Genomic DNA, 115,343 nt, shown 5'->3' on the forward strand with positions numbered 1-115,343 from the left:
GTGGACAGCCATACTTCTGATTTATGGCAGCAAATTTTATCAATCATACAAAACAAACTCAGCAAACCCAGCTTTGACACCTGGTTCAAAGCAACCAAAGCCACCAAGCTGAATGACCGTTCAATCGTCATTTCCGCACCAACCACGTTTGCCGTCGAATGGCTGGAGAGCCGTTACACCAAATTGGTTGGCTCGACGGTATACGAGTTGCTTGGCAAGCAAGTCGATGTGAAATTTGTCATCGAAGAGAACAAGCCTGCTGAACCGGACCCGCAACTGCCGGCGCCAACGCCTACAGTTGTACAGGAAGAAGCCGTACTCAGCATGCTGAATCCGAAATATACGTTCGATACATTTGTCATCGGGCCGGGCAACCGTTTTGCCCATGCCGCATCGCTGGCGGTCGCTGAAGCGCCCGCCAAAGCTTACAATCCTCTCTTTCTGTATGGAGGAGTAGGTCTCGGTAAAACTCACTTGATGCATGCGATCGGACATTATGTTCTGGAGCATGATCCGGGCAGCAAAGTCGTTTATTTGTCGTCTGAGAAATTCACGAACGAATTCATTAACTCGATCCGTGACAACCGCGGGGAGAGCTTCCGTAACAAATACCGGAGCGTCGACATTTTGCTCATTGATGATATTCAGTTCTTGGCGGGAAAAGAATCAACACAAGAGGAATTTTTCCATACGTTTAATGCGCTGCATGAGGAACGGAAGCAGATTATCATCTCCAGCGACAGACCACCGAAGGAAATTCCGACATTGGAAGAACGGCTTCGTTCTCGCTTTGAATGGGGGTTAATCACGGATATCCAGCCTCCAGATTTGGAGACAAGGATCGCAATTTTGCGGAAAAAGGCACGTGCGGAAAACCTGGATATTCCGAATGAAGCGATGATGTACATTGCCAACCAGATTGACACCAACATCCGTGAACTGGAGGGCGCCCTGATTCGGGTCGTTGCTTATTCTTCACTGACTAATCAAGATGTAACCACTCATCTGGCAGCTGAAGCACTGAAGGATATTATTCCTTCCAGTCGTCCCAAAATGATCACTATTCATGACATCCAACAAAAGGTCGGCGAGTATTATAGCCTTAAGCTTGAAGATTTCAAAGCACGGAAACGGACCAAGGCAGTTGCTTTTCCAAGACAGATTGCCATGTATCTCTCTCGTGAACTGACAGACTTTTCTCTGCCCAAAATTGGGGAAGCATTCGGAGGACGAGATCACACCACTGTCATACATGCTCACGAAAAAATCTCCCAAGCGATTAAAAACGATCAGGATCTCTATAAAGTTATCAACAACTTAACCGAAAAAATAAAGAATCCAACCTGAACAAGTCCCAAGCCTATGCACAACGTATACACATGTGGATAGGCTTGGGTGTACGGGTTTATACCCACTTATCCACATATTCAGTGCCCCTATTACTATTATTACTAAAAAGATCTTAAAGATATCATCTCCAAAATAGCCATTTCGGAGCTTAGCCTTCGGCCTTTGAAAAACACCTTTTAACACCCCAACACCCAAAAAAACAGCTAGGAGTGAAACCATGAAAATCAGCATAATGAAAAACTACTTAAACGATTCCATACAGCAAGTATCCAAAGCGATCTCGAGCCGTACGACGATTCCGATTCTGAGCGGTATTAAATTCGACGTGAATCATCAAGGTGTAACGTTGACAGCAAGTGACACCGATATATCCATTCAATCCTTCATCCCGCTTGAAGATGGAGATAAAAGCGTAGTTCAGGTAGATCAACCCGGCAGTGTAGTTTTGCCAGCCAAGTTTTTTGTGGAGATCATCAAAAAGCTGCCATCACAGGAAGTGCACATGGAAGTCAAAGAGAACTTCAAGACCTTTATCTCCGCAGGTGCTACCGAAATTCAACTGGTAGGTCTGGATCCGGAAGAATTCCCGGTACTGCCAAGCATCGAAGAAAACCAAACCGTCTCCATTCCAGGAGATTTGCTGAAAAATATGATCAAACAAACGGTCTTCTCCATTTCCACACATGAGACTACTCCAATCCTGACAGGTGTACTCTGGAGTTTGGGTGACAACGAATTGAAATTTGTGGCAACAGACCGTCACCGTCTTGCTACTCGATCAGCAATGCTGGATAATGCAGAAGGTATCCGCTTTAACAACGTGGTCATTTCCGGTAAAACGCTGAACGAGCTCAGCAAAATTGTTCCGGATCAAAATACCCTTGTGGATATCGTTGTTGCAGATAACCAAGTTCTGTTCAAAATCGACCGTGTATTGTTCTACTCCCGTATTTTGGACGGAACATATCCGGATACTTCTAGAATTATTCCAACGTCATACAAAACAGAACTTGTTTTAGATACAAAAAAATTAAGTGAATCCATTGACCGGGCTTATTTGCTGTCGCGTGAAGAGAAAACAAACATCGTGCGTATGCAAACGATGGATTCAGGATCCGTTGAAATTTCTTCAAGCTCTTCCGAGCTAGGTAAAGTAAGAGAAGAAATCGAACCTGCCGAGTTTACAGGAGATCCGTTAAAAATCTCGTTCAACTCCAAATACATGCTGGATGTGCTGAAAGTTGTTGAAAGTGAGCAACTGATGATTGCTTTTACAGGAGTCATGAGTCCAATCATCTTGAAACCGCTGGATGACAGTCACAGCCTTTACGTGATATTGCCATATCGGACGACCAACTAACGAAAGGAAGATCATAGTGAACCAAGTTACGATTCGTACGGAATATATTAAGCTTGATCAATTTTTGAAACTGGCTGATTGCATCCCAACTGGAGGTATGGCCAAAGCTCTGCTTCAGGAAGGACTTGTACGTGTGAATAAAGAGCCTGAGGAACGCCGGGGACGTAAGTTATACCCTGGGGATATCGTTGAAGTGGACGGAGAAGGCACATTCGAAGTTGCTGCAGAATAAGAAGACCAGTTCGATCCTGCTGCCTCCTGACGGACGGGATAAAAGGGAGGTTACCGCGTGTTTGTGAACAGCATTGATCTGCAGAATTTCCGCAATTATGAACATCTGAGACTGGATTCTTTTGGTCCCGTAAACTTGTTGATCGGGCAAAATGCCCAAGGCAAGACCAATCTTGCAGAGGCGATTTTTGTACTTGCACTCACCAAGAGCCACCGTACATCCCGTGACAAGGAGTTAATCCGTTTCGGTGAGGAACGTGCCAGACTTGCAGCAGAGGTCGACAAAAAGTACGGATCGGTCAAGCTTGAACTATCTTTGTCGCAACAAGGCAAAAAAGCAAAGATTAACGGCCTGGAGCAGCGCAAGTTAAGTGATTTTGTCGGAGCGCTCAATGTTGTGATGTTTGCGCCGGAGGATCTGGAGATTGTAAAAGGCACACCGGGGGTCCGCCGCCGGTTTCTTGACATGGAGATTGGACAGGTTGCACCAGGTTACTTGTATCACCTGCAGCAATACCAAAAAGTGCTCGTCCAACGAAACAATTTGCTTAAGCAGTTATGGGGAAAAGGGGCATCGACCCAGACCATGCTTGAGGTGTGGAACGAACAACTGGTCGAGCATGGTGTTAAAATCGTCAAAAAAAGGAAACAATTCATAAAGAAACTGCAAAAGTGGGCAGAAACGATTCATCAGGGGATCACCGGAGGCGGAGAAGTCTTGCGGCTGGCCTACCTTCCTTCCTTCAGCGAAGCCGCTGAGGAAGATGAAGCTGTCTTAATGGACCAATTTATGATAAAATTATCACAAATGAAAGAGCAGGAGATTCGCCGAGGCACAACCCTTAGTGGGCCGCATCGGGATGACCTGTCCTTTTTCATTAACGATCGGGAAGTACAAACATATGGCTCGCAGGGGCAGCAGCGCACAACGGCGTTGTCCCTTAAACTTGCGGAAATTGAACTGATTCATGAAGAAATCGGAGAATATCCAGTTCTGTTGCTGGATGATGTTCTGTCCGAGCTGGACCCTTTTCGCCAGACGCAGCTGATCGAAACGTTCCAGAGCAAGGTGCAAACCTTTATTACAGCTACGGGGATCGAGAGCCTGAACGTTGACAAGCTCAAAGATGCCAGTATTTATCACGTTCATGCCGGACAGGTTGAACGCTAAGGAGTGAGGGGCTTATGTACATTCATCTGGGCGGTGAGAAGATCATCCGTTCTTCTGAATTGGTCGCTATTTTTGATATATCGATTGAAAAATCCTCAAAGATCTCCAAGCAGTATGTCACGCATGCCGAGCAGGAAAAAACAGTGGAACACATCGGCGAAGAGGAAGCCAAGTCCATTGTGGTGACCAAAAACATTGTGTACTACTCGCCTATTTCCTCAGCCACGCTGAAAAAGCGGGCTCACATTTTTCCGGATCTCTAGCGTTGTGTGGCATAAAATTAGTTAACGCATATTTACGATATTGAATCTATAGAAGTAGGTGAAAGGCATGTCTATGAATCAACCGTCATATGATGCGAATGAAATTCAGGTCCTTGAAGGATTGGAAGCCGTACGGAAGCGTCCGGGCATGTATATCGGTTCCACCAGTTCCAAGGGCCTGCATCATCTGGTCTGGGAAGTAGTGGACAACAGTATTGACGAAGCGCTTGCAGGTTACTGCGACCACATTGAGGTCAGTATCCATGAAGACAATAGCGTAACTGTAGTCGATAACGGACGGGGTATTCCTGTCGGCGAACATACCAAAATGAAACGTCCTGCACTTGAGGTAGTTATGACTGTCCTCCATGCAGGGGGAAAATTTGGCGGCGGCGGATATAAAGTATCCGGTGGTTTGCATGGTGTTGGTGTGTCCGTTGTGAATGCACTCTCTGAAAAAGTGGTTGTAACGGTTAAACGTGAGGGACATATCTATCAACAGGAATATCGCCGTGGAGCTCCACAGTACGACCTGAAAGTGATCGGTACAACCGACGAAACAGGAACAACGGTTAGATTCCATCCGGACCCTGAAATTTTCACGGAAACAAGAGTTTATGAATATGACATCTTGCTGGCCCGTATTCGTGAGCTGGCGTTCCTGAACAAGGGTATTGGTCTTACACTGACGGATGAGCGTACAGGTGCAACCAACTCATTCCTGTATGAAGGCGGCATTATCGAATACGTCTCCTTCCTCAACCAGAAGCGCGAAGTACTGCATGAAAATCCAATTTACGTTGAAGGTTCCAGAGATAACATCCAGGTGGAAGTTGCCCTGCAATACAATGACAACTACACCGAGAATATCTATTCCTTCGCGAACAATATCAACACGCATGAGGGCGGAACGCATGAATCAGGTTTCAAGAGTGCCCTTACGCGGATTATCAATGACTACGCCCGTAAGGCGGGGGTAATCAAGGACAGCACGGGGAACCTTTCCGGGGATGACGTGCGTGAAGGCTTGACAGCTATTATTTCGGTCAAGATTCCGGAACCGCAATTTGAAGGACAGACAAAGACCAAGCTGGGCAACAGCGAAGTTCGTGGGATTGTCGAATCCTTGTTTGCCGAGAAGCTGCAGGAGTTCCTGGAAGAGAATCCTTCCGTATCCCGTCGCATTTTGGAAAAAGGTCTGCAAGCAGCACGTGCGCGTGAAGCTGCCCGTAAAGCCCGTGAACTGACACGTCGTAAAGGTGCTCTCGAAGTAAGCTCACTTCCAGGTAAACTGGCAGACTGTTCATCCAAGGATGCTTCAATCAGCGAATTGTACATCGTCGAAGGTGACTCTGCAGGCGGATCAGCAAAGCAAGGTCGGGATCGTCATTTCCAAGCCATTTTGCCACTGCGTGGTAAGATTTTGAACGTGGAAAAAGCTCGTCTCGACCGGATCTTGGGTAATGCGGAGATTAGAGCAATTATTACGGCAATGGGTACGGGTATTGGTGATGACTTCGATATTGCCAAAGCACGCTATCACAAAATCATTTTGATGACCGATGCCGACGTTGATGGTGCTCATATCCGAACACTATTGCTGACATTCCTGTATCGGTACATGCGTAAAATCATTGAGGCAGGTTATGTATATATTGCACAACCGCCATTGTTCAAGATTGAGCGTAACAAAGTGATTCGTTATGCCGGTTCAGAGAGAGAGCGCGATGAAATTATTGCAACGCTCGGCGAAAATGCGAAATTCAACGTTCAGCGTTACAAAGGTCTTGGTGAGATGAATGCCGGACAATTGTGGGAAACAACGATGGATCCGGAGAGCCGGACCATGATGCAAGTATCGATTAATGATGCCATACTTGCTGATACCATGTTTGACACCCTGATGGGGGATAACGTTGAACCGCGTCGTGACTTTATCCAGGAAAATGCAAAATACGTGAAAAACCTCGACATTTAACATATTCGAAGAGGCGCCTGAGAGGGCGCCTTTTTTATATTAGGGAAGGTAAAGCAGAGGGAAGACGTATACTTAGATCTCCATATCCCTTTGTTATCTGCGTACACGTTTTTTGGCAGATGAAGCCTGTGCTTTAGGGGATGGACGGGAGCTCTTACCCTTTTTGGAGGGCAAACGACCGTACGCAATCGCATAACGTTTGATCTTCCGGTAAGCCCCCTTGTCCGGTAATAAGCCAAAAGCGTAAATGCCTGGCAGTGTGTTGACTTCAAGAATCCAGGGACGCCCTGCTTCGTCTAGCGCAATATCAATACCAATCTCTTTGAGTCTTGGAAATGATGTTTGCAATTGCACAGCGGTATGAATTCCTAAGCGGTACAGCTCGGTGCGAAGTTTTTTGAAGCCATCCTGGTGAAGATGGGGGAGTACAAGTTCTTCAAACGTGGCCAATCGCCCACCACCATGAATGTTAGTGATGATTTTGCCTGGGGCAGCAATACGTCCCAGAACACCTGTTGTTTCCCAGTTGTGTTGCAGATTTTTCTGAGTTAACACACGCAAGTCAAAAGGCAAATTTTCATGCTTCATCAGCGAGATTCCCTGTTGAATGATATATTCACGTTCCTGAATACGATCATTCAGTGCTCGTTCGAGTTCGTCCAGGGAATGAAATGATCTCTCCTCTGTACCGTATTGGAGATGATATGTTGTTGTGAGATAGGTAGCTCTGGAGATAACAGCACTTGCTTCGGGTTCATCAGGCAGGTTTCGATCATTGGTTTCTTCCGAAACCTCTGCATCTGTGGTGGAATCTTCGGAATTAACAACAGGTTCGTATAAACGGGTTGTTCTCACCCGCATAACGCCATTACCGTAAGTGCCACGGTCCGGTTTGATATAGTTGGACTCAAATAATTCAGTCATTCGTTCCAGAGTTTGACGGCTATATTTTCGGGTCACTGGGATATATTCGTTCACAATGCGACTGCGTTGTAACACGGCTGTTTTGGCCCATTTGCTGGAGACGCGTTGGATACCCAAGATTCATCAGTCCTTTCATGTTTTGTTCAGTTCTAAAGAGGGACCAGACACGGAGAAATCAAAGGACAAGAGACGATTTCAGTGGTATAATAGAGAAATATGGCGTTTTGTGCGATGAGCTGCACAATTTGCAGTTTGATCGTAGGACGGGAATGGCTTTAGCCTCGGTAGGCACAGTACATATGCCGTTTTTCTAGCATTGTATGTGCAATTGGGGAGGAAGGCAGGGCGTATCCCCAGACACGCAGAAGTTCCCGGAAGAAAGGCTATTGCCCAGCGGACGTTTAATTGTGTAACTTTTGTGAAAGTAATATAATAAAGAGTAGCGTTCTTGCGCGGTTTTAGCCTTGTTAGGCTTTTCACATATAATCAACTTTTTTGCATGACGGAATGGAACGTTTGTTGAAGGACAAGAAGGAGGTCCAGCATGGCGGAAGAAATGAACTCTCAGATTACAGATCGGGATATAGGCGTCGAGATGCGTGAATCGTTTATGGATTATGCGATGAGCATCATCGTTAGCCGTGCCTTACCTGACGTGCGTGATGGATTGAAGCCGGTTCACCGGCGTATTCTGTACGCGATGTCAGAGCTCGGCATGACACCCGATAAACCACATAAAAAATCAGCCAGAATCGTCGGCGAAGTTATCGGTAAGTATCACCCACACGGTGACTCTGCTGTTTACGAGACGATGGTACGGATGGCACAGGATTTCTCCCTGCGTTATATGCATGTAGATGGACATGGTAACTTTGGATCGGTCGATGGTGATATGGCAGCAGCCATGCGTTATACCGAAGCACGTTTGTCCAAGATTGCTATGGAAATGCTCAGAGATATCAACAAGGATACGATTGATTTCCAACCAAACTATGACGGTGAAGAACATGAGCCAATCGTTCTGCCTGCTCGTTTTCCTAACTTGCTTGTCAATGGGGTCGGCGGGATCGCGGTAGGTATGGCTACCAATATTCCTCCTCATAACCTGGGTGAGGTCATTGATGGTGTACAGGCCATGATTCAAAATCCGGACATTACATCCATGGAACTCATGGATTACATTCAAGGACCAGACTTCCCTACGTCCGGCTACATTTTGGGCCGTTCAGGCATTCGCCAGGCGTATCAGACCGGACGTGGTTCAGTAACGATGCGGGCTAAAACCAACATCGAAGAGAACAACAACAAGGCGCGAATTATCGTTACAGAGTTGCCTTATCAGGTAAACAAGGCGAGACTTGTTGAGAAAATCGCCGAGTTGGTACGTGATAAAAAGATTGATGGTATTACTGACCTTCGTGATGAGTCTGACCGTAATGGTATGCGGGTTGTAATTGAACTTCGCAGAGACGTGAATCCGGGGGTTGTCCTGAACAACCTGTACAAACATACATCGATGCAATCCACTTTCGGGATTAACATGCTTGCGATTGTTAATAAAGAACCTAAAATTCTGAACTTGCGTGAAGTGTTGTATCACTATCTGCAGCATCAGATTGAGGTTATTCGCAGACGTACGCAGTTTGAACTGAAAAAGGCTGAAGCTCGTGCACACATTCTAGAAGGTTTACGTATTGCGTTGGATCATATCGACGAGATTATTACGTTGATTCGTTCATCCAGTAATGCGGATGCAGCAAGAGAAGGTTTGATTGAGCGCTTCTCACTCAGTCATGATCAGGCTCAAGCTATTCTCGATATGCGTTTGCAACGCCTCACAGGTCTGGAACGCGAACGTATTGAAAATGAATATAACGAACTGATGGTCAAAATCAGAGAGTATCGCGAAATTCTGGCCAATGAGCATCTGGTGCTTGAGATTATCAGTACGGAGCTGCAAGAGATCCGCGACCGCTTCAGCGATGATCGTCGTACAGAGATCACTGTAGGCGAAGAGAGCATTCTGGATGAGGACCTGATTCCACGTGAAGAGGTTATCATTACGATTACTCATACAGGCTACGTGAAACGTCTGCCGGTATCCACATACCGCAGCCAGAAACGTGGTGGACGTGGGGTCGTGGGTATGGATACAAAAGATACCGACTTTGTCGAGCATCTGTTTGTGACCAACTCCCACAATTACCTCATGTTCTTCACTGACAAAGGTAAAGTGTACCGTCTCAAAGCTTACGAGATTCCAGAGCTTGGACGTACCGCTCGGGGAACGCCGATTATCAACCTGATCCAGATCGAGCAGGGCGAATCGGTCAATGCCGTAATTCCGGTCCAGGAATTCGAAAGTGACAGATATTTGTTCTTTGCTACCCGCCAAGGGGTTGTGAAGAAGACGCCACTTGAGGATTACACCAATATCCGCAAAGGCGGCTTGATCGGTATTTCCTTACGTGATGATGACGTTCTGATCGATGTTAAGCTGACCGATGGATTGCAAGAGATCATCATGGGTACAGCTCACGGAATGTCTATTCGATTCTCGGAAGGTAATGTACGTTCCATGGGACGTAGCGCAACCGGGGTCAAAGGGATTACATTGGATGAACAGGATGCTGTTATCGGCATGGATGTAGTTGATAAAGAGCTTGATGTTCTGATCGTTACAGCCAAAGGTTATGGTAAACGTACACCTGTCAATGATTATCGGATGCAGACTCGTGGCGGTAAAGGGATCAAGACTATTAATGTCACAGAGAAGAACGGCTCAGTAGTCAGTCTCAAAATGGTTAAAACCGAAGAGGATCTGATGATTATCACGTCCAGCGGTACGTTGATCCGGATGAGCATGGAAGGCATATCCACTATGGGTCGATACACGCAGGGTGTGAAGCTGATTCATATTCGTGACGAGGATTCAGTAGCTACAGTCAGCCGAATTGACAAAAATGAAGAGGAACCAGACGATGAGTCGCTTGAAGGCTTGGAAGGCGAGGAGTCCCAAGCTCCGGTAGTAAGCTTGGAAGAAGGCACCGTTTCTGACGCTGAGGTTAATGAAGTTGAGGGCGACGACGATTCCGGTTCGGAAGCATAAAATAGAATTTTATAAAGACTGATCTCTTTGAGATTGGCAGAAGATTGCGAGGGCTCCCACGGGGAGCCCTCTTGTTTGTATAAAGGAATCTCTTCTTTTATTCTTCCGAATCTGGGATGTACAGCCTGATTCCTGAGTAATATAATGGGAAATATCATGAAAAACCGGGACTATGGTCTTGTTTGTATTAACATAGAAGAACGATGAGTGAGGGGAATACACATGGGATTAATCACCCTGTCAGAAGTCAAACCAGGACTCAAACTTGGGAGTGATGTGCAAACACTTCGCGGCAACGTTCTGCTTCAGAAGGGAAAAGTCATTTTACCCAAGGATATGGAAGTGCTCAAAGCCTTTATGATTCAACAGGTAGATATTGAACAAGAAAGAACGGTGTCGAGTAGTACAGGAACCAAAGGTGCATCTGTGTCCGCAGGAAGTTCTGCCAATGACAACAATGGTGAACGGACAGGGAAGACAGGGAACGTCACCACAGCTCCTGTAGTAACGTCTTTGCAGGATGAGTATGAGAAGATGGTCGGACTAACCAAAAATGCTTTCCTGTCCTCTCTGGCGGCTGAATTACCGGTCTATGAGTTACGTACACAGTTGGAGGCAGTGTTTGCACATCTCAAACAATATAATGTGCTTACTTTCAGTCCACGAGTAATGCAAGAGCATGATTATGTATATCACCATGCCGTACTGAGTGCGATCACATCCTATCAACTGGCTCAATGGATCGATCTCCCCTCCAAGGATTGGATGCAAGTGGCTTTTGCAGGCTTGTTCCATGATATTGGTAACAACAAGGTAGATCCGCAGATACTCCATAAACCATCCACGTTGACGGCCACAGAGCAGGAAGAGATTCGTCAGCATACGAAATATGGTTATCAGATCCTTAAACAGGCAAAGGCCATTAATGAGGGAGCTAGACTTGCAGCTTTACAGCATCATGAAAAAGTGGATGGTTCAGGCTACCCGTTGCAGCTTAGTGGGACGCAGATTCATATTTATGCCAAGATTGTAGCTATCGCTGATATTTTCCACGCCATGACGCTGGAGAAGATCTACCGCAAGGCACAATCACCATACCTAGTCCTAGAACAGATCCAAAGTGAGGCATTTGGGAAATTGGACCCTGCAATTGTAAGTGTATTTGTTCAACGGTCGACCCAGATCCATAATGGCATCCGAGTAAAACTCAGCAATAACCAAATTGGAGAGATCGTATTCTCTGATCGAGATCATCCTACACGGCCTATGGTGTCAGTAGAAGGAACCATCATTAATCTGATGCAGCAACGGCAGCTTCACATCCAAGAGGTTATCGGATAACAATAGATATTAAAGTAAATTTATGAGAGGGTCTTTCTTTTATAGAGAGGCCTTTTACGTGAGATAAATGTGGAAATGTAGAAAAAAACAAAAAGATTATAGAAAGATATATAATTAATCAAAAAAAGACTTGCATTCAATATCTGTACATGATATATTCTAATTCCGGCCAAGAAAACACGGTATACACGGTGCGGCAAGCGAATGAAATAAGCTTCGAAAGAAACTTAAAAAAAGAGCTTGCAAAGTTGGTTCGGATGTGATAAGATATAAAAGTTGCTGAAGAGAACAACATTCGGTAACAAAATAAGTTTGATCTTTGAAAACTGAACAACGAGTGAGTAAACATTCTGCTTGCAGAATGAACGCGAAAGTTTGAGACAAGCCTTGGTTTGAATCGGCTGGAGCACAAATGAGATTTTTAATCTCGTCAGATTCAAAATGAGCTTATCGCTCTTTTCAATACTTTATTGGAGAGTTTGATCCTGGCTCAGGACGAACGCTGGCGGCATGCCTAATACATGCAAGTCGAGCGGAGTTGATAGGAAGCTTGCTTTCTTGATACTTAGCGGCGGACGGGTGAGTAACACGTAGGCAACCTGCCCTCAAGTTTGGGACAACTACCGGAAACGGTAGCTAATACCGAATAATTGTTTTCTTCGCCTGAAGAGAACTGGAAAGACGGAGCAATCTGTCACTTGGGGATGGGCCTGCGGCGCATTAGCTAGTTGGTGAGGTAACGGCTCACCAAGGCGACGATGCGTAGCCGACCTGAGAGGGTGATCGGCCACACTGGGACTGAGACACGGCCCAGACTCCTACGGGAGGCAGCAGTAGGGAATCTTCCGCAATGGGCGAAAGCCTGACGGAGCAATGCCGCGTGAGTGATGAAGGTTTTCGGATCGTAAAGCTCTGTTGCCAGGGAAGAACGCTTGGGAGAGTAACTGCTCTCAAGGTGACGGTACCTGAGAAGAAAGCCCCGGCTAACTACGTGCCAGCAGCCGCGGTAATACGTAGGGGGCAAGCGTTGTCCGGAATTATTGGGCGTAAAGCGCGCGCAGGCGGTCATTTAAGTCTGGTGTTTAATCCCGGGGCTCAACCCCGGATCGCACTGGAAACTGGGTGACTTGAGTGCAGAAGAGGAGAGTGGAATTCCACGTGTAGCGGTGAAATGCGTAGATATGTGGAGGAACACCAGTGGCGAAGGCGACTCTCTGGGCTGTAACTGACGCTGAGGCGCGAAAGCGTGGGGAGCAAACAGGATTAGATACCCTGGTAGTCCACGCCGTAAACGATGAGTGCTAGGTGTTAGGGGTTTCGATACCCTTGGTGCCGAAGTTAACACATTAAGCACTCCGCCTGGGGAGTACGGTCGCAAGACTGAAACTCAAAGGAATTGACGGGGACCCGCACAAGCAGTGGAGTATGTGGTTTAATTCGAAGCAACGCGAAGAACCTTACCAGGTCTTGACATCCCTCTGATCGATGCAGAGATGTATCTTTCCTTCGGGACAGAGGAGACAGGTGGTGCATGGTTGTCGTCAGCTCGTGTCGTGAGATGTTGGGTTAAGTCCCGCAACGAGCGCAACCCTTATATTTAGTTGCCAGCACTTCGGGTGGGCACTCTAGATAGACTGCCGGTGACAAACCGGAGGAAGGTGGGGATGACGTCAAATCATCATGCCCCTTATGACCTGGGCTACACACGTACTACAATGGCCGGTACAACGGGCTGCGAAATCGCGAGATGGAGCCAATCCCAACAAAGCCGGTCTCAGTTCGGATTGCAGGCTGCAACTCGCCTGCATGAAGTCGGAATTGCTAGTAATCGCGGATCAGCATGCCGCGGTGAATACGTTCCCGGGTCTTGTACACACCGCCCGTCACACCACGAGAGTTTATAACACCCGAAGTCGGTGGGGTAACCGCAAGGAGCCAGCCGCCGAAGGTGGGATAGATGATTGGGGTGAAGTCGTAACAAGGTAGCCGTATCGGAAGGTGCGGCTGGATCACCTCCTTTCTATGGAGAATCGTTTCCTGCAACGGAAACATTCAAATACGCAGCTTAGCTGCAAACACTCACTCGTTGTTCGGTTTTGAGAGCTCAAACTCTCAAACAGCTTGCTTTTGCATGGAGCTTGTTCTTTGAAAACTAGATATCGAAACGAAACAAACGCGAATTAGAACATTCCTTTAAGCTGAACTTGTGCAAACAAGTCAAGTGTATAAAGGTAGTTAAATTGCTTTTGTGAGGGTATCGGGTGAGAGCGACTTTTGGCTTTGCGCAAGCAAAACAAGGGAAGCGAGCGACCGAAACCGGAACAAAATGGTTAAGCTACTAAGAGCACACGGAGGATGCCTAGGCGCTAGGAGCCGATGAAGGACGTGGCGAACAACGAAACTGCCTCGGGGAGCTGTAAGCAAGCTTTGATCCGGGGGTGTCCGAATGGGGAAACCCAGCTGGGGTAATTTCCAGTTACTCATAACTGAATACATAGGTTATGTAGAGGCATACCAGGGGAACTGAAACATCTAAGTACCCTGAGGAAGAGAAAACAATAGTGATTCCGTCAGTAGCGGCGAGCGAACGCGGAGAAGCCCAAACCAGAGAGCTTGCTCTTTGGGGTTGTGGGACGTCTCACATGGAGTTACAAAGGAACCGGTTAAGCGAAGAGGTCTGGAAAGGCCCGCCAAAGAAGGTAAAAGCCCTGTAGTTGAAAGTCTGTTCCCTCCGAGACGGATCCCGAGTAGTGCGGGGCACGTGAAACCCCGTATGAATCCGGCAGGACCATCTGCCAAGGCTAAATACTTCCTAGCGACCGATAGTGAAGCAGTACCGTGAGGGAAAGGTGAAAAGCACCCCGGAAGGGGAGTGAAATAGAACCTGAAACCGTGTGCTTACAAAAAGTCAGAGCCCGTTTTAGGGGTGATGGCGTGCCTTTTGTAGAATGAACCGGCGAGTTACGTTCCCGTGCAAGGTTAAGGTGAAGAGCCGGAGCCGCAGCGAAAGCGAGTCTGAATAGGGCGAATGAGTACGTGGACGTAGACCCGAAACCGGGTGATCTACCCCTGTCCAGGGTGAAGGTGCGGTAACACGCACTGGAGGCCCGAACCCACGCATGTTGAAAAATGCGGGGATGAGGTGGGGGTAGCGGAGAAATTCCAATCGAACTCGGAGATAGCTGGTTCTCCCCGAAATAGCTTTAGGGCTAGCCTCGGAAAACAGAGTCGTGGAGGTAGAGCACTGATTGGGTGCGGGGCCCGCAAGGGTTACCAAGCTCAGTCAAACTCCGAATGCCATAGACTTACTTCCGGGAGTCAGACAGTGAGTGCTAAGATCCATTGTCAAAAGGGAAACAGCCCAGACCATCAGCTAAGGTCCCCAAGTGTGTGTTAAGTGGGAAAGGATGTGGAGTTGCACAGACAACCAGGATGTTGGCTTAGAAGCAGCCATCATTGAAAGAGTGCGTAATAGCTCACTGGTCGAGTGACTCTGCGCCGAAAATGTAACGGGGCTAAACACACCACCGAAGCTATGGCTTGATGCTTTGCATCAGGGGTAGGGGAGCGTTGTATAAGGGTTGAAGGTGTACCGTAAGGAGCGCTGGACATTATACAAGTGAGAATGCCGGTATGAGTAACGAAAAGATCAGTGAGAATCTGATCCGCCGAAAGCCTAAGGGTTCCTGAGGAAGGCTCGTCCGCTCAGGGTAAGTCGGGACCTAAGGCGAGGCCGAAAGGCGTAGTCGAAGGACAACAGGTCGAAATTCCTGTACCACCGTAAGCCGTTATGAGCAATGGGGGGACGCAGTAGGGTAGTGACGCGGACTGATGGATGTCCGTCTAAGCAGTAAGGCTGATGTGTAGGCAAATCCGCACATTGTAAGGCTGAGCTGTGATGGGGAGCGAAAATTATAGTAGCGAAGGTCATGATCTCACACTGCCAAGAAAAGCCTCTAGCCAGGTGATGGTGCCCGTACCGCAAACCGACACAGGTAGGCGAGAAGAGTATTCTAAGGCGCGCGGAAGAACTCTCGTTAAGGAACTCGGCAAAATGACCCCGTAACTTCGGGAGAAGGGGTGCCCCGGTAGTGTGAATAGCACGAGGGGGCCGCAGTGAAAAGGCCCAAGCGACTGTTTAGCAAAAACACAGGTCTGTGCGAAGCCGTAAGGCGAAGTATACGGGCTGACGCCTGCCCGGTGCTGGAAGGTTAAGGGGAGTGGTTAGGAGCAATCCGAAGCTGTGAACCGAAGCCCCAGTAAACGGCGGCCGTAACTATAACGGTCCTAAGGTAGCGAAATTCCTTGTCAGGTAAATTCTGACCCGCACGAATGGCGTAACGACTTGGGCGCTGTCTCAACGAGAGATCCGGTGAAATTTTAATACCTGTGAAGATGCAGGTTACCCGCGACAAGACGGAAAGACCCCATGGAGCTTTACTGCAGCTTGATATTGAATTTGGGTACGATCTGTACAGGATAGGTGGGAGCCTTTGAAGTGTGAGCGCCAGCTTGCATGGAGGCAACGTTGGGATACCACCCTGATCGTATCTAGGTTCTAACCTGGTACCGTAATCCGGTGCGGGGACAGTGTCAGGTGGGCAGTTTGACTGGGGCGGTCGCCTCCTAAAGAGTAACGGAGGCGCCCAAAGGTTCCCTCAGAATGGTTGGAAATCATTCGAAGAGTGCAAAGGCATAAGGGAGCTTGACTGCGAGACCTACAAGTCGAGCAGGGACGAAAGTCGGGCTTAGTGATCCGGTGGTACCGCATGGAAGGGCCATCGCTCAACGGATAAAAGCTACCCTGGGGATAACAGGCTTATCTCCCCCAAGAGTCCACATCGACGGGGAGGTTTGGCACCTCGATGTCGGCTCATCGCATCCTGGGGCTGAAGTAGGTCCCAAGGGTTGGGCTGTTCGCCCATTAAAGCGGTACGCGAGCTGGGTTCAGAACGTCGTGAGACAGTTCGGTCCCTATCTGTCGTGGGCGTAGGAAATTTGAGAGGAGCTGTCCTTAGTACGAGAGGACCGGGATGGACGTACCGCTGGTGTACCAGTTGTTCCGCCAGGAGCACCGCTGGGTAGCTATGTACGGACGGGATAAACGCTGAAAGCATCTAAGCGTGAAGCCCCCCTCAAGATGAGATTTCCCAGTATGTAAGACCCCTTGAAGACGACGAGGTAGATAGGCTGGGGGTGGAAGTGCAGCAATGCATGGAGCTGACCAGTACTAATCGGTCGAGGGCTTATCCAATAGCAAGTTGTAAATCGCGTGTTTCGTTTCGAATCTAGTTTTCAGAGAACGATCTCTGAAATGTAAGCTAAGCTATGCGTTTGGTGGCGATGGCGGAGGGGTTCCACACGTACCCATCCCGAACACGACCGTTAAGCCCTCTAGCGCCGATGGTACTTGGACCGCAGGGTCCTGGGAGAGTAGGACGCCGCCAAGCAAAGAACCACTGCCGATGTTATTCGGTGGTGGTTTTTATTTGTTTATAAGGATTAAATATGATAAGCGGAAGCTCTGACACGATCGATACTGGAAGGTAACATTTTTGTTACGGATAACAGCGGCAAAACCAGTATAATAGGACTATGTTAAATATGCTAAAAGTACCTGACCACAGAGCTGGAATGTGCAGCTGTGAAAAGGAGGGTGTGTGTGTTAAGTTGGCGGAGACTTGGACTACAATCATTTCTGTTGCTTTGTTTGACCGTTGTTCTAGCAGGATGCGGTGAAGCTTCAGGATCTGTATGGACTTCATATGAAGGTGCGGTGAACGAGAAGAGTTTTCCGGTGCCAAAAGTAGCGAATAAATCTGACCAGTCTGAAAATAATTCGGATATGGATTATGTTCGATATACGCTGTCTGGTATTAGTGAGAGTACTAGCTTGCCTGAGGTATATCTAGACGAGATTAAAAGCTGGGGTTGGACAGAGAGGCAAGCCAAGGGTACATCCAATGAATCCAGTACCTTGCGTGTATTTGCAAAGGAAGGACATACTGTGCATTTAGCAGTACATGATGGTTCCTTTACACTAATGGTTCCTAGAAATGATGCTACTCAAACGACAGTTAAATCATTGGCTGAAGATGATTAAGCTGGTTAAAGTATGGTTTAGTATGATTAATTAACGCTGTGATGTTCCTTATAATATAGTAAAGCTCCCGTGTACATGATCGGGGGCTTTTTGTTATTTAGCGAAGTAGGCCTTAGTAATGATGGGAGAAGCTATCACGTATGGTGGATCAGAGGTCATAAAGGTACAGAAGGAAGGAATGAGTAGTTTCCTTCCGTACATGTATAGGTGGTATGTGTGCTTGAAGCATAGGGGATTGTAGAGCGCTAAAAGTAGAGGGGGAGATATATAGTTGCATAGTGGTATTGAGGTAATGAATGGCTGATGGAAAGCAGCTTGAGGCATATAGAGCTGAGACTGAGTGAGAGATCGCTCAAAGGTGTAAGATCTACGAGATATCTGGGGTTATGAGGATATGGAGCAGCGGGAGGAAAAGAGGAGAAGAACGGAGCCTCGAGTGGGGATAACTCATTTAACTATGCCCATGCTGTGGATAATGGATGAGAAGGGAACAATAAATAAAGGTTATCCACTGTGGATAACCTTTATTTGAGCATGTGAGGCTGAGTCAACTGAACGATACACGATTATGTTTTTGCATCAGATTATTCGAAGGGCTCAGCGGTTATGTATTACAAGTAAGTAAGGTACATTGAGTATTGCATAAATGAGGGAGTGTTATTGCAGATAATATGAAACATCTTGTTCATTCAATTTGATGAGTCCGTCTTTACGCTCACGGGAGAGAACCATTACAACATACAAGCGAGGACCCAGCAACCACAAATGCCAGAAGATCAGCGAGAGGGTGAAGGACAATGGCGACCATATCAAACATACTGTAATGATACATAATCCAATCCAGCTCATGTTAAGGTGTACCCGGACAAACATACGGAAGCTAAAATGCTGATCAGGGATATAACCTAACCAGGGCATACGCATATTCCAGCGCCAGCGTTTGGCGTAAGAGGTACGGACCAGAAGTAATATCGTTCTGGCGATGACATAATGAATCCAGATGGTGATTGGACCTGCCAGTACAAAAAAGAAGAGGCCAGTCCAGGAGAATGCGAGTAGATTGAATAAGAGCATGATGACCGGCAGACACAGATAGCTGTAAATGACACTGCGGGCGATAGCCTTTTTTTTCAGAAGCCGGTATTGATAAAATGTTGCTTTATTCTCCGGTTCGGCGATCATACGATTATATATCCTCCTTCGGATTCACGTTTATGTGGGGTGGGTATTCGTTTTTCTTACACGAGTAAAAGGGAATGAATCATACATGTATGTATATATGAACCTTGTATCTCACGCCATGACGATTGTACAAGATATTGAGATTCGACGGAGCTTATCTCAGTATACTCCCGAATACATGGACTGTCAGGATTTGATATCGTTATCATGTATTATATATCGGCTGGGATTCCAAGTTTTTTTAAGGAAATTAAATATAAGTTTGAGTCAGGCCAAGGGATACGTGATGTAGAGGTAAATGCAATGGCTTGTAGGATTACTGTATATACATAAGCAGGTGATGTTCTTGTAGGGAGAATGAATGTATTTTTCGGTACAGACACCCAAAAGGGGGTGGGCGAATATATATATTTTATAGAAAGAAAGCACTATGAAAATGTTTAAAATAATAGAAACTGTGCAATACTGATAGTAAACGTAAAACAAGGTGGGATGGTCCATGGAAGAACATGCCGAACACACATGTATTATCTGCGAGCAAAGAAAAAGAGAAGGCATTTTTATTGTATCTGAATTCATATGTGACACTTGTGAAGCAGAAATGGTTCATACCGACGCGCAGGATGCCAAGTACAATTATTTTATTCATCAAATGAAGCAAATTTGGGTACAAAAAAACGCATAATAAATGTTGCTAATAGAAGTAGAAGCGAAACATCACATTGTAACGATGCTGATGTGTATAGAGGCCCAATGGGCCTTTTTCTGTTTTTAAGAGGAGAGATTGTCTTGTTTGCCATCTTGGGAAGGCGTATGCTGATATAATGGTATAGATCATTTGCAGTAGAGCGTGTGGAGATGGGGAAGAAATGCGTTCCTTGGATTAGGAAGCATTTTGAAGCGCATAGGGCGCACATTATATATGTACAGGATGGTTATTTCATGGATCATAAAAATAAAGCAAGTAGAGCCCCTTTATATGAAACGTTGCTTGCGTATCGTGATTCGAAGCAGCGTTCTTTTCATGTGCCTGGGCATAAGAATGGACAAGCTTATCGACATTTGGTAGAACAAGCAGAAGCAGGGCAATCTCCAGCTAAGGATATCGTCAATGAGGAACACCAGCACAACGGTGAGATTCAGAATGATGGAGAAAAGAATGTTAACCAGAAGGTAGAGCATTTCAGTTCGGTGGATGAACATGGGGCTGATCTGGAGAGTGTGGAACGACTCAGCGTTGAAGGGGCTAACTCGGAATTAGAACTGGTACCGGTGCGTTCATTTCTGGAGATGATGGAGATGGATGTTACGGAGATTACGGGCACCGATGATTTGCACCATCCGGAAGGTGTAATCGAGGAAGCACAGGAGCTTGCGGCAGATTGTTTTGGAGCGGAGGAGAGTTTCTTCCTTGTGGGAGGCAGTACAGCAGGTAATTTGTCTATATTGCTAACTGTGTGTGATGAGCCAAACAGTATTGTGCTGGTGCAACGGAATGTGCACAAATCCGTTATTCACGGGTTAATGCTGGCAGGCGCAAGAGCTGTATTTCTGGAGCCGTGGGTCGATCCTGTGTCTGGACTTGCGGTCATGCCGTCGGTAGAGACGGTTCAGGCTGCTGTCCAGTCCTACCCTGAGGCAAAGGGCGTGTTAGTCACGTTGCCCAATTATTACGGCATGGGCGCTGATCTGACGCCCATAGCCGAGGTATGCCACGCCGCTGGCATGCCATTGCTCGTGGATGAAGCGCATGGCGCGCATTATGGGCAGCATCCGGAGCTGCCTGTCTCTGCACTGTCATGCGGAGCAGACGGTGTCGTGCAGTCGACGCATAAGATGCTGACGGCTTTCACCATGGGTGCCATGTTGCACATTCAGGGACCACTGTTAAACCGGTCCCTGTTAAGGCAACGCCTGGCCATGGTGCAAAGCTCAAGCCCATCATACCCGGTGATGGCTTCGCTTGATCTGGCGCGCCGGCTGCTGCACGTGCAGGGCGCGAACACATTCACGGCGGGGCTCGCCGCCGTGAAAGCCTTTAAGCGCGGCCTCGCGGAGCTGCCGCGCTTCCAGTTGCTGCAACCTGCACAGCCGCTGCAGCCAGAACCGCCAGCCGGAACTGCGAAGCCGGCTGGCATGTCCGTGTCGCCCGCGCAGCAGACACGGGAGGGCCTGACCGCGGCGGCGATGCCAGCTGCCGCGGGGTATACCGCTCAGGACCCATTCAAGGCTGTCATCTATGACGGCGCAGGGGTGCTGAGCGGTTATGGGCTACAGCAGCAGCTGGAAGCGTGCGGCTGTGTGCCTGAGATGAGCGACGAACGGTACGTCGTCTTGCTCTTCAGCCTGGGCTCAACGGTGCAAGATGCTCAGCACCTGTTGCAGGCTTTACACCATATCAGCTCTGCCAACGGGCATGAGCAGGTCCAATCTAATGCAGTGCCATCGCAACAGATTGCGAAAGGTTCGGCACATTATATTTCCACGTGGAACAATTTACAAGAAAAAACTCGCTACTCGGAACCGATCTCCTTTACACTGCAACCGATTGTGGAGACGGATACGATCAATGTCCTGATAGAAAAAAGCGCGGGTTGTCGATCAGCCGAGATGGTTATTCCTTATCCTCCAGGGATTCCGCTTGTATATCCGGGTGAACGTATTAGTCCATCGATGGTGGCTCGTATACAACTCCTGCGGGATGAGGGTGCAAAGTTTCATGGGGTATCCGATGCATCTCTACAGTCATTGAAGGTCATGAAGGAATGAAGGGAACACATGAAGATCTGAATTGCATTCACCAATAGGTAGTTTATATGACCAATACGGATAGCGATATCAGACCCTACACATGTGAGGGTCTCTTGGTCATTAATTTAGTTGCTAGGGTGTGTCTTCAAACTCAGGCATGCAAGACGTTGAAGGATGTCAGGGTCCAACATCTTGAAATCAAGGATTGCTGATCCTGGCGAATTGTCCAGACGATTTTCTAAGGAATCGAGGACGTCTTATTTAGCCTTCGAGTCCTCCTTTTATTTTGTAAGAAACCTGAGACACGTTATTAACCAAAATCACCTAATAAACACGCTGTAAACGGCTGGTTATTCCAATATAGCGTCTTTCAGATTCCTTAGATTGCTGCGGGCGTTTCAAATCGCTAAATAAGACGTCACAGGGTCGTTAGCCCTCCCGCTCCGTGCCCTGCTCCAGACACATTCAGTTTGAAGACACGCTTTAGTTCAACTTATATAGATAGACATAAGAAAGAAGGGAACACTTTGGGTATTCCGCTAAAAAAATATACAGGAATAGTCCTGCAAGTTTTGTTGATGTACGGTTTTTATTGGATTGGAAACTTGATTCAAGCTGTATTACATCTGCCGTTAACAGGCAGTATTGTGGGCATGTTGGTATTGTTTGTCATCATTCAACTGGGATGGATCAAAATGAGCTGGGGAGAAGAAGGGTCGACGTGGCTTCAATCTCATCTGCAATTGTTGTTCATCCCGCCAACTGTGGGCATTATTAATCATTTTGATTTTTTTAGAGCCAACACATTGTTATTGGTTCTTGGTTTGATTGTTAGCACATTAATCACATGTCTGATATCTGCCAAATTAAGTGAGTGGCTTATGACATGGAGATCGTCTCATTCAGGCAAAAAGGAGGCGATCACTTGTCAGCATTCATCCTCGGAATTGGAATGATCGCGCTAACCATCGCTGTATATATTCCAGCCACTCGTCTATATAAAAGGCTGAAATGGCCGATCCTTATGCCTGTACTCACAACGACTGCCATCCTGATTCTGATCTTGGTGATTTCCGGTATAAAGCTGGATACCTACATGCTGGGTGGAAAATGGATACAGGAGCTTTTGGGTCCAGCAGTTGTATCGCTCGCTTTTCCCTTGTCCAGACATCTGCATGTTCTGAAGCAAAATATCATTCCAATTGTGGGTGGAACAATCGGAGGCAGTATTACAGGTATCGCTACAGGCGCTTTAATCGCCATTCTGCTCGGCTATCCGCAAGAGATGGTCATCGCTTTATTGCCAAAATCAGTGACAACTCCTGTGGCTATTCAACTCGCTAATCAGGTTGGGGGGAATGCCTCATTCACATCGCTGTTTGTGATGATTGCAGGATTCTCAGGGATATTATTGGGGCCGATGCTCTTGAAATGGGCCAAGGTCCGCAGTAAACATGCCTATGGAATTGGACTGGGTTCAGCATCTCATGCCCTCGGCATGGCAAGGTCTTTTGAATATGGAGAGAATGCGGTAGCCCTCAGTTCAGTTTCCATGATTGTCAGTGCTATTGCCGGATCAATTATGCTTCCATTATGGGTATGGATTATCTACGGTTGAACGCTTTACTTTGTTGTTCATGTTGGAGTAACCGCTGACCTATAGTATGATAGAAAGAAACAAGCTTGTATGATCTTGGTGTTATTAATACGTACCGATATAGCTGTAGCTATACACCTCTGGGCGGGGGATATCATATCTTGTAGCAAGAGGGTCTAAGCATATTCAATTACAGCAGCAATAGATGCAATTATCGACATAGAAAGCAGGGAAGCATATGCAGGGCAGAGGTAAATTCATTACGCTGGAAGGGGGAGAGGGTTCCGGTAAAACAACGATGATCGGTAGAATAGGTTCTTATTTTGAAGAACGGGGTATACCTTACGTAGTTACGCGAGAGCCTGGTGGAATTGAGATTGCGGAGAAAATACGTTCAATTATTCTGGACCCTCTTCATACGGCAATGGATGCTCGAACCGAAGCACTATTGTATGCAGCTGCACGCAGCCAGCATCTGGCGGAGAAAGTAGAGCCTGCACTGAGAGCTGGAAAAGCAGTCATCTGTGACCGATTTGTCGATAGCAGTCTGGTCTATCAAGGCTACGCCCGTGAACTCGGGATAGAGAATGTATGGGCCATTAACCGTTTTGCGATTGGTGATCTCATGCCGGATGTGACCTTATATCTGGACATTGAGCCTGAAGTGGGGCTTGCCCGGATCGATGCTCATGATGGCCGCGAAGTGAACCGTCTGGATCTGGAAAATCTGGAGTTTCACCGTAAAGTGCGAGAGGGTTACTTCCTATTAAAAGAGCAGTTCCCAGAACGGATCAGAGTTATCGATGCTTCCATGAAGCAGGAGGATGTCTTGGCAGCAATGATTTTGTCGCTGGAGACAGGGATTTTGAAGGATTTTGACGAGTAATTGTCTAATATATAGACAGGGCATTTGATAAAGGTGCTTATTCTAAAGGAGGTTATGCAGGATGAAACTGATTGTTGCGATTATACAGGATAAAGACAGCAACCGATTATCCAGCGCATTGGTCAAAGCAAACTTTCGGGCGACGAAGCTTGCCAGTACGGGCGGATTTTTGAAGGCAGGCAACACGACGTTTATGATCGGTGTCGATGATGGTCAAGTCGAATCCGTAATGAACGTCATTCGCAGCAGCTGTAAGGTTCGTGAACAGCTCGTGACTCCGGTCACACCAATGAGTGGAACAACCGACTCTTACCTGCCGCTACCTGTTGAAGTTCAAGTAGGCGGAGCTACTGTATTTGTTCTCCCGGTAGATCGCTTCGAACATTTCTAATTAAACCTATTGCATGGATCCCATGAGGGTCCTTCATGATCGATAGCATGTTGGAAACGATGGATGCAAGAAGAGTTAACAGAGTTCGTGCGTGCCACTTACGGAGCGCCTTTTTTGACGAGAAAAATCAGCATACTCTTTCCGGATGAGCATTTCCCAGCTGGGGGAATGGTTCATTTCGGAAAGAGGTTGACTACAAAGAACTAGTCCTTGATGGTGATGTGTATCTACCATTATATATAGAGTGTGATCAGCATATATAAAAGCCTCATTCTCACGCACAGGCGCAACGCGCACTGTGCTGATGGGCGATTGGCTAACTATGATAGAAAGCGGGCGTATCCATGAAAATCAATCCTGGATTCAGACCGATTCAGAGCGGGATCAGTTCTACTGATTCAGGTTCCAAACCGGTTCAATCCAAAAATTTCTCTGATATGATGAATCACCAGGGGGAACGGGCCTCACAAGCTGAACTGAATCGCCGGTTTAGTGAAATCCAGCTTCAGGGAGATCGCTTGGCACGTTCCATGACGATTCGTGAACTGAAGGCGTATAAGCAACTTGTTAAAAGGTTCCTGGAAGAGACCGTTCGTCGCGGTGTATCCATGAAAGAGACAAGGGGTTGGGATCGTCGTGGCAGAGGTAAGCGGTATAAGCTGATTGATGAAATTGACTCCGCTCTGTTATCCATGGCTGATGAATTGCTGGATACAGAAGAAGGAAAAATCTCTCTATTACAACAAGTAGGCGAAATTCGGGGGATGCTTATTAATTTAAGCTTCTGAGGAGGAAGTATGTCCTTTCAACAGATTATGGGTCAACAAGCGGCCAAGAAAATGTTACAAAGCAGTTTGAGACGTAAGGCAATAAGCCATGCGTATTTGTTTAGCGGTCCAGCTGGTAGCGGGCAACGGAAGACGGCAATTACCTTTGCCAAGGCAATATTCTGTACAGAGCTTGAAGATGACGCTTGTGGGCAGTGTCTTGAATGTCGTAAGGTAGATCATGGTAACCATCCGGATCTAACCATGCTTGCACCAGATGGAAACAACATTAAAATAGATCAAATCCGGGATCTGCAGCGTATCTTTTCATACCGATCCGAGGCAGGACATCCCAAAGTATATATTATAGAACAAGCCGAGAAAATGACGGTGCAGGCAGCAAACAGTTTGCTCAAATTTCTGGAGGAACCGCAGGTACCAGCAGTCGGCATCCTGATTACAGATAATGGACAGGCCATGTTGCCAACGATCCGCTCACGCTCCCAATTGGTGCCGTTCAGCGCACTGAATCCGGAAGAGATGCTGCAATCTCTGATTGAGGAAGGGCACCCTGCCAATCTGGCTCGCTCTGCCGTCCATTTAGCGTCAGGATTGGAAGCATGTAGAGAAATTCTCCAGCAGAATTGGTTTGCAGAAATTAGAAACGTAATGTTACAATTAGGGAAGGAGTCCCTGGGTAGAGGAAGTACATCATTGATCTCTGCACAGCAGAAGCTTTTTAAAACCGGACTCTCTGAACACCTGGACATGCTGCTTAGTTTGTTCCATCTATGGTTTAGGGACATGCTGTATGTTCAGTACGATAGGCATGAACATATCGTTTTTATAGATCAGTTAGACATGTTATCTCAGTTGGCACATACCCGCAGCACAGAGCAGTGGGTCTCCTATATGGATATGGCCGCAGCATGCAGAAAAAAATTGCGTTTCAACGTCAATGGCCAGCTTTGTCTGGAGCAATTTTTGATCGGTTTGGCATAAGACTGGGAGAGGGCAAAGTTAGCTCCAATCATATGCAAACGGTTATAACTTCGGCCGGTTCCCTAAGAAGACGGGGCTTCAGACGAAGTGGGGTTGGCTTACAAGGGGGTTAATTTTTTGTACAGTGTAGTGGGTGTCCGTTTCAAAAAAGCGGGCAAAATTTATTACTTCGATCCCCTGGACCTTCCCATTGAGAAAGAAAACTGCGTTATCGTGGAGACAGCGCGGGGGGTTGAGTACGGTAAGGTTGTCGTAGGTAAGAAGGAAGTGGGCGAGTCCGATGTGGTGTTGCCGCTGAAGAAAGTCATCCGCGTTGCGGGCGATACAGATGCCCGTGTGGTTGATGAGAACAAACGTGCAGCCAAAGAAGCATTCGGTACTTGTTTAAATAAAATCAAAGACCATGGCCTCAAAATGAAGCTGGTCGATGTGGAATTTACGTTTGATCGCAATAAAATTATATTTTATTTTACAGCTGAAGGAAGAGTTGATTTCCGGGAGCTGGTCAAGGATCTGGCAAGCATATTCCGGACACGAATCGAGCTGAGACAGATTGGTGTACGTGATGAAGCGAAGATGCTTGGCGGAATCGGACCTTGCGGCCGTGTGTTGTGTTGTTCTTCCTGGCTGGGAGACTTTGAGCCGGTATCAATCAAGATGGCTAAAGATCAGAGCCTGTCACTGAATCCGACGAAAATTTCAGGGTTGTGCGGAAGACTCATGTGCTGTCTGAAATTTGAGCATGATAACTATGAAAGTGTGAGAGAAGAACTGCCAGCTGTAGGCAAATTGGTCGTCACCTCATTGGGTGAAGGAAAAGTTGTCGGAATTAATGCCGGTAGCCGCACAGTCCATGTTCAACTGTTCGACATCAGTAAAGTCAAAGAACTTCCGCTGGATGACGTCGTTATCAAGTAAACCATAAAGGTTGCTTCGGGGTGGAAACTTGGAAAAGAAAAATCTGTTTACGCACATTCATGAAATGGAAACCCAACTGGGTCAGTTGCACGGTGATTTAGGAGAGTTAAAAATGATTGTGAAGGAGCTGCTTGAGGATAATCAGCGGCTTACCATCGAGAATGAGCAGTTACGCAAACTGCTCAAACGTGAGGCACCGGCAGATCTGCCGATCTCCTCAGCACTCGCTCCTGTAGCAAGACCGGCAGGTCCGGCTACAGGCGAGGATGTTGTGGGTGAAGGGTATGATAATCTGGCTCGGTTGTATCACGAAGGCTTCCATATCTGCAACGTCTATTATGGACATTTGCGGACGGAAGGCGATTGTCTGTTCTGCCTGTCTTTTTTGAATAAATGAAGTGACCGTAGGGATTCCCTACGGTTTTTTTTCAAGGTTATAAACCTAAACTAAACGAACATGAGATATAGAGTACCGGAGGATGAGCGTAACATATGGAAGAAAATGAAGTTGTGTTACATGAGTCAGAGCGGATTGATGATCTGCTCTCTCATGATCTGAGAATCATTCAAAGTGATGAAGTGTTTAGTTTTTCGATGGATGCCGTATTATTAGCCCGGTTTGCTTCCGTACCTAAACGGGGTCGTGTACTTGATTTGTGTACGGGTAACGGGGTGGTTCCCATTTTGCTTACAACGCGTACGCAGGCTAGTCTGGAAGGGATCGAGATTCAGCCACGTTTGGCTGATATGGCGCGTCGCAGTGTGCAATTAAATGCATTGGATCAGTCGATTATGATTCGTGAAGGTGATTTGCGAGAACTCGTGAAAGAAACAGGACATGCTGTATACGATGCAATAACGGTTAATCCTCCATACATGCCTCTGAATGGCAGTGATCTCAAGATGAACACACATCAGGCAATGGCACGTCATGAGATCGGATGTACCCTGGAAGAAGTGATTCAGGCGTGCAGTCGACTTGTACGTAATGGCGGCAAAGTATCGATGGTTCATCGTCCGCAACGCCTTGCAGAGATTATCTCGCTCATGCGCGAATATAAGCTGGAACCAAAACGGATTCGGATGGTACATCCCCGTGCTCATTTGGAAGCCAACATGGTGTTAATTGAAGGAATGAAAGATGGTAAACCGGAAGTTAGGATGCTTCCTCCACTCATTGTTTACAATGAAGAGGGGAAATACTGCGAAGAGATTATGGATATTTACTATGGTCAGCAACATGCTGAGCGTACTACGAAAGGAGGGCTTTAGATGACTTTGCATATTCAAAAAAGCTATGCGGAGCAGCCTGAAGGATCAGGCAAGCTCTATCTGGTTGGAACACCCATTGGTAATCTGGAGGATATGACCTTTCGTGCCATCAAGACATTGCAGAGTTGTGACATCATTGCAGCAGAAGATACACGCCAGACCCGAAAGCTGCTTACCCATTTTGAAATTACACCTTCGATGCTGTTTAGTTATCATGAGCATAATAAGGGGGCGAGTGGACCTGAACTGATACGCTATATAATAGAAGGAAAAAATTTGGCACTCGTCAGCGATGCCGGTTTGCCAGCCATTTCGGACCCTGGTTCTGACCTTGTACAGCTTGCACTGGAAGCCGGAATAACGGTCATTCCCATCCCGGGGCCCAATGCTGCGTTGTCTGCTCTGATCGTGTCCGGATTACCGACGGAGCGTTTTACATTCGGCGGTTTTTTGCCACGGGAGAAAAAGGACATGCGAAAAGTGCTGGAGGCTTTTGACGAATCCAACGGGACTTTGTTATTTTATGAATCGCCTCACCGTATTCGGAAAACATTAGTCCACCTTGAAGAAATTCTGGGTGATCGCTCGATTGTCCTGGCTCGTGAACTAACCAAGCGTCATGAGGAATTCGCAAGGGGTACTGTGAGGGAATGCATAGACTGGCTTGAAGAGCATCCACCTCTTGGCGAGTACTGCTTGCTGGTAGAAGGCATTAAGGAAGAGGAGCGTAAGGCTGAGCGCGAAGCATGGTGGCAGCTCATGTCACTCGCGGATCATGTCAGCCATTATGAGGGTGAAGGACATAACCGCAAAGATGCAATGAAAAAAACGGCTACCGATCGCGGTCTGGCGAAGCGTGATGTATATAATGCATTAATCGAGTAGTAATCTAACCAAATATCTTCTGTTGTGGGGAACACAACCTGAAAAGAAGCTTATATCCAACCTTAGTGGAATATTAAAAAGAGCAGAGTGGCTAAAAAAAATTCCGAACAAATTTCATCGTTCTCTCCCAGTTCGCGTGTGACAGAATCATTTTGGGTAATGGAACCCATAACAAGGAAAAAAAATACCTTCCGCGGTGGGGTTCACACCGGGAAGGTCATTAAGGAATATTAAAAAGGTTAGAAATAACAATTTAGATAAGTCCAGTATACCTGGTTTTTCTTATTTTGTCACAGGTGCAGGGATTTCGGAAATACATTCGTTACAAACAATTTTACCTTTGAAGTAAGTAACGTTCTCTGCATTACCACAGAAGATACAAGCAGGCTCGTATTTTTTCAACATGATGCGCTCGCCGTCAACGTAGATTTCCAGAGCATCTTTTTCACCAATACCGAGCGTACGGCGCAATTCAATTGGAATAACTACCCGTCCCAGTTCGTCCACTTTTCTTACAATACCTGTTGATTTCATCATTATAATCAGTGCTCCTCTCAGCTAACTATCTTTGTCATTATTCGACATTATTTTATGTTTTATGATACTCATCATACCAACGATTCCCAAATCAGTCAACCTTAAAATTAGCTTAAAATTAAGGCTGTTTTTCACAAGGTTACTGGTGGTAAGGGATTGGAAGCCGTTTTTCGCATTTAAACCTCAATGTCAGCTTTGTCGATTTGGAAAACGACAAAACTACTTCATTCGACAAAGTTCGTCATATGGTGTCGAATCTTAGATGAATCGCAGAGCTCAAAGCGTTAATATAAAAGAAATTAAAGGAGTGAGTCGACATGGAACAACGTTTAACGGAAGAGAAAGTATTCAAAGATCCGGTACATAATTATATCCACGTGCAAGATCCGGTTATATGGCAGTTAATTAACACCCCGGAATTTCAGCGTTTACGCCGGATTCGTCAACTGGGTACTTCTTACCTTACCTTTCACGGAGCAGAGCATAGTCGGTTCTCACATTCACTAGGTGTTTATGAGATCACACGCAAGATCATCTCTCAATTTGAAAGAAGTCATTATTCGGATTGGCCGAAGGAAGAAAAGATTGTAGCTCTGTGTGCAGCTCTACTTCATGATCTCGGGCATGGGCCATTCTCTCACTCCATCGAGGAAGCTTTTGACATGAATCACGAAGATTGGACTTGTCGCATTATTACAGGTGATACCGAAGTAGGGGCGATCTTAAGACGGTATGCTCCTGATTTTCCTGAGAAAGTAGCGTCTGTCATTCAAAAAACGTATGAAAAGCCGATTGTGGTGAACTTGGTGACCAGTCCGCTTGATGCAGACCGAATGGATTATTTGCTCAGGGATGCCTATTTTACAGGTGTAAATTACGGCACGATTGACCTTGATCGTATCCTTCGGATGCTGCGTCCTTATCATGGGCGGATTGTAGTCAAGGAGTCAGGCATGCATGCTGTGGAGGATTACCTAATGTCTCGGTATCAGATGTATTGGCAGATTTACTTCCATCCGGTAACTCGTAGTTCTGAAATTATATTGCGGCAAATATTCAAGCGAGCGAAAACACTCCTACAACATGGTTTTCAATTCCGCTTCATGATTGATCCACTCCCTCAATTATTTGAAGGAGAATTATCCGTGGATGAATATTTGCAGTTGGATGAAGCATTAATTCAGACGGCATTTACGCAGTGGCGCAAGGAGGACGATACTGTTCTGAGTGAGTTATGCGAACGTTTTATGGATCGCAAGTTATATAAGTATGTAGAGCTTGAACAGGTCGACTTGACAATGATGGAAGAGATTCGGGAAGCTTTTGTACAGGCTGGCCTCGATCCCGAATATGATCTTGAAATTGATTTTCCTTCGGATAATCCGTATGATGTGTTTCGTCCGGATGAATCCACAGATAAGCAGATTCTTCTTCTGGATCGACAGGACAATTTACGTGAGTTGTCAGAAGTATCTGACATTGTCCGTTCCATCAGTGGGCTTCACCGAGGGAAACATCATTTGTATTACCCGCAAAACAAGGTGGATGCGATTATTCACGAATTACCGTCACATATACGCCCCTATTTCTTGTAATCGTGTGAGTATAATCCGATGAAGAATTTCGATATCAAAACACTTTCTAAAAGAGCTATTTTTCATGATACAGTAATCTGCTTTAATGGGGAGTATATGTAGATCGACATAATTTTGTAAATGGAAGCAGGCAGAATGAGTACAATCAGCAATATATAGATCAGAATATCCGTATATCTTCTATATATTGTAGTTGTGAAGAAACAAACGTAATGATGTAATACACAGATTACCCAAAATGTTTTATGTATGAGTCATTAAATTATTGAATTTTACAAATTGGATTTTGAAAAAGAAGATAGTCGTTATTTCGACATGAAGGGAGATACAGACATGATGCTGTTCGACACACATACACATCTGGATGCACCACAATTCGACGAGGACCGCGAGGACATGATTCAGCGTGCTGTAGATGCAGGAGTTGGTCGCATGATCAACATTGGTTTTAACCGGGAGACAATTCCAACCACAATGAAACTCGCCGAAACATATGACTTTATATATGCAGCTGTAGGTTGGCATCCCGTAGATGCGATCACAATGCAGGAGGGCGATTTGGAGTGGATTGCATCTTTATGCAAGCATGAAAAAGTGGTTGCGATCGGTGAGATTGGATTGGATTATCACTGGGATACTTCACCAAAAGAAATACAGCATCGCGTATTACGACAACAAATTGCTTTGGCGCGTGAAGTGAACATGCCAATTGTCATCCATAATCGGGATGCGCATGAGGATATCATAAGAATTTTGCGTGAAGAGAAGGCGGGTGAAGTTGGTGGTGTGATGCACTCGTTCTCGGGCAGCTGGGAAACAGCAAAAAGTTGCCTCGATATGGGCTTCCATCTCTCCTTCGGAGGACCGATCACATTCAAAAATGCAAAGCAACCCAAAGAGGTGCTGGAGAAGGTTCCTATGGACCGGTTTTTCATTGAAACAGATGCTCCATATTTGACACCGCACCCTTATCGTGGGAAGCGAAATGAGACAGCGCATGTACGTCTGGTTGCAGAGGCAGCTGCGGAAATTAAAGGCATTTCGGTGGAGGAAATTGCTGCAATAACAACCAAAAATGCCATGGAACGATTTGGGATTCGTTAAAAAAACGAGCAAATGAGGTGAAAAAGGCAGGTAAGCGGAGGTAATTTGCCCTTTGATCCAAATAAATCAAGAATATTACAATATTTTAACCAAATATTCAGAAAAACGTACTTGATCAACGCTTTACAACATGCATCAAAACAGGATATCATCTTTTCAGTGAATTGTTGTGCGGAAAATTGGACAGATGTTCGGGGGATGAACAAAGGGACACTTTCCGATGAAACAACATTACTTTCATGAATCAGTCTCGCTGAGTCTCCGTTAACGGAGAGCGGGGGAACCAATAGGGCTTAAACATCGGTGTATTTGGCCGATGCGCAACGTTCGCTGACCCAAAAGCAGCGAAGGGAACTGCGAAGCCGTATTTGATTTCTTCTTTGGGTCTCGGGGTGAATTCAAGGGCGTCCGCCATGAGCGGGTGACCCAAGATAGGGCGGCTCTCTTTCGCCCGAACCCGACAGCTAACCTCGCAAGCGGAAAAAGAGAGGCAACCTCGTGCATGAATTTCCGATATTCAAAATCATTCGGAAGCCACGAAAGAGTTCCTCTTACACTCTTTCTTTGGCTTTTTTGTTTTTGAATAAAAGAAATATTGTCATCATACGGTAGGTATTCAGGAGGATGACATCATGTTGCGAAGATTGATTCATGGTGCAGAACCGGATTATGTTGGTCCAATCTGTGTTCTGTAGAAAATTTGGTATAGTCACGTCAAAGACATCATGCATTACTTTAGACGGCGAGGCTATGAAGGAGGACGGAGAAGTGGGCACATTCCAACCAGAAGAGACCCATGAGTCACGATCATCCAGTAAGTCTTTCGCGTTGCGGTGGAAGCATGAGAACATGCGTCAAATGGCATTGATCGCGATTTTCTCAATTGCGCTTACAATCATGATCTTGTTAGTCGTTTACGGTCAGGCCGGGAAACAAATTTCACTGGTTATTGATGGCAAAGCTCAGGTGGTAGAGACTCGTACAGGAATGCTTCAGGAAATGCTGGAGGAGCAGTCGATCACAGTCAGCCCTCACGATAAGGTATCCATGTCCATGAATGGGGCGTTAACAGATGGAGACCGAATCGTTATTGAGCGGGCCGTTCCAGTTAACATTACGGCAGACGGAGACACCAAGACTCTGTATACAACCGATTCATCGGTAGAAGATGCAATTCAAAAATCAGGTATTCAAGTTGAAAGTAATGATAAAGTGTATCCGGCGCTTGGAACTGCTATCAAAGCGGAGATGAAGATCCGTGTAGTGCGCGTAACAAAGCGTACAGTGGATGTAGAGCAACCGATCGCTTACAAAGTCATTAAAACGGCTGACCCTAGCTTGTACAAAGGTGATAACCGTGTCGTTGTGAACGGCAAAGAAGGCACAATTGTACAGCATATCGAAAAGGTATTTCAGGATGGAGAATTGGTCTCCAAAAAAATGGTCGGCAAATCTGTCGCTAATAATCGTGTAGATAAAGTGATCGCTGTCGGCACAAAAGCAAAACCGGTCGTGAAAGAACCTGAGATTCAGACCGTATCGGCTCAAACTTCAACAACCAAAAAGGCTACAACAACGAACTCGAAGAAAACATCTGCCTCGGGCAGCAAAGTGATTACCGTATCCGGGACTTCTTTTAAATACTCCAAAGTACTTAAAAATGTATCCATGACTGCTTACTCTTCCGAAGAGCCTGGCATTGGAACTAAAACAGCTTCCGGTACTCGTGTAACGGAAGGACGCACCATTGCGGTTGATCCCAAAGTCATTCCAATTGGCTGGTGGGTATATATCGAAGGTCTGGGATTCCGTCGTGCGGAAGATACAGGCGGTGCCATTAAAGGCAACAAAATTGATGTGTATTATGACAGTGTGAAGCATGCCCTGAATTTTGGACGTAAGAAAGGCAAGACGGTCTACGTGATCGGTCCGGTGAAGCCGGAAGCGAACTAAAATCGTTTTACTTTGAAATGGGAATGCTATAAAATAGTTGCATGAATGATTCATGCGGAATATGCGGCGGAGGAGTCTGAATTCAGTCTCCCCCGCCGTTTGGCAGAGAAGAGGATATTCCTCTTCTTTTTGCGTTAGAAAGGAAGAAATGGAACATGATAAAAGAAGTCATTGTGGTGGAAGGCCGTGACGACACGGTAGCTATCCGTCGGGCCGTGGAAGCCGATACCATAGAAACAGGTGGATCAGCAATCAACCAACGCATTCTGAAGCGGATTGCGCTTGCTCAGGAGAGACGGGGAGTCATTGTACTGACAGATCCGGATCATGCTGGCGAACGCATTCGAAAAATTATTGCGAACAAGGTGCCAGGCTGCAAACATGCCTTCATTCCGGAAGCCGATGCAACGCGCAAAGGGGACATTGGGGTGGAGAATGCCTCACCAGAGGCGATCCGTCATGCTCTGGCGCGCGTACATACTTCATACGAAGGTGCTCCGAGCCTGATCGATTGGGAGGACCTGATCGCGGCAGGACTTATTGTACATCCGCAGGCTGCTGCACGTCGCATGGAGATGGGCAATCTGCTGGGCATCGGATATTGTAACGGAAAGCAGTTCCATAAACGTCTCAGTGTATTTCAGATTACACGGGAAGAATTCTCTACAGCATTAGCGCAAATTGAACGTGAAGGATTGTGAGCATATGAAGAACATGGAAGAGACGATTGAAATTGCAACGCCCAAGCGTACGAAAGAGATTATTCAAAGACACGGATTCTCATTTAAGAAAAGTCTGGGTCAGAACTTTCTGATCGATCAAAATATACTGAACAAAATTGTTAATGCAGCCGATCTGGACGAGTCTAAGGGCGCACTGGAGATCGGGCCGGGTATTGGAGCCCTCACGGAGCGACTGGCTCGGGTAGCCGGTCCCGTCACAGCCGTAGAGATTGACCAGCGCTTGATCCCAATCCTGGGAGAAGTGATGCAGCCTTATTCGAATGTACGTGTTCATCATGGGGATGTGTTGAAGCTTGATCTGGCTGAGTTGTTTAATACGGATTTTGCATCCGTGGACAAAGTCAGTGTCGTAGCTAACCTGCCTTATTATGTAACGACTCCAATCATGATGAAACTGCTGGAAGAGAAGCTGCCGGTAGACAGCATTGTTGTCATGATCCAAAAAGAAGTGGCTGAACGCATGGCTGCTGCACCAGGATCAAAAGACTACGGTAGTCTAAGCATCGCAGTTCAGTACTACAGTATGCCGGAACTTGTGTGTATTGTGCCTCCTACGGTCTTCATTCCGCAACCTAATGTGGAATCAGCTGTCATTAAGCTGAAAGTGCGTGAGCAGCCACCAGTGGAGATTCCGGATGAAGCACACTACTTCGAAGTGGTACAGGCTTCTTTTGCCCAGCGGAGAAAAACAATCTCAAACAACTTGAAGGCACGTTTCTTCACAAAGGAGAACCGGGAACAGGCAGACATTCTGCTGGAGCAGGCAGGTATTCAACCGTCCCGACGTGGAGAGACGTTGAGTCTGCAAGAGTATGCCACACTCAGCACCGTAATGTGGGAAGCAGGGGTACGTGCAGCGCTGTAAAATTTGAATGAACCAAACCGGGTCTCTGCCCATACGATGGGGTAGAGGTGATTACGTTGATGAATATCGGAGACTTGGTCGTTCGGAAGTCATACGGCGGCGATGTGACTTTTCGGGTGGAAGGCCTCCAGTTGGATGCTGCGGTCATTAAAGGGACTGAGTTCCGGCTGATTGCCGATTCCCCGGTGGACGATTTGATACAGGTTCCCTACGAACCACAAAGCGCCAAGACCAGACAGGCGCATATTAAAGCACATCAGACCCTGTCCCGTCTGCAGCAGAATCGTATGGAACAGGCTGAGCGGAATCGTGAAGGTCTGGTACAGGATTGGTCTGCCCAGCAGGAACCGGCTTATTTTGAAATGCCTGGAAAGGTGCTTCATCTGGATGGAGATCCGAACTATTTGAAAAAAAGTATGGATCTCTATGAGCAACTTCGTGTACCCGCAGAGGGACAGTATGTCCATGAATCGGCAATGGCAGATACCTTATACCGCTTATTACCCAAAGTACGTCCGGATATCGTAGTTATTACGGGTCATGATGGGGTGTTAAAGACACGTCAGCCCTATGACTTATATAGTCTTGGTAGCTACAAGAACTCGCAAAATTTTGTGTCGGCTATTCAGGTGGCCAGACAATATGAACGCCATCTGGACGCCCTCACTATTGTTGCAGGGGCCTGTCAGTCCCATTTTGAGGCACTGCTGCGCGCTGGAGCGAACTTTGCCAGTTCCCCAGGCAGAATTCTCATTCATGCACTTGATCCGGTCTATGTGGCAGCCAAGGCCTCCTTTACCTCTGTGCGCGATACGGTCAACATGAGTGATGTTCTGCACAATACCATCAGTGGTAGCCAGGGTGTGGGTGGTGTCGAGACACGGGGGAGTTACCGGGTAGGTCTGCCTGGGCTGAATGATTTATCTACGCTAAAAGTGAACCCGTCGGCAGTCTGATGTAGGCCATTTAAAGTCCCAATTTGGGGCTTTTTTTGTTTGCAAAAAAATTCATTGACAACAACTTTTTGATGCTGATATAATAATTAGTTTTGATTTGACAATGACTGTAAAATCCGGTATAATGGACAAGAAAAGAGGTGGTCGTCGACAATGGCTAAAAACACGCTGTTGGATATCAAACGCAATCTCGATGCACATATTGGTCAGAAAATTATGTTGCGGGCTAATGGTGGCCGCCGTAAGACCATTGAGCGTACGGGTGTATTGGAAGAAACGTACCCTTCTGTTTTTATTGTTAAGCTTGATGAGGAGCAAGAAACCTTCAAGCGAGTATCTTATAGTTATGCGGATATACTTACGGAATCGGTGGAAGTCATGGTTTATGACCCGGGCAGCCAGACGCATAGCTCCTATATGGAGACGTAAGTATCGATTTACAGGCGATTCGCCCCACAAGGCGGATCGCTTTTTTGTTTTCTTTAAACACCAATTCTCCCTCTAACGTAACCCATACATACTCAGGAATGAGCGAGGAACGGTCGCGGCATACTATATGGACAGGTGAAGGGACAGTTTCTTAAGCAATGCAGGAAACTGAATATGGCCTGGTGACAAAATGTCCAAAACGTGAACGAACAACGAACTCATCACATTATGAAGGATACTTTGGAGGAGGATGGTTCATGAGTCGCAGAAGAAGAAGTGTCATGTCAGAGGATCTGAAGAATGAGCTCGCGAAAGATCTGGGCTTCTATGATACTGTGCAACAGGAAGGCTGGGGCGGAATTAAAGCCAAGGATGCAGGAAACATGGTAAAACGTGCAATTCAACTTGCTGAACAGGCTGCGCGCAAATCTTAATCCGTTTCAAGCAGACTTAAAAGCGGGGAAATCCGTCAGGAACAACCCCGCTTTTTCCCCTTAGATGCGGAATACAAATGACTTGACAGCCCCATTTTGATATAATATGTTAAGTTGTCTTAGGGAAAAGGTGAGGACGGGTGAACGCCTTGAAAATTTACGAAAAAGCGCCTGCTAAAATTAATTTGATGCTGGACGTTTTACATAAAAGAAGCGATGGATTCCATGAAGTTGAAATGATCATGACCATGGTCGATCTGGCTGATCGGCTGGAAATGTCTGAGCTGCCGCGAGATACTATTTTCATCTCCAGTCAGGCGGGTTATATCCCGCTCGATGAGAAGAATCTGGCTTTCCAGGCAGCCAGACTCATCAAGGAACGCTATAACGTGCGTACGGGCGTCCATATTCATCTGGATAAAAAGATTCCAGTTGCAGCCGGACTCGCCGGCGGCAGCAGTGATGCAGCAGCAACGCTGCGTGGATTGAACCGTCTATGGCGGTTGAATATACCGGATCACGAACTTCAGGAGCTTGGGGCTGAACTTGGGTCGGATGTTCCATTCTGTATCACAGGAGGGACTGCACTCGCTACAGGCCGTGGTGAGAAGTTAACTCCCATTCCTAATCCGCCGCAGTGCTGGGTAATTCTGGCCAAGCCTCCGATTAATGTGTCTACAGCTGATGTGTACGGAAGGTTCCGCAGTGACAAGATTGTTCGTCATCCGAGTGCAACTAAAATGAAGCAGGCTATACGCAATCAATCATTTACGGAAGTCTGTGACCAGATGGGCAATGTGCTTGAAGATGTAACGTTGAAGCTGTATCCGGAAGTTCAGCATCTGAAGGATGCCATGATTCGATTGGGTGCAGACGGCGTGTTAATGTCTGGTAGCGGTCCAACGGTATTTGGCCTGGTTTCCAAAGAATCCAAGGTTGCCCGGATATACAACGGTCTGCGTGGGTTCTGTAAAGAAGTTTACGCTGTGCGTATGTTGACGTGAAATTCGCTTTTATAATGTACAAACACGTATAAAGGTGTTATATTCTTAAATAATTATTCGGATTTGGATGTTTCCGTGATCGTGAGGATGGATCTCTGTGAAGAAGTTAAAACGAAGCGCAAGGCTGGTTGAAATGACGCAATACTTATTGTCCAGACCGCATACGGTTATTCCGTTGACCACATTTGCCGAACGTTATGGTGCCGCAAAGTCTTCAATTAGTGAAGATTTGGCGATTATCAAGGAAGTGTTCGAAGAAGGTGGGTCAGGAGAACTGCATACACTGGCTGGAGCAGCCGGGGGAGTAAGATGGATTCCGAAGGTATCCCGAGAACTGGCATTGGCATTTGCGGAGCGGCTCTCGACCCAGCTCGCGCAACCTGATCGGATCTTGCCTGGAGAATACCTGTACATGTCCGACTTGCTTGGTCAGCCCGCATTGATGAATGAAGCCGGCAAGATTTTTGCAACGGCCTTTGGCAATATGAATATTGATGTGGTTATGACGGTAGAAACCAAAGGAATTCCATTGGCTTATGCGACCGGAGCCCAGCTCAACCTGCCTGTCGTGCTCGTACGCAGGGACCATCAGGCTACAGAAGGATCGGCCGTAAGTATCAATTATGTATCCGGGTCCCACAAAAGTCTGCATACCATGTCCCTCTCTCGTAGGGCGATGCGTGAGCATTCCAGAGTACTTATTGTGGATGACTTCATGAAGGCCGGGGGTACGGTGCAAGGAATGATCGATCTTTTGGCCGAGTTTAATGCTACAGTAGCCGGGGTAGGGGTACTGGTGGAATCTGGTTCTGTGGATTCAGAAGAACGCCTGTTAACAGATTACGTATCTCTGGCGAAACTGACAGCGGTTGATGCCAAGAGCAGACAGATTTCCGTCAAGCCTGGCAACTATTTTGACCTGTAGAAAGATGACGAATGTTATGTCGTTAAAAGGTCTTTTCCATCGACCTGGCACTAACGTTGTCGAATTGTGTATTAAATAAAAAAATTCCTGAAATTAGGAAATTTTTGTGGTTATAAAAAGAAGGAGTTCGTATATGCTGTGTGGAATTATACACCAAGTTCTGATGGAAAAAGGTGGTGAACACACACATGCAAATTACGGATGTCAGACTCCGCCGTGTTAACTCGGAGGGGAGAATGAAGGCTATCGCATCCATTACCATCGATAACGAATTCGTCGTTCATGACATTCGTGTCATTGATGGTAACAACGGAATGTTTGTTGCTATGCCGAGCAAACGTACTCCTGATGGAGAGTTCCGTGATATCGCCCACCCGATCTCTTCCGGTACGCGTGAGAAGATTCAGGCAGCAGTTTTGACTGAATACGATCGTGCGGCAACTGAGGAAGAAGTCATTGAAGAAGGTGCCTGAGAACATTATTGGGGTTCGAAGGAAAAGAGAGCCATGTCTTATGGCTCTCTTTTCTTTTTGACCGGAATAAGATATATTCAGTATTGAGTTTATTAGCAGAGAACAAAAAGCGCATCGTGCGCTTGGTGGCAGGGCGGCATCTTAGGAATCATTGGGATTCGGTTAAGCTCGCAGGTACACGGCGTATACATATAGGTCACGATTCGTTGGTGTCCGCGTTGTTACGTGTGATTACAGAGACAGCAGGCGATGAACAGGACCGGCTTGAAGCCGGCTGAACGATACTCATTGGATATAGATCAGCAATGCATTTCAATGGGATTTTCAGAACAGGAGGTCGTTAATTTTGAAACGAATGGCAATCGTTCTTGCCGCAGGGCAAGGAAAACGAATGAAATCAAAATTGTACAAAGTACTGCATCCCGTATGCGGTAAACCTATGGTTGGACATGTGCTGGATGCAGCACTTAGCGCAGGCGTTGAACGCAGTGTAGTTGTAGTCGGTCATGGTGCCGAAGCGGTGCAGTCATTTTTGGGTTCCAGAGCGGAGTATGCACTTCAGGCGGAACAACTGGGTACAGGTCATGCAGTGAAGCAGGTTAAATCCTTGCTTGGCGGTGAAACTGGCTCTACGATTGTGGTCTGTGGAGATACACCACTTGTGACCAGTGAGACGTTGGAAGGTCTGATGAAGTTGCATGAGAGCAGCGGAGCAGCAGCCACAGTTCTTACGGCTCAGTTGGACAATCCCAAAGGTTATGGCCGCGTCATTCGCGGAGAAGATGGATCTGTACAACGGATTGTGGAACAAAAGGATTGCACAGAGCAGGAAGATGCTGTGAATGAGATTAACACAGGCACATACTGTTTCGATAATGCAAAATTGTTCGCTGCCTTGGAAAAAGTGACGAACCAGAACGCTCAGGGAGAGTATTATCTCACAGACGTAGTTGGCATTTTCCGCAATGATGGAGAAGTGGTTGAAGCTTACATGTCGGATGACATCGCAGAATCCATCGGGGTTAACGACCGTCTTGCACTTTCGCAAGCCGAAGCCTTCATGCGTGAACGTCTTGCCGTACGCCATATGTTGAACGGTGTGACAATCATTGATCCGTCATCGACATATATCGGAGCGGATGTTACGATTGGATCAGATACAGTTCTGTATCCGGGGACGATCCTCAAAGGCACAACTTCCATTGGTGAAGCATGTCATATTGGTCCTCAGGCAGATGTGGAAGACAGCGTTATTCAGGACGGAGTTACGATTAAACATTCGGTAGTATCCAATGCCGAGGTTGGTTCTGATGCAACGGTAGGTCCATTTGCTAATTTGCGTCCAGGGACTAAACTGGGTCGCAACGTAAAAATTGGTGACTTTGTTGAAGTGAAAAATGCTACAATTGATGAAGGATCCAAAGTATCTCATCTCAGCTATATTGGGGATGCCAAAGTAGGGAAAAACGTAAATGTTGGATGCGGGGCAATAACTGTCAATTATGATGGTTATAATAAAGCTGTGACAACGATTGAAGATGATGCTTTTGTAGGTAGCAACGTCAATCTGATTGCACCGATTACGGTAGGAAAAGGCGCTTATGTGGTTGCTGGCTCTACCGTTACCCATTCCGTTCCCGAGAATGATCTGGCCATTGCTCGTCCACGTCAGGAGAATAAACCTGGTTATGCGGAGAAGATTCGCGGACGTGCCAAAGCCAAGAAACAAAATGCCAAACCCCAATAAGGGGTTTTGATAACAAGATTGCCTCCCGAAGATCGGGGAGGTGCCGACATGTCGCAGACGCTTATTGATTCCAATGAACCAGCACGGAGGGTTTTTATTTTATGACTTATTTTGATTCGAAATTAAAAATATTTACTTGCAATTCTAACCCCAAGCTCGCCCATCAAATTGCTGATTATATCGGGATCCCTATGGGTGAATCTCACACAACCAGCTTTAGTGATGGCGAGATTCAAGTGAAACTCTCCGAGAGTGTTCGGGGTTGTCACGTTTATATCGTGCAGTCCACTTGCTTGCCGGTTAATGATAACCTGATGGAAATGCTCGTTATGATTGATGCACTCAAACGGGCATCTGCCAAGACGATTAACGTCGTTATTCCTTACTATGGCTATGCAAGACAGGATCGCAAGGCACGTTCGCGTGACCCGATTACAGCGAAACTGGTTGCTAACCTGATTGAAAAAGCGGGTGCAACCCGTGTTATCGCGATGGACTTGCATGCAATGCAGATTCAGGGATTCTTCGACATTCCAGTCGACCATTTGCTTGGCGTGCCAATTCTGGCTCAATATTTCCGGTCGAAACAGATCGAAAATCCGGTTGTTGTGTCGCCTGACCACGGTGGCGTAGTACGCGCACGTAAACTGGCTGATTTCCTGAATGCACCCCTGGCGATTATCGATAAACGTCGTCCTGAGCCAAATGTGAGCGAAGTGATGAACATTATCGGTAACATCGAGGGTAAAACAGCTATCCTGATCGATGACATTATTGACACGGCGGGAACGATTGTACTGGGAGCGAATGCTCTGATGGAAGGCGGCGTAAAAGAAGTATACGCGTGCTGTACTCACCCGGTATTGTCCGGACCTGCGATGGAACGTTTGGAGAATGCACCATTGAAGGAAGTCATCGTAACGGATACTATTCCAATTACGCATGCTAATCCGACAAGCAAACTCAAAGTGTTGTCTGTAGCGCCTTTGCTCGGAGAAGCGATTATCCGGGTTCATGAGGAATTGTCAATCAGCAAGCTGTTTGAAATTGAATAAGGATGTCTGCATAAAGTAGTAGAGGGGTTACGTTTTCCGGTTCAATGGAAAATGTAACCCCTGTCGGCGTGCCGTTTTATTAAAAGTTAAACAGACGCTGGTCAGCTAATACCCGGGGCGGGAGATAAATCGGAAACGACGCCGATGAAAAAGCGTGTCGGCAATTTCGACGAATTGATTATCGAAACGTGTGATTAGACCAATCTCAATATGGGTGTCGCGGTCGTATACCTGTACAGGTACGTGATATTCGAGATGATAGATAAAATCGCTATGTTGAGTCAGTTGTCCATTGTCTTCGCGCAAAACCCGCTCACCTTCCTGGGTCGATAAAATATTAACTGTGAACACTACAGTAAATCGATCTTTACTTTCTTGATATTATATGAAATATAAGATTCGAAGTCTATGCCTCACCTCAGGCTAATCCGAAGGAGGGAACAAGATGAAGTGGATTGTCGGACTTGGAAATCCAGGCTCGAACTATGCCAAAACCCGTCATAATATCGGTTTTATGGCACTGGATCGGTTGGCTGATCGTCATAATATCTCCATTACACAGAATAAATGTAAAGCGCTGATTGGAGAAGGCAATATTGGCGGTGTGAAAACCGTACTGATCAAACCAATGACCTATATGAACTTGTCTGGTGAATCGGTTCGAGCATATATGGATTTTTATAAAGTTAGTCTTGAAGATCTGATTGTTGTGTACGACGACATGGATACAGAGATTGGCAAAGTCAGATTGCGTTACCAAGGTAGTGCAGGCGGACATAATGGAATCAAGTCCATTATTCAGCATACCGGTACACAGCAGTTTAACCGGGTGCGCATGGGAATATCCCGGCCTGAACCAGGACATGCCATTGTTGATTATGTACTGTCGACATTTATGAAGAAAGAAAAGGAAGCCCTTGATCAGACCATTGAGCAAACATGTGATGCCCTGGAGCATAGCTTGACTCATACGTTTGAACAAACAATGGCGAAGTTTAACGGTTAATTTTGTAAGACATACTGGTAAAATGATCATAAAGACGGGTTCGATTCAGCCATACTGGACATACTGGATGTATAAACCATGTTCAGGAGGCATAAACATGTCAGTGAATTACGTATGTAGGCATTGCCGTACCTTTATTGGACGAATCGATTCTGCCCGGATAACGGAAGTAGAGCTCGGCTTTCATTTCTTGACCCCCGACGAGCGGAGGGATATAATAGCGTATAATTCCGGTGGTGACATTACCGTTCGGATTACATGTGATTACTGTAAGGAAGCCCTGGAGCACAATCCGGAGCTTAGCCTGCTCGCGAGTCCGCTTCAGTAGACATCGCCTGTACAGGATCGAATGACAGTTGAGGGCGGTTGCGTAATAACGCTCCACCTTTTATAGCCTTGGCAGCCTGCTGAGGCTTCTTTTCAGTTGGCATGAAAGTCATGGCTATCTCGAAATCAGGCTCAGCCGCATCAACAGATGTGGCAATGTTGCGAGTAATCCGATATGATGAAACAGGACAAAAAGGAATTTGTATCCATTTTAATAGTGATGCTACGCGTATGCGTGAGATAATCAAGTAAGTTATAAGAGAGGTGCCCCTTTTGTTACAAGCACTTATACAGGCTTTTTCCAAAGATCCGGATTTCGGATCCATTACAGCCGGAATCAAGTCCGGCATGAAGGAACAATTGGTTTCGGGTTTATCCGGCTCGGCGCGTCAGATTATGCTGGCTGCCTTGCATCAGGAAATGAACCGACCATTGCTCGTAGTAACACATAATATGTTTTCAGCTCAAAAAATTGCAGAAGATTTACAGGAAGCGCTTTCACCTGATCAGGTGTTGATCTATCCTGCCAACGAACTTGTCGCTGCGGAAGCTGCTGTTTCCAGCCCGGAAACATTGGGTCAGCGTATTGATGTGTTGGTCCGTTGCGCCCAGGGATTCAGGGGCGTTGTTGTTATTCCTTTTTCCGGGGTAAGACGTTATGTTCCGCTTCCGGAAGTGATGGCCAATGCTCGAATTTTGATCAAACAGGGTAACACACTTCAACTGGACTCCTTCCTACTGGAGATGGTAAAGCTCGGATACGAGCGTGTGGAACGCGTGGAATCTCGTGGTGAGATGAGTGTACGCGGAGGTATCATCGACTTCTATCCGGTTACTTCATCGATCGCATATCGGGTGGAGTTATTTGATGATGAGATCGACTCCATTCGGACATTTGATCCAGCGGATCAGCGTTCGATTGAACGGATTGAAGAAATTACGGTTTTACCATGCAAGGAGTTAATTGCAGATCGTGAACGTATGGAAAAGGCTGCCGATGCGGCTGCTCTTTTGCTGGAGCAACAACTGGAGAAAATGACGGACCGGCAGGCGAAGCTGCGTCTTCGTGAGGAAATTCACCGGGAGATCGAGCTTTTGCGGGAACACGTGTATTTCTCCGAAATGTATAAATATATTTCTCCGCTCTATCCGGAGAACAAAACGATCTACGACTATATGCCAGAAGATACCCTGCTGGTTCTTGATGAGCCTGCCAGACTATCGGAGACATCAAAACAGCTGGACCGTGATGAATCGGAGTGGAACCTGCATTTGATGCAAAACGGGAAAACACTTCCGGATCTTCCATTATCCGCAGACGGTGATGAACTCTTGTATGAGCGTCCATTCCAGACGCTGTTTATGTCGATCTTTTTGCGCCAAGTTCCACACACCCAACCACAGAACATTCTGAACTTCATCAGTCGTGGCATGCAGGATTTCCATGGACAGATGAACGTACTGAAGGCAGAGATGGAGCGTTGGCAGAAGGCCGGAGTCAAAGTGCTCATGCTGGCGAACGGTGAGGAGCGACTCGAGCGGATGCGCCGGGTACTGATGGACTATGATATTCCAGAGCCAGAGATGATGATCGGTAATTTGCAAACGGGATTTGAAATGCCGTCCATTCATTTGGCTGTTGTGACCGAAGGCGAGATGTTCTCGCAAAAACAGCGTAAAGTACGCAAACCGATTCGGAATGTAGATAATGCTGAACGGATCAAATCCTATAGCGAGCTAAAAGTGGGCGATTATGTCGTTCATCAGAACCACGGGATTGGTAAGTACCTGGGGATCGGCACCCTCGAGGTTGGCGGTATTCATAAGGACTACATGCATATTCTCTACGCGGGTGGAGACAAACTGTCTGTACCTATTGAGCAGATCGATCTGATTCAGAAATATGTTGGTTCCGAAGAGAAAGAACCGAAAATATACAAGCTGGGCGGCAATGAGTGGACACGGGTTAAAAATAAAGTCCGCACATCTGTACAGGATATTGCTGATGATCTAATTAAGCTGTATGCAGAGCGTCAGACCTCCAAAGGGTTTGGATTCGACAAGGATTCTGCGGAGCAGCAGGAATTTGAGGACATGTTCCCTTACGATGAGACACGTGATCAGGTGCGTGCGATCGAAGAAATCAAAAAGGACATGGAACAAAACCGTCCAATGGATCGTTTATTGTGTGGGGATGTTGGTTACGGCAAAACCGAGGTGGCTATTCGGGCTGCATTTAAAGCAGCTATTGAAGGCAAACAGGTGGCTGTACTCGTGCCAACAACCATATTGGCACAGCAGCATTTTGAGACGTTCCGTGAGCGCTTCTCCGGTTATCCGTTCAACATTCATGTGCTTAGCCGGTTCCGCTCCCGTAAAGAGCAGAATGAAACAGCCAAAGGCATCAAGGCAGGCACAGTGGATATTGTCATCGGGACACATCGATTGCTGTCGCAGGATCTGGTGTTCAAGGACCTGGGACTGCTCATTGTTGATGAAGAACAGCGCTTTGGTGTAACCCATAAGGAAAAACTGAAGAAGCTGAAAACCAATGTGGACGTGCTGACACTGACGGCAACGCCGATTCCGCGTACGCTTCATATGTCCATGCTGGGTGTGCGTGATCTGTCCGTTATCGAGACTCCACCAGAGAATCGTTTCCCGGTGCAGACCTATGTGGTTGAGCACAGCCAGGCGCTTGTACGTGAAGCCATTGAGCGTGAGCTTGCCCGTGGTGGGCAAGTGTATTACCTCTACAACCGTGTTCAGGGAATCCAGGAGATGGCAGCCGAAATTTCTGAACTTGTGCCTGAAGCCAAAGTTGGTGTAGGACATGGTCAGATGTCGGAAACAGAGCTGGAGAAAACGATTCTGGACTTCCTGGATGGTGAATATGACGTGCTTGTGAGCACAAGTATCATCGAGACCGGGGTAGATATTCCGAACGTAAATACACTGATCGTACATGATGCGGATAAAATGGGACTCTCCCAGCTGTATCAACTGCGCGGACGTGTGGGTCGTTCCAACCGTATTGCGTATGCCTATTTTACGTACCAACGGGATAAAGTGCTTACTGAAGTTGCTGAGAAACGTCTGCAATCAATCAAAGAATTTACCGAACTGGGTTCAGGATTCAAAATTGCCATGCGTGACTTGTCGATTCGTGGTGCGGGAAATCTGCTAGGAGCGGAGCAGCATGGTTTCATCGCTTCCGTCGGGTTTGATCTGTATTCCCAGATGCTCGCAGAGGAGATCAACAAACGCAAAGTTACGATGCTTGGCGAAGAGCCGGTACCTTCAGACCAGTGGAACACAACGCTGGATCTCAGTATCGATGCCTACTTGCCGTCCGATTATATCTATGACAGTATTCAGAAGATTGAGATCTACAAAAAAGTGGCGGTCATTGCATCCTTCGACGATGCGATGGAGTTGGAAGACGAATTGGTTGACCGATTCGGTGATCTTCCGGAAGCCGTCATTAACTTGCTGGCTGTTGCGCGGATGAAAGTATACGGCAAAATCTACGGTATTGAGTCCATTTCCCAACGTGGTGAGGACATTACCGTGAAGTTCTATGAAGGGCGTGAACATGCCTTTGAACTCTCGAAAATCGCGCACATTGGAAATCAGTTCGAAAGACGTGTACAATTTGAACAAGGACCCCATATGCTGATTCACGCTAAAGGCAAGGGGCTTGGGGATAAGCAACTGATGGAGCTGGTAGAGAAAATTCTGGAGTCCATGAAAACTGCTTTTAAATCAAAGGGGGAACTAAAGGATGTTACCAAAGTATAAAAAAGTAGGAAAAGTACTGTCTGTGAGCATGGTTGCAGTACTATCCTTATCACTGCTTGCTGCATGTGGCAAGAAGGAAGAAGCAAAAACACCTGAATCCACGGATACAAGTGCTGTAGTCGCTACGTATGATGGTGGTACTATTACAGCCAATGAATTCGATATGGAGCAACGTGTCATGAAATTCCTCTATCCGGAGTATGCACAAATGATGGATATGGACGATTTCAAAGAGTATCTGGTAAAACAGGAAGTTGCTTATGAATATCTGAGTGGCAAAGCAAGTGAAGAAGCCAAAACAGCAGGTACAAAAGCGGCAACTGAGCAATTCGATAAAATGAAAGCTTCTGTTCAGGCAGATCAATGGACAGAAATGCTCAAAGCTCAGAAACTGACTGACGACAACATTAAAGACTACATGACTCGGATCATGACAGTAATCAAAGATAAAGAAACAGGCGTTACGGACGATGCAATCAAGGCTGAGTTTGAGAAAAACAAAGATCAGTTCACAACGGCTTCCGTTCGTCACGTGCTGATTAACTTCACAGATCCAAAAACGCAAAAAGAGCGTAAAAAAGAAGATGCACTTAAAATTGCAAAAGAAGTAAAAACCAAGTTGGATGGCGGAGCTGATTTTGCTGAAATTGCAAAAAAATATTCCGAAGATCCAGGTTCTGCTGAAAAGGGTGGACTGTATGAAAATACACCTGTAGGCAGCTGGGTAGAGGCATTCAAGGAAGCTGCAAAAACATTGCCACTGAACAAAATCAGTGATCCAGTAGAGACAGAGTACGGTTACCACGTCATGAAAGTGGAAGCTCGTACAGAAGCTGACTTTGCCAAATTGACGGCTGAACAAAAAGAAAGTCTGAAGAGCCAATTGGCTGCAGCTGAAATCGATACGTTCATGCAAAATGAATTGGACAAAATCGTAAAAGAAGTTAAACTGCCAAAAACAGAAAAAGCTGAAGAAGGTAAGACTGAAGGCACAACTGAAGGCACTACGGGTACAGGAACTGAAGGAGAAAAAACAACCGAACCAAAAACGGATGACTCCACAGGTACGGATACCAAGACTGACCAAGGTACGACTGGAACAGACAAAGATGCAACTACAGATGAAGGTACAAGCAGCAAGTAAGCTGGTAAAATTGCTGTGTTAGCATACGTTCAGGGGTTAAATTCGCCCGAATGAATGCCTTGTACTTTGTAAATATGGACAACCATACAGAGAAGCAAGGGGAGGACTTAGGACCTCCTTCTTGCTTCTTCTTTTATATATTCAAGTCATATGGGTACATGGTCGCCTTCTTCGAAAGTTACACAACTATATTCTCCGAAGCATGTATAAGGAAATGGGAACAGATGAATACTATGGTCAAGATATCACACTAAACGTTCTGGGACTTTCCTCTACCCATTAAGGAACAGTAGTTGAAAAATCTTCTCGAGAAAGTGGGGCAACATGTGAAATGAAAGCTACTGGTATTGTCCGCCGTATAGATGACCTTGGTCGTGTGGTCATTCCAAAAGAAATTCGCCGTACGTTACGTATTCGTGAAGGTGATCCACTGGAAATTTTCGTGGATCGTGATGGAGAAGTTATCCTTAAAAAATATTCGCCAATCGGTGAACTTGGTGATTTTGCCAAAGAATATGCAGAATCCCTGTATGAGAGTACAGGACATGTAACGATGATTTCTGACCGGGATACCATCATCACGGTGGCAGGTGGTTCGAAAAAAGAGTATTTGGACAAGCAGGTAGGTCAACTGTTAGAGGGATGTATGGAAAACAGAAAGACCATTTTGGAAACAAACAACGGTTCTTATGAGCTTAGCAAAGATCATGACGAGACGTTATCCTCTTTTGTTATTGCGCCGATTATTTCAGGTGGTGACCCCATCGGAACGGTTATCCTATTCAATAAGGATGAATCGGTGAAGATGTCTCAGATGGAAGTGAAGATGTCTGAGACGGCTGCTGGTTTCCTTGGCAAGCAAATGGAACAATAGATCGCAGATCAACTCCTGGTGCCCTGTCTTGGGCATACGGGAGTTTTTGCATTTTAAGGGACAACGAAGTTAATCCGGATGATTGTGATGGGGGAGGGTTAGTCTGTGTGCCTTCAGGCAGTTATAATAGCAAGGTATGCTTAAAAGGATTACGCGGGAGGGACTTATGAAACAGCCGTCTACAGGCTCAAGGCTGCTACAGGGTGCATTTATACTTGGGCTTGCTGCCATTATCTCTAAAATTATTGGTGCTTTTCAGAAGATTCCGCTGCAGAATCTGGGGGGAGACGGTGTATTTGGCATCTACAATACGGTATATCCGTTATATATGCTCATTATCACGCTTGCTGCTGCAGGGCTGCCGCTGGCCGTATCCAAATTCGTAGCAGAACAGAACGCACTTGGAAGACCAGACGAGAGCAGAAGAATTATTCGACTATCTTCCCTACTGCTCGGGGGAATTGGAATTATAATGGCGCTCTTGATGTATGCAGGTGCGCCACTGATCGCTGACATGATTGGCAACCGCCATGTGGTTCCATCGATTCGTGCAGCTTCATGGGCGTTATTGTTCGTACCGGTGATGACAGGGCTGCGGGGATATTTTCAGGGATTACAACAGATGGTTCCAACAGCGGTATCACAAGTGGTGGAGCAGACGATACGTGTCACCGTCATGATTGTTTTGCTTCTGTGGTTGATGAGACGGGATGCTTCGCTTGAGACTATTGCTGCTGGTGCCATGATGGGCTCCGTTGCTGGTGGAATGGTTGGGCTGTTAACCATGTTAGGATACATGGTCCGTCACCGGCGAAAAGGCAGGGAAGTGGTCAACGGGCAATTGAATTCGGAATGGAGCAGTAACAGTGGAGAGGTTGGATCAGATCGTCATGAGCGTCAGGAGAATACACCGGTTACGCCGCTTAAGAAAACGGTGAGTGCTATTAACCCGGCTCTGGCAGAAAGATCACGATCCAATGGGGAGTGGATCAAGACGCTGCTCATGTACGCCATTCCCGTCTGTCTCGGGTCACTCGCCGTGCCGTTGATGAATCTGGTGGATACCTTCACCGTGCCACGGCTTCTACGGGGAGAAGGGCTGGATGAGCTCCAGTCGATGGTTTCCTTCGGCATCTACAACCGTGGATTGCCGCTGGTTCAACTAGTGACGATGCTTGCCACGTCACTGTCTGTGCTCTTTATTCCGGCGATGGCGGAAGCCCGGTTAAAGGGCGGGCCAGAAGCCGTCCGGCAGCAAGCAGGCCTCGCGCTGGGCTGGTTCTGGTTGATCGGCCTGGCGGCATCCGCGGGTCTCGCGGTGCTGGCGGAGCCGATTAACCGCATGCTGTACGGAGATGCCGCAGGCACCGAAGCACTGCGGTACATGGCGCTGACGGCTGCGGGCAGCACCGTCAGCATTATTGCGGCGGCGCTGCTGCAAGGCCTCGGCGCCGTGCGCGCACCCGCGTTCAGCATGCTGGCCGCCGCAGGCGTCAAGGCGCTGCTGAACGTCATGCTTGTGCCGGCGCTGGGCATCAGCGGCGCGGCCCTGGCAGGCGCAGTCGCCTACATGCTGGCGGCTGGCCTGAATGTGGCGCTGCTGGCGCGACTTGTCGCCCTGCGCCCTGCCCCTGGCGCCGTCCTGGCGAAACCGGCGCTGGTGATCGCCGCCATGAGTCTGGCGGCGTTAGGCACGGCCTGGGCCGCCGAAGCCGTGCTCGGCGGCATGGGTGTCGCGGCCGACCGCAGGCTGGCCGCGCTGGGCGTGAGCCTGCTGGGCATTGCCGCAGGCTCGGCCGTGTTCTTGCTGGCGGCGGCCCGGACAGGGCTACTGACCGCCGCGGAGCTGGCGGCTGTGCCCAAGTTGGGGCCTCGCCTTGCCAAGCTGCTGGGCAAACTGCGTGTGCTGCGCTAGCTTCATGCTCACGGTGCTTCTACACCCAGCACAGCGAATATGCAATTATAGGATATCGAATGATTCTGGTATAATACGTGTAATTAGTCCTGTTCAGGCATGATGAATCAGTGAGCCTGGACAGGATAGTCCGGATGGAGGTTTACGTAATGAGTGCAGCTTTAACCGTAGTGGGTCTTGGATCTGGAGATGCAGACCAACTGACCGTAGGTATTATCAAAAAAATGAAACATGCAGCTACGCTGTATGTACGTACCCTGGATCATCCCGTATTGAATGATCTGAAGCAAGAGGGACTGGAGATGACATCATTTGATGCGATCTATGAGGAGAAGTCCTCCTTCCCCGAAGTATATGATGAGATCGCGAACCAACTGATAGAAGCCGCTCGCGAGGGTGAGGCTGGAACGGAGATTGTGTATGCCGTACCTGGTCATCCGATGGTGGCAGAAGCAAGTGTACGCCTGCTCAAAGAACGTTGTCCGCAGATGGGCATTTCACTGCGTGTCATGGGTGGAGAGAGTTTCCTGGACGAAGCTTTTATACGGCTTGGATTCGACCCGATTGAAGGGTTTCAACTTCTGGATGCCAGCAGCCTGAACACGGAATTGGTACAACCACAGCTACATACGTTGATCGGACAAGTCTACGATGTGTTCACTGCTTCGGATGTGAAGCTATGCCTGATGGAGGTTTACCCGGATGATTATCCGGTATTTGTGGGTCATGCGTTGGGTGTGCAGGGTCAGGAGGTCATTCACAAGATTCCATTGCACGAACTGGACCGGATCGAAGGGTACGGCAATCTGTCACTGATCTATGTACCGAAGAACACTGATGATGCCCTGCGTCGCCGTTCCTTTGCGCGTTTGCATGAGATCGTCAATATTCTTCGCAGTCCGGGTGGCTGTCCATGGGATCAGGAGCAGACGCATCAGTCCATTCGCAAAAACCTGATTGAAGAGACCTATGAGGTCATTGAGACGATCGATGAGGATGACCCCGACCATATGAAAGAAGAACTGGGTGATCTGCTGCTGCAGATTTTATTGCATTCCCAGATGGAAGAAGAAGTAGGCACATTTAATGTGTATGATGTCATCGAAGGTTTGAATGATAAGCTGATCTTCCGCCATCCACATGTTTTTGGTGATAATAAGGCAGAAGACGCGATTGAAGCTCTTCAGAACTGGGAACAGATGAAGGCAGAGGAGAAGAAGCGCAAAGGCCAGGATCAGCAGAAGGTTTCCGTGCTGGATGGTATACCGCGTGACTTGCCTGCATTGATGAAGGGATACAAGTTACAGAAGAAAGCAGCCAAAGTAGGCTTTGACTGGGATGATGTTGAAGGTGTGTTTGCCAAGATCGAGGAAGAACTGGCGGAGTTGAAAGAAGCGGTGCAACAAGGCCAGTCTGCGGAAGAACGGAAGCTTGAACTGGGTGATTTATTATTCGCAGCCGCAAACGTTGCAAGATTCATCGATACGGACCCGGAAGAGGCGCTTGCTGCGACCAACCGCAAGTTCATGGGGCGGTTCCAGTACATCGAAGAGCGTCTTCGCGAACAGGGAAGAACACCAGCAGATAGCAATGTAGAAGAGATGGAGCAATTCTGGCAGGATGCGAAGAAGGCAGGATTATAACAGGTTCAATTTTCTGGGAAAAGCCAGATAACCTTATTCCATTCATGCTATGCAGTGTGTTATGATAATACGAACATGTGTTCATCTGTCCTGACTGGGATAGGTGTTTAGCGACGGATGGTTTCGGGTACTGGTCTTAGACTGTTGCCTGCGTACCATCGACAAAAAGCTAAAAAAAGTCGCGGACTAAGGCAGGATTTCAGATGCCAAGCCAGAATACATGTGTAGTAACCTAACGCGAATCAGCGGCAATCAATGTATTGTCAGGAATCGCAGATACTTTTTTTTCAATTTGGGAGGCTTTTAAAAATGAACAAAACAGATCTGATTAACAACATTTCAACCAAAAGTGGTTTGACTAAAAAAGACGTTGAGTCCGTATTGAACGGCTTTTTGGGAGAAATTACAGATGCACTTGCCAGCGGAGACAAAGTACAATTGATCGGCTTTGGCACTTTTGAGACCCGCAAACGTTCCGGTCGTACCGGACGTAACCCACAAACAGGGAATGAAATTGTGATTCCTGAGTCCACTGTTCCTGCATTCAAAGCAGGCAACAAACTTAAAGAAGCCGTAAAATAATGCGTCTTGATAAATTCCTGAAGGTCTCCCGGCTAATCAAACGCCGCACTGTGGCCAAGGACGTCTCTGAACAGGGACGTGTTCTGGTGAACGGACGTGAAGCTAAGCCCAGCGCCGCTGTCAAAGTGGGCGATGAGCTGACGGTTCAGTTCGGTCAGAAACTGGTCACTGTGAGGGTGGAACGAATTGCCGAGAGTACCAAGAAGGATGAGGCGAGTAGCCTCTACACCTTGGTGAAGGAAGAGCCGATCGCCAAGGATAACGGAATGAACTGGTAACAGTACATCTGGTATTAAATATTCATTCAATGCAAGTTGAATCGAAACGTCCTCCTGTAACAGGGAAGGGCGTTTTTGTTTTTACTGGATGCCGGGTTATTTGTTCAACAACGCTGGTTCTATTCCAACCTCCACACCCATAAGCTAGGTGTAAGAAGGAGGGGTACATGCCATGGTTGAGCACGGTAAGGCCAAACAGCATCATCTAAGCATGCAGAATCGGAAACTGCTGGATCTGACGGGTGTCTCCAACGTGGAGAGCTTCGACAGTGAGGAATTTTTGCTGCAGACTGAACTTGGGCATCTGACCATCCGGGGGCACAATTTACATATCAAAAACCTGAGCCTGGAGGAAGGTCTGTTATCCATTGAAGGCACTGTCAGTTCGCTCCAATATCTGGACCCCGGTTCCCAGTCCAAAAATGGTAAAGGCCTGTTTGGCAAGATGTTCCGATGAGTCCGGATACTCAATGGATCACATTGATGTGGATGCTTACTTCGGGGGTCGTGATGGGAATGGCCTACGACAGTTACCGGGTACTGTCCGGACAGCTGCGGTTTCCGAGATGGAGTATTCACACGCTCGATCTGTTGTACTGGGTTGCTTCCGCGCTGTTCGTTTTTCGGATGCTATACGCCGGAAACCACGGACAGTTGCGGTTTTATGTCTTTTTGGGGCTGATTATAGGGGTTTGCTTCTATTTTTGGCTTTTAAGTGTTACAACCCAGCGTTTTGTGGTAATGTTAATTAAACTCGCAAGAACGCTGATTCATTGGTGTGGACATATCCTTAACATCCTGATCGTTATGCCGGCTAAAGGAATTTATAAGTTAATTCGCGTATTATTCGGTTTTGTAATTGCGATACTATTATTCCTGGGCAGGCTGGTGCTACAGTGTTTGGTACCTTTCGGCAAGTTGTTCCGCTGGATGTTTAGGCCGCTCCTGAAACATTGGGTAACGCCACGCTTCATGATCCGTGTGGGTACAAGAATTGCAGCGATGTGGAAACGCTGGTTTTAAGGAGGTCCGTAATGGGTAAAACACCTGTGGGCAGATCAAAGGCTCCAACTAACCAAGGAAAATCTGCCGGTGCAAAAAGGCGCCTCATGCTTTGGATGACGTTTATGATTGTATTTGTAATATGGGCAGGATATACATTCCTTGTGCAGACTGCACAAATTTCGGACAAGAGTTCTCATCTGGCCACTCAGCAAGCTTCAAAGGAAGATACGTTGAAGAAGCTGGAACAGTTGAAGTACGAAGTCAGCCGGTTGAATGACCCTGAATACATAGGACAGCTGGCACGGAAAAAAGGATATTATCTTCCTGAGGAAACGCCGATCCAGGTTGAAGAGTCAGGGAACTGATGGAATTCGGTCTATTACCGAGCTAGGTTTGTTATCCGTGTGTCTGAAGCCGTTAAACCGGAAAAAATAGGCTCTCTGATGGGGTAGTGTTCAGTTGACCTTGGTTTATGGCATAAGGTATAATTACATTAGCGCAGCATTGATTTTGGCATTCAAAAAATCGGGTTGTATATTTTTAAGGGAGGATCATTTTATTCTATGGCAATTGAAGTGGGCACCAAGTTAGAGGGCAAGGTGACAGGAATCACGCATTTTGGAGCATTTGTGGATCTGTCAGGAGGTGTCACGGGTCTCGTTCACATCTCGGAAATCGCCGACAATTACGTCAAAGATGTCAACGACCACCTGAAGCTGAATGACCTCGTTACAGTGAAGGTTATCAACGTTGACAAGGATGGCAAGATCGGACTTTCCATTAAGCAAGCTGTTGACAAACCGGTTGAGCAACAAACCCAATCTAGACCCCCGAGAGCTCCTAGACCGGAACGCAGTGGAGGAGATCGCGAACGATTCAGCGGCGGAGGCCCAAGTGGTGGCCAAGGTCGTGGTGGCGGCGGTGGATTTAACCGTGGTGACCGCGGAGGCCGTTCTTTCAAGCCCGCAGCAGGCAAACCTTCATTTGAGGATAAAATGTCACGCTTCCTGAAAGATAGTGAAGAGCGGATCTCTTCGCTTAAGAAGAACACAGAAGGCAAACGCGGAGGCCGTGGAGCAAAGCGTGTGTAATCTGTCACAACCTGATCTAAACATATAAGTAAAACCGTTAGCCCATGGGCTAACGGTTTTTTTGCGTTTCTTTCACAGATAAGTAGTTGAATAGCTTTTTTTGTAAGGTGAAGCTCCATATCCCCAGTTTTTCTGCACGGCAAAATGAAACCATAAGAACATTTGTCGTCTACCATTTTTTACCGACAGGTTTCCGTGGCATTCCACAGTTATCCTGCTCAAATGGTGGCGAGACCAAACCATCTCCGGTTCAAAATCAGACATTCCGATTGTCGGAATCAAGTAGGAGAATGAATGAAACCACAATAAGGCCGGGGTTTCGCTCCACCGCGCCAGGCTTGTTTCTTTTGTCGTAAACTTTTTGGACCCTGCCCACCTATTCTGACAAACTACGTCTTCTAATCTATCTATAATCAGAACCATCGAGAACGAAACACGAAAATTCAAATTAATCGAATGGGGTGCCTTGAGGATGATGGAAAAGTGGAATGTCATTCAATTTCCGGGAATGAAAGCAGGTAAAGGAGGTACGGAAGCTCGGGAGGAGCTGTCGGTACGTCTGAAACAATGGCTTGGCTCCCGCAAGGCTGTCCAGATGGTTGCTTCCCGCAAATGGGTACTGTTGCTTACGTTTATGGGGTTCCTGCTCGGAAAGGCAATGATCCTGAATGAGTTATCTCCCTTTGCCATTGCTTACTTCGCCGTAATTGCTTTCATGCGCAGGGATTACATCATTCCGGTAGGCGCCGCTCTACTCGCAGGTAGTCTCTTTGCACCGTTTCCGGTACCACTCATTGTTGCATCGGAGATCGCCATCTTTTATCTGCTCTTCCGCGGTCTGGAGTCATATGATCGTGCTGAGTTATCTTATGCACCAACGATGGTGTTTACGACTACATTTATGGTCAAGTTATTCGCGGTTGTGATTGGATCATCCTTCAGCTGGTACGCGATGCTGATGCTCACGATGGATTCGATATTAAGTTTCGTGCTCACCCTTGTTTTTATACAAGCCATACCGATCTTCACTTACCGCAAAAAAAAGTTCAGCCTAAAGAACGAGGAGATCCTCTGCCTGATCATATTGCTCGCTTCCGTTATGACGGGAGCCGTAGGGTGGACCATTCAGTCTTTATCCGTCGAGCATATGCTCTCCCGTTATCTCATATTAATCTTTGCGCTGGTGGGCGGAGCCCCCCTTGGAGCCTCAGTTGGGGTCATTACCGGCTTGATTCTGAGTCTGGCTGACATGTCAGCGGTGTATCAGATGAGCCTGCTTGCTTTTGCCGGGATGCTGGCGGGTATGCTTCGAGAAGGCAAACGTGCGGCGGTTGCACTGGGCATGCTACTGGGTTCGTCCATTCTATCCATATATCTGGGCGGACCGGGCGATGTGATGAACTCATTATGGGAGACGTGTGCAGCTATCGTACTATTCATGTTAACACCTAAAAGCCTGATGACGGCGATATCCAAATATGTACCGGGTACGCAGGATCATACGAAATCGCAGCATGAGTATGCCAAACGGATACGGGATATCACGGCAGAACGGGTAACCCGGTTCTCACAGGTATTCCGTCAATTGTCACGTAGCTTTGATCAGATGTCCGGTGCAGGGGAGCAGGTACAGAAAGAAGGTGGAATGGACCATTTCATGAATGCGGTTGCCGAGGGCACATGTGCAAGCTGCTTCAAGCGTACACAATGCTGGGATGCGAAGTTTATTCAAACCTACAAATATATGACGGACGTGATGAGTACGATTGAAGGAAACCCCGAGATTTCAGGCAAGCAGATTCCAGTCGACTGGAACAGGGTGTGTGCGAAACCTGAAGAGGTCCTTGAGGTCATGCGTGCCCAGTATGGACTGCATCAACATAACATGCAATGGAAGCGTCAAATTATCGATAGCCGGCAGCTGGTTGCAGAGCAATTGTCCGGTGTATCTCAGGTCATGGAGGACCTGGCCAAAGAAATTCAGCGGGAAAGTGATGAGATGGTACAGCAGGAGGAGCAGATTCGGGACGCACTGGAGTCACTGGGCTTGTCCATTCACTCCATTGAGATCATCAATCTGGAAGCGGGCAATGTAGAGATTGAGATTGTACATGCATATACACGTGGATTCGATGAGTGCCGGAAAATGATTGCTCCGCTGATCTCGGATGTACTGGACGAGCATATTGCCGTCTTGCATGAGACCATGACCGATCCTCGTCAGGGACTGGCAACCGTCACGTTTGGTTCGGCCAAAACCTTCGAGGTTACCACGGGTGTTGCTGCCGCCGCAAAAGGGGGAGATGTGATGTCAGGCGACAGCTTCAGTACGGTTGAGTTAGGCAACGGTACATTCGCTGTGGCGCTCAGTGATGGAATGGGCAATGGAGAACGGGCACGCATGGAGAGCAGCGCGGCGCTGAACATACTGGAACAGTTGTTACAGTCCGGCATGGACGAGAAACTGGCCATCAAATCCGTGAACTCCGTTCTGATGCTGCGCTCCCCTGAAGAGATGTATGCAACAGTGGATATGGCGCTGATCGATGAATATACGGCAGAGACCACGTTTATGAAAATCGGATCGACGCCAAGTTTTATCAAACGAGGACAGGAGGTTATTCAGGTTTCAGCCAGCAATTTGCCAATCGGTATTATTAAAGATATTGAAGTTGATCTGGTGACGGTACAGCTTCAGCCGGGGGATATCCTCATTATGATGACGGATGGCATCTATGATGCACCGGGGTATGCGGTGAACAAAGAGTTATGGATGAAACGGCTCATTCAAGAGATTGATACAGATGATCCACAAGATTTGGCCGATTGCCTGCTTGAAAGTGTCATAAGATATCAGCAGCATGAGATATTGGATGATATGACCGTCGTTGTTGGAAAAGTAGAGCATTTCCGCCCTGAATGGGCCACACTGCGTGTGCCTGGCATCAACCGGATGGAGCGTCCACGGACCGTCAGTTAATTGCATATTCTTCTGTTTGAAGTCTCTTCATTCTGGCAATGCTAGTCATAGAGTTGGAGAGTAACGAATAACGGAGGGATATCGGATGAAACAAATCTTATTGATCACCGACGGTTGTTCCAATGTAGGACCAAGTCCGGTGCTGGCAGCGGCCGAAGCGCTGGAAGAGGGGATTACGGTTAATGTGGTTGGCGTGATTGATTATGGAACCATTGGTGAGCTGGGTAGCCGGGAGATTGAGGATATTGCCAGAGCCGGAGGTGGAATCAGCCAGATTGTAGGTACACGTCAGCTTGCCCATACGATGCAGATGATGACAAGGAAAACGGTGGTTCAGACCATTCAGCAAGCGGTTAATAGAGAGTTAACACAAATTTTGGGAGAGAAGGAGCCCAAAACGGTAACCGATCTGGAGCCTGCACAACGCGCCCGGGTCGTTGAAGTGATGGATGATATGGCTGAAACTACAGCGTTACAGGTTATATTGCTAATAGACGTCAGTGCCAGCATGAAGCCCAAACTGGCTGCGGTAGAAGAAGGCATTCGTGATTTAATGTTAAGTTTGCAGGCGCGTATAGGTCAGAGCAAGCTTTCCGTATTTCATTTTCCCGGACGACACAGCGGAGAAGATGCGGTAATGGATATTGACTGGACAACGGATCTAGGCCGTGTTCGGTCCTTGTTTGGAAGGTTGCAGATGAAGGGTGCAACGCCGACAGGTCCTGCAATTCAGAAGGTGATTGATTTTTACCGTTATGGTACACTGGAGAAACAGCAGGAAATAGAAGGGAACTATCGCATTGAAAGAGAAGGGATGCTCGGTGACAACGTTGTCTGACGCCTCTTTCCCGCCAGGAACAGTGGTTACAGGGAAATGGAATCGCAGTCGTTACACGATTCGGAAGCTACTGGGCAAAGGAGCTAATGGCATCGTTTTTCTTGTCCAACGGGGTGAAAATGGCAAACACTATGCGCTAAAAATGGGATTTGATCCGGTTGATCTGCAATCGGAAGTCAATGTGCTCAAATCTTTTCAACTACAGCGTAATCATGAGGCCCTTCGGCAGAGCGGCATTCCTTCCTATCTTAAAGATGTGGATGATTATGCCGTTCGTGGCCGGGATATTCCCTTTTATGTGATGCGTTACGTTAGAGGTGAGGCACTTCATCACTTTATTCGGCGTCAGGGGACAGACTGGACACTTCTGGTGGGACTTAGACTCTTGCAGAAGCTGGCACAATTGCATCAGGCAGGATGGGTGTTTGGTGATCTCAAACCTCAGAATGTGTTGGTATCCGACTATGGGCAGGTGGAATTGATCGACTACGGCGGAGTTACGTCGATTGGTCGAAGTGTCAAACAGTTCACCGAATGGTATGATCGGGGCTTCTGGAATGCAGGTAGCCGTACGGCAGATGGTACCTATGATGTATTTGCATTTGCATTATTGTTGATTCATGTACTTGAAGCAGACGCGCTCAAGGCACTGGCAGCCGAAGGATTACCGCAACTGCGAAGTGTGAATCAGCTCGTAGCATTGGTGGAGCGCAGTGAACGACTGGGTCCTTTTCGCAATTGGACGACTCAGGCATTACGAGGTCAGTTTCGTGATGCAGGTCATGCGGCACAAGGGTGGAAGGAAATGATGGCACGCCCCACGCCTCTCCGCCGTCGTTCCAAAAGTACAACACCGCGCTGGCTTAAAAACGCATTTGCTGTATCTGTGATATTACTTATTGGAGTGCTCATCTATGCACTACTTTTCTGATCTGTGAGAGTGCATATACATAACGCAAGGAATGAGGAACAGGTATGGAGGCTTTACGCTGGAACATGCTGGTGAAGAACGTGCTGGATGCAGCGGAAGAGCATCAGTTATGGGTTCCCGGGGATCGGATTGTCGTCGCAGTATCGGGCGGGCCGGACTCGGTAGCTTTTTTGCATATCATGCACGAGATCAGCAAGCGGCATGTGCCACTTGAATTGATCTGTGCCCACGTGCATCATGGCTTCCGGAGTGAATCTGATGATGAAGCCGAGAAAATGATGGAACTGGCACAGCAGCTTGGTATTACATTTGAATGGACCAAGGCCGATGTACCTTCATATATGGAGCTGACGGGTCAAGGACCACAGGAAGCAGCCCGCAACAAGCGATATGCCTTTTTGCACGAAGTGGCTTCCAAATATAATGCGGCAAGCATCGCTTTGGCACATCATGCCGATGATCAGGCGGAGACGGTCATGCTTCATTTGCTTCGTGGAACCGGCTTGTCGGGACTCTCAGGAATGAAGTTTAAAAGACGAGAAAAAAATGTGGAACTTATTCGTCCATGCCTTCGTATAAACAAGACAGACCTTGTAGAAGCTTGTAATACCCAGGGTTTTATGTATTTCAATGATGAGAGCAACGCCCTGCGTAAATATCGGCGTAATGCCATTCGCTTGGATGTGCTTCCTTTTTTGGGGCAGTATAATGGACAACTCACGCCGTCATTGAATCGGCTTGCCGAAATTGTGGGTGATGAAGACGATTTCATTGAGCAGAGTGCATATGACACATACAGGTGTCTAGTGCAGGTGAACGGCGGAAGGCAAACCTTTGAGGTGCCTTCCTTCTTGAAGTTACATGTCGCTTTACAACGAAGGTTGATTAAACTAATATTGAATTATCTGCCTTTGGACAGTGATTTTGTCGACTTTACCCGTATAGAAACCATTCGGCGCAAGGTCATGGAGACCCATGTGACGACCTGGAGCCTGGATATAGGACAGACACTCGCCTGCACTCGGGAGTATAATCTGATTTCTTTTGGCATACGGACGGACGTACAGGATCAATCTTACGAGTATCGTCTTGCGCAATGGAGTGGAACTTATGAGCTTTCACTCACCCCAATTAACCGGTATATTCGGTTGATGACGGTGAGTCCCGAGGACTATCATGTACCGGAATCGGCGGATCAAGCCGCGTTTGATGCGGATCAACTGCTTATGCCGCTGGTTGTGCGTTCACGGTTACCTGGAGATACCATGAAAGTGATGGGATTAAACGGAAGCAAAAAGGTGAAAAATATTTTCATCGATGAGAAAATCCCCCCATCTGTCCGTCCACGTATTCCTGTGGTATGTGATGGAGCAGGTCATATTATCTGGTTACCGGGTGTTCGACGGTCCAATGTGGCTCCTGTCAGGGAGGGCACTTCCGCAATCCTGTACATGACTGTAGGCGATTCAGCGATTCAGGGGTAGTGGTTATGGTTCAGGTAAGGCTTTCATAGTATAACTTAGGAGGTTCGCACAGTTGCAGAACGACATTCAGGAAGTATTGATCAGTGAAGAAGAAATTCAGAGTAAAGTCAAGGAATTAGGCGCAACACTAAGTGCCGAATATGCAAATCGCAATCCTTTGGTCATTTGTGTGCTCAAGGGTGCGTTTATATTTATGGCTGATTTGGTTAAAAACATAACGGTACCTGTTGAAATGGATTTTATGGCGGTATCCAGTTACGGCGCTTCCACCAAGTCATCAGGTGTTGTCAAAATCATTAAGGATCTGGATGTATCCGTAGAAGGACGGGAAGTTCTGATTGTCGAAGATATTATCGACAGCGGACTTACACTCAGCTATCTGATTGAACTGCTAGAAAACCGCGGTGCCGAGTCGGTGCGAGTGGTCACGCTGTTCGACAAGCCTTCAGGCCGTAAAGTTGAGTTGGAAGCTCATTACACAGGCTTTGACATTCCTGACGCGTTCATCGTTGGTTACGGTTTGGATTTTGCGGAGAAGTACCGGAACCTGCCCTATATCGGGATTTTGAAGCCGGAAGTCTATAGTAGCTAATATCCTGCCCGACCCAAGCCTTGAGCTGTTCTTGGCTTCTGTTGAGAAGCCATGTCGGGCTATGTTAAAATAATTAAAGTGTCTCGAGAGGAGGTAGGGGATGAATCGGTTCATCCGGAATTCTGGTTTTTATTTGATTCTTTTTTTAGTTGTGGTGGGGATAGTCCAGTTCGTCAGCAATGGCGGCGAAGCCACCGATAATCCTAGATATGATCAGTTGCGTGCAGCGATCAAAGCCAACAATGTCTCTGAATTGACGGTTCAATTCAACGGTCAAACGTATCTCGTGACCGGTCAATACAAGAAGGCACCTGATGGCGCCAAATCAGAAAATTTCTCAACGTATATTCCTCCTACGGATGAGGCAATTAGTGAGCTTGTAGCTGCAAGTGAAACTAACAATTTCCAATATCATCAGGAGCCAATGAAAGGTGACAGCATCTGGTTGACGTTGCTGACTTCCTTTATTCCTTTGATCATTATGTTCCTGCTGTTCTTCTTCCTGTTTAATCAGGCTCAAGGCGGCGGCGGTAAAGTAATGAACTTTGGTAAAAGCCGTGCTCGTCTCTACAACGAAGAGAAGAAGCGGGTTACATTTGAAGATGTTGCGGGTGCTGACGAAGAGAAACAGGAACTTGTTGAGGTTGTAGACTTCCTCAAGGACCCTCGTAAATTCGCAGCAGTAGGTGCGCGGATTCCTAAGGGCGTATTGCTCGTAGGGCCTCCAGGTACCGGTAAAACATTGCTCGCTCGTGCCGTAGCCGGTGAAGCGGGTGTACCATTCTTCACTATTTCAGGTTCCGACTTCGTGGAAATGTTTGTCGGTGTCGGTGCATCACGTGTACGTGATTTGTTTGAAAATGCGAAGAAAAATGCCCCATGTATCATCTTTATCGATGAGATTGATGCTGTAGGACGTCAGCGTGGTGCTGGTCTCGGTGGTGGTCACGATGAACGTGAACAGACACTCAACCAGTTGCTCGTTGAGATGGACGGATTCGGAGTTAATGAAGGTATTATCATCATTGCCGCAACGAACCGTGCAGATATTTTGGACCCTGCCTTGCTGCGTCCAGGACGTTTTGACCGTCAAATTACGGTTGACCGCCCTGATGTAAGAGGTCGTGAAGCTGTCCTGAAAGTACATTCCCGTAATAAACCACTGACCAAAGATGTGAAGATGGATATTATCGCGAAGCGTACAACAGGTTTCTCTGGTGCGGATTTGGAGAATCTCTTGAACGAAGCGGCATTGCTTGCAGCGCGTCGTAACCGTAAAGATATTTCCATGAAGGAAGTTGACGAAGCGATTGACCGTGTCATCGTTGGTACGGAGAAGAAAAGCCGTGTCATCAGTGATCGCGAGAAACGAATCGTTGCTTATCACGAAGCAGGTCATACCATTGTTGGATACTTCCTCGAACATGCTGATATGGTACATAAAGTGACCATTATTCCGCGCGGACGTGCGGGTGGATATGTAATCATGTTGCCAAAAGAAGACCGTATGCTGGTTACCAAGCAGGAATTGCTGGATAAAGTAACCGGACTTCTCGGGGGTCGTGTAGCTGAAGAATTGTTCATCGGAGAAATTGGTACTGGTGCATACAGTGACTTCCAGCAAGCGACAGGTATTGTTCGCAGCATGGTTATGGAATACGGTATGAGTGAGAAATTGGGACCTATGCAATTCGGAAGTTCACAAGGACAGGTATTCCTTGGTCGGGATATCGGTCATGAACAGAATTACTCGGATTCCATTGCTTACGAGATTGATCAGGAAATGCAACGCTTTATTAATGACTGTTATGAGAAGTGTAAGGACTTGCTTGTTAAACATTCAAAAGAGATGCACCTGATCGCTCAAACTTTGCTTGAGGTTGAGACTTTGGAAATGGATCAGATCAAGCAATTGATCGAAACAGGTTCTTTGACTCCAAAAGCAGAGAATGACAATGATGGTGAAGGCACACCAACTGAAGGCGGAGAGCCAATCATCGACACCATCGGTGATGTGCGTGTTCGTATTCAAGGTAAAGATGAAACGCCTGAGCCACCAGCCGGAGATATTCCAAACGAAGCTCCGAATCTGGAAAAGGGTAATAACAATAACCCGGATGATGGCGGAACGAAGCCAACGTCTTAATGCATAATACATCTGGCTATGATAGCAGGTGAAATCAAGAGAGCCCTCGAGGCTCTCTTTTTTTATCCATTATTTTAAAAGAGGATAGATAAAGATAAACGGGAGTTAGATGGCGAACCAGTTAGCAAACAGGTGGTTACAGCGCTGTCCCGGGCCTTTTTCATTTATTGACAGAGTCGTGAACGTTGTGTAAATTAGTTGTTAAACCGCTTGTGATTCGTTTCTCAAGCGAAGATAACGACTTAGGTTAGCCCACGAAACAGCGCATGACGCTGTCCCGATAAAGGAGAGGATCACAGGTGGAAGCTCTGGCTTTAGAGCGCAAGGCTGAGATGAACCGCGAGCTGCGTGAGCGGCTTATGGTGTTGAAGAAGGAACGTAATGCCATTATTCTTGCCCATTATTATCAACGTGACGAAGTACAGGAGGTTGCCGACTTCCGTGGAGATTCATTTCTGTTAGCCCAGAAGGCAGCACAGACAGATGCGGATGTGATCGTTTTCTGTGGTGTTCATTTTATGGGTGAAAGCGCTAAAATTCTTGCGCCAAATAAAACAGTTATTATCCCGGACGAACGTGCGGGCTGCCCAATGGCAGATATGGTGAATGTGGATGGACTACGCAAATTGAAAGCACAACATCCTAATGCCAAGGTGGTTACGTATATCAATTCCTCGGCTGAGATCAAAGCAGAGACTGACATCTGTTGTACATCAGCGAACGCAGTCCGGGTTATTCAATCGGTGGATTCCGACGAAATTATCTGGGTACCGGATAAAAACCTGGGACATTATGTGCAGCAGCATACAGACAAGAAAATGATTATATGGGAAGGTTACTGCAACACTCACGATATGCTTACAGTCAAAGATGTGGTGGAGATGAGAGCCAAGCATCCCAATGCGGAGTTTGTTGTCCATCCAGAGTGTCGCCCTGAGGTTGTAGAAATGGGTGATTTTGTAGGCAGCACAACAGCTATTCTGGAGTATTGCAAAAATTCATCAGCGAAGGAATTTATCGTAGGTACCGAAGATGGTACAGGATATCAGCTTCGTCTGGATAGTCCGGATAAACAGTTCCACTTTGCTACCAAGTTCCTCGTATGTCCCAACATGAAGGTGAACAACTTGAAGAAACTGGTGAAATGCCTGGAAACGATGAAGCCGCAAATCTACGTGCCACCGGCCGTTGCCGACAAAGCCAGAGAATCGCTAGAGCGCATGTTGTTGGTAAAGTAGGATGCGCTACTCTTGCTCCAAGACAGGTGAATAACATGATACCGCAATATTTAGTTGATTTCGATCTGTCTGCGCTACCCATGGTAGAGACGGATGTACTGGTTATAGGCTCAGGGATTGCTGGTTTGTTTACTGCCATTAAGGCAAGCGAACAACAACGTGTATTAATGATCACAAAGAAGTCATTACTTGAAAGTAACACCAGATATGCGCAGGGAGGCATCGCTGCGGTTATTGCTGAGGATGATTCGCCTGCTTACCACTTGCAGGACACACTTGTAGCAGGAGCGGGCTTATGCCGCTCCGAAGCGGTAGAGGTATTGGTGAATGAGGGTCCCGACGGAGTGAAGGAACTGATTCGTTTGGGTACTTTATTTGATCTGGAGAACGGCGAGTTGGCGTTGACGCAGGAAGGTGCGCATAGCCACCGCCGTATTTTGCATGCCAACGGAGATGCAACGGGATATGAGATTGTACGTGCGCTTGCTGTTGAAGTGAATGAACATCCTGGGATTGAAGTATGGGATGAGCATTTTGTTGTTGACCTGATTACGGATCGAGATCGAGGGGAATGCATTGGCGCTCTGGTTCAGAAGGATGACGGATCGCAAGTGTTCGTGAAGGCACAGGCAACCGTTCTTTGTTCTGGTGGGGCAGGACAACTGTACCGATACACGACGAATCCGGATGTAGCTACTGCCGATGGTGTAGCCATGGCTTATCGGGCTGGGGCTATTGTTCGTGACATGGAATTTATCCAATTCCACCCCACCTCTCTATGTTACCCTGGGGCCCCGCGTTTCCTTGTGTCAGAAGCCGTACGCGGCGAAGGAGCATATTTGCGCAATGTGAAGGGTGAGCGCTTCATGGATCGTTATCATGCCCAGCTTGAACTTGCCCCACGCGATATCGTGGCACGAGCGATTGTTAGTGAGATGGAGTCCACCAACAGTACCTTTGTGTACTTGGACATTACACATGAACAGCCAGAGATGATCAAGCATCGGTTCCCTACCATATATGAGACTTGTATGCGTTATGGATTAGACATGACAACGGACTGGATTCCCGTTGCACCTGCTGCCCATTACATGATGGGTGGAGTGAAAACGGATTTAAGTGGAGAGAGCAACATCTCCCGATTATTTGCTTGTGGCGAGGTGTCTTCTACAGGAGTGCATGGAGCCAACCGCCTGGCAAGCAATTCTTTATCAGAAGCGATTGTATTTGGGCGGAGAATTGTTGATCGTATTCAATCTCTCCCTCCGCTTGGTTTATTACAAGCAAGAGGGGCTACGCCTTCATCTGTGGACATGAATAACATGAATAGCAAGATCATGAAAGAGCAAAAACCTATATCTGAAAGACGTTTACGACTACAGAAAATGATGGTTCGTCAGGTAGGTTTGCGCCGGAATGGTGAGGACCTGCAGAAGGCCATGGACAAGTTGCAACAGGAATTGCAATTTTTTGATCAGACACTCACGCATAAGGAAGAGCTGGAGTATGCCAACCTTCTGACCTGTGCCTGGTTAGTTACCAGCGGTGCATTACATCGCGAGGAGAGTCGGGGGGCTCACTATCGTGAGGATTTCCCGGCACGTGATGATATCGTGTGGCAGAAGCATAGTCTGCAGCAGCGAGAACAAGCGATTGTGGAGGAATTGATGTCATGATACTGAATGGATATAATGAAGGGCTTATCGAATCAATCAAAAACTGGCTTCGTGAAGATGTTGGTGCAGGTGACGTTACAACAAGTGTGACGATTCCAGCAGGCAACCAATCCAAGGCCATTATACACGCCAAAGACAATGGTGTTATTGCAGGCATGACCGTAGCTAAACTTGTATTTCAAGTCGTTGATCCTGATCTTGTATTTACACCGAAGGTAACAGACGGAGACAAGGTTACCCATGGCACGATTTTGGCCGAGGTAGAGGGAAGTACACATTCACTGCTTACGGGGGAACGACTGGCACTTAACTTGCTGCAACGTATGTCCGGAATAGCTACGCGTACGCGTGCCTACGTGGATGTGCTGGATGGTCTTGAGACCAGGCTCGTGGATACACGTAAGACAACGCCGGGCCACCGACTACTTGAGAAATACGCAGTGCGCGTGGGTGGCGGAGCGAATCATCGATTTGGACTGTACGATGCCGTTATGATTAAGGATAACCACATCAAGGGTGCAGGCGGAATCACCGAGGCGGTACAGCGTGCGCGAACCGTTATCCCACATACGATGACGATTGAAGTGGAGACTGAAAATCTGGAGCAGGTGAGAGAAGCCTTGCAAGCCGGGGCAGATATCATTATGCTGGATAACATGCATCCAGAGCGGATGCGTGAAGCGGTTGAACTTATTCGTGAACAGGCTCCTCATGTGAAGGTTGAAGCATCCGGTAACGTGTCTCTTCAGACCATTCGTGGTATTGCAGAGAGTGGTGTGGATGTAATTTCGGTTGGCAGGTTAACCTATTCCTTTGAGAGCCTGGATATTAGTCTGGATTTAAATGAAAAGAAAGAGGGGTGAACCTCTTTGATTCTAGTTGTAGACGTGGGGAACAGCAATATGGTGCTCGGCGTATATCAAGGCCGGGAATTGCTGCACCACTTTCGTCTGAGTACATCACGTCAGTCAACAGTGGATGAATACGGCGTATTGATTTATAATTTATTTCATATGTCCGGCATCAGGGCAAGTGACATCGAAGGTGTCATCATCTCATCTGTGGTTCCGCCACTGGTGAATGTAATCGAAGCGATGTGTGAGAAGTATGTAGGCAAAAAAGCTTTGCTCGTTGGGCCTGGTATCAAAACTGGCTTGAATCTGCGATACGAGAACCCTCGTGAAGTGGGTGCAGATCGTATTGTTAATGCAGTGGCAGCCGTTGAGAAGTATGGCGGCCCTCTCGTCGTGGTCGATTTCGGTACTGCAACGACCTTTGACTGTATTGACGAGAAAGGTCACTACCTGGGGGGAGCTATTGTACCTGGCATTCAGATCGCCACTGAAGCGCTCTATGAGCGGGCATCCAAGTTGCCTCGTATAGAGCTGGAGAAACCTAAAAAGGTCATTGGCCGTAATACTATTCATGCCATGCAAGCGGGTATTATATTTGGCTATGCAGGGCAGGTAGATGGTATTGTAGAACGTATTCGCGAGGAGATGGGAGCGAAGCCCCGAGTTATCGCGACGGGTGGTCTCGCTACACTTATCGCAGAAGAAACCCGTAGTATAGAGGAAGTTGATCCGCTGCTTACGCTTGAAGGGCTGCGTATTATATATGAGCGGAACCGGGAAAGGTGAGCATAGTGACGGCATACAGCGGGCTGAGATTACAGCTTAAGTGTTGTGCCGTTTTTTCTGTGTTACGACTATTATGGTGATACGCCAAAGGAGGCTGAATGACTTGGAAAACAACAACAAGCATGACCGGTTAATTCGTGGTACAGCAATGAATGGAAAGGTAAGAGCCTTTGCTATCCAGACTACGGAACTGGTTGAGGAACTACGCAGAAGACACGATACGTTTCCCACGGCTACAGCTGCCATGGGGCGTACGGTTACAACAGCAGCCATTATGGGTGCAATGCTCAAAGGTGAAGAGAAGCTAACGGTACAAGTCAACGGTGATGGGCCCATTGGACAGATTGTAGCTGATGCCAATGCGAAAGGCGAAGTACGAGGATATGTTTCTAATCCGCATGTACATTTGCCAAGCAATAGTGTGGGAAAACTGGACGTTGCAGGCGCAGTTGGAACGGAAGGTTTCATCAACATAACGAAGGATTTGGGACTGAAAGAGCCATATCGTGGCAGTGTGCCTATTATTTCAGGAGAACTGGGCGAAGACTTCACGTACTACTTTGCTCAATCGGAGCAAACCCCTTCTGCTGTAGGCGTTGGTGTGCTCGTTGATACGGATAATTCCGTTATTGTCTCAGGTGGATTCATTATGCAGCTGTTGCCGGGATTGACAGATCCAGAGATCACGGCGATCGAAAACGCCATTAGTACGTTGCCGCCAGTGACGACGTTGCTGGAGCAGGGACTTGAATTGGAAGAGTTGCTTCGCCGATTGTTGCCAGATGTACAAGTGATGGAAGGATTGGATATTCATTTTAGCTGTGAGTGTTCACGTGAGCGGGTAGAGAAGACACTAATCAGCCTGGGCCAAACGGAGATGGAGCAATTAATTGAAGAAGAGGGCCAAGCTGAAGTGGTCTGCCAATTCTGTAATGAAGCCTATGACTTTAACAAAGAACAACTTGAGACCATCCTAGAGCAAGCCAAGAACTGATCTATGCGGGGACGGGATGCGGAATGACAAGACAGGAAAAAGGGTTGTGGACGGCTGTAATTGTCTTGACGCTAGGTATGCTGGTCATGGGTAGTGTGATGGCTATGCATGGTCTCAGACAGGGCAAGGACGAGGCAGATGCATCCCATGATGCTAATACGGAAGAAGGAAGCACCGTAGCGACGATCAACGGAGAAGTTATCACGGACAAAGAGTGGACCGATGCGCTGAAAAGACGCTATGGCAGCGAGTTATTACTCCAGATGTTAAACCGTAAAGCAGTATTTGCCGAAGCAATTGAACGCAAGCTGATCGTCACTCCCCAAGAGATTGCAAGAGAACTTGCCGCCGCGATGGATGGGTACGATTCAGAGAAATCATATTTTGACGAAATGAAGTCTCAATTGGGCCTGTCGAAACAGGAACTTGAGTTGGAAGCCGGCTACAGGCTGCTGCTTGAGAAAATCGCAACGATCGGCATACAGATCAAGGATGCAGATATTGAGCATTACTGGACTGAACACCGTGAGGATTACGTTTCCCCCGAGAAATATGACTTGTCCATCATCGTAGTGAAGGAAGAAGATGAAGCCGATTCCTTACTGGATGCGTTGGAGAAGGGGGAGGACTTTGAAGAAGCTGCTCGCAAGCAATCGACAGACAGCTTCTCTCGTGATGCTGGTGGGAGGCTGGGGTGGATTGAGCAGAATGATCCATTCCAGTCAGAAGAAATCCTTCAACTTGCTGCTGGGCTGGATGTAGGCGATATTGCCGGACCGGTTCGAGTGGAAGAAGGTTATGTTATTATCAGACTTAATGATAAAGAAGAACGCCAGGTGCAATCTGCCGAAGAAGTCCGTGAGGAGATTCGAATGGAACTGGCTCTGAGTCAGGCTGATCCGTTGCCGCAGGTAGAGCAAATGCTGCGTAACAAGTATGAAGCCGTAATCCTGTCCGAGATTCCTGCCTCCTGAATGCAATGGAAAAGATTGTCTCGTACTGCTGCATCTTGATAAAAATACTCTGTCTGCGGTCTTAGGGCCAAAGGCAGAGTATTTTTTTTGAGTACTCATATTGACAATAAGGGTTAACGTTGATAAGATGAAAATAATAAATACCTACTCGTTTACTCGGATATAAAAGATTTATTTATGAACAAAGAAACTTTCGGAAACCTCCGCCCTGCTAGAAATCTTGGCAGTAAGGGATAGGATCAACAGGATTTCCGCAGTTCTTCTATAACAGCTAGAGGCTACCGGCCGCACAGTATAGGTTAACAGGACTCAAGTTTTATTCATCCACTAAGGAGGGCATTCATATGGCTAAAGTAGTTAATAACGTAACAGAACTCATCGGAGGTACTCCGCTTGTTCGTCTGAACCGTATCGTACCTGAAGGCAGTGCTGAAGTATTCGTGAAGCTGGAGTACCAGAATCCAGGTTCAAGCGTGAAAGACCGTATCGCAATTAGCATTGTGGAAGAAGCGGAAAAAGAAGGCAAGCTAAAACCAGGTGATACCATTATCGAAGCAACAAGTGGTAACACGGGAATTGGACTCGCGATGGTGGCTGCAGCCAAAGGCTACAAGTCCGTTATTGTAATGCCTGAGACGATGAGCTTGGAGCGTCGTAACTTGCTTCGTGCGTATGGTGCTGAGCTTGTGCTTACACCTGGAGCTGAAGGTATGAATGGTGCTGTTAAAAAAGCCGAAGAACTGCTGAAAGAAAACCCTTCCTATTTCATGGCTGAGCAATTTAAAAATAAAGCCAACGTGAAGATCCACCGTGAAACGACTGGCCCTGAGATTGTTGAAGCAATTCAATCTGTAGGCGGTACGTTAGATGCTTTCGTTGCAGGAATCGGTACAGGTGGAACAATTACAGGTACAGGCGAAGTGCTGAAAGAAGCTTTTGCTGGTATTAAAATTGTTGCGGTTGAGCCAGCAGCTTCGCCAATTCTGGCGGGCGGCAAACCAGGACCACATAAGATCCAGGGGATTGGTGCCAACTTTATCCCTGAGATTCTGGATCAGGAAATCTATGATGAGATCATTCACATTGAGAATGATGATGCATTCGAGACGGCTCGTCAGGTAGCGAAGGAAGAGGGCATTCTGTCTGGTATTTCTTCCGGTGCGGCGATCCGTGCAGGTCTTCAGGTTGCGAAACAGTTGGGTGAAGGCAAGCGCGTGGTCGTAATCGTGCCAAGTAACGGCGAACGTTACCTCAGCACACCTCTGTACAACTTCGAAGGCTAAGTCTACAAATGACAAAACCAATCCTCCTTGCCCGTATGACGGGTATGGAGGATTTTTGGCGTAATGCTTTTAAAAGAGGCGGCGCTTTAGTATACTATCAGACAATAGAACTAGCGACAGATGGAGGGCGGCACACCGCAATGACACACCTGATGACAACATACGCCGACTGGATGGAGTGGGCTGAACAAGGCTGGACCATGATGCCCTATATCACAAAGTCGGATGAGGGACCGTATCATGGCGGTTTACCGTTATCGTGGGAGGTAGCTTGGGAGCAGGCATCACCATACGCAATTGTGCTGGAGAATGGCAAAGGCGGGAGATATACATTTCTGGGGTTAGACCCCGTATCCGTTATTTCCGGTAAAGGTCAAGAATCGGTTATTCATGATGTGACGCTGGGAACCACCTCGACGGACAGCGGTAAGCCGCTTGATGTATTGAAGAGATGGACTGCCCCATATAACGCACCTAAGGTTAATGGGGCTCCAGACTTTGGGGGTGGATACGCAGGTTATCTCAGCTACGATGTAGCAAGATCATTGGAGAAGCTTCCAGTCTTGGCTGAAGATAATCCGGCTCTACCGGATTATTGGTGGATGCGCTTTGAAGAAATATGGGCGTATGACCATGAGCAACAGGCACTTTTCTGCATGGTTCATCTGGCTATAGAGCCTAACCGGAAAGAAACGGATATCCGTAGTCTATATTCAGCGGCAGAAGCACGAGCGACAGCGATGCAGAAACGTTGGCTTCATATTATGGGGGCTGCACAGGCTGAGGAACAACAACAGGCACTGGAACGCCGCAACAAGCAGGTCAATCGTACCCCGCAGCCTGAAGATGCGGAAAGGGAATCGGAAGGATGGGAAACCTCCTTTCCCCAGGAGGACTTTGAACAAGCTGTGCGTACGGTACAGGAATATATCAGGCAGGGCGATGTGTTCCAGGTGAACCTGTCCTTGAGACAGGAAAAGCGGCTTCATTCGAGCTCTGAGCATATTTATGAATGGCTGCGCCTTGTGAATCCATCACCGTATATGGGAATGCTGCGTAGTCCAGACTTTCAACTGGTAAGCGGATCTCCCGAGCTTCTGGTCAAAGTGGAGAATGGCAAAGTCAGTGCACGTCCCATCGCAGGGACCCGAAGAAGGGGCCGGGATGAAGCAGAGGACAAAGCTATGGCGGATGAACTGCTCAGCAGTGAGAAGGAACGGGCGGAGCATATTATGCTCGTTGATCTGGAACGGAATGATATCGGACGGATTGCAGCCTACGGTTCGGTTCATGTGCCTGAATTGATGACCATCGAGAAGTATTCCCATGTCATGCATCTCGTTTCCCAGGTGGAAGGTAGGCTGGCAGAAGGGTTATCCGTATTTGATGTGATCGCTGCGACATTCCCGGGTGGAACGATTACAGGAGCCCCAAAAGTCCGCACCATGGAGATTATCGAGGAACTTGAGCCTGTGCGGCGTGGGCCTTATACGGGTTCCATCGGGTGGATGGATTACAGTGGGAATATGGAATTGAACATCGTCATTCGTACACTTGCCATTAAGGACGGTATTGGTTATGTACAGGCCGGGGCAGGGATTGTTATTGATTCCGATCCATATCGGGAATACAAGGAATGCCGCAACAAGGCAAGAGCCATGATGAGAGCTGTGAATTACAGCGAAGAGGCGGAAGCAAGCAGAGCTATTGAACAAGAACAAGCGAAAAGAACAGAAGCTGTTAACTAAACTAAAATAAAATAAAACGAAGCAACCGTCACTTGCATTGACGGAAGATGAGGAGGAGCAGGCATATGATACTGGTTATCGATAATTACGATTCTTTCACGTATAACCTGGTTCAATATCTGGGTGAACTGGGCGAGACGGTGGAAGTTCGCCGCAACGACGAGATTGATCTGGCAGGCATAGAGGCACTGGCACCTGATCATATTCTGATCTCTCCGGGCCCGTGTACACCGAATGAAGCAGGCATTAGCTTGGCAGTCATTGATCATTTCAAGGGAAGCATTCCGATCTTTGGTGTGTGCCTGGGACATCAGTCCATTGGACAAGCGTTTGGTGGCAATGTCATTCGTGCGGAGCGTATGATGCACGGCAAAACATCCGAGATGCACCATAACGGGACTTCGGTCTTTGCCGGATTGCCATCTCCATTCACAGCTACCCGTTACCACTCCCTGATTGTCGAACGTAGCAGCTTGCCTGACTGCCTGGAGATTACAGCGGAGACAGCTGAAGGTGAGATTATGGGTTTGCGCCACAAAGAATATGCGATTGAAGGGGTTCAATTCCACCCGGAATCCATTATTACAGACCATGGTCATCAGATGCTTCGTAACTTTTTGTCCCAACAAGTAAAGGTATAACATGCAATATGCCGCGATAAATGGAGAGTTGGTCAATATGGCGGCGGCCGTGGTTCCTGTAACGGATCACGGCTTTTTGTACGGACTTGGACTGTTTGAGACGTTCCGGACGTATCAAGGTGTCCCATATCTTTTGGAACGGCATCTGGAGCGCATGGCTTCGGGGTGTAAGGAACTTGGCATTCCTTTTACAACGACCGCCGCAGAGGTGACAGGTGGGCTTCAACGTTTGATGGATGCGAACGGACTTCGGGATGCGTATGTGCGATACACGGTATCAGCCGGTGAAGCACCGCTAGGCTTACCTTCTGGTGATTATTCGAAGCCAAATCATATTTTACTGGCAAAAGCATTACCTGATCCTTCTCCCTCTTTATATGAGAGTGGAAAAATGATTCAACGGTTGTCTACACCTCGCAACACGCCCGAAGGAGAAGTTCGGTTCAAGTCGCTGCATTACATGAACAGTATTCTGGCGAAACGGGAGCTTAATGGATACGGGCAGCATGTGCAGGGTGCAGAAGGGCTACAATTAACCCGGGATGGTCATATAGCGGAAGGGATCGTCAGCAATGTGTTTTGGGTACGGGAAAATGTTCTCTACACGCCAGCACTCTCAACCGGCATTCTGCCGGGTATCACGAGAGCTGTGGTAATGGAGATTGCCTCGCAGCAAGGAATCCCCTGCATAGAAACGTTAGCTTCCTGGGAGGATCTCCTGCAAGCAGATGAAATATTTCTAACCGGCTCGGTGGCCGAACTGGTTCCGGTGACAACTCTGCGGGATCAGGACGGAGCCGAAACGATAATTAGCAACGGACATATTGGCCCGGTTACAGCAGTCCTTCTGGGTATGTACCGGCAGAAAGCGGGGTATACTTCATGACACTTACACCTGTCATCTATGAACGGAACTATGCATGGGGGCCAGCTGAATTGAAGCTGGGTACAAGAACACAGATTATGGGCATTCTTAACGTCACGCCTGACTCGTTCTCGGATGGTGGACGTTATACCAACGTGGAGCGGGCGGTTGCCCATGCCAAGCAGATGATGGAGGATGGGGCGGACCTGATTGATATCGGCGGGGAGTCCACCCGGCCAGGTTCAGATGTCGTGGGCGCCGATGAAGAGCTTAGCCGGATTATTCCGGTTATTGAAGCATTGCATCAGCAAGCCCCGCACATTCCGATATCGGTAGACACGTATAAGGCCGATGTTGCACGTCAGGCTATTCTGGCCGGTGCTCATATTATTAATGATGTGTGGGGTGCCAAGACAGATCCAGATATGGCCCGCACGGCAGCAGAGCTGGGGTGTCCTATCATACTCATGCATAATCGGCAGGATCGGAATTACACCGATTATCTGAGTGATGTCGTGAGCGATTTGCAGGAGAGCATACAGATTGCGTTAACAGCTGGCGTGAAAGCAGAGCAAATTATCCTGGACCCGGGCATTGGTTTTGTGAAGGATCTCGGAGAAAATCTGAAGCTCATGTCATCGCTCGGTTTGCTCAATGAAATGGGGTATCCCGTTCTGCTAGCCACCTCACGCAAAAGATTCATCCAGAACACCCTGAATGTTGGGGCGGATGATGCATTGGAAGGAACCGCTGCGACCGTTGCATTTGGCATTGCCCAAGGCTGCCAGATGGTTCGGGTTCATGATGTGAAGCCGATTCGGCGGACGGCAGACATGAGTGATGCCATGTTGTATGCTTCTCCGGGTATACGGAGGAGATAGTGCTGGCGGGTCCCTGGTGACCCGTCCAGTGGAAGCGCAGCGTTTTTCAAAGGCGAAGCTAAGGGATAACTTCAAATAGATTAAAATTTCAATATATATAGAGGGTAGGCGGATCGTATGGATAGAATGGTATTGCATCGTATGGAGTATTACGGATATCATGGTGTTTTTGCAGAAGAACGGAAGCTTGGGCAGCGGTATTATATTGATCTGGAGATTGATATGGATCTGGGTGAGGCCGGACGTAACGATGATCTGACCAAAACGATTAATTATGCGGAGATCCATGAGCTGGTAAAACAGATTGTAGAGAATAAGTCATTCCAGTTAATTGAAGCTTTGGGCGAACATATTGCATCTTCTTTACTAGACACTTATACTATTATCAATGCATTGACAGTCAAGGTGACGAAGCCACATCCGCCATTCGATATTCATTTTGAGGGCGTAACGGTAGAGCTTCGCCGCACAAGAAAGTGAGAACCGATCATGATTGCACATTCGACCTCTGAATCTTCAGAGGCTTATATTGCTTTAGGGGCCAATTTGGGTGACCGGGAACAGACGCTGTTTGAAGCATTGTCTTTGCTGGATGAACACCCTCATATATCCGTTCTGCGTTGTTCTGCACTATATGAGACGGAACCTGTAGGATATGTAGATCAGCCTGCATTTCTGAATATGGCAGTCGCCGTACAGGTGATGCTGACACCAGAGCAGTTGCTCACGGAATTACTGGATATCGAGAACCGTCTCGGTCGTGTTCGTGATATTCGCTGGGGACCGCGCACCGTTGATCTGGATCTGCTCTGGATGCACGGTGAGACGCGAGATACCGAATTGCTTCAATTGCCTCATCCCCGCATGGGAGAACGGGCTTTTGTACTGGTACCACTGTCGGATATCGTACCGGAGGGCGAGATTTCAGGTTTGTATACCTTTGTACACTCATCGTTGTCTGTACTGGATGGAAAGGATGGAATACAGCTTTGGAAAACATGCAATTGGCCAACCGAATCCGGGCATTCCGGAAGTTGAAAGGTTTAACACAACATGAACTTGCGGCCGAGACCGGCATCTCGCTGGCCATTCTGGGAACCATTGAACGGGGAAACCGTAAGGTATCACAGCAAGAACTCGATCGAATTGCTGGTGTGCTGGCAATCAGTATCGAGGAGCTGCGGGGAAACTAGGACCGTTTCGGTTTCGCCATGTTACAACAACCAAGACACCGATCAAACTTTATATCGTGATATATACAGAATTAAAAAAGGAGTGGAACGACTACCGTGCTTAACATTGGTGGCATTGAAATGAAAAACCAGGTCGTACTTGCGCCGATGGCTGGCGTATGTAATCCGGCTTTTCGTTTGATCGCAAAAGAATTCGGAACAGGTCTCGTATGCGCGGAGATGGTGAGTGGCAAAGCCATTGTCCATGGCAACCAGCGTACACGTGAGATGTTGTTTGTAGATGAGCGTGAGAAACCGCTGAGCCTTCAGATTTTTGGGGGAGATCGTGATTCCCTTGTAGAAGCAGCCAAAATCGTGGACAAAGAAACCAATGCAGACATCATCGATATTAACATGGGATGCCCTGTGCCAAAGGTAACAAAATGTGATGCCGGTGCACGTTGGTTGCTTGATCCGAACAAAATCTATGAGATGGTATCCGCTGTCGTGGACGCGGTGGAGAAGCCGGTGACGGTCAAGATGCGTATCGGCTGGGATAACGAGCATATCTTCGCGGTGGAGAATGCGCTCGCGGTTGAACGTGCTGGCGGACAGGCGGTAAGTGTACACGGCCGCACGCGTGAGCAACTCTATACAGGCACAGCTGACTGGTCACACATCAAAGATGTAAAAGAAGCTGTCTCTATCCCAGTGATCGGCAATGGTGATGTCCATACACCAGAGGATGCACGCCGTATGCTGGATGAAACGGGTTGTGACGGAGTTATGATCGGTCGTGCCGCCCTGGGTAACCCATGGATGCTGTATCGTACCATTCAATACTTAAGCACGGGGGAATTGCTTCCTGACCCGAATGGCGAAGAGAAGATCCGTGTTGCCATCCTGCATATGGATCGCCTGATCGCATTGAAGAATGAGACAGTTGCCGTACGCGAGATGCGTAAACATCTGGCTTGGTATTTGAAAGGCCTGAAAGGATCTGCCCGCATCAAGGATGTTATTATGGAAGGAACCAAGCGGGACGAGATGGTACAGATTCTGGAGAACTTTGTGAGTCAGCTGAAAAGCGAAGGTAATTTGGAGTCAGAACCGGTAATCACCGGAAATGCATCTTAATTATAAACGCATCTGTAAAACGTTTACACCTATAGGGGACGTAACATTGACTTTTCGAGATCGTTCCCCTATAATTTCTCAGTATAAATTCGCCATGTGCGTTAATAAGGATATAGCATCAGGAGGAATATTCTATTCCTCTGGAGAACTTCATATAGTTTTGAAGATGTATGCGAGCGGAGCTCTGTAACAAGCACTGATTCCGTTGCCGTACAATCAAATTTATTCCCATGACAGGAGAATCGGTTGAGATGAGCGACAAGGAAGTTATCCTTACACCAGAAGGACTCAAGAAGCTGGAAGAAGAATTGGAAACATTGAAATCAGTGAAGCGCCGCGAAGTGGCTGAACGGATTAAGGTCGCCATCGGGTATGGAGATATCAGTGAAAACTCTGAATACGAAGACGCGAAGAATGAGCAAGCTTTCATCGAAGGACGTGTAATCACGTTGGAGAAATTGCTTCGTAACGCGCGGATTATTAACAGCGACGAGATCGATACCGATGCCGTAAGCGTGGGTGCAACCGTCACTGTAGAAGATCTGGAGTTTGGCGACATCACGGAATATACAATTGTAGGTACTGCGGAGGCAGACCCGCTTCAGAACAAGATATCGAACGAGAGCCCTGTAGGTAAAGCGATTCTCGGCAAGAAAAAAGGTACAGTTGTTGATGTAAGTGTGCCTGCTGGCGTAATTCAATATAAAATTATGGACATTAAAAAGCTATAGCAACGAAGCAGTTGGGCACGGTAAACAAAAGCTTCCTTAGGGAAGCTTTTTCAACATTAGAGGAAAAACGACCTCTCGCGATGCCTGCAATGTAAATAAGGAGATGAATACAGATCATGACGGATGAAGTCTTGAATCAGGAAACCGAACTTAGCGAGCTTTTACAAATTCGCCGTGACAAATTGGACGAGCTCCGCAAATTGGGAATCGACCCTTTTGGCCAAAAATACGTACGTACCGAAGAAGCCGGCTCCATTCTGAAGAAGTATGAAGAACTGACCAAGGAAGAGCTGGAAGAGAAGCACATCGAAGTCAGTATTGCCGGACGGATTATGGCGAAGCGGGGAATGGGTAAAGCAAGCTTCGCACATATTCAGGACCTGAGCGGCAGAATCCAGATCTATGTTCGTCAGGATAGCGTGCCTGAAGACAAGTATGCGGCATTTAGCCTGCTGGACCTTGGCGATATCGTTGGGGTAACGGGTGTGATCTTTAAGACCAAAACAGGTGAAACTTCTGTCAAAGTGAAAGATATTGAAGTGCTGTCCAAATCGCTCTATCCGCTTCCGGATAAATTCCATGGTCTCACTGACGTAGAGCTGCGTTATCGCCAGCGTTATGTTGACCTGATTATGAGCCCGGACGTACAACAGACCTTTATCGCACGTTCCAAAATCATTCAATCGATGCGTCGTTACCTGGATTCCCTTGGATATCTGGAAGTGGAAACACCTACGTTGCATACCATCGCAGGAGGAGCGGCAGCACGTCCGTTCATCACACATCACAATGCGCTGGATATGGAACTGTACATGCGGATTGCGATTGAACTTCACCTGAAACGTCTGATTGTTGGCGGGCTGGAGAAGGTATATGAGATCGGCCGTGTATATCGGAATGAAGGTATGTCCACACGTCACAATCCGGAGTTCACCATGATTGAATTGTATGAGGCATATGCCGACTACAAGGATATTATGCAATTGACGGAGAACCTGGTTGCTCATATTGCACAGGAAGTACTGGGTACGCAAGTGATCCAGTATGGAGATTATGAAGTAGATCTTACGCCACAGTGGCGCCGTGTTACGATGGTGGATGCAGTTAAGGAAGTTGTAGGCGTAGACTTCTCCGTACACATGACGGATGAGGAAGCACACAACTTGGCGAAGGAACATAAGGTTCCGGTTGAAAAACATATGACATTTGGTCATATTTTGAACGCGTTCTTTGAAGAATTTGTAGAAGAGACGTTGATTCAACCGACATTCATTATGGGACATCCTCTTGAAATCTCACCACTAGCGAAGAAAAATGATGTAGATCCGCGTTTCACGGATCGCTTCGAATTGTTCATCGTTGGACGCGAGCATGCCAATGCCTTCACAGAGCTGAATGATCCAATCGATCAGCGTCAGCGCTTTGAAGCACAGATGCTGGAGAAAGAACATGGGAACGACGAAGCTCATGAGATGGATGACGACTTCATCCGTGCGCTCGAATATGGTATGCCACCAACAGGCGGATTGGGAATCGGGGTTGATCGTCTGATCATGCTGCTTACCAACTCCCCGTCGATTCGTGACGTACTGCTCTTCCCGCACATGCGTCCTCGTACGCAAGATTAAATAAGGAACGTAGGATACGTTCATAATAGAAGAGGAACCTGCCGTTCAGTATCATGCTGGGGCAAGTTCCTCTTTAGGTTTACATAGACGCTAAAAATAAAGTTTGTCAGAAGGCCCTTGCTCACAGCACAACATTAGGGTAACACCGCGTCTTGAAATTGTTAGATTAACCTGTTCGTATTTTTGTTAAAAGAGGTGCCCTTCATGGAGTTCAGGCTTCACTTTGCCAAATTTTTATCTCCTCCGTTAATTCTGGTCGGTGGTTTTCTGCTTATCATTGCGATTGGAACGGTGCTTCTCATGTTGCCAATCTCCAACCAAAGCGGTATGCATTTGGCGTTTATTGACGCGCTCTTTACATCAACCTCTGCCGCATGTGTAACTGGACTTGTCGTTGTGGATGTAGGGACAACGTTTAATTTGTTTGGTCAGTTCGTCATTATGGTATTAATGCAGCTTGGTGGACTCGGATTCATGACCATGGCTACTCTCTTTGCCCTTGTATTGGGCAAGCGAATCTCACTCAAGGACAGGTTATTACTTAAAGAAGCCATTAATGCAGACAGTATGGAAGGAATAGTACGGATTATCCGCAAGGTGTTGATTTTCTCTTTTACCATTGAAGGGGTGGCTGCTGTCATACTAGCGTTGCGCTGGGCAACGGAGATGCCATTGGGTCAGGCCGTATACTATGGAATATTCCACTCTGTTTCACTATTTAATAATGGCGGCTTTGATCTGTTTGGCAACAGCTTTCAATACTACACTGGAGATTGGATATTCAATGTGACTGCTTCTGTGCTCGTTGTCTCTGGTGGACTGGGTTTTGTTGTATTAAATGATCTGTTCGAGTATCGCAAACGCCGCCGTTTGTCTCTTCAGTCCAAACTGGTGCTGTCTGTATCCGGAGCGCTGATCGGTATAGGAGCGATTGTGTTGTTTGTTTTCGAATTTACCAATGGACATACACTGGCTTCACTCACATGGAGCGAGAAGATCTATGCGTCCTTCTTCCAGTCTGTCTCTACACGTTCGTCGGGAACGAGCACAATCGATATCACGGAGATGAGGCAGGCTACCCAATTCTTCTTCATTCTGCTGATGTTTATCGGGGCTTCCCCAGGATCGACCGGGGGCGGAATCAAGACGACTACATTCCTGATCATGATTGGTGCGGTGTATGCCATGATTCGGGGAAATAAGGATATTGTGTTTTTCCGCCAGCGTGTTCCGAAAGAACTGCTGATGAGGGCGTTGACCATTATTATGGTTTCTCTGATCATATTCATGATCGTGGTGATGCTTCTGCTTACGACAGAGGATGCGCCATTCCTTTCACTGATGTTTGAAGCTGCATCCGCAATCGGTACCGTGGGTCTTTCTGTGGGAGTGACTGATGAGTTGACCAATTGGGGAAAAATCATCATTACCTTTACCATGTTTGTAGGTCGGATCGGGCCATTAACCATCGCGTATGCCCTTCGTCCGCGCAAAGAGAAGAAACTGTATCGTCATCCGGAGGGCCGGATCATTATCGGATAAAAAGAAAAACCGTCAGACATTCAGAACTAACTCCTGTTATCGTAACGGGCCTTAGTCACAACGAATGTGCTGCGGTTTTTTTGGTTTAACGGCACAAGGAAGCAAGATGCAAAGTGAGAACATCGTCCATGAGCTTGGCATTCATCTGATCCGGTCTAAGCACGGTATGTATGCCTAAGCCATCTACCAGTGCATACAATCTCTCGATCTCCAGTTCTTTGTCCAGATCGGGTCTGGAGAGGTCGAGCTTTATCAGGTAGGTGATAACAGAGCCTACAGCTTGTCTGAGTTCATCATATACGGTATTAGCAAGTTCTTTGAGTCTAGGATCGGTTTTCGATCTGGCTGTAAAAGCGTACCACACCTCCATTTCGGCCAGTTTTTCTTCTGTGTTTGGTAAGAATTCGAGCAATAGGCATTTCATATTGTCCATGGGAGAGCCGGTGAAGGACATTTTTTGGACTCGATGAGACACCCGTTCAGATACCAAATTCATGGCATATCGTAGTAGTTCCGATTGAGTAGAAAAGTAGTGACGCATCGAACCAACCGAAACTCCAGCTTCTTCAGCAATATTCCGAACAGAGGCCTGTTCCATGCCATCTCTTCGTATAATACGCCAAGCTGCCTCGGCCACGAGCACGCGCTGTTTATCGTGATCAACAAGTTTAGGCATAGGCATATTATATCACTGTTGATTATTATAGTACACACGTGCTAAATTATATTTAATACATTTGTATCAAAAAAGGAGAGGCTGAAATGATTGGTTATTTCATTATAGGTTGTGAGATTGCCTTTTGGGTGTTTGTGTTCGCAGGTCTGAGTGTCAGGTATCTCCTTGGCATGAAGCGAATAGGCATCGGTTTGTTAATGGCGACGCCGGTTATCGATCTGTTATTGCTGGTAGCTACAGTTATGGATCTACAGCGAGGAGCTACAGCAAGTATGATTCATGGTATAGCTGCGGTGTATATAGGAGTAAGCATTGCCTATGGTCACCAGATGATCGCTTGGGCGGATCGATATTTCCTATATTGGTTCAAAGGTGGAGAAAACCCTCGTAGTAACAAGTTATATGGTAGAGAACATGCCAGTCGTGAGCGTAGTGGATGGTTTAGACATCTATTGGCTTGGGCTATAGGAAGTGCTTTTTTATTGGCCATGATATGGTGGATTGGAGATGCTGAACGTACAGCTGTCTTCAATAATTTGATCAGAGTGTGGGGATTGATACTCGGTATTGATTTTCTGATAAGCTTTAGTTACAGTTTATGGCCAAGAAAGGTTCCTGCTAGGAATGTTAAACGGTAAAGTAAAAATGGACGTGTGTATGAACTTGCTAAGTTGGGAGAATACCCATATGTACGTCCGTATTAGGTCAAACCGATTGTTAATATAGTTTTAAAAAAAGACTTGCATTCAATATCTGTACATGGTATATTCTAATTCCGGCCAAGAAAACACGGTTTACACGGTGCGGCAAGTGAATGAAATAAGCTTCGAAAGAAACTTAAAAAAAGAGCTTGCAAAGTTGGTTCGGATGTGATAAGATATAAAAGTTGCTGAAGAGAACGACATTCGGTAACAAAATAAGTTTGATCTTTGAAAACTGAACAACGAGTGAGTAAACATTCTGCTTGCAGAATGAACGCAAAAGTTTGAGACAAGCCTTGGCTTGGATCGACTGGAGCACAAATGAGATTTTTAATCTCGTCAGATTCAAAATGAGCTTATCGCTCTTTTCAATACTTTATTGGAGAGTTTGATCCTGGCTCAGGACGAACGCTGGCGGCATGCCTAATACATGCAAGTCGAGCGGACTTGAAGAGAAGCTTGCTTCTCTGATGGTTAGCGGCGGACGGGTGAGTAACACGTAGGCAACCTGCCCTCAAGTTTGGGACAACTACCGGAAACGGTAGCTAATACCGAATAGTTGTTTTCTTCGCCTGAAGGAAACTGGAAAGACGGAGCAATCTGTCACTTGGGGATGGGCCTGCGGCGCATTAGCTAGTTGGTGAGGTAACGGCTCACCAAGGCGACGATGCGTAGCCGACCTGAGAGGGTGATCGGCCACACTGGGACTGAGACACGGCCCAGACTCCTACGGGAGGCAGCAGTAGGGAATCTTCCGCAATGGGCGAAAGCCTGACGGAGCAATGCCGCGTGAGTGATGAAGGTTTTCGGATCGTAAAGCTCTGTTGCCAGGGAAGAACGCTTGGGAGAGTAACTGCTCTCAAGGTGACGGTACCTGAGAAGAAAGCCCCGGCTAACTACGTGCCAGCAGCCGCGGTAATACGTAGGGGGCAAGCGTTGTCCGGAATTATTGGGCGTAAAGCGCGCGCAGGCGGTCATTTAAGTCTGGTGTTTAATCCCGGGGCTCAACCCCGGATCGCACTGGAAACTGGGTGACTTGAGTGCAGAAGAGGAGAGTGGAATTCCACGTGTAGCGGTGAAATGCGTAGATATGTGGAGGAACACCAGTGGCGAAGGCGACTCTCTGGGCTGTAACTGACGCTGAGGCGCGAAAGCGTGGGGAGCAAACAGGATTAGATACCCTGGTAGTCCACGCCGTAAACGATGAGTGCTAGGTGTTAGGGGTTTCGATACCCTTGGTGCCGAAGTTAACACATTAAGCACTCCGCCTGGGGAGTACGGTCGCAAGACTGAAACTCAAAGGAATTGACGGGGACCCGCACAAGCAGTGGAGTATGTGGTTTAATTCGAAGCAACGCGAAGAACCTTACCAGGTCTTGACATCCCTCTGATCGATGCAGAGATGTATCTTTCCTTCGGGACAGAGGAGACAGGTGGTGCATGGTTGTCGTCAGCTCGTGTCGTGAGATGTTGGGTTAAGTCCCGCAACGAGCGCAACCCTTATATTTAGTTGCCAGCACTTCGGGTGGGCACTCTAGATAGACTGCCGGTGACAAACCGGAGGAAGGTGGGGATGACGTCAAATCATCATGCCCCTTATGACCTGGGCTACACACGTACTACAATGGCCGGTACAACGGGCTGCGAAATCGCGAGATGGAGCCAATCCCAACAAAGCCGGTCTCAGTTCGGATTGCAGGCTGCAACTCGCCTGCATGAAGTCGGAATTGCTAGTAATCGCGGATCAGCATGCCGCGGTGAATACGTTCCCGGGTCTTGTACACACCGCCCGTCACACCACGAGAGTTTATAACACCCGAAGTCGGTGGGGTAACCGCAAGGAGCCAGCCGCCGAAGGTGGGATAGATGATTGGGGTGAAGTCGTAACAAGGTAGCCGTATCGGAAGGTGCGGCTGGATCACCTCCTTTCTATGGAGAATCGTTTCCTGCAACGGAAACATTCAAATATGCAGCTTAGCTGCAAAACACTCACTCGTTGTTCGGTTTTGAGAGCTCAAACTCTCAAACAGCTTGCTTTTGCATGGAGCTTGTTCTTTGAAAACTAGATATCGAAACGAAACAAACGCGAATTAGAACATTCCTTTTTAGCTGAACTTGTGTTAAACAAGTTTCAATAAAAACGGTAGATTGCACGTACGATGGTATCGAATGGGAGCGACTTTTGGCTTTGCGCAAGCAAAACAAGGGAAGCGAGCAGTCGAAACCGGAGCACGAGGTTAAGCTACTAAGAGCACACGGAGGATGCCTAGGCGCTAGGAGCCGATGAAGGACGTGGCGAACAACGAAACTGCCTCGGGGAGCTGTAAGCAAGCTTTGATCCGGGGGTGTCCGAATGGGGAAACCCAGCTGGGGTAATTTCCAGTTACTCATAACTGAATACATAGGTTGTGTAGAGGCATACCAGGGGAACTGAAACATCTAAGTACCCTGAGGAAGAGAAAACAATAGTGATTCCGTCAGTAGCGGCGAGCGAACGCGGAGAAGCCCAAACCAGAGAGCTTGCTCTTTGGGGTTGTGGGACGTCTCACATGGAGTTACAAAGGAACCGGTTAAGCGAAGAGGTCTGGAAAGGCCCGCCAAAGAAGGTAAAAGCCCTGTAGTTGAAAGTCTGTTCCCTCCGAGACGGATCCCGAGTAGTGCGGGGCACGTGAAACCCCGTATGAATCCGGCAGGACCATCTGCCAAGGCTAAATACTTCCTAGCGACCGATAGTGAAGCAGTACCGTGAGGGAAAGGTGAAAAGCACCCCGGAAGGGGAGTGAAATAGAACCTGAAACCGTGTGCTTACAAAAAGTCAGAGCCCGTTTTAGGGGTGATGGCGTGCCTTTTGTAGAATGAACCGGCGAGTTACGTTCCCGTGCAAGGTTAAGGTGAAGAGCCGGAGCCGCAGCGAAAGCGAGTCTGAATAGGGCGACTTAGTACGTGGACGTAGACCCGAAACCGGGTGATCTACCCCTGTCCAGGGTGAAGGTGCGGTAACACGCACTGGAGGCCCGAACCCACGCATGTTGAAAAATGCGGGGATGAGGTGGGGGTAGCGGAGAAATTCCAATCGAACTCGGAGATAGCTGGTTCTCCCCGAAATAGCTTTAGGGCTAGCCTCGGAAAACAGAGTCGTGGAGGTAGAGCACTGATTGGGTGCGGGGCCCGCAAGGGTTACCAAGCTCAGTCAAACTCCGAATGCCATAGACTTACTTCCGGGAGTCAGACAGTGAGTGCTAAGATCCATTGTCAAAAGGGAAACAGCCCAGACCATCAGCTAAGGTCCCCAAGTGTGTGTTAAGTGGGAAAGGATGTGGAGTTGCACAGACAACCAGGATGTTGGCTTAGAAGCAGCCATCATTGAAAGAGTGCGTAATAGCTCACTGGTCGAGTGACTCTGCGCCGAAAATGTAACGGGGCTAAACACACCACCGAAGCTATGGCTTGATGCTTTGCATCAGGGGTAGGGGAGCGTTGTATAAGGGTTGAAGGTGTACCGTAAGGAGCGCTGGACATTATACAAGTGAGAATGCCGGTATGAGTAACGAAAAGATCAGTGAGAATCTGATCCGCCGAAAGCCTAAGGGTTCCTGAGGAAGGCTCGTCCGCTCAGGGTAAGTCGGGACCTAAGGCGAGGCCGAAAGGCGTAGTCGAAGGACAACAGGTCGAAATTCCTGTACCACCGTAAGCCGTTATGAGCAATGGGGGGACGCAGTAGGGTAGTGACGCGGACTGATGGATGTCCGTCTAAGCAGTGAGGCTGATGTGTAGGCAAATCCGCACATCATTAAGGCTGAGCTGTGATGGGGAGCGAAAATTATAGTAGCGAAGGTCATGATCTCACACTGCCAAGAAAAGCCTCTAGCCAGGTGATGGTGCCCGTACCGCAAACCGACACAGGTAGGCGAGAAGAGTATTCTAAGGCGCGCGGAAGAACTCTCGTTAAGGAACTCGGCAAAATGACCCCGTAACTTCGGGAGAAGGGGTGCCCCGGTAGTGTGAATAGCACGAGGGGGCCGCAGTGAAAAGGCCCAAGCGACTGTTTAGCAAAAACACAGGTCTGTGCGAAGCCGTAAGGCGAAGTATACGGGCTGACGCCTGCCCGGTGCTGGAAGGTTAAGGGGAGTGGTTAGGGAGCAATCCCGAAGCTGTGAACCGAAGCCCCAGTAAACGGCGGCCGTAACTATAACGGTCCTAAGGTAGCGAAATTCCTTGTCAGGTAAATTCTGACCCGCACGAATGGCGTAACGACTTGGGCGCTGTCTCAACGAGAGATCCGGTGAAATTTTAATACCTGTGAAGATGCAGGTTACCCGCGACAAGACGGAAAGACCCCATGGAGCTTTACTGCAGCTTGATATTGAATTTGGGTACGATCTGTACAGGATAGGTGGGAGCCTTTGAAGTGTGAGCGCCAGCTTGCATGGAGGCAACGTTGGGATACCACCCTGATCGTATCTAGGTTCTAACCTGGTACCGTAATCCGGTGCGGGGACAGTGTCAGGTGGGCAGTTTGACTGGGGCGGTCGCCTCCTAAAGAGTAACGGAGGCGCCCAAAGGTTCCCTCAGAATGGTTGGAAATCATTCGAAGAGTGCAAAGGCATAAGGGAGCTTGACTGCGAGACCTACAAGTCGAGCAGGGACGAAAGTCGGGCTTAGTGATCCGGTGGTACCGCATGGAAGGGCCATCGCTCAACGGATAAAAGCTACCCTGGGGATAACAGGCTTATCTCCCCCAAGAGTCCACATCGACGGGGAGGTTTGGCACCTCGATGTCGGCTCATCGCATCCTGGGGCTGAAGTAGGTCCCAAGGGTTGGGCTGTTCGCCCATTAAAGCGGTACGCGAGCTGGGTTCAGAACGTCGTGAGACAGTTCGGTCCCTATCTGTCGTGGGCGTAGGAAATTTGAGAGGAGCTGTCCTTAGTACGAGAGGACCGGGATGGACGTACCGCTGGTGTACCAGTTGTTCCGCCAGGAGCACCGCTGGGTAGCTATGTACGGACGGGATAAACGCTGAAAGCATCTAAGCGTGAAGCCCCCCTCAAGATGAGATTTCCCAGTATGTAAGACCCCTTGAAGACGACGAGGTAGATAGGCTGGGGGTGGAAGTGCAGCAATGCATGGAGCTGACCAGTACTAATCGGTCGAGGGCTTATCCAATAGCAAGTTCTAAATCGCATGTTTCGTTTCGAATCTAGTTTTCAGAGAACGATCTCTGAATGTAAGCTAAGCTATGCGTTTGGTGGCGATGGCGGAGGGGTTCCACACGTACCCATCCCGAACACGACCGTTAAGCCCTCTAGCGCCGATGGTACTTGGACCGCAGGGTCCTGGGAGAGTAGGACGCCGCCAAGCAAAGAACCACTGCCGATGTTATTCGGTGGTGGTTTTTATTATATAGTTTTATTATGCAGTATGGGATTAAAATACAGATTGAATTTGGTGATTTCTCAGCACAATAGGATGTATACAGGTAACGTTATTCGATATGAATTGACGTTTTTTTGCGTAATAACTAGACTTGTCCGCTCTGGAAAAACAGTTGTGTTCATCAGGCAATACACCTGATATAACCAAGTACTTTTCCTTGACAGTCTAAATATCGCTTTGCTAAGATGGCAATAATAAATTTTTCAGAAAACGTATTTTCGGCGTAAAATACAGCCTGGAATCTTCGGGTTTTGGACCGTAAAGCTGAGCAAACATAAGGAGGAACACTTGCGTGTGGGAAGATAAATTTGGTAAGGAAGGCCTCACCTTTGATGATGTATTGCTAGTGCCACGGAAATCCGAGACACTGCCTAAAGAAGTAGATGTATCTATTCGTTTGAGTGATACTGTAAAGCTAAATATTCCTTTGATCAGTGCGGGTATGGATACAGTAACTGAAGCGACATTGGCTATTGCCATTGCACGTGAAGGCGGTATCGGTATTATCCATAAAAATATGTCGGTTGAACAACAGGCAGAAGAAGTAGATCGTGTTAAGCGTTCGGAGAGTGGTGTTATTACAAACCCGTTCTCACTGACGGCAGATCATCTGGTATCTGATGCGGAAGCAGTAATGGCGAAATATCGGATCTCCGGTGTACCTATTATTGAAGGAGATCAGAAGCTGGTTGGTATTTTGACCAACCGCGATTTGCGTTTTATCCATGATTACGGCATCAAAATTAGCGAAGTCATGACTCATGAGAATCTGGTTACCGCTCCTGTTGGCACTACACTGCAAGAAGCTGAAGGTATCCTTCAGAAGCACAAGATTGAGAAACTTCCATTAGTTGATGAGACAAACACGTTGAAAGGTCTTATCACGATTAAAGATATCGAGAAAGCCATTCAATTCCCTCATGCAGCCAAAGATGCTCAAGGACGTTTGTTGGTTGGTGCAGCGATTGGTATTTCCAAAGATACATTTGAACGTGCAGATGCTTTGGTACAAGCTGGTGTCGACCTGATTACGGTAGACTCGGCTCACGGACACCACATCAATATCATTGAAGCTGTACGTCAGCTTCGTGAACGTTTCCCTAGTCTGACCATCGTTGCAGGTAACGTCGCTACTGGCGCAGCCACTCGTGACCTGATCGAAGCAGGGGCTTCGGTAGTCAAAGTAGGTATTGGTCCAGGTTCGATTTGTACAACACGTGTTATCGCTGGTATTGGTGTACCTCAAGTAACTGCAGTGTACGATTGTGCAACAGTGGCACGCGAATATGGAGTTCCGATTATCGCGGATGGCGGAATTAAATATTCTGGTGAAATTACGAAGGCACTGGCTGCGGGCGCACACGCGGTGATGCTGGGAAGTTTGTTTGCCGGCACAGCAGAAAGCCCGGGAGAAACTGAAATCTTCCAAGGACGTAGCTACAAAGTATACCGCGGTATGGGTTCAATGGCTGCAATGAAACAAGGTAGTAAAGATCGTTACTTCCAAGATGATGACAAGAAACTGGTTCCGGAAGGAATCGAAGGTCGTGTCGCTTACAAAGGGCCTTTGTCTGATACGATCCACCAACTGATTGGTGGCCTTCGTTCGGGTATGGGATACTGTGGTACAAGTAACTTGGAGCAACTTCGTAACGATACAGGCTTTATCCGAATTACAGGTGCGGGACTGCGCGAAAGTCATCCCCATGATGTACAGATTACCAAAGAAGCACCTAACTACTCGTTGTAATCTGAAGAGAGTTAATCATTTCCAGGACAGGCTCGGTGATTTTCACCGGGTCTGTCTTTTTTTGCAGATACCCCTGTGATAGAATAGAACAAGCGGTGACGATCCATGGATGGATTAAGGCGTTGCGGCGGCTTTTTGACGTGAATCTATGAATATGGTTTTGAAAAGCAAATGCAGTGCCAGAAAAGGCTGCCAGGTAAACAGAAGCGCGGACGTCCTTTTACATAAGCATTTGCAAAATGCGGACTAAGTGACAATCGATAACGAACTTTAGGAGCAATAATATTGCTCGTTCGATACAGCGCATATAGCACACATCTCATACATCAAACACACAGATTAGGGAACAAGAAAATCGCAGCATAAGCTGCACTGAAGCAATTAATAATGCTTTGGATCGAAGGGAGTATTCATCATTGAAAGCCAAACACATGAATAAAAAGAAACGCCAAATGCTCAAAAAGAGCGTAGCCTCGGTAATGCTAATTAACATGCTTTGCATGTCTGCAGTAATGCCGGTCATGGCTGCTGCGGACAACTCCAGTCAGGTTCTGACTGCTACGGCAACAACAACGAAGACGGAAAAAGCCGTAAAGGTGCCTGGGGTAGACTCACTTGGGCTTGAGGTTAGATCAGCGGTGCTAATGGAAGCCTCAACGGGACAGATTCTACTAAATGTCGATGCGGATAAAGCGATGCCACCTGCAAGTATGACCAAGATGATGACAGAGTACATTGTCGCCGAACAAGTCAAACAAGGTAAATTCGGTTGGGACGATATTGTAACTGTTAAAAAGAATGCTGCACAAAGTATCGGGTCGCGAATTTTCCTCGCGGAAGGTGACCAGCACACAGTTAAGGATCTCTATATTGCTATGGCTGTTGGCTCTGCCAATGATGCTACGGTTGCTTTGGCTGAACATGTTGCCGGTTCGGAAGAAGCTTTCGTGAAAATGATGAATGATGAAGCGAAGCGTATGGGCATGAAGGATACGTTCTTCATCAACTCTTCGGGTCTCGACCGAGCAGATATGCCTGCTGATTTCCGCCCAGCTGAAGACAAGGAAACAGTGATGTCCGCTCTGGATGCTGCAATTCTATGCCGATACATTATTATGGATCACCCGGACTACACAGAGTTTACAACGATTCAATCCTATAAGTTCCGTCCCAATGATAAAGCTCCAATTATCAATTACAACTGGATGCTGGAAGCGAATAAAAATATAACCAATTTCAAAAGCTATGCCTATGAAGGTCTGGATGGAATGAAAACAGGCCATACCACGAACGCAGGTAATAACTTTACAGGTACAGCAGAACGTAACGGTATGCGTCTAATTAGTGTTGTTATGGGCACAGATTCGGAATCCGCACGTTTCAGAGAAACTAAAAAGGTATTGGACTATGGATTTAACAACTTTGAAGTGAAACAGGCTGTTGCGGGCAAGACCAAAGTGACGGGCTGGGAAGCGGTACCTTTGAAAAAAGGGAAAGAAACAACCGTTCCTGTTGTAACAGATAATGCGGTAAGTTTCGTTGTACCCAAAGGTACTCAGAACCTGAATGTGACGTTCAAAGCCAACGTAACTGAGGCTGACAAGTTGGTAGCACCACTCAAGGCAGGTACAAAGGTTGGTACGGTAACGTACACGTATAAAGCAGATGGAATTGAGCCACAGGAAAAAACAGTGAACTTGATCACTGCTGATGAGGCTGAAAAAGGCGGATGGTTCCGTTTGTTCTTCCGTGCTGTGAAGGATTTCTTTGTGGATCTTTTTGACGGGATTAAAAACCTGTTTTAGTCCATAACAAACTTCATGGAAAGAGTATGATTATGATTTTAATGTTTACATGGTCATATCATTGACAAAATACAAGTTATTCCGACCGGATGGATTGTATATTTACAATTTTTCCGGTAAAATATCAAGTTAGAATTCACGTATGATGAAGTGAAAAAGTACAATGTTCGTTTACCGTATGCAAGATCGTGGCTGGTAAGAGAAGGGGAATGAGCGTATGAAGATCGGCGTTTTAGCACTTCAAGGAGCTGTCACAGAGCATATTCGAAGTATTGAACGTGCTGGAGCAGAAGGTATAGCTATCAAACAGGTTCAGCAATTGGAGGACTTGGATGGTCTTATCCTTCCTGGCGGGGAAAGCACGACGATTGGTAAACTGATGCGCAAGTATGGGTTTATGGATGCCATTCGGGCGTTTGCTGCTGAGGGTAAACCGGTATTTGGTACCTGTGCTGGCTTGATCGTTATGGCTAAACACATTGCAGGGCAAGAAGAAGCTCATTTGGAGCTAATGGATATGACTGTATCCCGAAATGCATTTGGACGGCAGAGAGAGAGTTTTGAGACGGATTTGCCAGTCAAAGGTATTGAGGAAACGGTAAGGGCTGTATTTATACGGGCGCCCTTGATCGAGAGTGTCGGAGACCAGGTGGAGGTTCTCTCCACATACAAGGATGAGATTGTTACGGCTCGTCAGGGACATTTGTTGGCTTGCTCCTACCATCCGGAATTGACGGATGACTATCGTCTACATACTTATTTTGTAGACATGGCCAGATCCTACAAACACACGGTAGACTCTAAATAATGCATGATGTACAACCTATGATCTCCCGGTCATCGGATCACTTCACCAGAAGCCGTGTAAGGCCACTGGTTGGCAGTTGCATCTGAACGGATGCCTGATGTTGCCTGTATCTGCTTCATAGCGGGAATCGCAACGGAGGGTGACAAGGGGGATATAGGTTGTTTTTTGGGTTACAGGTTCCGATAAGTATATAGTAAGGTGTATACAGTAGAGTTTTGAGAATGGATTTAACATAAGGCTTCACGTTGTGAGGTTATTTAGGAGGGGTATATCGTGCTTGATGTGAAAATATTGCGGAATGAGTATGCACGTGTAGAAGAAGCATTGACTAAACGTGGCAAATCGCTGGATCTTATCGCTGGATTTACCGAGATGGATGCCAAACGTCGGGAATTGCTTCAAGAGAGTGAAACACTGAAGAGTCGTCGGAATACAGTCTCCGCGGAAGTTGCTAGACTGAAGAAGAATCGTGAGAATGCTGATGATCTGATTGTGGAGATGCGTGAAGTCTCTGATCGAATCAAAGCCATGGACGAGGAAGTTCGGGAACTGGAAGTGAAGATCAATGATCTCACAATGGCGATTCCGAACATTCCTAACGAAAGTGTACCTATTGGAGCTTCTGAAGACGACAATGTTGAAATTCGTCGTTGGGAAGAGCCGAAGTCATTTACTTTTGCACCAAAAGCACACTGGGAAATTGCACAGGATCTCGATATTCTTGATTTTGAAGCGGCTGCCAAAGTAACAGGTTCCCGTTTTACCTTTTATAAAGGTCTGGGCGCACGTCTGGAACGTGCATTGATTAACTTCATGATGGATCTGCACAGCGATCAACATGGATATGAAGAGATTCTGCCTCCATACATCGTTAATCGGGACAGCTTGTTTGGAACAGGTCAACTGCCTAAGTTCGAAGAAGACCTGTTCAAGTTGAAAGATACTGAATATTATCTGATTCCTACTGCTGAAGTTCCGGTAACGAACTACCATCGCGAAGAGATTTTGAATGTAGATCAATTGCCAAAGCACTTTGTGGCATACAGCTCTTGTTTCCGCTCTGAAGCCGGTTCGGCTGGACGGGATACACGCGGCTTGATTCGTCAGCATCAATTCAACAAAGTAGAGCTGCTCAAGCTCTCTACTCCGGAGACTTCGTATGAAGAGCTGGAGCAAATGACTCAAAATGCGGAGCGTGTGCTTCAATTGTTGGGCTTGCCGTATCGCGTCCTGACATTGTGCACGGCAGATATGGGCTTCACTTCAGCTAAAACGTATGATATTGAAGTGTGGTTGCCTGAGAGCGACACTTATCGTGAGATTTCTTCGTGCTCCAACTGTGAGGACTTCCAGGCACGTCGTGCCAATATCCGTTTCCGCAGAGAGCCAAAAGCCAAACCGGAATTTGTTCATACATTGAACGGGTCAGGATTGGCGGTTGGACGGACGGTAGCCGCTATCCTGGAGAACTATCAACAGGAAGATGGTACGGTTGTTATTCCTGAAGCATTGCGTCCTTATATGGGCGGTGCAAGTGTGATTGCACGTCGCTCTTAAGTAAGAGTTAGCCAACCATCCTCATCAAGGGGAATACAAATTCAATCCGTCATTTCGGAATGGCGGATTGGAGTGTTTTGTATAACTGAGGAAGTTGTCTGATACGGAATTATCAATTTTAATATAAAAAGGTTGCATTATAATGTCGAGATGTGGTATGATACTTTTCGTGGCAAGTTTATAAAAGTTAATTCCCTGGAGAGGTACCGAAGCGGTCATAACGGGGCGGTCTTGAAAACCGTTAGGGGGCAACTCCACGTGGGTTCGAATCCCACCCTCTCCGCCATACTACACTTATAACAAGGATTCGAGCGATCTCGCTCGGGTCCTTTTTTGCGTTGTGAGTTTGTCCAGCGTAGTGAGCATACAGGTTGGTGACCGATGTATACGTTGCTCAGTACAACGTTATATTTTGAATAAGGCTAATATGTATAAAAACATCTTCATCGCCGCACTTTATAGGAGTGGAGGTGGTAAGATGAACCGCGAGTTAAACATCGATCAGACAGAGCTTGTAGGGGCTTGGCAAGAACGTTTGCCTCAAGTCCTGAATGTTGGAGACCAGGCTCAGGTAATGGCCGATGAAGCCGATCAGCAGGCGATTCGGATACACATTGCTACAGCAGGGCACGAGATGTACTCTTTTGATTTCAAATGTGCATATGTCGATTCCCGTGAAGTCAGCGTACAGCTGATTGATGTGGAACGGGATGGACAAACGACGGATGAGCGTACAGAACCGATTCAGGAACTGGCTCACGATTATACACGGCACATTCATGAATGCGCCCAGTCGTTACAATCCCAGACGAGATAATAGCCTGAAATCTGAAGGAGTGAACTCAATTGACTAAAGCCAAAGCGGGAGTAGACAAAAACCTGCAAAATGTAGTCGATGATCTGGAGCAGCCTGCCGTAAACAGTCATCATGCCCAGCAAATTCAGCAAGATATTAATGATCGCCGTCATCAGGATGCACTGAATCATGACAAAACGGAAGATAGGGACCCATCCCATTCCTAACAATGATGAGGGGGCAATAATATGAGCAAACCAAAAACAATTCCCGTACCGGAAGCACAAGCATCCGAACAGCATCGTCATTCATCCAAACGCTCTTCCATGCAGGAACCATTATCCGGTTCCAAAAAAGTAAAAAATCAAAATCATGTGGATCATTTGAATCCTCAAGGTTAATAGAAGAAACAGATTCACGCAAAAGTCCCTTGTTACCTAACAAGGGATTTTTGCGTATTCATACATATATAAAGACAGGCACATGGTTATTCCCAAAGCTGACATAGGTCTTTGTAGCCATTTTAAAGAGGAAAGATCACATTTTTCCCAAATTAGGTTTCGGTATCTGGTGATATGGTATATCATTGATATTGAATTACTTTTTTTTGGGGTTATCACGAGAGGAGAGAAACAAATGACTAAACGTATGGGGGCGCTTCTTCTCACGTTGCTGTTGACCGTATCTATGGCATTAACAGCATGTAGTAGCAAGCAGGAACCAAAAGAGGCATTGAAGACGGCTGCGGCCAATGCTTCCAAATTGACTTCGTATGAAATGAGTTCTAATTTCACTATTAATGAATTGAGCTATAAACCTGGGGATGCTTCACAAACTGATCCTACCATGAGTCAGTTTATGAGCATGCTGAAGGATGCTCAGTTGAATGTAACAGGTGTATACCAAAGTGAGCCAATGCAGACAGAGATGACTCTTGGCATCGAGCTTAAAGGCGACATGGGTATGACCTTTAACATCCCAATGGTGATGACGGCAGAGAAACTCTATGTGAAAGTGCCGAATATTCCGTTCTTCCCGATTCCGGAGAATGTTGTTAACAAGTTCCTGGAGCTTGACCTGAAAGAACTGGCTGAGCAAGAGGGTACAGAATGGAACCCTGATGCTATGGACGCAGCCAAAACGCAAAAGCTGAGCAACGAAGTCATGGACGCAGTGCTGAGCGAGTACGATCAAGCTAAATTCTTCAAAAATCTAGACACCAAAGATGCAAAACTTCCTGAAGGTGTAGATGCGAAGCAAGTTGTACAATTCTCGGTGAATAATGACAATGTTAAAGAAGCAGTTACTGTACTGGTAACAAAAGCTATGCCTAAAGTATTGGATATTCTGTCCAAAGAGGAATATCGTGAAATGCTGCAAATGGATCAGGCTGATATCGACAAAGCTAAAGAAGATCTGAAGATCACTGAAGCAGATCAGGCTGAAATGGCTAAAGACTTGGATAAATTGAAAGATGTTCTGACAATCAACCAATTCAACATCGATTTCGCATTGGACAAAAACGACTTCCCTGTATATCAAAAGATGGTCGCTGATGTGCTGATCAAGCCAGAAGGTACAAAAGACGAAGTGAAATTGGCATTTACCGGTTCCAATACGTACACTAAGATTAACGAAAAAGCAGCATTCAAAATCAACATCCCTACTGGCGATGACGTAATTACTATGCAAGAGTTCGAAGAACTGATGAACGCTTCATACGGATACTAATCTCGCTGAGTTCAAACCGTCTGTGATTCAAGTGAAGGATAATATCCTTCCGCTTGGGTACAGGCGTTTTTTTTTGTTAGACAGCGTAAGAGGGGATATACGCAAAATAATTGATCTTTGAAGTTGAATCGTGGCTGGTGATCTATATAAATAAAACCGCACTCTCTCCTACATAACTAGAGTAGTGCGGTTTTGTACATTAAATTTGTATATTGTTGAATTGGGAATACAGACAGCTTTATTGGGAAGCTTCTAAATCAATTAATTCTTAAGTTCGTCCAAGTCTTCAGCAAGTACAGCATAGATCTGATGATCCTGATATTTGCCGTTGATCTTGAGGTATTTGCGCGCAGTACCTTCAAACTGGAATCCGTTCTTCTCCAGTACGCGCTGTGAACCTTTGTTGGAGGGCAATACTGCAGCCTGAATCCGATTTAACTTTAGCGCACGGAAGCCATAAGCTACGGCCAGTTTAACCGCTGCTGTCATTCGTCCGCCACCCTGATAATCTGGATGGATAAAGTAACCCATATCCGCATAATTGGCAACGCCCAATACGACATTGTTGATACTTACTTGTCCAATCAACAGGCTGTCTTTAATGGTATAGATTCCAAATTGATATCCTGTACCATCTTCTGCTGCCTTGACCCGATCCTCAATCCGCCGAGTCTGAGCATCCAGTGTATAGAATTCATCGTCTCGCACGGGTTCTACAGACTGGTAGGGGACGCGTGTGACCTGAATCAGGTCCAAATAGGACTGTGTATCTTGGGGTGTGAGCAACCGAAGGCTTATGCCATTGGCTGTATCATAGAGTGTTAGTGCCATTACAGCACACTTCCTTTCTAATTGGGATGTTTGTAGTCGGTGACTACTTAAACTTTTGGCGCAGACTTCTGAAAAATTGAGTTAGCATCGTGGAGCATTCAGGTTGGAGAATATCCGCAATAACCTCGGTGCGATGGTTAAAACGCGGCTCCTGTAACAGGTTCATCAGTGTACCTGCACAGCCTGCCTTGGGATCAGCCGTACCATAGATAACGCGGGGAACTCTGGATTGTACAATTGCACCTGCACACATTGGACAAGGTTCCAGTGTGACGTACAGAGAACAATCCAACAAACGCCAAGCTCCGATGGTCTCGCTGGCCTGACGAATAGCCACCATCTCTGCATGGGCGGTGGAATCCAGTGTAGTTTCACGCAGATTGTATCCCCGACCAATAATTTGGTTATTTTGTACGATTACAGCTCCAATCGGCACTTCCCCGAGAGCTTCAGCCTTGTAGGCCTCGGCAATGGCCTCTCGCATCCAGTGCTCATGTTGAGCCTCTTCAGATAAATTCCCAAGATCGGGCTGGGGAGAATGGTCATTCATTACTATATAACTCCTTCCAAAATCGTTTATTCAGCGAACAAATATTCGGGTTGTTAACATGTTGTGTATAGAATTGTGGATAACCGTGTAGTTGCTCACATAGTTATAAACAAACTATCCACAAGCCTGTGGGTATGTGGATAAATATAGTGATTAATTTCATTGTAGAGTTCGAAAATGCAAAAAACAACGAATTTCGAGCTTTTCAGTCATTCGGTAACTTTTGGACACAGGTCAATTATCCTTTTCAAAAAGACATACAAGCGTTATGATGGAGATAGGTTTTGCCATATATCGCCAGAGGGTACAAGCCGAGAGGTGAACAAAAAAACTTGTCTATTAAAACGAAATTATCCATGATTATGTCGTGCTCAGTGCTGGTTATTTTAGTGTTGAATATCGCACTGAGTTATTATACTACAGAAGAGAATCTGAGGCAGGACAGTGAAACCAAGATGGTGCTCACTGCAAAGCAGATTGCAATTGCTGTCGAACAGAATCAATACAGTTCGGATTATGTAAAACGGCAGATTGGAAACAATCTGTGGCTTGCTGCTGTCATGGCAGCGGAAGAATTGGACCCGGATATTAATAATATCACAAATGAAGAACTTGTACGCTTGAGCCAAAAGGTCGGCGTCTCACATATTTCGTTAATGGAGCAGACGGATGATGACATCGTTGTTAACCGCTCCTCAGATCCGAGAGAAATCGGGCTGTCCACCAAATCCATGACTTATTGGTATCAGGCCTTTAAGCAATTATTCGAAAAACAACAGGTGACGATTCCCCAAGGACAGAAGTTGGAGCATTTCTGGTCAGATGGATTCGAATATTCGACATCCAGTCCTTCGGATATTGATATCTGGGGTTACTACCATGATGGAAAGAGAAACTACATAATCAATCCCTTCTATAATAATACGGAAGTTGATGACTATGTGAAAATCTCTAGTCCGGATGAGATTTTAAATAAAATTCGTGAGGTCAATCCCTCCATTCTGGAGATTACAGGCATCAATCCGTTGACTTTTGGTAGCCCGAACATGAGTGATGACGGAAGAGATTCGAACTTTAGCAAGTTGAATAACAGACCGATTCGTTTTGGTACATACCAGTATGGTTCTACGAATGAGGATCATCGTGCTGTGGTGCGCGCCATTCGAACAGGGCAAAATGTATCTTTTGTCAGTGAAACGCACGAACAGAAGGTACTGAAGAGTTTTATTCCCATTTTCACACCCAATCAGTCTTCCTATGTGATCAGTATTGTCATGGACTATAAGCAAATATCCTCCATGGTATCTGAGCAGTTGGTGAGCCATGCCTCCATATCGTTGGTTTTGCTGGAGATTGTGATCTTTGGCAGCTATTTGCTCGCAGGGTATATTACGCGTCCAATCCAATCCATACTGGGCAAGGTGAATGATGTAGCGGACGGGCACTTTGATTTCCGTCTGAAAGTACGGAGGAAGGATGAACTTGGCCAGCTGGCCAATCGTATTAATGCCATGATTCGTAATCTGGGCCATTATACGAGCCGTCTGAAACAGATGTATGAAGAGAATCGGGCGGTGAAAGAACATCTGGAGTCCATTATAAATCAGACAGCGGACGCCATTCACATTACGGATCTTGAAGGAAAAGTGCTGCGGGTTAACCGCGCATTTGAACAATTATATGGCTTTCGAAGTCGTGAGGTGGAAGGTCGTAATCTGAAGATCATCCCGCCAGAGGCAGAAGAAGAAATGAAACGTCAGCATGCCCAACTCGTTGAGGGGATGTCCATTACGTCCAACGAAACTACCTGGATGAAGAAAGACGGGACCCGAGTAGAGGTCAGTGTCAGTACGGCTCCGGTACGAGACGAGGCTGGAGAGATTACCGCGCTCATTAGTGTCTCCAGGGACATTACAAGCCGTAATCGGATGGAAGAGCTGCTGAGACGTTCTGAGAAGCTAACAACCGTGGGCCAGCTTGCAGCAGGTGTGGCACATGAGATTCGTAATCCACTGACCACGCTGCGCGGATTCCTGCAGTTACAGCAAGAGAGCAACAAGCTGAATCATCGTCATCTGGATCTGATGTTATCGGAGCTGGATCGAATCAACCTTATTGTTGGTGAATTTCTGATTCTGGCGAAACCGCAGGCGGTTCATTTTCAGAATCGGGATATTCGTTTTATTCTTGGCGATGTCATCTCGTTACTGGATAGTCAGGCGCATCTGCATGGTGTAGAATTTGTACTGCGTGCCTCATCCGATTCGGCTATGGTACACTGTGAAGAGAACCAATTGAAGCAGGTATTCATCAATTTGCTGAAAAATGGTATGGAGGCCATGCCAAATGGAGGAAACATCCATATCAAGCTCAAGCATGACGAGCAATCGAAACGCGTCAGAATTGAGATCAGGGATGAAGGGATCGGTATCCCGGAAGAGATGATGCCCAAGCTTGGGGAGCCTTTCTTTACGAATAAAGAGTCTGGAACAGGGCTTGGCCTGATGGTCAGTCAGCGCATTATTCAATCACATAAGGGCATGATGGATATTAAAAGCGTCATGAACAAGGGAACAACGGTTATTATTGAACTGCCTGCATCCGAGCAACAACCGGAAGTTATTGAGGTAGATCAGGTAACAGATGACACACTTACAGATGAAGAGAAATAGATGAGGTGAGATTACCTTTTGCGTATTAATAAATTTATTAGTGAAACAGGTTATTGCTCCCGGCGTGAAGCCGACAAGTTGGTGGATAGTGGTCAGGTAACCATTAATGGAGTTAAGGCTGAACTGGGCAGTCAGGCAGAAGAGGGCGACGATGTACGAATCAATGGCAAGCCAATCAAGGAAAAGAGAAAACACGTATATATCGCGCTGAATAAACCGATCGGGATCACAAGTACAACCGAGCAGCATATTCAGGGCAATATCGTTGATTTTGTCGGGCACGATGAACGTATCTTTCCTATTGGACGTCTGGATAAGGACTCGGAAGGTTTGATCCTGATGACCAATGATGGTGATATCGTTAACCGGATTCTTAGATCAGAAGGGCGCCATGAGAAAGAGTATATCGTTACTGTTGATCGATCTGTAACCCCGAGTTTCCTTAGAGGTATGAGCACTGGGGTGAAGATCCTGGGTGAAATGACCCTGCCTTGTACAGTGACCCGGATGACGGATCGAGTATTCCGTATCATCCTGACTGAAGGAAAGAACCGTCAGATTCGGCGGATGTGTAGTGCCTTTGGTTACGAGGTTCGTAAGTTGAAGCGTATTCGGATCATGAACATCCATCTTGGAGAAATGGTGACAGGTTCATGGAGAGAGCTTACCCCTGCTGAAAAAGCGGAGCTGGGCGGTCTGCTAGACTATTCACTGGAATAGTTGGTTCGAGTTCGACTAATTTAACCGATTAAAGCTCTGCTTTCCGAAAAGGAGCGCAGGGCTTTTTTTCGGAAAGCAGAGTTAATGAAGACTAGTCAATAATACCGAATAGTAAGGAAATATGTAGATGAACCAGGCATAAGCCTTATATAAACCCAAAAGACCGTTCTCCTTGTACCTGGAGAACGGTCTTTGCTTAATGAATCGCTGCAGGCCTCTAGTTTCCTCCGCCAACGGCTTTTACATTTGTATTGTTACTTTGATACTTCCGAATGATAGATACCTCTACACGGCGATTCTGTGCCCGTCCCGTATTGGTGTCATTGCTGGCAATTGGGTGATACTCTCCATAACCACTTGGTGTGAATTTGGAAGGGTCCAATTGCGAGTTCAGCAACAGGATTTTCAGGAAGTTGAGCGCACGATCTGCGCTTAGATCCCAGTTATCCTTATATTGGTTATTCGAAATGGGAATATTATCGGTATGACCGGATACAACCACTTCATATTCAGGGAACTCCTGCAGCATGCTTGAGATTGCTTTGGCCAGGGATCGTGATTCAGGCTTCACATCTGCTCGGCCTGAGGAGAACAAGGCGTTATCACTGATGGTGATCTTCAATTCAGACTGATTCAGCTTGGTGTTCAGCTGGTCTGAAAGTCCGTTCTTCGAGATATATTTGTCGAGTCGCTCTTTGAGTTTCTCCAGGTCTTCTTGTTCTTTCTTAGCCATCTGTGCATCTGTAATCTGAGCTGGTGTTTTCTTGGTGATTTCTGTAGGTTCCTGTTTGTTCTTACCCAAATCAGCACCTGGCGTATCCGGATTCATGGACGAATGGTCCAGAATCCCGGAACCTCCATTTAATGCACTGTTTAGTGCGGAAGCCATCTGCTCGAACTTAGCTGCATCGATTGAACTCATACCGAACAATACAATAAACAGAGCGAGCAACAAGGTCATCAAGTCGGAATAGGGAAGCAACCAGCTCTCGTCTATATGCTCTTCATGTGGTTCGTGCTTCTTAGCCTTTTTCACCTGGTGATCCCTCCTTCTCTTCCAGTTGTTTACGTTCGGAAGGTGTCAGGAATACGGATAACTTTTGGTTGATGGCGATGGTGGAGACACCGGATTGTATGGATAACAGTCCTTCAACCATCATCAGCTTGATCTCCATTTCTTGCTTGGACATCCGTTTCAGCTTGTTAGACATCGGGTGCCATAACACGTAACCACTAAATATACCAAGGAGTGTTGCGATAAATGCTGCCGCAATCGCATGGGAGAGTTTCTCCATGTCACTGAGATCGGCAAGTGCTGCGATGAGACCTACAACGGCCCCGAGAACCCCGAGCGTTGGTGCGTACATCCCCGCCTGAGCGAAGATCAAGGCACTGCCACGGTGGCGCTCCTCTGTAGCATGAATATCTTCCATGAGCACATCACTTACAAATTCCTGATCGTTGCCGTCTATAATCATACGCATACCGCCACGAAGGAACTGATCGTCAATCTCTTCTACTTTTGATTCCAGTGCAAGCAAACCTTCACGACGGGTAGTGGAAGCCCAATCCATAAATGTGCCGATCAGGGATACGCGATCAATAAGTACTTGATTTTTGAAAACAATCCCGAAAAGCTTAGGGATTTTCTTAACTTCAGACATCGGAAATGCGATAAAGATGGTTCCTGCTGTACCAACAAAGATAATAATGTAGGCTGCGGGATTGTTAACCAGGTTGATTAAGGGCGCACCCTTCAAGAACATACCAAATACAAGGGAGACCAGCCCCAAAATTAGTCCAATAATCGTTGAAATGTTCATCATACACCTCATCCATGAGATAAAATTGAATCCTTTCAAGCGGCTGTGTTCGGGCTTCCGGACGAATTTTTGGCCGCAATCCGTTCAATGTTAGGCATTCCTTACGGTTGCTAAAACAGTTAAAACGGTCATATATGTATTTATCGACCAGAAGGCCTTTTTTTTTAAGGGCTATTTTCAGGTATAATAAGATCAAATCCGCTCCTTAGGGGCCGAATAGGAGTGAAAAGCCAATGGGCGTAAAGCATGGACGGGATTATGAAGGAATTTTGACAGATCTGACAACGGCAATCGGACGCATACCGGATCGGTATGTTTTCTTTGAAATGGACGCGGAAGAGTGGGGGAGACTGGCTGCATCTGACCAACTTGAAGTGGATGAGGCGTTGGCGGAGGATCTGTTCTATGCGCTGGGCGAGGAGTCCGTTATTCCGGTTGGAAGTGGCGTGGTCATCCATGATAAGGAACAGCACCGCATTCATATTTTGATCGGGGAAGAAGAGTTGACATTTGTACCTTTAATTTAGTGTGTTTACATGCATTTTCAGGGGTGTGAATGGAATTGGAATTCCCCTCAAAGCCTTATGGTTATTGGTTCTATGCCATGTAGTTGATTGGATTTTGAAGCTTGTCCGTGGTAAGATGTTAGTCGTGAAATGGGCCAACCGCATGGCGGTGAGCCTGGCCTTTGAGGTTGCTGTTGATTGCGCCGAAGGTGTCGGTGGTTATACGGACGCATGTCTGTAATGTACCATCCTATGGGGAGGAAGATAACGCATGGTTTTTTCGCAAGAGGAAGTCGAAGCTCATCTGGGAAGGCTGGAAGGCTGGGAACTGGAAGAGGGACGGTGGATTGTACGTAAATTCGTGTTCTCCAACTACATGAAAGGGATTGCATTTGTGGATGAGGTCGCTGCGATCTCGGAAGCATTCAATCATCATCCTTTTATTACGATTGATTATACAACGGTTACGCTGCGTCTCACATCATGGGATGCGGGTGGTATTACATCTGTAGATATCAAGGAAGCAGGGCAATATAACGAAGCTTATGACAAAATGAGGTCGCAATAACGAGGTCGGTTATTATCACGCGGCCAGAAGTGAGTGAACCATACATGTCAGACTATAATCAGAAACAACCTCTTATTGCTGTCGTAGGCAGTCTCAATATGGATCTTGTGGTGAAGACAGACACAATTCCGGAAGAGGGAGAGACGGTGAGCGGTGAGGAGCTGCATTATCTCGCTGGTGGCAAAGGGGCCAACCAGGCTGTTGCCGCTGCGCGTCTGGGTGGACAGACTACGATGATTGGCGCGGTGGGATCGGACGGTTTTGGCGAACGTCTGCTGCACAGTCTGACGGAAAGTGGTGCAGATGCCTCGCGGGTTCGCATATTGGAAGAAACGGTAACAGGGACGGCTTCCATCTGGCTCTCTCGGGGAGACAACCGGATTATTGTTATTCCTGGTGCGAATGGGAAAGTGGTGCCTGAGATGCTGGAAGAGGCGGATACGGTAAAAAGCCTGACTGCAGCCGCAGCGGTGCTGCTGCAGCTGGAGATCCCGCTGCCAGCGGTTACCCGCGCCGCCCAACTGGCGGCTGAAGGCAGCGCACTGGTGGTGCTCAACCCGGCTCCCGCGGTGCCGGGTCTGCCCCAGGAGCTCCTGCGGTGCGTCGACGTTGTCACGCCGAACCGCAGTGAGCTTGCCGTGCTTACCGGCCGGGATCATCTCCGGCCGGAAGACCTGGATGCGGCGGTCGCAGAGCTCGCCGCATCCCTCGGGGCCGCTGTCGTCACGACGCTCGGCCCCGAGGGGGCTGTGTACGCGGCGCCGCCTGGTGGCCGCGTACAAGCAGGGCGTGCCGGCGCGTGCCGTGCGCCCGGCTACGCCGTAAGCGCCGTCGATACGACCGGCGCTGGCGATTGCTTCAACGGCGCGCTGGCGGTAGCTCTCGCGCGCGGTGAGACTTTGGACGCGGCCGTAGGCTTTGCCATGGGTGCGGCGGCGTTATCCGTGACAAAGCTCGGCGCCCAGTCCGGGATGCCGTACGCACGTGAAGTTGAGGCCTTTTTGGCTGAGCATGCCGCAGAGGCTTAATAATTGATATAACAAAGAGGCTCTTATTCTCCGAAAAGGGGATTAAGCGCCTCTTTGTTATGCGTGTGCAGAGATTATTTCTTCTCTGACAGCCACATGGCGATATTTGCAATCTCTTCGTCCTGCAGTTTGCCCTTGAAGGAAGGCATACCACCTTTACCTTTGACAATCGTAGAATAGATCTTCTCCAGATCATCCTGGCTGCCGATGTTAGCCAGAGCAGGTCCTACGCCACCTTGAAGCTGATCCCCGTGACAGGAGATACAATTGGCTTTGACCAGTGCTTCAGCCTGTCCGGCATCCAATGTTACTTCCGGCATGGTTGGCTTGGCTTCTTCAGCCACTTCTTCTTTCCCTGGAAGCGTAAACATTAAAACAATAGCTAAAGCGCATGCTGCAAAAAATACTCCGCTCATGATCCATTTGTGCATCCCTTATGTCCCCTCCAGAATGAAAGATCATCTAACCTGAAACTATCCATATCATTATAACGGAACCTGTACTGACATCATAGCATTTTGTGGGAATTTTTTGAACTAATCACATAACAAGGGGCAAATTTGGTTGTTTTGCAATGGATTCTAACCGCGAGGCCCTTCATAAACCATACAGTGAAAGGGCTTCAAGCCGGTTGGGGTCTGCCGTTCGTATGTATCATGGGTGACAAATCCACTCTTCAGATAGACTTGAATGGCACGAGCATTCCAAGTGAGTACTTCCAGATCAATCTCATTCGTGGGATTTCGGCGAATGGCTTCTTGTACAATGGCAGTGACAAAAGCTGTCCCTTGACCCTGACCACACAGCTCTGGATGCATGCCAAGGCCAATCCGGGTTACCCCTTGAAGTGGGAAGTATTGAGCAAACCCACATATACGATCGTTCTGATCCAGGACGCTCGCATATTGCTCCTGCCGCAGCTGTGCATCTCCGAATTCCACTTCCAGAGCTTTCATCTGCTCCCAGGGGAGCCAGCTGTAGATATTGTAAGGCGGATCATACTGCCAACTGCAGATAAGCTCCGCATGTTCTTCTCGCATGGGTACAACGTGAAACGTCACAGGGGTTTCCTTCATACACCTGCATGCTCCTTTCCTTGAAACAGAACTCTTTGTCCACTCTACAAAAGTGATGTTCATTTAGCAAGTCTTCCTTCCCAAGAAAAAAAATGAAACAAAAGTTCCGGTAATTTCGTTTATATTATAACGGGATGGGTAAAAACATCATAAGGGCACGGACGAACGAACGCAAAATGAACCTGTTGATGTCGCAGGATATGCCCCGAGTATAACTTGCAACATGAATAAGGATTGAAGCACAAAAAAACCGCCGGATACATTCCTGCGGAGAATGTACCGGGCGGTTCTGTTATGCTTCTTGCTTCGTTCCAGTATGTTTAATGGTTACAGCATCATGTTGCTCAGCTTGTCCCTAGTCAAGGGCCAGTGATTCATATGCGTCCGTGCTCATAATCCGTTTTGCGCCAACATAACGATTGGCCCAATAGTTTTCACTCAATGCACTGATCGTAACGCCTTTGGAAGAAGAGGAGTGTGCGAACTTTCCATCCCCTACAAAAATTCCTACATGGGATACGCCTTTACCTGTTGTATTAAAGAACACCAGATCGCCAGCTCTCATTTCCATGCGGGATACGGAATCGCCCATGTCGAATTGGGAACTGGATTGGCGTGCTAAATCAATACCCAACTTGTCGAATACATACCGTGTAAATCCGGAGCAGTCAAAGCCGTTGAGCGTTGTTCCTCCACTTTGATATGTAGTTCCCATTGCTGAATCAATTACTTTGTCCATCTTTGAATCTGCGAATGCGCTACCTGCACCAAGCGATAAAGCGAATGTGATGCTAAGTACAGCTGCGGTTAATTTCTTCTTGAACAAGAGATATTCCCCTTCCAACGCCTGCGAGGTTAGCTTAAGGATTCGGTTGAAGGTCCCCTATGATCCCTCTGTAGCAAGATCAATTCACCCATAACTGGTTCCCCCGCTTCCCAGGTGCCAGGAATTTGGCTATGCTAGTTATGCACCTGCGAAATCAAGAAATGACGATTTAATTTTAAGTAGTTACAAATATGAATGTAAATATTACAAAGTTGTTACTAAAAACTCACTGCGATTATTGTAACAGAGGAGTACGGCTTTGGCAACGTTTAGCAACAAATTTAGCAAAAAAAACCTCGACCTTTGACGGGGAAAGGTTGAGGTTTGCCTATTTATAAGTACATATTAGGCCATGAGTTTAACATGTGATGGTAACAATTTTTAAACTATCTGCTCTCACCTTTGGATATTTTGGACTGCCATAATCGGAAATGGCTGCATATTTTCCACAGACTCAATAGACACCTGGCAAGTGGATACGTCTGTTGTAGTATAAGTCCGGTAAGTCCCGTTAATAACCATGAGGCTGTAGTGAATGCCCCAAAGACGAGTAGGTGTACTCCGCCCAGCAGGAGTGCAATGCCGATTACGGCGATGAGATGACGCAGTGCAATCCAGAGGGCTTTGAGGGTACCGTGAGCCCCGCCTTCTCCTTCTGGTGCCGAAACACCGAACTGCATGTAGAGTATGACATGGTGGATGATCCAACCATATACAATCCAGGAAGCAACATAAGGTATACCAGGCAAAAGTAATTGAAGGGAATGAAATCCGTCCATGAGAATTGAGTAAAGCTTCGGTATGAGCCAGTAGGCGGGCAGAAGTATCAATAATGTACGTATGGTGTGGAGCAGTAGCATCGGTTTCCACAGATTTTTGATTCCGCGGACAAAGGGGATACGCTCTTCTGTAGAATTAAAGTGCTGAAGTGAGTAGAGCAGTCCTGCCTGAATGAGGGGGCTGATCAACATGCGAACCAGCAGCATGCCCCCGAGAATCCATAGATAACGATGAACCTCCGGATGGGTAGACAGGTTAAGTTGACTTTCCATTTTGAACAAAAGTGTACTCAGCTCACCGGCATCAGCATCTGGATAGCGAAGGAGCAGTGGGATGACGGCCGATTGTACCATTCGATAGAAGAAATATCCCCAAATGAGTTGATAGAGAAATAAGAGTGCGGCAATGAACATATGCTGACGGACGAGAAACCAGCCTTCACGTATTTTCGCTTTCACCGTTTCCACCTCACCATGACAGACCTCCGAATATGGCTTCTATTAGTTTGGTTACACTCATGCTCCAGCGGGACTTCGTCTGCTCATCCAGTCCGGATTTCAGGAAATTGTTCATATGGCGGTTCTCCAGCACGATCGAGTACAGGGGATCGGTCATGGCCCAGGATACGGGGGATGTGTGAGTTAATTTATACGTGATGCGATCTTCTTTGCCATTCCATTGCTTGGTGAGGATATGCCCGTCTTCAAAAGCAATGCGAACAGGAACGGCGCTGTAATCACTACCTTTTTTTGCGATCGTCACGGATGACTCGTACAATGTTTGACCGTCTTTCTGTACGGGCGTAATACGAATCTTCTCTACAGCAAAGTCAGCCATCCCATTACCATAGACGTATTGATCAAAATAATCAGACCAGGAAGTGCGGGTCACTTGCTCCACAACCTTTTGAAAATCAGCGGATGTGGGATGTTTGAAACGGTACTTCTTCACATAGGTAGAGAGAATACGCTCCATCTTCTTGGCACCAACTTGATGTTCAATGCCGAGCAATACTAGCTTGCCGCGTGTGTAGACATTGGCTGCATACTCATCCTGTGAATCGAACTTCCAGGACTCTTGTGTTAAGGATGAAGGAGATGTAATCAGTCCCGATTGTACCGGCAGATTCGGAATCAATCCGTATTCCTGCTCCATCAGTTTGTCTTCTGCATAAGAGGTGAATCCCTCATCCAGCCAGGCTTCCTCGAATTCGTTGCTGGCAACCATGCCGTAGAAGTACTGGTGTCCGATCTCGTGGACTACGGTTCGTTCCAGGTCATAACCTGGCGTGGTGTCATCGGCTCCAAAGGCTGTAACTAGCGTAGGGTATTCCATACCTCCAGCGCCATTCCCCGCTTTGGGTGGAACTACGATGGATAAGGTAGCATAAGGATATGGGCCAAACCATTTGCTATAATTGGCTAGAGCGGCCTTCGCGGCGTAGAAATAACGTTCTTTCAGATCCTGATGAGCTGGGTCCAGATATAACTTGATTCGTACACCAGGCACATTGGGTGCAGAGAAGGGTTCCTCGGCGTACACAAAATCGGGTGAGGCCGCCCAGGCGAAATCATGCACATCATCGGCGTAAAATTGATAGACCTTTTCTCCATTCTTCACCACGGCTTGCTGCGTCGGAAATCCGGTAGCAGCCACTTTGTATGTTTCGGGCACCCGAATACGTACACTATATATACCGAAGTCAGCGTAAAACTCTGAATTGCCATGGTACTGGTGCAGATTCCAGCCTTCCGTTGTTCGTCCACGTCTGCCCTCAGGTTCATAGGCACTTAATTTGGGAAACCATTGACCTGCCATGACAAAATGATCAGCAGTTCCCATCCGGGCAAAAATCTTCGGCAGATTCACTTCAAATCGGGTGTGGAGCGTGATGCTTTCCCCGCCTTTGACGGGTTTGGGTAAGCGTACTTTAATGAGGGTGGTGTCCTTGATATTTCCGTCATCTGGTTGCACATACTGCATCCGGTGTAGCAGAGAGAGCCCGTCCTCCGTTTTCATTTCGGTAATGTTCATGGAGCCGTAACCATTGGTAGGCATGACATCACCCCGAAGTTTTCCGCCGGATTCCTTCATAAAGGTGGTGTCAGCAGAAGAGAAGGCGTTGGGATACATATGAAAGTAAAGCTCGCTGACGGTTTTTTTACCTGGATGTGTCCAGGTAATCGTCTGAGTCCCTTCCAGTACATTCCCTTCGACCAGTTTTACATCCATGTGATATTCCACAACACGGTTGCTGTACACTTCGGCAGTAGGGGTCTGTACACTTTCTGGAGGTGCTGGCGTTGGGGCTATTGCCTTAGGCTTGCCCGATTCGGGGGCGAGTACTGGCAATTCGGAATGAGTTGAGCGATTATAACCCAGAGTGATCCATATCCCTCCGGCAAGTACACACAGGGCCAGGGATGCAGTGAGCCAGCTCTTGGCGCGTCGTGGAATCATCGTTAAATACCTCCCGTTGACAAGCATCTACAGCATGTATATGTTTGCAATGGGACAATTATTAGTTAAAATATTTGTATCAACCCTTGGAGGTTATAAACATGGACCAAAACGAGCAAAACGGCAAAAAACAGATTGCCTTGAATATCGTTAGTGCAAAAAGCAAGCATAAAGGCTTCGGTGCAGGCTCCATTGAGCTGAATAACCTTTCCCCGGTCATTATTGATAATGGCGAAGCCAAAATCGATATCGGTGCGATGCATGCGAAGAGCAAAGTGGAACGCAATATCAAGTTCTCTACCAATCGTGAGGATGTGCCCAACGGACGCCAGGTATGGCTGGTGTGGGTAGCTGTCGATCGCACGGAGGAAGGCCAACTGTATGGTGGAGCAACGGCATGTGAGATGTGGATTGATACAGAAGCAAGACGTGGATGGAAACTGCTGGCTGAACATGTGAATCGTATGGATTATGCCTTGAAGCGTCGCTTCATGTTGGATGAGCTTGGACCTGAAGCTCGAGCTGCACTTAAGACACTGCTGATCTCACACAACGAAGACTGGTGGAATGCTTCTCCAGATGTATTGAAGGAAGCACTCGCCTAAGGCAGATCTTTTAACACAGTCTAAAAGAAAAAAAGCAAAAGGTCCCTTGACCGGAAAGTTCGGTTGGGGGTCTTTTGCTTGTGCATTAATCATATTCATTGATCTGAATAATTATGAGTTTTCATCCGAAGTGAATTTCCAATTGTTCAATATAACCAGGGGATATAGGTGACGCAACTAAGTCATTGCGTATTTACGTCATTCTACCCACCAACGTTTGAAATCTCCCCACCAAGAATGTTTCTCTTCCTGTATGCCTTGTTGATTCTGTACCTGACGAGTCTTCTCATCTTCTCCAGAATCCGAATCATCCGTTGTGCCATGGCATACCTCTGTCGGTTCAGTACCATCAATAAAAACTTCCAATCGTTTCTCTTCACAACCGTTGCCTGCCAGCTTGCCGGATTCCAGATCAATATAGACACTTACGACATGATCAGGCACGGTGAAGATTTTGGGTGGTACGCTCGCAAGGGCCTGTTCTGTGAACTGGGCAAAGATCGGCGCTGCCCGGCGGCCATCCGAAGTGGAGATGGCTTTGCCTTGGTCGTACCCAACCCATACCGCGGTGGAGAGCTCCGGTGTGAATCCAACGAGCCAGGCATCCGTGTTGGTTGTTCCCGTTTTTCCCGCAACCGGGCGTTTGATCGCCTTAGACACCCGGTTGCCCGTTCCTCCATTTTCGAAGACACTTTCCATTAAACGAGTCAGTACATAAGCTGCCGCAGGTTCCACAACGGTCTCAGCCTTCGTCTGAGGCGATTCATAGAGCACACGTCCTGCGGCATCTGTCACTTGTAGAATGGCTACAGGTGGCGTCCGTTGTCCACCAGCAGCAATGACGGAAAAGGCCGATGCCATCTCCAGCGGGCTGACAGGTGACGTTCCCAGTGCAAGAGAAGGTACGGCGCTCAGGTTGCTTGTAATGCCGAGGTTTTTTGCCATACTCACAACCTGCTCAGGACCGATCTGCATAATGGTGTTCACCGCATAGATATTGTCTGAAGCGGCGATCGCCTGTCTTAGATCAATCTCACCCAGATACTTGTCTCCAAAGTTGCCGGGTTTATAGGTTTTGCGGTCATTGTCATAGTGAAAAAGGGTAGGTTCACTGTTAAATATGGATGCACTGGTGAGTTGCTTGGATTCCAGGGCTGCCAGATACATAATCGGTTTAAACGCCGAACCTGGCTGGCGCGTTGTCGCTAGAACATGGTTAATCTGATTGGTACGGTAATTCTTGCCGCCTACCATGGCTTTGATGTAGCCCGTACGAGGGTCGATGGACACGAGGGCCGTCTCCAGCTCACTTTTGGCATCCATACCCTTCGCTATGGCGTCTTCCGCTGCTTTTTGTACACGCAGATCCAGGGTGGTGTAGATGTTCAATCCCCCATGATCCAGCATCGCTTCACTGATTCCCAGCTCTTTGATGGCCAGATTCCGGATATAGTCACGGAAATACGGAGCACTTTCCACCGTTTTACGCTCGCTCTCCGGTTTGAACGAAAGCATTTTCTCATAGGCCTTATCCGCTTCGGCCTGGGTGATC

General features: G+C 47.2%; 102 protein-coding genes, 1 tRNA gene, 6 rRNA genes and 2 riboswitches (1 of these 111 running past the window's edge). Of the genes, 94 read left to right on the plus strand and 15 right to left on the minus strand.

Translation table 11 applies throughout. The features are described 5' to 3' along the window. The 6 genes from dnaA (at position 1) to gyrB (ending at position 6,353) form a co-directional block, all read left to right on the plus strand. The gene (dnaA, locus tag MKY01_RS00005) at positions 1-1,347 is read left to right on the plus strand and encodes a chromosomal replication initiator protein DnaA (protein WP_036611990.1); all 1,347 of its coding nucleotides are present in this window, start codon (positions 1-3) and stop codon (positions 1,345-1,347) included. Between the two features lie 220 nt (positions 1,348-1,567). After that, complete coding sequence (gene dnaN / locus MKY01_RS00010; RefSeq protein WP_339284934.1) at positions 1,568-2,710, plus strand: DNA polymerase III subunit beta; 1,143 nt, start codon at positions 1,568-1,570, stop codon at positions 2,708-2,710. Between the two features lie 16 nt (positions 2,711-2,726). After that, on the plus strand, positions 2,727-2,942 hold the full coding sequence (gene yaaA / locus MKY01_RS00015) for a S4 domain-containing protein YaaA (protein WP_036611994.1): 216 nt from the start codon (positions 2,727-2,729) through the stop codon (positions 2,940-2,942). Between the two features lie 57 nt (positions 2,943-2,999). Beyond that, a complete protein-coding gene (gene recF, locus MKY01_RS00020; protein ID WP_339284935.1) occupies positions 3,000-4,112 on the plus strand; it encodes a DNA replication/repair protein RecF in 1,113 nt (370 codons plus the stop codon). 14 nt (positions 4,113-4,126) lie between these two features. Beyond that, positions 4,127-4,375, plus strand: coding sequence for an extracellular matrix/biofilm biosynthesis regulator RemA family protein (locus MKY01_RS00025; RefSeq protein WP_017691405.1), 249 nt, complete (start codon positions 4,127-4,129; stop codon positions 4,373-4,375). 67 nt (positions 4,376-4,442) lie between these two features. Then, a complete protein-coding gene (gene gyrB / locus MKY01_RS00030) occupies positions 4,443-6,353 on the plus strand; it encodes a DNA topoisomerase (ATP-hydrolyzing) subunit B (RefSeq protein ID WP_047841032.1) in 1,911 nt (636 codons plus the stop codon). A gap of 93 nt (positions 6,354-6,446) precedes the next feature. Here the strand turns inward: gyrB and MKY01_RS00035 are convergent, their stop codons facing one another. Then, a complete protein-coding gene (locus MKY01_RS00035; RefSeq protein ID WP_315371195.1) occupies positions 6,447-7,394 on the minus strand; it encodes a YheC/YheD family protein in 948 nt (315 codons plus the stop codon). A gap of 427 nt (positions 7,395-7,821) precedes the next feature. On the opposite strand from MKY01_RS00035, the gene gyrA reads away from it, so the two are divergent. The 6 genes from gyrA to MKY01_RS00065 all read left to right on the plus strand — a co-directional run bounded on the left by gyrA (position 7,822) and on the right by MKY01_RS00065 (position 17,830). Beyond that, positions 7,822-10,386 carry a DNA gyrase subunit A gene (gene gyrA, locus MKY01_RS00040; RefSeq protein ID WP_074092904.1) on the plus strand — a complete coding sequence of 855 codons (2,565 nt, stop codon included), beginning with the start codon at positions 7,822-7,824 and terminating at the stop codon, positions 10,384-10,386. Positions 10,387-10,608: 222 nt separating this feature from the next. Next, positions 10,609-11,727 carry an HD-GYP domain-containing protein gene (locus MKY01_RS00045; protein ID WP_282319768.1) on the plus strand — a complete coding sequence of 373 codons (1,119 nt, stop codon included), beginning with the start codon at positions 10,609-10,611 and terminating at the stop codon, positions 11,725-11,727. Between the two features lie 467 nt (positions 11,728-12,194). Continuing rightward, a 16S ribosomal RNA gene (locus MKY01_RS00050) occupies positions 12,195-13,747 on the plus strand. A 308-nt stretch (positions 13,748-14,055) separates the two neighbouring features. Continuing rightward, a 23S ribosomal RNA gene (locus MKY01_RS00055) occupies positions 14,056-16,981 on the plus strand. A 79-nt stretch (positions 16,982-17,060) separates the two neighbouring features. Next, positions 17,061-17,177: ribosomal RNA gene (gene rrf / locus MKY01_RS00060) — 5S ribosomal RNA — on the plus strand. Together the 16S, 23S and 5S rRNA genes form the textbook arrangement of a ribosomal RNA operon. A 212-nt stretch (positions 17,178-17,389) precedes the next feature. After that, positions 17,390-17,830: a hypothetical protein gene (locus MKY01_RS00065; RefSeq protein WP_017691399.1), complete on the plus strand. Its 441-nt coding sequence runs from the start codon at positions 17,390-17,392 to the stop codon at positions 17,828-17,830. 657 nt (positions 17,831-18,487) lie between these two features. Here the strand turns inward: MKY01_RS00065 and MKY01_RS00070 are convergent. Next, positions 18,488-19,012, minus strand: coding sequence for a hypothetical protein (locus MKY01_RS00070; protein WP_036606136.1), 525 nt, complete (start codon positions 19,010-19,012; stop codon positions 18,488-18,490). A 499-nt stretch (positions 19,013-19,511) separates the two neighbouring features. On the opposite strand from MKY01_RS00070, the gene MKY01_RS00075 reads away from it, so the two are divergent. From MKY01_RS00075 to rsmI, 12 genes are all read left to right on the plus strand, one after another. Further along, a complete protein-coding gene (locus MKY01_RS00075; protein WP_017691396.1) occupies positions 19,512-19,697 on the plus strand; it encodes a sigma factor G inhibitor Gin in 186 nt (61 codons plus the stop codon). A gap of 257 nt (positions 19,698-19,954) precedes the next feature. Continuing rightward, on the plus strand, positions 19,955-21,781 hold the full coding sequence (locus MKY01_RS00080; RefSeq protein ID WP_339284936.1) for an aminotransferase class I/II-fold pyridoxal phosphate-dependent enzyme: 1,827 nt from the start codon (positions 19,955-19,957) through the stop codon (positions 21,779-21,781). Positions 21,782-22,290: 509 nt separating this feature from the next. After that, the gene (locus MKY01_RS00085) at positions 22,291-22,719 is read left to right on the plus strand and encodes a CidA/LrgA family protein (RefSeq protein ID WP_339284938.1); all 429 of its coding nucleotides are present in this window, start codon (positions 22,291-22,293) and stop codon (positions 22,717-22,719) included. Then, positions 22,689-23,381: an LrgB family protein gene (locus MKY01_RS00090; protein ID WP_083685168.1), complete on the plus strand. Its 693-nt coding sequence runs from the start codon at positions 22,689-22,691 to the stop codon at positions 23,379-23,381. Before MKY01_RS00085 ends, MKY01_RS00090 begins: the two co-directional genes overlap by 31 nt. A 217-nt stretch (positions 23,382-23,598) precedes the next feature. After that, on the plus strand, positions 23,599-24,246 hold the full coding sequence (gene tmk, locus MKY01_RS00095; RefSeq protein ID WP_101315024.1) for a dTMP kinase: 648 nt from the start codon (positions 23,599-23,601) through the stop codon (positions 24,244-24,246). 61 nt (positions 24,247-24,307) lie between these two features. Next, a complete protein-coding gene (locus tag MKY01_RS00100) occupies positions 24,308-24,637 on the plus strand; it encodes a cyclic-di-AMP receptor (RefSeq protein WP_017691391.1) in 330 nt (109 codons plus the stop codon). Between the two features lie 344 nt (positions 24,638-24,981). Further along, on the plus strand, positions 24,982-25,425 hold the full coding sequence (locus MKY01_RS00105; RefSeq protein ID WP_017691389.1) for a YaaR family protein: 444 nt from the start codon (positions 24,982-24,984) through the stop codon (positions 25,423-25,425). A gap of 9 nt (positions 25,426-25,434) precedes the next feature. Beyond that, the gene (gene holB / locus MKY01_RS00110) at positions 25,435-26,406 is read left to right on the plus strand and encodes a DNA polymerase III subunit delta' (protein ID WP_036606132.1); all 972 of its coding nucleotides are present in this window, start codon (positions 25,435-25,437) and stop codon (positions 26,404-26,406) included. Positions 26,407-26,523: 117 nt separating this feature from the next. Next, positions 26,524-27,324 (plus strand): stage 0 sporulation family protein, encoded by an 801-nt coding sequence (locus MKY01_RS00115; protein WP_017691387.1) that lies wholly within the window; start codon positions 26,524-26,526, stop codon positions 27,322-27,324. Between the two features lie 28 nt (positions 27,325-27,352). Then, on the plus strand, positions 27,353-27,721 hold the full coding sequence (gene yabA, locus MKY01_RS00120; RefSeq protein WP_017691386.1) for a DNA replication initiation control protein YabA: 369 nt from the start codon (positions 27,353-27,355) through the stop codon (positions 27,719-27,721). Positions 27,722-27,816: 95 nt separating this feature from the next. Beyond that, positions 27,817-28,596, plus strand: coding sequence for a tRNA1(Val) (adenine(37)-N6)-methyltransferase (locus tag MKY01_RS00125; protein ID WP_339284940.1), 780 nt, complete (start codon positions 27,817-27,819; stop codon positions 28,594-28,596). Next, entirely contained in the window at positions 28,597-29,481 is an 885-nt protein-coding gene (gene rsmI, locus MKY01_RS00130; protein ID WP_036606130.1) for a 16S rRNA (cytidine(1402)-2'-O)-methyltransferase, read from the plus strand. 282 nt (positions 29,482-29,763) lie between these two features. On the opposite strand, the gene MKY01_RS00135 is transcribed toward rsmI, so the two are convergent. After that, positions 29,764-30,018, minus strand: coding sequence for an AbrB/MazE/SpoVT family DNA-binding domain-containing protein (locus tag MKY01_RS00135; RefSeq protein ID WP_024633700.1), 255 nt, complete (start codon positions 30,016-30,018; stop codon positions 29,764-29,766). A 317-nt stretch (positions 30,019-30,335) separates the two neighbouring features. Between MKY01_RS00135 and MKY01_RS00140 the strand changes: the two genes are divergently transcribed. From MKY01_RS00140 to MKY01_RS00205, 14 genes are all read left to right on the plus strand, one after another. Beyond that, complete coding sequence (locus MKY01_RS00140; protein WP_036606129.1) at positions 30,336-31,613, plus strand: HD domain-containing protein; 1,278 nt, start codon at positions 30,336-30,338, stop codon at positions 31,611-31,613. A 333-nt stretch (positions 31,614-31,946) separates the two neighbouring features. After that, a complete protein-coding gene (locus MKY01_RS00145; protein WP_179087975.1) occupies positions 31,947-32,717 on the plus strand; it encodes a TatD family hydrolase in 771 nt (256 codons plus the stop codon). A 241-nt stretch (positions 32,718-32,958) separates the two neighbouring features. Continuing rightward, positions 32,959-33,212, plus strand: a riboswitch (cyclic di-AMP (ydaO/yuaA leader). Positions 33,213-33,485: 273 nt separating this feature from the next. Then, positions 33,486-34,670 (plus strand): 3D domain-containing protein, encoded by a 1,185-nt coding sequence (locus tag MKY01_RS00150; RefSeq protein ID WP_074092915.1) that lies wholly within the window; start codon positions 33,486-33,488, stop codon positions 34,668-34,670. Positions 34,671-34,825: 155 nt separating this feature from the next. Continuing rightward, positions 34,826-35,371, plus strand: a complete 546-nt coding sequence (gene rnmV, locus MKY01_RS00155; RefSeq protein WP_017691379.1) for a ribonuclease M5 — start codon at positions 34,826-34,828, stop codon at positions 35,369-35,371. Between the two features lie 4 nt (positions 35,372-35,375). Then, on the plus strand, positions 35,376-36,278 hold the full coding sequence (gene rsmA / locus MKY01_RS00160) for a 16S rRNA (adenine(1518)-N(6)/adenine(1519)-N(6))-dimethyltransferase RsmA (protein ID WP_100528122.1): 903 nt from the start codon (positions 35,376-35,378) through the stop codon (positions 36,276-36,278). A gap of 59 nt (positions 36,279-36,337) precedes the next feature. Further along, positions 36,338-37,234: a sporulation peptidase YabG gene (yabG, locus tag MKY01_RS00165; protein ID WP_017691377.1), complete on the plus strand. Its 897-nt coding sequence runs from the start codon at positions 36,338-36,340 to the stop codon at positions 37,232-37,234. 153 nt (positions 37,235-37,387) lie between these two features. Further along, positions 37,388-37,663 (plus strand): Veg family protein, encoded by a 276-nt coding sequence (locus MKY01_RS00170; RefSeq protein WP_017691376.1) that lies wholly within the window; start codon positions 37,388-37,390, stop codon positions 37,661-37,663. A 257-nt stretch (positions 37,664-37,920) separates the two neighbouring features. Then, a complete protein-coding gene (locus MKY01_RS00175) occupies positions 37,921-38,097 on the plus strand; it encodes a small, acid-soluble spore protein, alpha/beta type (RefSeq protein WP_017691375.1) in 177 nt (58 codons plus the stop codon). Positions 38,098-38,246: 149 nt separating this feature from the next. Then, positions 38,247-39,101 carry a 4-(cytidine 5'-diphospho)-2-C-methyl-D-erythritol kinase gene (ispE, locus tag MKY01_RS00180; RefSeq protein WP_076329928.1) on the plus strand — a complete coding sequence of 285 codons (855 nt, stop codon included), beginning with the start codon at positions 38,247-38,249 and terminating at the stop codon, positions 39,099-39,101. A gap of 97 nt (positions 39,102-39,198) precedes the next feature. After that, a complete protein-coding gene (gene purR, locus MKY01_RS00185) occupies positions 39,199-40,026 on the plus strand; it encodes a pur operon repressor (RefSeq protein ID WP_017691373.1) in 828 nt (275 codons plus the stop codon). A 188-nt stretch (positions 40,027-40,214) separates the two neighbouring features. Then, positions 40,215-40,499 (plus strand): septation regulator SpoVG, encoded by a 285-nt coding sequence (gene spoVG / locus MKY01_RS00190; protein ID WP_017691372.1) that lies wholly within the window; start codon positions 40,215-40,217, stop codon positions 40,497-40,499. Between the two features lie 83 nt (positions 40,500-40,582). Continuing rightward, on the plus strand, positions 40,583-40,777 hold the full coding sequence (locus tag MKY01_RS00195) for a hypothetical protein (RefSeq protein WP_124118801.1): 195 nt from the start codon (positions 40,583-40,585) through the stop codon (positions 40,775-40,777). A 68-nt stretch (positions 40,778-40,845) separates the two neighbouring features. Next, complete coding sequence (glmU, locus tag MKY01_RS00200; RefSeq protein ID WP_036606127.1) at positions 40,846-42,246, plus strand: bifunctional UDP-N-acetylglucosamine diphosphorylase/glucosamine-1-phosphate N-acetyltransferase GlmU; 1,401 nt, start codon at positions 40,846-40,848, stop codon at positions 42,244-42,246. A gap of 101 nt (positions 42,247-42,347) precedes the next feature. Beyond that, the gene (locus MKY01_RS00205; protein ID WP_017691370.1) at positions 42,348-43,301 is read left to right on the plus strand and encodes a ribose-phosphate diphosphokinase; all 954 of its coding nucleotides are present in this window, start codon (positions 42,348-42,350) and stop codon (positions 43,299-43,301) included. Positions 43,302-43,406: 105 nt separating this feature from the next. Here MKY01_RS00205 and MKY01_RS00210 read toward each other — a convergent pair whose 3' ends face one another. Continuing rightward, positions 43,407-43,607, minus strand: coding sequence for a hypothetical protein (locus tag MKY01_RS00210; protein ID WP_024633712.1), 201 nt, complete (start codon positions 43,605-43,607; stop codon positions 43,407-43,409). Positions 43,608-43,746: 139 nt separating this feature from the next. Between MKY01_RS00210 and pth the strand changes: the two genes are divergently transcribed. The 37 genes from pth to MKY01_RS00395 all read left to right on the plus strand — a co-directional run bounded on the left by pth (position 43,747) and on the right by MKY01_RS00395 (position 84,088). Next, on the plus strand, positions 43,747-44,307 hold the full coding sequence (pth, locus tag MKY01_RS00215; protein ID WP_036606126.1) for an aminoacyl-tRNA hydrolase: 561 nt from the start codon (positions 43,747-43,749) through the stop codon (positions 44,305-44,307). Positions 44,308-44,404: 97 nt separating this feature from the next. Beyond that, the gene (locus tag MKY01_RS00220) at positions 44,405-44,635 is read left to right on the plus strand and encodes an anti-sigma-F factor Fin family protein (protein ID WP_017691368.1); all 231 of its coding nucleotides are present in this window, start codon (positions 44,405-44,407) and stop codon (positions 44,633-44,635) included. 272 nt (positions 44,636-44,907) lie between these two features. After that, the gene (gene mfd, locus MKY01_RS00225) at positions 44,908-48,435 is read left to right on the plus strand and encodes a transcription-repair coupling factor (RefSeq protein ID WP_036606125.1); all 3,528 of its coding nucleotides are present in this window, start codon (positions 44,908-44,910) and stop codon (positions 48,433-48,435) included. Beyond that, entirely contained in the window at positions 48,419-49,579 is a 1,161-nt protein-coding gene (locus tag MKY01_RS00230) for a peptidylprolyl isomerase (RefSeq protein ID WP_036668467.1), read from the plus strand. The genes mfd and MKY01_RS00230 overlap by 17 nt, the downstream gene beginning before the upstream one ends. A gap of 331 nt (positions 49,580-49,910) precedes the next feature. After that, a complete protein-coding gene (gene spoVT, locus MKY01_RS00235; RefSeq protein ID WP_036606123.1) occupies positions 49,911-50,453 on the plus strand; it encodes a stage V sporulation protein T in 543 nt (180 codons plus the stop codon). Positions 50,454-50,619: 166 nt separating this feature from the next. Then, positions 50,620-52,368: a polysaccharide biosynthesis protein gene (locus MKY01_RS00240; RefSeq protein ID WP_339284942.1), complete on the plus strand. Its 1,749-nt coding sequence runs from the start codon at positions 50,620-50,622 to the stop codon at positions 52,366-52,368. Between the two features lie 149 nt (positions 52,369-52,517). Further along, a complete protein-coding gene (mazG, locus tag MKY01_RS00245; RefSeq protein ID WP_127551182.1) occupies positions 52,518-54,011 on the plus strand; it encodes a nucleoside triphosphate pyrophosphohydrolase in 1,494 nt (497 codons plus the stop codon). Positions 54,012-54,320: 309 nt separating this feature from the next. Further along, the gene (locus tag MKY01_RS00250) at positions 54,321-54,593 is read left to right on the plus strand and encodes an HU family DNA-binding protein (protein WP_017691362.1); all 273 of its coding nucleotides are present in this window, start codon (positions 54,321-54,323) and stop codon (positions 54,591-54,593) included. Further along, positions 54,593-54,871: an RNA-binding S4 domain-containing protein gene (locus MKY01_RS00255; RefSeq protein ID WP_017691361.1), complete on the plus strand. Its 279-nt coding sequence runs from the start codon at positions 54,593-54,595 to the stop codon at positions 54,869-54,871. Before MKY01_RS00250 ends, MKY01_RS00255 begins: the two co-directional genes overlap by 1 nt. A 172-nt stretch (positions 54,872-55,043) precedes the next feature. After that, on the plus strand, positions 55,044-55,328 hold the full coding sequence (yabP, locus tag MKY01_RS00260) for a sporulation protein YabP (RefSeq protein WP_036606119.1): 285 nt from the start codon (positions 55,044-55,046) through the stop codon (positions 55,326-55,328). Then, positions 55,325-55,894 carry a spore cortex biosynthesis protein YabQ gene (gene yabQ, locus MKY01_RS00265; RefSeq protein ID WP_017691359.1) on the plus strand — a complete coding sequence of 190 codons (570 nt, stop codon included), beginning with the start codon at positions 55,325-55,327 and terminating at the stop codon, positions 55,892-55,894. Before yabP ends, yabQ begins: the two co-directional genes overlap by 4 nt. Positions 55,895-55,905: 11 nt before the next feature. After that, a complete protein-coding gene (locus MKY01_RS00270) occupies positions 55,906-56,241 on the plus strand; it encodes a septum formation initiator family protein (RefSeq protein WP_017691358.1) in 336 nt (111 codons plus the stop codon). Positions 56,242-56,439: 198 nt separating this feature from the next. Further along, positions 56,440-56,967 carry a S1 domain-containing RNA-binding protein gene (locus MKY01_RS00275; protein ID WP_076292124.1) on the plus strand — a complete coding sequence of 176 codons (528 nt, stop codon included), beginning with the start codon at positions 56,440-56,442 and terminating at the stop codon, positions 56,965-56,967. Between the two features lie 472 nt (positions 56,968-57,439). Beyond that, on the plus strand, positions 57,440-59,947 hold the full coding sequence (gene spoIIE, locus MKY01_RS00280) for a stage II sporulation protein E (RefSeq protein ID WP_339284947.1): 2,508 nt from the start codon (positions 57,440-57,442) through the stop codon (positions 59,945-59,947). Between the two features lie 85 nt (positions 59,948-60,032). Then, positions 60,033-60,785, plus strand: a complete 753-nt coding sequence (locus MKY01_RS00285) for a VWA domain-containing protein (protein ID WP_076329918.1) — start codon at positions 60,033-60,035, stop codon at positions 60,783-60,785. After that, positions 60,769-61,716: a protein kinase gene (locus MKY01_RS00290; RefSeq protein ID WP_036668459.1), complete on the plus strand. Its 948-nt coding sequence runs from the start codon at positions 60,769-60,771 to the stop codon at positions 61,714-61,716. The genes MKY01_RS00285 and MKY01_RS00290 overlap by 17 nt, the downstream gene beginning before the upstream one ends. 44 nt (positions 61,717-61,760) lie before the next feature. After that, entirely contained in the window at positions 61,761-63,200 is a 1,440-nt protein-coding gene (gene tilS, locus MKY01_RS00295) for a tRNA lysidine(34) synthetase TilS (protein ID WP_339284950.1), read from the plus strand. Positions 63,201-63,252: 52 nt separating this feature from the next. Then, positions 63,253-63,792, plus strand: coding sequence for a hypoxanthine phosphoribosyltransferase (hpt, locus tag MKY01_RS00300; protein WP_017691352.1), 540 nt, complete (start codon positions 63,253-63,255; stop codon positions 63,790-63,792). A gap of 100 nt (positions 63,793-63,892) precedes the next feature. Next, positions 63,893-65,938, plus strand: coding sequence for an ATP-dependent zinc metalloprotease FtsH (ftsH, locus tag MKY01_RS00305; RefSeq protein ID WP_036606115.1), 2,046 nt, complete (start codon positions 63,893-63,895; stop codon positions 65,936-65,938). Positions 65,939-66,237: 299 nt separating this feature from the next. After that, on the plus strand, positions 66,238-67,176 hold the full coding sequence (gene nadA, locus MKY01_RS00310) for a quinolinate synthase NadA (protein ID WP_036606114.1): 939 nt from the start codon (positions 66,238-66,240) through the stop codon (positions 67,174-67,176). A 35-nt stretch (positions 67,177-67,211) separates the two neighbouring features. Further along, positions 67,212-68,852, plus strand: a complete 1,641-nt coding sequence (nadB, locus tag MKY01_RS00315) for an L-aspartate oxidase (protein ID WP_076329919.1) — start codon at positions 67,212-67,214, stop codon at positions 68,850-68,852. Continuing rightward, entirely contained in the window at positions 68,849-69,715 is an 867-nt protein-coding gene (gene nadC / locus MKY01_RS00320) for a carboxylating nicotinate-nucleotide diphosphorylase (RefSeq protein ID WP_076254636.1), read from the plus strand. Before nadB ends, nadC begins: the two co-directional genes overlap by 4 nt. A gap of 6 nt (positions 69,716-69,721) precedes the next feature. Then, entirely contained in the window at positions 69,722-70,492 is a 771-nt protein-coding gene (locus MKY01_RS00325; RefSeq protein WP_026081372.1) for a type III pantothenate kinase, read from the plus strand. Positions 70,493-70,565: 73 nt separating this feature from the next. Further along, the gene (gene hslO / locus MKY01_RS00330) at positions 70,566-71,486 is read left to right on the plus strand and encodes an Hsp33 family molecular chaperone HslO (RefSeq protein WP_339284952.1); all 921 of its coding nucleotides are present in this window, start codon (positions 70,566-70,568) and stop codon (positions 71,484-71,486) included. Positions 71,487-71,509: 23 nt separating this feature from the next. After that, a complete protein-coding gene (locus MKY01_RS00335; RefSeq protein ID WP_339284954.1) occupies positions 71,510-72,460 on the plus strand; it encodes a peptidyl-prolyl cis-trans isomerase in 951 nt (316 codons plus the stop codon). Between the two features lie 344 nt (positions 72,461-72,804). Next, positions 72,805-73,743, plus strand: coding sequence for a cysteine synthase A (gene cysK / locus MKY01_RS00340; RefSeq protein WP_036668448.1), 939 nt, complete (start codon positions 72,805-72,807; stop codon positions 73,741-73,743). 140 nt (positions 73,744-73,883) lie between these two features. After that, positions 73,884-75,491, plus strand: coding sequence for an anthranilate synthase component I family protein (locus tag MKY01_RS00345; protein ID WP_127551176.1), 1,608 nt, complete (start codon positions 73,884-73,886; stop codon positions 75,489-75,491). A 65-nt stretch (positions 75,492-75,556) separates the two neighbouring features. Continuing rightward, positions 75,557-76,132: an aminodeoxychorismate/anthranilate synthase component II gene (gene pabA, locus MKY01_RS00350; protein ID WP_036606106.1), complete on the plus strand. Its 576-nt coding sequence runs from the start codon at positions 75,557-75,559 to the stop codon at positions 76,130-76,132. Position 76,133: 1 nt separating this feature from the next. Then, on the plus strand, positions 76,134-77,018 hold the full coding sequence (locus tag MKY01_RS00355; RefSeq protein ID WP_100528136.1) for an aminotransferase class IV: 885 nt from the start codon (positions 76,134-76,136) through the stop codon (positions 77,016-77,018). Continuing rightward, a complete protein-coding gene (gene folP / locus MKY01_RS00360) occupies positions 77,015-77,878 on the plus strand; it encodes a dihydropteroate synthase (RefSeq protein ID WP_282319760.1) in 864 nt (287 codons plus the stop codon). The genes MKY01_RS00355 and folP overlap by 4 nt, the downstream gene beginning before the upstream one ends. 117 nt (positions 77,879-77,995) lie before the next feature. Beyond that, positions 77,996-78,358 (plus strand): dihydroneopterin aldolase, encoded by a 363-nt coding sequence (gene folB, locus MKY01_RS00365; RefSeq protein WP_036606103.1) that lies wholly within the window; start codon positions 77,996-77,998, stop codon positions 78,356-78,358. Between the two features lie 9 nt (positions 78,359-78,367). Then, positions 78,368-78,916, plus strand: coding sequence for a 2-amino-4-hydroxy-6-hydroxymethyldihydropteridine diphosphokinase (folK, locus tag MKY01_RS00370; protein ID WP_127551172.1), 549 nt, complete (start codon positions 78,368-78,370; stop codon positions 78,914-78,916). Then, on the plus strand, positions 78,868-79,071 hold the full coding sequence (locus MKY01_RS00375) for a helix-turn-helix transcriptional regulator (RefSeq protein ID WP_047844502.1): 204 nt from the start codon (positions 78,868-78,870) through the stop codon (positions 79,069-79,071). The genes folK and MKY01_RS00375 overlap by 49 nt, the downstream gene beginning before the upstream one ends. Positions 79,072-79,167: 96 nt before the next feature. Next, entirely contained in the window at positions 79,168-80,187 is a 1,020-nt protein-coding gene (gene dusB / locus MKY01_RS00380; protein ID WP_047844501.1) for a tRNA dihydrouridine synthase DusB, read from the plus strand. 251 nt (positions 80,188-80,438) lie between these two features. Continuing rightward, a complete protein-coding gene (greA, locus tag MKY01_RS00385) occupies positions 80,439-80,918 on the plus strand; it encodes a transcription elongation factor GreA (RefSeq protein ID WP_036606099.1) in 480 nt (159 codons plus the stop codon). A gap of 116 nt (positions 80,919-81,034) precedes the next feature. Beyond that, positions 81,035-82,546: a lysine--tRNA ligase gene (gene lysS, locus MKY01_RS00390; RefSeq protein WP_036606098.1), complete on the plus strand. Its 1,512-nt coding sequence runs from the start codon at positions 81,035-81,037 to the stop codon at positions 82,544-82,546. A gap of 204 nt (positions 82,547-82,750) precedes the next feature. Then, positions 82,751-84,088 (plus strand): TrkH family potassium uptake protein, encoded by a 1,338-nt coding sequence (locus MKY01_RS00395; protein WP_282319759.1) that lies wholly within the window; start codon positions 82,751-82,753, stop codon positions 84,086-84,088. Between the two features lie 85 nt (positions 84,089-84,173). Here MKY01_RS00395 and MKY01_RS00400 read toward each other — a convergent pair whose 3' ends face one another. Continuing rightward, positions 84,174-84,764 (minus strand): TetR/AcrR family transcriptional regulator, encoded by a 591-nt coding sequence (locus MKY01_RS00400; protein ID WP_076254656.1) that lies wholly within the window; start codon positions 84,762-84,764, stop codon positions 84,174-84,176. A gap of 86 nt (positions 84,765-84,850) precedes the next feature. On the opposite strand from MKY01_RS00400, the gene MKY01_RS00405 reads away from it, so the two are divergent. The 13 genes from MKY01_RS00405 (at position 84,851) to MKY01_RS00465 (ending at position 99,346) form a co-directional block, all read left to right on the plus strand. Beyond that, positions 84,851-85,402 (plus strand): hypothetical protein, encoded by a 552-nt coding sequence (locus MKY01_RS00405; protein WP_127551168.1) that lies wholly within the window; start codon positions 84,851-84,853, stop codon positions 85,400-85,402. 439 nt (positions 85,403-85,841) lie between these two features. Next, positions 85,842-87,394: ribosomal RNA gene (locus tag MKY01_RS00410) — 16S ribosomal RNA — on the plus strand. A gap of 306 nt (positions 87,395-87,700) precedes the next feature. Continuing rightward, positions 87,701-90,629: ribosomal RNA gene (locus MKY01_RS00415) — 23S ribosomal RNA — on the plus strand. A gap of 78 nt (positions 90,630-90,707) precedes the next feature. Then, positions 90,708-90,824, plus strand: a 5S ribosomal RNA gene (gene rrf, locus MKY01_RS00420). Positions 90,825-91,191: 367 nt separating this feature from the next. Next, complete coding sequence (gene guaB, locus MKY01_RS00425) at positions 91,192-92,649, plus strand: IMP dehydrogenase (protein ID WP_036607306.1); 1,458 nt, start codon at positions 91,192-91,194, stop codon at positions 92,647-92,649. Between the two features lie 416 nt (positions 92,650-93,065). Next, entirely contained in the window at positions 93,066-94,454 is a 1,389-nt protein-coding gene (locus MKY01_RS00430; protein WP_339284958.1) for a D-alanyl-D-alanine carboxypeptidase family protein, read from the plus strand. A gap of 217 nt (positions 94,455-94,671) precedes the next feature. Then, on the plus strand, positions 94,672-95,262 hold the full coding sequence (gene pdxT / locus MKY01_RS00435) for a pyridoxal 5'-phosphate synthase glutaminase subunit PdxT (protein WP_036671585.1): 591 nt from the start codon (positions 94,672-94,674) through the stop codon (positions 95,260-95,262). Between the two features lie 273 nt (positions 95,263-95,535). After that, positions 95,536-96,819 carry a serine--tRNA ligase gene (serS, locus tag MKY01_RS00440; RefSeq protein ID WP_076254817.1) on the plus strand — a complete coding sequence of 428 codons (1,284 nt, stop codon included), beginning with the start codon at positions 95,536-95,538 and terminating at the stop codon, positions 96,817-96,819. A 197-nt stretch (positions 96,820-97,016) separates the two neighbouring features. Then, positions 97,017-97,105 (plus strand) — tRNA-Ser (locus tag MKY01_RS00445). Between the two features lie 192 nt (positions 97,106-97,297). After that, complete coding sequence (locus tag MKY01_RS00450; protein ID WP_076254819.1) at positions 97,298-97,636, plus strand: hypothetical protein; 339 nt, start codon at positions 97,298-97,300, stop codon at positions 97,634-97,636. Positions 97,637-97,665: 29 nt separating this feature from the next. After that, complete coding sequence (locus MKY01_RS00455) at positions 97,666-97,842, plus strand: hypothetical protein (protein WP_017691325.1); 177 nt, start codon at positions 97,666-97,668, stop codon at positions 97,840-97,842. A 21-nt stretch (positions 97,843-97,863) separates the two neighbouring features. Continuing rightward, a complete protein-coding gene (locus MKY01_RS00460) occupies positions 97,864-98,016 on the plus strand; it encodes a small acid-soluble spore protein P (protein WP_036607296.1) in 153 nt (50 codons plus the stop codon). A 235-nt stretch (positions 98,017-98,251) separates the two neighbouring features. Continuing rightward, positions 98,252-99,346 (plus strand): hypothetical protein, encoded by a 1,095-nt coding sequence (locus tag MKY01_RS00465; protein ID WP_127551373.1) that lies wholly within the window; start codon positions 98,252-98,254, stop codon positions 99,344-99,346. A gap of 261 nt (positions 99,347-99,607) precedes the next feature. Here the strand turns inward: MKY01_RS00465 and MKY01_RS00470 are convergent, their stop codons facing one another. Both MKY01_RS00470 and tadA read right to left on the minus strand, forming a co-directional pair. After that, entirely contained in the window at positions 99,608-100,177 is a 570-nt protein-coding gene (locus tag MKY01_RS00470) for a GNAT family protein (RefSeq protein WP_339284960.1), read from the minus strand. 43 nt (positions 100,178-100,220) lie between these two features. Continuing rightward, positions 100,221-100,727, minus strand: coding sequence for a tRNA adenosine(34) deaminase TadA (gene tadA, locus MKY01_RS00475; protein ID WP_339284962.1), 507 nt, complete (start codon positions 100,725-100,727; stop codon positions 100,221-100,223). A 332-nt stretch (positions 100,728-101,059) separates the two neighbouring features. Here tadA and MKY01_RS00480 point away from each other — a divergent pair, with 332 nt between their 5' ends. Both MKY01_RS00480 and MKY01_RS00485 read left to right on the plus strand, forming a co-directional pair. Then, a complete protein-coding gene (locus MKY01_RS00480; RefSeq protein ID WP_339284964.1) occupies positions 101,060-103,399 on the plus strand; it encodes an ATP-binding protein in 2,340 nt (779 codons plus the stop codon). Positions 103,400-103,417: 18 nt separating this feature from the next. Next, positions 103,418-104,119: a pseudouridine synthase gene (locus tag MKY01_RS00485; RefSeq protein WP_339284965.1), complete on the plus strand. Its 702-nt coding sequence runs from the start codon at positions 103,418-103,420 to the stop codon at positions 104,117-104,119. 217 nt (positions 104,120-104,336) lie between these two features. On the opposite strand, the gene motB is transcribed toward MKY01_RS00485, so the two are convergent. Both motB and motA read right to left on the minus strand, forming a co-directional pair. Then, positions 104,337-105,155 carry a flagellar motor protein MotB gene (motB, locus tag MKY01_RS00490; RefSeq protein WP_036607292.1) on the minus strand — a complete coding sequence of 273 codons (819 nt, stop codon included), beginning with the start codon at positions 105,153-105,155 and terminating at the stop codon, positions 104,337-104,339. Further along, positions 105,142-105,942 (minus strand): flagellar motor stator protein MotA, encoded by an 801-nt coding sequence (gene motA, locus MKY01_RS00495; protein WP_036607291.1) that lies wholly within the window; start codon positions 105,940-105,942, stop codon positions 105,142-105,144. The genes motB and motA overlap by 14 nt, the downstream gene beginning before the upstream one ends. A 233-nt stretch (positions 105,943-106,175) precedes the next feature. Between motA and MKY01_RS00500 the strand changes: the two genes are divergently transcribed. The 3 genes from MKY01_RS00500 to rbsK all read left to right on the plus strand — a co-directional run bounded on the left by MKY01_RS00500 (position 106,176) and on the right by rbsK (position 108,044). Further along, a complete protein-coding gene (locus MKY01_RS00500) occupies positions 106,176-106,469 on the plus strand; it encodes a hypothetical protein (RefSeq protein ID WP_036607290.1) in 294 nt (97 codons plus the stop codon). 250 nt (positions 106,470-106,719) lie between these two features. Further along, complete coding sequence (locus MKY01_RS00505) at positions 106,720-107,016, plus strand: 4a-hydroxytetrahydrobiopterin dehydratase (protein WP_017691315.1); 297 nt, start codon at positions 106,720-106,722, stop codon at positions 107,014-107,016. A 44-nt stretch (positions 107,017-107,060) separates the two neighbouring features. After that, positions 107,061-108,044, plus strand: coding sequence for a ribokinase (gene rbsK / locus MKY01_RS00510; RefSeq protein WP_339284968.1), 984 nt, complete (start codon positions 107,061-107,063; stop codon positions 108,042-108,044). Between the two features lie 74 nt (positions 108,045-108,118). Here rbsK and MKY01_RS00515 read toward each other — a convergent pair whose 3' ends face one another. The 5 genes from MKY01_RS00515 to MKY01_RS00535 form a co-directional block, all read right to left on the minus strand. Further along, complete coding sequence (locus MKY01_RS00515; protein WP_036607288.1) at positions 108,119-108,475, minus strand: cytochrome c; 357 nt, start codon at positions 108,473-108,475, stop codon at positions 108,119-108,121. A gap of 150 nt (positions 108,476-108,625) precedes the next feature. Further along, complete coding sequence (locus tag MKY01_RS00520) at positions 108,626-109,120, minus strand: GNAT family protein (protein WP_101315108.1); 495 nt, start codon at positions 109,118-109,120, stop codon at positions 108,626-108,628. 355 nt (positions 109,121-109,475) lie between these two features. Then, a complete protein-coding gene (locus MKY01_RS00525) occupies positions 109,476-109,910 on the minus strand; it encodes a C40 family peptidase (RefSeq protein WP_241230808.1) in 435 nt (144 codons plus the stop codon). A gap of 39 nt (positions 109,911-109,949) precedes the next feature. Beyond that, positions 109,950-110,087: riboswitch (cyclic di-AMP (ydaO/yuaA leader) on the minus strand. Positions 110,088-110,332: 245 nt separating this feature from the next. Beyond that, entirely contained in the window at positions 110,333-111,184 is an 852-nt protein-coding gene (locus MKY01_RS00530; RefSeq protein WP_144029848.1) for a hypothetical protein, read from the minus strand. A 10-nt stretch (positions 111,185-111,194) separates the two neighbouring features. Further along, complete coding sequence (locus tag MKY01_RS00535; RefSeq protein ID WP_339284970.1) at positions 111,195-113,186, minus strand: M1 family metallopeptidase; 1,992 nt, start codon at positions 113,184-113,186, stop codon at positions 111,195-111,197. A gap of 101 nt (positions 113,187-113,287) precedes the next feature. Here MKY01_RS00535 and MKY01_RS00540 point away from each other — a divergent pair, with 101 nt between their 5' ends. Next, positions 113,288-113,791, plus strand: a complete 504-nt coding sequence (locus tag MKY01_RS00540; protein ID WP_017691308.1) for a YwhD family protein — start codon at positions 113,288-113,290, stop codon at positions 113,789-113,791. Positions 113,792-113,989: 198 nt separating this feature from the next. Here MKY01_RS00540 and MKY01_RS00545 read toward each other — a convergent pair whose 3' ends face one another. Further along, positions 113,990-115,343 carry the 3' portion of a PBP1A family penicillin-binding protein gene (locus tag MKY01_RS00545; RefSeq protein ID WP_339284972.1) on the minus strand. 725 nt of this gene lie beyond the right edge of the window, so the window shows 1,354 of its 2,079 coding nt (coding positions 726-2,079); the start codon falls outside the window, past its right edge — the gene reads right to left on this strand; it ends in the stop codon at positions 113,990-113,992.

Origin of the sequence: Paenibacillus sp. FSL R5-0486, assembly GCF_037975155.1 — a bacterium.
Classification (GTDB): domain Bacteria; phylum Bacillota; class Bacilli; order Paenibacillales; family Paenibacillaceae; genus Paenibacillus; species Paenibacillus amylolyticus.

Bases quoted from the DNA above. Each gene is read 5' to 3' on its own strand.
- dnaN (WP_339284934.1), top strand. From the start codon at position 1,568: ATGAAAATCAGCATAATGAAAAACTACTTAAACGATTCCATACAGCAA.
- MKY01_RS00025 (WP_017691405.1), top strand. From the start codon at position 4,127: ATGTACATTCATCTGGGCGGTGAGAAGATCATCCGTTCTTCTGAATTG.
- gyrB (WP_047841032.1), top strand. From the start codon at position 4,443: ATGTCTATGAATCAACCGTCATATGATGCGAATGAAATTCAGGTCCTT.
- gyrA (WP_074092904.1), top strand. From the start codon at position 7,822: ATGGCGGAAGAAATGAACTCTCAGATTACAGATCGGGATATAGGCGTC.
- MKY01_RS00045 (WP_282319768.1), top strand. From the start codon at position 10,609: ATGGGATTAATCACCCTGTCAGAAGTCAAACCAGGACTCAAACTTGGG.
- MKY01_RS00070 (WP_036606136.1), bottom strand. From the start codon at position 19,012: ATGATCGCCGAACCGGAGAATAAAGCAACATTTTATCAATACCGGCTT.
- MKY01_RS00075 (WP_017691396.1), top strand. From the start codon at position 19,512: ATGGAAGAACATGCCGAACACACATGTATTATCTGCGAGCAAAGAAAA.
- MKY01_RS00080 (WP_339284936.1), top strand. From the start codon at position 19,955: ATGGATCATAAAAATAAAGCAAGTAGAGCCCCTTTATATGAAACGTTG.
- tmk (WP_101315024.1), top strand. From the start codon at position 23,599: ATGCAGGGCAGAGGTAAATTCATTACGCTGGAAGGGGGAGAGGGTTCC.
- MKY01_RS00100 (WP_017691391.1), top strand. From the start codon at position 24,308: ATGAAACTGATTGTTGCGATTATACAGGATAAAGACAGCAACCGATTA.
- MKY01_RS00105 (WP_017691389.1), top strand. From the start codon at position 24,982: ATGAAAATCAATCCTGGATTCAGACCGATTCAGAGCGGGATCAGTTCT.
- holB (WP_036606132.1), top strand. From the start codon at position 25,435: ATGTCCTTTCAACAGATTATGGGTCAACAAGCGGCCAAGAAAATGTTA.
- MKY01_RS00125 (WP_339284940.1), top strand. From the start codon at position 27,817: ATGGAAGAAAATGAAGTTGTGTTACATGAGTCAGAGCGGATTGATGAT.
- rsmI (WP_036606130.1), top strand. From the start codon at position 28,597: ATGACTTTGCATATTCAAAAAAGCTATGCGGAGCAGCCTGAAGGATCA.
- MKY01_RS00135 (WP_024633700.1), bottom strand. From the start codon at position 30,018: ATGATGAAATCAACAGGTATTGTAAGAAAAGTGGACGAACTGGGACGG.
- MKY01_RS00140 (WP_036606129.1), top strand. From the start codon at position 30,336: ATGGAACAACGTTTAACGGAAGAGAAAGTATTCAAAGATCCGGTACAT.
- MKY01_RS00145 (WP_179087975.1), top strand. From the start codon at position 31,947: ATGATGCTGTTCGACACACATACACATCTGGATGCACCACAATTCGAC.
- rnmV (WP_017691379.1), top strand. From the start codon at position 34,826: ATGATAAAAGAAGTCATTGTGGTGGAAGGCCGTGACGACACGGTAGCT.
- rsmA (WP_100528122.1), top strand. From the start codon at position 35,376: ATGAAGAACATGGAAGAGACGATTGAAATTGCAACGCCCAAGCGTACG.
- yabG (WP_017691377.1), top strand. From the start codon at position 36,338: ATGAATATCGGAGACTTGGTCGTTCGGAAGTCATACGGCGGCGATGTG.
- MKY01_RS00170 (WP_017691376.1), top strand. From the start codon at position 37,388: ATGGCTAAAAACACGCTGTTGGATATCAAACGCAATCTCGATGCACAT.
- MKY01_RS00175 (WP_017691375.1), top strand. From the start codon at position 37,921: ATGAGTCGCAGAAGAAGAAGTGTCATGTCAGAGGATCTGAAGAATGAG.
- spoVG (WP_017691372.1), top strand. From the start codon at position 40,215: ATGCAAATTACGGATGTCAGACTCCGCCGTGTTAACTCGGAGGGGAGA.
- MKY01_RS00205 (WP_017691370.1), top strand. From the start codon at position 42,348: ATGACTTATTTTGATTCGAAATTAAAAATATTTACTTGCAATTCTAAC.
- pth (WP_036606126.1), top strand. From the start codon at position 43,747: ATGAAGTGGATTGTCGGACTTGGAAATCCAGGCTCGAACTATGCCAAA.
- MKY01_RS00220 (WP_017691368.1), top strand. From the start codon at position 44,405: ATGTCAGTGAATTACGTATGTAGGCATTGCCGTACCTTTATTGGACGA.
- MKY01_RS00230 (WP_036668467.1), top strand. From the start codon at position 48,419: ATGTTACCAAAGTATAAAAAAGTAGGAAAAGTACTGTCTGTGAGCATG.
- spoVT (WP_036606123.1), top strand. From the start codon at position 49,911: ATGAAAGCTACTGGTATTGTCCGCCGTATAGATGACCTTGGTCGTGTG.
- MKY01_RS00240 (WP_339284942.1), top strand. From the start codon at position 50,620: ATGAAACAGCCGTCTACAGGCTCAAGGCTGCTACAGGGTGCATTTATA.
- mazG (WP_127551182.1), top strand. From the start codon at position 52,518: ATGAGTGCAGCTTTAACCGTAGTGGGTCTTGGATCTGGAGATGCAGAC.
- MKY01_RS00250 (WP_017691362.1), top strand. From the start codon at position 54,321: ATGAACAAAACAGATCTGATTAACAACATTTCAACCAAAAGTGGTTTG.
- MKY01_RS00255 (WP_017691361.1), top strand. From the start codon at position 54,593: ATGCGTCTTGATAAATTCCTGAAGGTCTCCCGGCTAATCAAACGCCGC.
- yabP (WP_036606119.1), top strand. From the start codon at position 55,044: ATGGTTGAGCACGGTAAGGCCAAACAGCATCATCTAAGCATGCAGAAT.
- yabQ (WP_017691359.1), top strand. From the start codon at position 55,325: ATGAGTCCGGATACTCAATGGATCACATTGATGTGGATGCTTACTTCG.
- MKY01_RS00270 (WP_017691358.1), top strand. From the start codon at position 55,906: ATGGGTAAAACACCTGTGGGCAGATCAAAGGCTCCAACTAACCAAGGA.
- MKY01_RS00275 (WP_076292124.1), top strand. From the start codon at position 56,440: ATGGCAATTGAAGTGGGCACCAAGTTAGAGGGCAAGGTGACAGGAATC.
- spoIIE (WP_339284947.1), top strand. From the start codon at position 57,440: ATGATGGAAAAGTGGAATGTCATTCAATTTCCGGGAATGAAAGCAGGT.
- MKY01_RS00285 (WP_076329918.1), top strand. From the start codon at position 60,033: ATGAAACAAATCTTATTGATCACCGACGGTTGTTCCAATGTAGGACCA.
- tilS (WP_339284950.1), top strand. From the start codon at position 61,761: ATGGAGGCTTTACGCTGGAACATGCTGGTGAAGAACGTGCTGGATGCA.
- ftsH (WP_036606115.1), top strand. From the start codon at position 63,893: ATGAATCGGTTCATCCGGAATTCTGGTTTTTATTTGATTCTTTTTTTA.
- nadB (WP_076329919.1), top strand. From the start codon at position 67,212: ATGATACCGCAATATTTAGTTGATTTCGATCTGTCTGCGCTACCCATG.
- nadC (WP_076254636.1), top strand. From the start codon at position 68,849: ATGATACTGAATGGATATAATGAAGGGCTTATCGAATCAATCAAAAAC.
- hslO (WP_339284952.1), top strand. From the start codon at position 70,566: ATGGTGATACGCCAAAGGAGGCTGAATGACTTGGAAAACAACAACAAG.
- MKY01_RS00335 (WP_339284954.1), top strand. From the start codon at position 71,510: ATGACAAGACAGGAAAAAGGGTTGTGGACGGCTGTAATTGTCTTGACG.
- cysK (WP_036668448.1), top strand. From the start codon at position 72,805: ATGGCTAAAGTAGTTAATAACGTAACAGAACTCATCGGAGGTACTCCG.
- MKY01_RS00345 (WP_127551176.1), top strand. From the start codon at position 73,884: ATGACACACCTGATGACAACATACGCCGACTGGATGGAGTGGGCTGAA.
- pabA (WP_036606106.1), top strand. From the start codon at position 75,557: ATGATACTGGTTATCGATAATTACGATTCTTTCACGTATAACCTGGTT.
- MKY01_RS00355 (WP_100528136.1), top strand. From the start codon at position 76,134: ATGCAATATGCCGCGATAAATGGAGAGTTGGTCAATATGGCGGCGGCC.
- folP (WP_282319760.1), top strand. From the start codon at position 77,015: ATGACACTTACACCTGTCATCTATGAACGGAACTATGCATGGGGGCCA.
- folB (WP_036606103.1), top strand. From the start codon at position 77,996: ATGGATAGAATGGTATTGCATCGTATGGAGTATTACGGATATCATGGT.
- folK (WP_127551172.1), top strand. From the start codon at position 78,368: ATGATTGCACATTCGACCTCTGAATCTTCAGAGGCTTATATTGCTTTA.
- greA (WP_036606099.1), top strand. From the start codon at position 80,439: ATGAGCGACAAGGAAGTTATCCTTACACCAGAAGGACTCAAGAAGCTG.
- lysS (WP_036606098.1), top strand. From the start codon at position 81,035: ATGACGGATGAAGTCTTGAATCAGGAAACCGAACTTAGCGAGCTTTTA.
- MKY01_RS00395 (WP_282319759.1), top strand. From the start codon at position 82,751: ATGGAGTTCAGGCTTCACTTTGCCAAATTTTTATCTCCTCCGTTAATT.
- MKY01_RS00400 (WP_076254656.1), bottom strand. From the start codon at position 84,764: ATGCCTAAACTTGTTGATCACGATAAACAGCGCGTGCTCGTGGCCGAG.
- MKY01_RS00405 (WP_127551168.1), top strand. From the start codon at position 84,851: ATGATTGGTTATTTCATTATAGGTTGTGAGATTGCCTTTTGGGTGTTT.
- pdxT (WP_036671585.1), top strand. From the start codon at position 94,672: ATGAAGATCGGCGTTTTAGCACTTCAAGGAGCTGTCACAGAGCATATT.
- MKY01_RS00450 (WP_076254819.1), top strand. From the start codon at position 97,298: ATGAACCGCGAGTTAAACATCGATCAGACAGAGCTTGTAGGGGCTTGG.
- MKY01_RS00460 (WP_036607296.1), top strand. From the start codon at position 97,864: ATGAGCAAACCAAAAACAATTCCCGTACCGGAAGCACAAGCATCCGAA.
- MKY01_RS00465 (WP_127551373.1), top strand. From the start codon at position 98,252: ATGACTAAACGTATGGGGGCGCTTCTTCTCACGTTGCTGTTGACCGTA.
- MKY01_RS00470 (WP_339284960.1), bottom strand. From the start codon at position 100,177: ATGGCACTAACACTCTATGATACAGCCAATGGCATAAGCCTTCGGTTG.
- tadA (WP_339284962.1), bottom strand. From the start codon at position 100,727: ATGAATGACCATTCTCCCCAGCCCGATCTTGGGAATTTATCTGAAGAG.
- motA (WP_036607291.1), bottom strand. From the start codon at position 105,942: ATGAACATTTCAACGATTATTGGACTAATTTTGGGGCTGGTCTCCCTT.
- MKY01_RS00500 (WP_036607290.1), top strand. From the start codon at position 106,176: ATGGGCGTAAAGCATGGACGGGATTATGAAGGAATTTTGACAGATCTG.
- MKY01_RS00505 (WP_017691315.1), top strand. From the start codon at position 106,720: ATGGTTTTTTCGCAAGAGGAAGTCGAAGCTCATCTGGGAAGGCTGGAA.
- rbsK (WP_339284968.1), top strand. From the start codon at position 107,061: ATGTCAGACTATAATCAGAAACAACCTCTTATTGCTGTCGTAGGCAGT.
- MKY01_RS00515 (WP_036607288.1), bottom strand. From the start codon at position 108,475: ATGCACAAATGGATCATGAGCGGAGTATTTTTTGCAGCATGCGCTTTA.
- MKY01_RS00520 (WP_101315108.1), bottom strand. From the start codon at position 109,120: ATGAAGGAAACCCCTGTGACGTTTCACGTTGTACCCATGCGAGAAGAA.
- MKY01_RS00535 (WP_339284970.1), bottom strand. From the start codon at position 113,186: ATGATTCCACGACGCGCCAAGAGCTGGCTCACTGCATCCCTGGCCCTG.
- MKY01_RS00540 (WP_017691308.1), top strand. From the start codon at position 113,288: ATGGACCAAAACGAGCAAAACGGCAAAAAACAGATTGCCTTGAATATC.